A 113,202-nucleotide genomic window follows, 5' to 3' on the forward strand; every position below is an offset into this window, starting at 1 on the left:
TTGTCGTCATTGTCCTCGGAATCCTCGGTCTCCTGGTCGTCGCCGAGTTCCTCGGCCATTTCCATGGAGGCAAGCATCTCGCGCACGACGCGGGCGAAGGCCTGCTGGTCCTCGAGCTTTTCCGACAGGCCGTCGAGATCGGCCTTGGCCTTCTCCTCGACCCAGGGCCGCCAGAGTTCGACCAGCCGCTCGCCGCTCTTCGGCACCGGCCGGCCGGTCAGCTTTTCGCGCACCATCAGCGCCAGCGCCTCCTCGATGGGCGCATCAGCCTTGTCCTTGACGTCGACGAGGTTGGCCTTGGTGTATTTGTCCTCCAGCATCGACCCGATATTGTCGGCGACGCCCTGCATGGCGCGGCTGCCGATCGCCTCGACGCGGGCCTGTTCGACCGCGTCGTAGATGGCACGGGCGGCCTTGCCTTCCGGCGCCAGTCTGCTGTGGATGCGCACATCATGGCAGGCGCGCTTCAACGCCATGGAATCGCCGAGCCCGCGGGTAATCGCGATGTCGGACTTCGATGCCTTCTTGGGCAGTTCGGGCAGCCGCGCACGGCTGCCCGCCAGCGCCGGCCTGTCCTTGGCGAAGCCGACTTCCATTTCCTTGTCGCCGGCAATGGCGCGCATGCAGACGGTGACGGCGCGCTTGAAGCTGTCGGCTTCAGACCCCGTCTTGGACTTGTTGCGCGTATTGTCGCCCGGACCCGCCATCGAGGCTCTGCTTAGCCCAGCACCACATTGGCCGCGCTCTCGGGCAGATCCTGGCCGAAGGCGCGCTGGTAGAACTCGGCAACCACCGAACGCTCCAGCTCGTCGCACTTGTTGAGGAAGGTCAGCCGGAACGCCATGCCGACATCGCCGAAGATCTCGGCATTCTCGGCCCAGGTGATGACGGTACGCGGGCTCATCACCGTCGACAGGTCGCCGTTGATGAAGGCCGAGCGCGTCATGTCGGCGACGCGCACCATCTTGTTGACGATGTCCTTGCCCTTGGTGTCGCGATAATGCTTGGCCTTGGCCAGCACGATGTTCACTTCATTGTCGTGCGGCAGATAGTTCAACGTGGTAACGATCGACCAGCGGTCCATCTGCGCCTGGTTGATCTGCTGGGTGCCGTGATAAAGGCCGGTGGTGTCGCCCAGACCAACCGTATTTGCGGTCGAAAACAGCCGGAACGCCGGATGCGGGCGGATGACCCGGCTCTGGTCGAGCAGCGTCAGGCGGCCGGACGATTCCAGCACGCGCTGGATGACGAACATCACGTCCGGACGGCCGGCGTCATACTCGTCGAAGCAAAGCGCGACATTGTGCTGGTAGGCCCAGGGCAGGATGCCGTCGCGAAATTCGGTGATCTGTAGGCCGTCCTTGACCACGATCGCGTCCTTGCCGACGAGATCGATACGGCTGACATGGCTGTCGAGATTGACACGCACGCAAGGCCAGTTGAGGCGGGCGGCGACCTGTTCGATATGGGTCGACTTGCCGGTGCCGTGATAGCCCGACACCATGACGCGGCGGTTGTAGGCAAAGCCGGCGAGGATCGCCAAGGTCGTCGCCTTGTCGAACAGATAGTCGGGATCGACATCGGGCACATGCTCGCTGGTGACCGAGTACGCTGGCACCACCATCTTGGACTCGAAGCCGAATTTCTCCTTCACCGACACCGTCGCGTCGGGCAGGTTGGCGATGTCGCGATCGACCTTGTTCATATCTCTCAACGTCTCCACGGGCGAAACGTCGCGTTTCGCCGGCAATCCATTTTGTTCGGGGGCGGTCTTAGAGCCTTTTCCAACCTTATGAAAGTTGGAAAACGACACGAACCATAGGGTCGCTCAGCACAGGCCCGCCTGTTTGAGCACGCGATAGGCCTGAAGCACATCGCGGAACCGGTCTTCCGAACCTCTGTCGCCGCCATTCGCATCCGGATGGTGACGCTTCACCAGTTCCTTATAGCGCGCCTTGATGTCCTTGCCAGTCGCCTTTGTATCAAGGCCAAGCGTTTCCAGCGCCTTGGCCTCAAGCGGCTTGGCCTTGCGCTCGCGCGCCTCGCGCGGATCCTTCGGTCCCTTGAACAGGTCGAATGGGTCGCGCATGCGGTTGTAATAGCCTGCGCGGCCGGAGCGCATCTGCGCCATGTCGGGCGAGGAACGCGTCGAGGCGCCGTTGACGCCCATTTTCCAGGTCGGCCGGTGGCCGGTCATCGCTTCCTTCTGGAAGCGCGCCACCTCGGTGTCCGGCACGCCGGAGAAGTAGTTGAAGCCCTTGTTGTACTCACGCACATGGTCGAAGCAGAAGCGGAAATACTCGCCCTCCTTCATGCGCCCGACCGGCGCGCGATGCGTCCCAGCCTCCTTGCAGCCATCCCACTGGCAGATCGGCGCGTGCGCCTTCACCTCCGCGTCCTTGTCGGGGCGGACGCGAATCTTCTCGAAATATTTGGGATACGGCTTCATCTCACCCATTTATGGGGCGTTCGCAGATGCGAAACAAGAATTGACATTTTCGCGATGATCGCCCTAACCGCTGAATCGCGGCTTAAAGCAGGCGGATGACCGATTTTGTTGCGCGCCAACGGCCCGGCGAAACCTATTTCGGGTTTTCACGGCGGCGCGCCAACCATATGTGGTGAAGGGAGAAGACGATGTCCATACAGGCGACCATGGAAGACAAGCTCAACAAGGCATTTTCGCCCGAGCGGCTGGTCATCCTCAACGAAAGCCATCTCCACGCCGGCCATCATCATGTGGAATCCGGTCACCACGCTGAGTTCGATGGTACCGGCGAGACACATTTCCGTGTCCGCATCGTCTCGGCGAATTTCGTTGGCATGAGCCGCGTTGAGCGCCACCGCGCCGTCAACGAACTGCTGGCCGACGAGTTGAAGGCGGGCGTTCACGCGCTGGCTATCGAGCCCGCGGCGCCCGGCGAACAGACCCGCTGGTAAGCCAAATCCCGGAGCTGGTCCTGTAGCTCGTCTCGCGCTGCTCAGATTATCGCTTCGATCAGGAATGGCCCGGGCCGCGACAAGGCAGCATCGAGCAACGCGTCGAACCGCTCGCAGGTGTCGGCACGCGCCGCCTCCACGCCCATGCCTTTGGCCAGCGAAACCCAGTCCAGCGCCGGATGGTCGAGGTCGAGCATGCGCCTGGCATTTTCGCCGATCGCGTTCACCCCGACATTGCGCATCTCGCCATGCAGGATCGCATAGGTGCGGTTGGAAAAGACGATCGTCACCACGTCGAGATTTTCCCGCGCCTGCGTCCACAGGCCCTGCACCGTGTACATGCCGCTGCCGTCGGCCTCCAGATTGATCACCTTGCGGCCGGGACAGGCGATCGCCGCGCCTGTCGCCAGCGGAATGCCGCCGCCGATCGACCCGCCCGTGCCCATCATGTAGTCGTGCGGCGCGGCAAAGGCCGACAGCGCGAAGAAACGTCGCGCCGAGGTGACGGCCTCGTCGCAGACGATCGCGTCGCCCGGCAGCTTTTTGGCCACCGAGAGTGCAATGGCATCTTCCGTCAAGCTGCCGGTTGGCGTTGCTTCCTCGGGAAAGGCGCTTGCAACCAACGCCGGCTGCGATTGCCTGACGCCCAGTTCGTCGCCAAGCGCCTCCAGTGCCGCATGCAGATCCTGACCATGGGCGGCGAGCGTCAGCACCTGGCAATCGTCACGGACAAGCCTTCCCGGTTTTCCCGGATAGGCGAAGAAGGCGACCGGCTCCTTGCCGCCGACCAGCACAAGGACATCGATATCCCTGAGCACTGCCGTCGCCGCGTCGACCGGATAGGGAATGCGCGTCGGCGCGACACGCCCGCGCCCGCGCTGCATGCGCGCGATCAAAACCTCGCTGAACAGCCTGACCTCGCATGCCGCTGAAATCTGGCCGGCGATCTCGAGGGCATCGGCCCGCGCCGCCCGCCCCCGAACGATCATGCCGACGCGCCCGGGAGCGGCACGGATCGCGGTAGCCACCGCTCGCACGGCGTCGATGTCGATGGCAGGCGGCGGTGCGAGTTTCACCTTGCCGGGCGAAACCGGGCCGGCGTCGCCCCAGGCCGCGTCCGCCGGCAGGATCAGCGTGGTGACACCCGGCGGTGTCAGCGAGGCGCGAAAGGCCGCCTCCGTGGCCGGTTGGACATCGGCGGGCCCTCCGATGCGGCGCACCCACTTCGACATCGGCGCCGCCAGCCCCTCGATATCGCTGGTGAGCGGCGCGTCGAGCGGCAGATGGTAGGAGGCATGGTCCCCGACGATATTGATCATCGGGCTGAAGGCGCGCCTTGCATTGTGCATGTTGGCCAGCCCATTGGCGAGGCCCGGGCCGGTGTGCAGCAGCGTCGCGGCGGGACGATCGGTCATGCGCGCATAGCCGTCGGCCGCACCCGTCACCACCCCCTCGAACAGGCCGAGCACGCAGCGCATCGCCGGCTTGCGGTCGAGGGCCGCGACAAAATGCATTTCGGATGTGCCGGGATTGGCGAAGCAGACGTTCACGTCATTGGCCAACAGCACGTCGCACAGAACATCGGCGCCATTCATGCGAATTTTCTCCCATTCACGAAGAGCAATTGCACCCGCGGATATCGGCACGGCAATATCCCGCCGCCGTTTTTGGCATGATCCAGCCACGGAATGGGCGAGCGACGGTCGGCAGGATCAGGCGACCGTCGATTTCAGGAACCCTGGCGCGGCGGCGTTCAGCGCATTGCCATCTCCGCCGAAATCGCGGTTGATGGACGGCCATTCGGGCCGGAGCGACGGAACAAACAATGCCTTCCCGCAGTTGAATATGCGAGCCCCATCAGAATGGCTCCGAAGGCAACGATCATGCGTGAGAACCAATCCGACGTCTTCCATCTCTTTTCGGAGATTTATGGGAACGCCGCCCAGGAAGAGATAAGTCTTCAGCAATATCTGCTCGCCTGCCGCGAGGACAAATCGATGTATGCCTCGGCGCCGGAACGAATGGTCGAGGCGATCGGCGAGCCAAACCTGGTCGACACCAGCAAGGACGAGCGGCTAGGCCGTATCTTCTCGAACCGGACCGTCAAGATATATCCCTCCTTCTCCGACTTTTACGGGATGGAGGATACGATCGAGCGCATCGCCGGATATTTCCGCTATGCCTCCCAGGGCCTCGAGGAGCGCAAGCAGATCCTCTACCTCCTGGGTCCGGTCGGCGGCGGCAAATCCTCCTTGGCCGAACGGTTGAAGAAATTGATGGAGGAGCGCCCCATCTACACGCTGAAGGTCGGCAACCAGATCAGTCCGGTTTTCGAATCGCCGCTTGGCCTGTTCCACCCCGATCGCATGAGCGATCTCCTGGAGGACAAATACGGGATAGCCCGGCGCCGCCTGAACGGACTTATCTCGCCATGGGCGGCCAAGCGCCTCGACGAACTGTCCGGCGACATTTCCAAATTCAGCGTGGTCAAACTGATGCCGTCGCGGCTGCGCCAGATCGGCATCGCCAAGACCGAGCCTGGCGACGAGAACAACCAGGACGTCTCGGCCCTAGTTGGCAAGGTCGACATCAGGCAATTGGAAAATTTCAGCCAGTCCGACCCTGACGCCTATTCCTACAGCGGCGGGCTGAACCGAACGACGCAAGGCCTGCTCGAATTCGTCGAGATGTTCAAGGCGCCCATCAAGGTGCTGCATCCATTGCTGACGGCGACCCAGGAAGGCAGTTACAACGGCACCGAGAATTTTGGTGCCTTTCCCTACCAGGGCATCATCGTTGCCCATTCCAACGAATCCGAGTGGCAACAGTTCAAGAACAACAAGAACAATGAGGCGTTTCTCGATCGCATCCTCGTGGTCAAGGTGCCGTATTGCCTGCGCATCACCGAAGAGAGGCAAATCTACGAGAAGCTGCTGCGCGAGAGTGAATTGGCCGCCAGCCCTTGCGCGCCCGAGGTGTTGGACATCCTCAGCCGGTTCAGCGTCTCGACCCGCCTTGCCGAGCACGACAATTCGCCGCTGCACACCAAAATGCGCGCCTATGATGGTGAGAACCTCAAGGAAGTCGACCCGAGGGCGAAGTCAGTCCAGGAATATCGCGACGCCGCCGGCGTCGACGAAGGCATGACCGGCGTCAGCACGCGCTTCGCCTTCAAGATCCTGTCGCAGACGTTCAATTACGATACCAACGAGGTCGCGGCGGACCCCGTGCATCTTATGTATATCCTGGAAGAGGCGATCAAACGGGAGCAGTTTCCGAAGGAGACGGAAGCCGCCTATCTCGAATTCATCAAGTCGGAGCTGGCCGCCCGTTACGCCGAGTTCATCGGCCATGAGATCCAGAAGGCCTATCTGGAATCCTATAGCGAATATGGCCAGAACCTGTTCGACCGCTACATCGCCTATGCCGATGCCTGGATCGAGGACCAGGACTACAAGGACCCCGACACCGGCCAGATCCTCAACCGTGAGGTGTTGGACAACGAACTGTCGCAGGTCGAAAAGCCGGCAGGCATCGCCAATCCGAAGGACTTCCGCAACGAGGTGGTGAAGTTCACGCTGCGTGCCCGGGCGCGCAACCATGGCCGCAACCCGTCATGGACGAGCTACGAGAAGCTGCGCGAGGTCATCGAAAAGCGCATGTTCGGCCAGGTCGAGGACCTCCTGCCGGTGATCAGCTTCGGTTCCAAGCAGGATAGCGTCACCGAAAAGCGGCACAATGAATTCGTCCAGCGGATGGTGGAGCGCGGCTATACGGAACGGCAGGTGCGCCGGCTGGTCGATTGGTACATGCGGGTGAACAAGGCGGGCTGAGAGCAGTCCGAATGGTTGCATGCCGATCTTTATCGACCGCCGCCTGAATCCGAAGGACAAAAGCCTTGGCAACCGCCAGCGCTTTCTCAGGCGTGCCCGCGAGGAGCTCAAGCGCAGCATTCGCGACCAGATCCGCGCCGGGCGGATCGCCGACGTGGACGCGGAGCATGTCGTGCCGATGCCCGAAAGAGGCACTGGCGAGCCGACCTTCAACGACGCCAGGGACACCGGCCGGCGCCGGCACATCCTGCCGGGCAACAGGCAATTCTCCCAAGGCGACCTGATCCCCAAGCCCGGCCAGGGCGGAGGCATGGGCGGTTCGTCACCGGGAAAAACCGCGTCCGAGGACGACTTCCGTTTCGTGCTTTCGCGCGAGGAGGTGCTGGATCTCTTTTTCGAGGATCTCGAACTGCCCGACCTGGTCAAGCTCAACCTCAAGGAGGTCCTTGCCTTCAAGCCGCGCCGGGCGGGTTTCGCCGCCACCGGTTCGCCAACCAACATCAATGTCGGCCGCACGATGCGCAACAGCCACGGCCGCCGCATTGCGCTCAGGCGCCCCAAGCAAGCGGCGGTCGACGCGATCATGCAGGAACTCGCCTTGCTGGAGGCCGCTCCGCCTGATGCTCAAACGCGCGAGCGCGTCGTGGCGCTCAAAGAAGAGATCGAGCGGCTGGAGCGCCGGCGCCGGCGGATTGCCTTCGTCGACCCGGTCGACATCCGGTTCAACCGCTTCGACCAGCGCCCGGTGCCGAATGCGAAAGCGGTCATGTTCTGCCTGATGGATGTGTCGGGCTCGATGGGCGAGCGCGAGAAGGACCTGGCCAAGCGCTTCTTCGTGCTGCTGCACCTGTTCCTGAAGCGACGCTATGAACGCACCGAAATCGTCTTCATCCGCCACACGCACGAGGCGCAGGAGGTGGATGAGGAAACCTTCTTCTACTGCACGCAAAGCGGTGGCACCATCGTTTCCACCGCGCTCGAGGAGATGCATCGTGTCATCGAGCAGCGTTACCCCGCGAGCGAGTGGAACATCTACGCCGCCCAGGCCTCGGACGGCGACAATTTCGCCACCGACTCCGAGCGCTGCATCGCCCTGCTGAACGGCAAGCTCATGCGCCTGTGCCAGTATTTCGCCTATGTCGAGATCATTGACGAACGCGAGAGTCACATCTTCGGCGCGACTGAAAACGGGACGTCGCTCTGGCGAGCCTACAGCGCCATCGAATCGAACTGGCCGAACTTCCAGATGAGCCGCATAGCCACGGCCGCCGATATCTATCCTGTCTTTCGTCAGCTCTTCGCCAAACAGCCCGCGCTCAGGAAGAGCGCCTGAGGGGAAACCATGGCCAGGACAGCCAGCAAACCGGGTTTGCTCTTTTCCGGATCCGACTGGGACTTCCAGAAATTGTCGCACGCCTACGAGGCGATCGCGGCAATCGCCATCGAGGAACTCAAGCTGGACACCTATCCGGTGCAGATGGAAATCATTTCTTCGCAACAGATGCTCGACGCCTATTCATCGGTCGGCATGCCGCTGATGTACCGTCATTGGTCGTTCGGCAAGCATTTCCTGTACCAGGATTTTCTCTACCGCAAGGGTGGACGGGGCCTGGCTTACGAACTGGTCATCAACTCCAATCCCTGCATCGTCTACCTGATGGAGGAAAACACCATGGCCTTGCAGGCCCTGGTGACGGCGCATGCCGCGCTCGGACACAATCATTTCTTCAAGAACAATCATCTGTTCCGGCAGTGGACCGACGCCGGGGGGATTCTGAGCTATCTGGAGTTCGCCAAGGGCTACATTGCCCGATGCGAGGAGCGGCACGGACTGTCGGCCGTGGAAAGCATTCTCGACTGCGCCCACGCGCTGATGGAACAAGGCGTGTTCCGATATCACAGGCCGCCAAAGCTGTCGTCGGAGCGGCAGCGTGAAGGGCTGCGCGAGCGCCTGGAATATGAAGAACGTTCCTACAACGACTTGTGGCGCACGCTGCCTCCCTCGCAGGACAGCAGCAAGACCGGGAAGAAGGACGAAGGCTTGGCGGAGCGGAAGAAATCGCTCAACCTGCCCGAGGAAAACCTGCTCTATTTCCTCGAGAAGAACAGCCTTGTCCTCGAGCCCTGGCAGCGCGAGATCATCCGAATCGTGCGTATCGTCGCGCAGTATTTCTATCCGCAGCGGCAAACGCAGGTGATGAATGAAGGCTGCGCCACCTTCGTGCACTACACCCTCATGAACGCATTGTTCGACCGCGGCCAGATCAGCGAGGGCGCCATGCTCGAGGTCCTGCGCAACCATTCCAATGTGATCTTCCAGCCGGCCTTCGACGACCCCCGGTTCTCCGGTATCAACCCATACGCGCTCGGCCTCGACATGATGCAGGACATACAGCGCATTTCGAGCGCGCCGACGGCGGAGGACCGCGACTGGTTTCCCGACATCGCGGGCCGCGGTGACTGGCGCGATGTGCTCCTGGACGCCTGGGCCAACCACCGCGACGAATCCTTCATCCGCCAGCACCTCAGCCCAGCCCTGATACGGAAATGGCGGATGTTTGTCCTCGCCGATCAGGCCGACGACGCACATTACGAGGTGGCCTCGATCCACAATGAGCGCGGCTACCAAAAGATACGTGCCGCGCTGGCCCAGAGCTACGACATCGGCGCGAGCCGGCCGGATATCCAGGTGGTGGATGTCGACCTGCTCGGTAACCGGCATTTGCGGCTGCAGCACAAGGTGAAGGAGGGCGTACTGCTCGACAGTGGCAGCCGCGACGCGACCCTGCGCCATGTCCGAAGCCTCTGGGGCTATGAGGTCAGCCTCGCTTCGGTCGACGCCGAAACCGGTGCGACGCTCAGCGAACGGTCAAGCAACGACTTTTGAATTTCCGCCCGGCGGCATCGGCGGCTGCCAGGCACAACGAGTGGAACACGCCACGGACAGCCGGTGCGCTCAACCGACCGTCGATTTCAGGAACGCCAGCGCGGCAGCGGTCAGCGCGTCGCCGTCCTCGCCGAAATCGCGGTTGATCGACATGTGCGTATAGGCGGTGCCGTCGAACAGCGTCACCTCGGTGCCGCTGGCGCGCAGGCGCTCGGCAAAGGCCGTGGACTGCTTGCCGCGACCGTCGGCGCGGGAATAGGCGATGAAGGTCGGCGGATGCTTGCGGCCATCGACATAGCTCGCCGGTGACAGTGCCGCCCACTGCGAAGGATCGGAAAAGACACGCGAATAGGCCCGCACCATGCCGCCACTTCCGGCAAGGGCGGCGAGATCGTAAGCCCTTGTATCGTCGAGAAGCAGGCCAGCGACGCCGGGCAATCCGCCGCGCATGCCGGTCAGGGCGATCAGATGGCAGCCGGCCGAATGCCCCATGCCGACGATGCGGTTGGGATCGCCACCATGTTGGGCGATGTTGGTCCTGACATACGCATAGGCCTTTTCCACGTCGCCCGCCTGGGTGGCGACATCAGCCTGCGGCAGCATGCGGTAGTCGATGGAGACGAAGCAGAAGCCGTTGGCAAGCAGGAAGGCCGGCTTGGCGTTCACCTGGCTGCGTTTGCCGGTCCGCCAGGCGCCGCCATGGACGAAGAAGACCACTGGCAGGTCTTTCGCACCATCGGGCGCATAGATATCGAGCTTGGCCGGACCGTAGTCGACAGTTTCGGCGGATGGCATGTCTCGCGCCGCTCTCGTGCCGGTTGGCAACAAGGCAGCCACCGAGGCCAGGAGCAAGGTTCGCCGATCGATCGTCATCGGCGAAGAATGCATCCCGGCGGGCGGGAGTTCCAACGAAGGATTGGCAAGGCGACGGCTCGATGGCAATTCCAGGAAAAGTGCGCAGCGGTTTCCCGTCTGGAATTGCGTAAGAACAAAGAGTTAGAGCGGCTCGGAGAACCTACCAACACTGAAACGCTTTAACTGTCGCCGGCCGGCCGGATCCTGACCCTGGCAATCCGGTTCTTGTCGCGTTTCATGACGACGAAGCGCTTGCCGTGGAAGGTAAAAGCCTGCTTCTCCTCGGGGATCGATTGCGCCTCGTGGATGACGAGGCCGGCGATGGTCGTCGCCTCTTCGTCCGGCAGGTTCCAGTCGAGCGCCCGGTTGAGGTCGCGGATCGGCACCGTGCCTTCGACGACGACGGAGCCGTCCGCCTCCTGCTTGACGCCCTGGATGTCGACATCGTGCTCGTCGGCGATCTCGCCGACAATCTCCTCGATAATGTCCTCCAGCGTCACCAGCCCTTCGACCTCACCATATTCATCGACGACGACGGCAAAATGCGTCTTGCGGCGCAGGAAGGCGTTGAGCTGTTCCTGCAAAGTCGTGGTGTCGGGCACGAACCACGGTTTTGACGCGATCTTCATCACGTCGATCCGCGAGAAATCATTGCCGACTTCGTTCAGCGCGCGCAGCAGATCCTTGGCGTGCAGCACGCCGACGATGTTGTCGAGTGAACCTTTCCAAAGCGGCATGCGGGTGTGCGGGCTCTGCAGGATCTCGCGCACCACCGCTTCCGGCGCATTGTCGGCATTGACCGAGCGCATATTCGTGCGGTGGACCATGACGTCGGAAACTTCGAGCTCTTCGAGGTCGAACAGGCCGCCGACGCGGTCGCGATCCTCACGCACCACCTGGCCGTCGCGGCGAAAATCGTCGACCGCGCCGCGCAACTCGTCCTGGCTCGACCGCTGCGGCTCGATGCGCGACAGTTCATAGCCGAACATGGCAAGCAGGCGGGTGCGCACGGCAACGACCAGGATGACGAGGATGGCAAGAACGGCGAAGACGACCCAGCCAGTGTCCATCTCAGCCGGCTTTCCCGTTGCCTGGATGGTTTTCCCTGAGGAACGCCAGCACTTCCGAGGCCGGCACATCCTTGGCGATGAAGGCCTCGCCGATGCCGCGCGTCAGAATGAAGGTCAACGCGCCGCGCGACACTTTCTTGTCCTGCGTGATGAATGAAAGCAGCGCATCCGCATCGGGCAAGTCGCCCGGAATGTCGGCCATCCGCCACGGCAGCCCGACGGCACGCAGATGCGCCTCGACGCGGGCCGCGTCGTCGGGGCTGGCGAGATTGAGCCGAGAGGAGAACCGGTACGCCAGCGCCATGCCGATGGCGACCCCCTCGCCGTGGACGAGGCGCGTCCCGTCATACTGCGTGGCGGCTTCGAGCGCGTGCCCGAACGTATGGCCGAGGTTGAGCAGAGCGCGGTCGCCGGTCTCGAACTCGTCGCGGGCAACGACATCGGCCTTGGCACGGCAGGCTTCGGCAATGGCCTCGACCCGCTCCGGTCCGCCGGCGAACACCTTTTCCCAATTCGTTTCCAGCCAGGCGAAGAAATCCGGCCGGTCGATCAGCCCGTATTTGGCAAGCTCGGCATAGCCGGCGCGAAATTCGCGGATCGGCAGCGTGTCGAGCACTTCGGTATCGGCCAGCACCAGCTTGGGCTGGAGAAAGACGCCGACGAGGTTCTTGCCGCGCGGGCTGTTGATGCCGGTCTTGCCGCCGACCGAGGAATCGACCTGCGCCAGAAGCGATGTCGGAACCTGCACGAAATTCATGCCGCGCCGCACGATCCCGGCGGCAAAACCGGTGAGATCGCCGATGACGCCGCCGCCAAGCGCGATGACGACGTCGCCGCGCTCCAGCCTGGCGGCCAGGACGCCGTCGACAACCGCCTCGAGATGGGCAAAGCTCTTGGTTTTTTCGCCGGGCGGCATCGTGATGATCGCGGGCTGGATGCCACTCTTCTCGAGCCCGGCCCTCAGCGTATCGAGATGCGCGGCGGCGACGTTCTCGTCCGTCACCACAGCGGCGCGCGTGCCCGGCAGCCGGCGCGAAATCTCAGCGCCGGCGCGCGACAGCAGGCCGGAGCCGATCACTATGTCGTAGGCGCGGTCGCCCAGACCGACTTCGACTGTGACTGGCTGATCCGCGCTCATGATTCGACCTCGCCCGTCGCGGCTATCGCATCGATGCCGAAATGCCGGCACAGCGCCTCGATCACCTCGGCCGCGATGACCTCCTTGCGATCGTCGCGGGTCGGCACGGTGACGTCAGAGGTGGCATAGACCGGATAGCGTTCCGCCATCAGCCGCTCCAGCACGGCGCGGGGATCGGCGCTTTTCAAGAGCGGCCGGTTCTGCTTCTTGGAAACGCGGTCCATCAGAAGGTCGAGCTCGGCCTTCAGCCAAACCGAGACGCCATGGGCGGCGATGGCCTCGCGCGTCTGCGCGTTCATGAAGGCACCGCCGCCGGTCGACAGAACCTGCGGGCCGTTTTCCAGCACGCGCAGGATGACACGCTGTTCCAGGGCCCTGAACTCGGTTTCGCCATAGCGCTCGAACAGCTCCGGAACCGTCATCCGCGACACGCTTTCGATCTCCTGGTCGCTGTCGATGAAGGGCAGCGAAAGCATGGTCGCCACCTTGCGGCCGATAGCCGTCTTGCCGGCGCCCATCAGCCCGACAAAGACGATGGACCGGCTGCCCAGCCGGCCAAGCAGCGCGGCATGGGTCTCGCCTGGGGGATTTGCCTGTAGCGCGTTCATCGGCTGTTTCTTCGGCCCTCTTTGCCGGCGTATCGACATGAAAAGCCGGTTTGCGTCAAGCGTGCCAAGTGCCATGGGCCGATATGGACAGAGCGACGCTTGCATCGGAAGTTGCTAACAGGGGTCCGCTTCTTCCTTGAATTGGCCGGATAGGCGTCCCATAAGGGCACAGGGTTTGGAAACGCAGAACAAGAAGACGGGCGAGAACTGAATGCCGACACTGTTTCGCTTTGTCGTGACCCTCGCGATTCTGGCCGGCATTGCCTATGGTACGATGTTCGCGCTGGTGATGTTCGTCGAGCCGAAAAAAGCCGAGATGAGCGTGCGTATTCCGCCGGAAAAGCTCAATCCGAAGAAAAACTGAACCAAGAAGACCGACTCGGGACCGCCTCAAGGACATGAACAGCGCCGCTCGCATCGAGGCCTTCCTGGAAATGATGAGCGTCGAGCGGGGAGCGGCGGAGAACACACTTTCCTCCTATCGCCGCGATCTCGAGGATGCTTCCGGCGGGATCGATGGCGGACTTGCCCGCGCCGGCGCCGCCGACATCAGGGCCTATCTTGACGATATCGCCGCGCGCGGCTTCGCGCCGACCTCACAGGCACGCAAACTGTCGGCGATCCGCCAGTTCTTCAAGTTCCTCTACGCCGAGGGCCTGCGCGCGGATGACCCCACCGGCACGCTGGACAGCCCGAAAAAGGGCCGTCCGCTGCCCAAGACGATGAGCGAGGCCGAAACCGGCCGGCTGATCGATCGCGCCGCGCAGGAAGCCGGTGATGACGGACTCGGCCACGCCGACAGGCTGGCGGCTTTGCGCCTGCATGCGCTGGTCGAAGTGCTCTACGCCACCGGACTGCGCGTTTCCGAGCTGGTCGGCCTGCCGGTGACGGTGGCGCAGCGCGATGACCGTTTCTTCATGGTACGCGGCAAGGGCGACAAGGAACGCATGGTGCCTCTGTCGGCCAAGGCGCGCGCGGCGATGCGGAGTTGGCTTGACGCCCGGGCCAAGCTGCCCGCCTTCGCCAACAGCCCGTTCCTGTTTCCGGCGGCATCCGACAGCGGCTATCTCTCGCGCCAGGTCTTTGCCCGTGACCTGAAAGGATTGGCGGGGCGCGCCGGCATCGCCTCGGCCAAGATCTCGCCGCACGTGCTGCGCCATGCTTTCGCCAGCCATCTCCTGCAGAACGGCGCCGACCTGAGAGCCGTTCAGCAACTGCTTGGCCATGCCGACATATCGACGACACAGATTTACACCCACGTGCTGGAAGAGCGGCTGGTGCGGTTGGTCAACGATCATCATCCGCTTGCCGACTAGGCCTCATATCGCTATGTGAGGACGACATTTCACCGCCCGGAGCCTTGGTTTCAACGGTTCCGCGGTCATTGCCTTCCGACGTATCGGTCCGCCCAAGCATGTACAATTACCTCGATTTCGAAAAGCCGGTGCAGGATCTTGAGCTCAAGATCCTCGAGCTCAAGAAGCTTGCCGAGAACGGCGAGGCGGTCGATGTCGCCGATGAGATCACCAGGCTCGAGAAGCGCTCGCGCGACGCGCTGCGCGAACTCTACAAGGCGCTGACGCCGTGGCAGAAGGTGCAGGTGGCGCGCCACTCCGACCGGCCGCACTGCATCGACTACATCAAGGGCCTGTTCAGCGACTTCACGCCACTCGCCGGCGACCGCAATTTCGGCGAGGACCAGGCGATCGTCGGCGGCTTTGCCCGTTTCCGCGGCGAGCCCATCGCGATTCTCGGCCAGGAAAAGGGTTCGGACACGGCGAGCCGCCTGAAGCACAATTTCGGCTCGGTGCGCCCCGAAGGCTATCGCAAGGCGGTGCGGCTGATGGAACTGGCCGACCGTTTCAAGATCCCGCTTTTGACACTGGTCGACACGGCCGGCGCCTATCCCGGCGTTGGCGCCGAGGAGCGCGGCCAGGCCGAAGCGATTGCGCGATCGACCTCGGCCTGCCTTGGCCTGAAAGTACCGTCGATCTCGGTGGTTATCGGCGAAGGCGGTTCGGGCGGCGCCATCGCGATTGCCACCGCCAACCGCGTCTACATGCTCGAACACGCCATCTATTCGGTGATTTCGCCCGAGGGTGCCGCCTCCATCCTGTGGCGCGACACGACGCGCTCCAAGGACGCGGCGACCAACATGAAGATCACCGCGCAGGATCTTCTGGAACTGAAGGTCATCGACGCCATCATCCCCGAGCCGATGGGCGGCGCCCAGCGCGCGCCCGAAACGGTGATTGCCGCGACCGGCGATCTCATCGCCAAGACGATGAAGGAATTCGCCGGCGCCAACATCGATTTCCGCGAACAGCGCCGCGAGAAATACCTGGCGATGGGCCGCAGCCTCTGACGCCGCTTGGGCGGCGGAACAGGGCTGACGGAAGCTGTCTGTCCACCCCAAATTGTGGCGGCGATGAGCAGTTTCGCCACAAAAATGCCGCCCCATTCGGTTCAATGAAATCACCGCGGGAGATTGGCCGAGCCTTGCGGTAAGGAATTTTCAAGGTTAACGGGCTTACGGTCCGTCAGTGTTCAGCATGCGGGTGTGGCCGTTTCGAAGCCATTGGCCCGAAAGAAAAGACATAGCCTTATCCATGTTTGCCAAGCTTGCTCGTACTGGAGTTCTTGCCGCCTCGATTGCCGTCGCGGGCTGTAATGATTCGTCGATGAAGGACTTTGCCCCGGAAGCCAACAAGCCGCTGCCCGACAAGATCCTTGCCGATATGAGAGCCAAGGGCATGGTCCGCACCTCTTCGGTAATGGCGCGCATCTTCAAGGAAGAAGGCAAGCTCGAGATCTGGAAGGCCAAGACCAACGGTCGCTACGACATGGTGGCGAGCTACGACATCTGCAAATGGTCGGGCAAGCTCGGGCCGAAATACACCGAAGGCGACCGCCAGGCGCCGGAAGGTTTTTACACGGTTCGCCCGTCGCAGATGAATCCGCGCTCGAATTACCATCTGTCGTTCAACATCGGCTTTCCCAACGCCTATGATCGTGCCAATGGCCGCACCGGCCAGAACCTGATGGTCCATGGCGCCTGCTCTTCATCGGGCTGCTATTCGATGACCGACGCCCAGATCGAGCAGATCTACGCCTTCGGCCGCGACGCCTTCCAGGGTGGCCAGACCGAGTTCCAGATCCAGGCTTTTCCGTTCCGCATGACAGCCGCCAACATGGCGCGCTACCGCAACGACCCGAATTACGAATTCTGGAAGATGCTCAAGGTCGGCTACGACAATTTCGAGGTCACCAAGGTGCCACCGAAAGTCGACGTCTGCGAGAAGCGCTACGTCTTCAACCAGGTCGCTCCCGATGGGCAGACCTTCAATCCGACCGGCCCCTGCCCGGCGACCACGCAGCCAGATTCGCTTAAGAGCGCCTATAACGCCTATCAAAGCACCTATGACGCGGCCTTCAACAGCGCGCTCAAGGCCAGCGTGCCGCCACCCAAGCCGACGATTGCCGGCATCAAGGAAGCCAGCATCGTCTCCGACTGGTCCAAGCGCCGGGCGCGTGGCGAGCGCGTGCCGATCGATCCGCCGTCGCTCAACACCGACGGTTCGGTCACCGAGACGGCGCGCATGGGCCGCATCGATTCGCCCGCCGGTCGCAAGATGGCCGCGCTCGAGGCCGAAAAGGCCGCCAAGGAGAAGGCCGAGCGAGAGCGGGTGGCGGCCATAGAAGCGGCAAAAGCGGCGAAGGAGGCCGCCAAGGCGCAAGCGTTGGCCGAAAAGGAAGCTGCCAAGGCGCAAGCCGTGGCTTCGAAGGAAGCAGCCAAGGCTGCCAAGGAAGCTCCGGTTGCCACCGCGACCATCGCGGCCCCGGCGGAGGCCGCGCCGGCAGCCGAGACGCAGGCTGCGAGCGCCGATGAAAGCCGGGTTACGAAGCTGAAGAACAAGCTGCTCGGCATGTTCGGCGGCTGAGGTTTTCACCTTGGCCGAACTGATAGCTATCTACGACCTCAAGGGGCTGAACTGCCCTTTGCCGGTCCTCAAGGCGAAAAAGCGCCTGGCCGGGATGCAGCCCGGCAGCAGGCTCTGGCTCGAAACCACCGACCCTCTGGCTGTTATCGATATTCCTGCCTTTTGCGCCGACAGCGGACATCAATTGATCGAGACGGCGGCGATGTCCGGTGGCCATCGCTTTCTGGTCGAACGCGGCGAATACCAATCGTAGGAGGCTAACGTCCGGCGATCGCCAGCGGATTGTTTTCCAGCGCCGCGCGGTCGGGCGTGTCGACCGACGGCCGGTTGGTGAAGGCGGCGAACAGCCGGCGCACATAGTCTTCCGGCATGTCGAGCGTAATCAGCACCAGCCGCGTGCCGCGCTGGCTGTCCGGCCAGAACGGCAATCGCACCGGCGGATGCAGGATCTTCTGGACGCCATGCACGACCAAGGGCCGCGACGGATCCTCCTGCAATTCGATGACGCCCTTCATCCGCAGCAGGTGCTCGCCATGTGTGGAACGCAGGAGATCGAGGAACATCTCGATGGCTGAAAACGGCACCGGCCCGTCATGCACCAGCGAATGGGTTTTTACGCGCTGATCGTGGCGATGGGCATGGTCATGCCCTTCATGGTCATGGTCATGGTGGTGGTGATCATGCGCGGCTTCTTCGCCGAGCCAGCGCCGCACGTCGGCGGACTTGGTCGCAGGATTGTAGAGACCGCAGTCGAACAATGCGGCCACCCCGGTTTTCGTCTCCCCGGCATCGAGCAGTCGCGCCCCGGGATTGATCTGCCGCAAGCGCGCCCTTAGCATGGCGAGGTCTCCGTGATCGGTGGCCAGATCGGCCTTGGAGAGCACGATGCGGTCGGCCACGGCGACCTGCTTGACCGCCTCGACATGCGCATCGAGCGTAGCATTGCCATTGACCGCATCCACCAGGGTGATGACGCCGTCGAGCCGAAAGGCCTGGACCAGCGCCGGATGGGCCATGATCGACTGCAGCACCGGCGCCGGGTCGGCCAATCCCGTGGTCTCGACGATGACGCGGCCAAGCCGGGCGATACGGCCGGTCTGCAGCCGGTCGACCAGGTCGGCCAGCGTGTCGACAAGTTCGCCGCGCACCGTGCAGCACAGACAGCCGTCGGAAAGCTGGATGATGCCGTCGGAGGCCTGCTCGACCAGCAGGTGGTCGATCGCCACCTCACCGAACTCGTTGATGATGACCGCGGTGTCGACGAGCGCCGGATCCTTCAGGAGCCGGTTGAGCAATGTCGTCTTGCCGGCGCCGAGAAAGCCGGTTAGCACCGAGACTGGGATCGGGAAACCGCTCATCTGGTTCTGCCTTCTAATTTGGGCATGATCTCTCGCGAAAGCCGGATTTCACTTTTTGGATCGTGCTCTAATTCGCGACCTTGGCCGGCTGGTCGCCTTGGGCGGCGGCACCCACGACTTTCGGGCCCGTGCCGGCGGGGACCGGCCTGTCGGGCCGCCAGGTCGGGATTGGCACGTCGGCATATTCCTGCGCGCCCTCGTCAAGGATCGCCTTCGGCGCCGGACCCGTGGCGCCGCCAAGGCCGACGGCAACCAGTGTCGGCACATGGTCGAGCTTCTCCCGATAGGGCGATTTAGGCTGGTCCTTGGCGGCGGCCGGCGGTGGCGCCTCGGACTGCTCCGCCTTCCTCTTCTTCTTGCAGACTTCGTCATGCATGTCGTTGGGCGAGATCAGATCACCGTAAGGAGCGAGCGTGGTGACGGTGGTGGACCCAGCGGCAGGTGCGTCAAAGCCCTGATCGAGCAATTTGGCCGCGGCTTCGGCGCGGCTGACCGCCGACTTCTCGCCAAGCACGACCGCCACCAGCGTACGTCCGTTACGGGTCGCCGACCCGATCATGTTGAAGCCCGACGGGCAGACAAAGCCGGTCTTCATGCCGTCGGCGCCGGGATACCGGCCGATCAGGAGATTGTAGTTCGGAATGGCCCTATTGCCGACCGCGAGCCCCTCGATCGAGAACCACGGCGCATATTGCGGGAACTCGCGGCGGATCGCCATCACCAGGATCGAAAGGTCGCGTGCCGTCGTGTACTGGTCGGGCGAGTAAAGGCCGTTCGGGTTGACGAAATGGGTGCCGTTCATGCCGAGCCTGGCCGCCTCGGCATTCATCCTTTCAGCGAAGGCGGCCTGCGAGCCGCCGACATTCTCGCCGACCGCCATGGCGATGTCGTTGGCCGACTTGACCAGCATCATCTTCAGCGCATTGTCGAGCCGCATCACCGAGCCGGGCTTGAAACCCATCTTGCTTGGCGGTTCGCCGGCGGAATGTTTGGTCACTTTGATCGGCGAATCGAGCTGGACTTCTCCGGCCGCGATCGCCCGGAAGGCCACATAGGCGGTCATCAGCTTGCTGAGCGAGGCCGGATACCAGCGCTTGAAGGCATCCTGGTGCTGCAGGATCTGGCCGCTCTTCAGGTCGAAGACCACCACCGGATTGGCCAGCGCTGGCCCAGCCAGGACGGACAGCATGATTGCGCCAGCCGGGAATAGTTTGAGGAAATGCCTGTACCGCATGATCGAATCCGAAATCGCCTCTTGCCCTGATTGCCCCTGGCTCCGTAAGATTTCATTACGTGACCGCCAGCATAAGGATCCGACCCTCAAAAACCGGACCGCATTATTGCGGTGCTATTTACCCTATGTGACGCCAACATGGCAAAGCGCCTGACAATCACAATTGCAAGGCACCCCGCGCCCAATTGCAAACCACCAGGCTGAAGCCGGCTGCACCAACAACGAAATGGAACCATCATGCCGATCCTCAACCGCGCCGCCGAAATGCAGGACGAAGTCGCCGGCTGGCGACGGCATTTGCACCAGACGCCAGAACTGAACTTCGATGTCTTCAAGACGGCGGCCTTCGTCACCGAAAAGCTGAAAGAGTTCGGCTGCGACGATGTGGTGACCGGCCTCGGCAAGACGGGCGTCGTCGGCATCATTCGCGGCCGTCAGGGGGAAGGCCCCACAATCGGGTTGCGCGCCGACATGGATGCACTGCCGCTCAAGGAGATCACCGGCAAGCCCTACGCCTCGACCGTTCCGGGCAAGATGCATGCCTGCGGCCATGACGGCCACACCGCGATGCTGCTCGGCGCGGCGAAATATCTCGCCGAGACGCGCAACTTCACGGGCTCCGTGGCGGTGATTTTCCAGCCGGCGGAAGAAGGCGGCGGCGGCGGCAACGAGATGGTCAAGGACGGCATGATGGAGCGTTTCGACATCGCTAAAGTGTTCGGCATGCACAACATGCCCGGCCTGCCGGTCGGCCAGTTCGCCATCCGTCCGGGCCCGATCATGGCGGCGACGGCCGAATTCACCATCACCGTGAAAGGCCGGGGCGGCCATGCGGCGATGCCGCACGGCACGATTGATCCGATCGTCATCACCAGCCAGTTGGTCGGCGCCTTGCAGACGATCGCCTCGCGCAGCACCGATCCGGTCGAGGCGGTGGTGGTGTCGGTGACCAAGTTCCACGCCGGCGACGCCTACAACATCATCCCGGAATCGGCCGAGATCGCCGGCACCGTGCGCACGCTGAAGAAGGAAGTGGCCAGGAAGTCGGAAGAGCGGATCCGCGCCATCTGCGCGGGACTTGCCACCGCCTATGGCGCGACGATCGAGGTCGACTACGACGCGAACTACCCGGTGACGTTCAATCATGCGGATGAGACGGTCTTCGCCAGCGATGTGGCCGCCGACGTGGCGGGCGATGCCCAGGTGCACCGCGAGATCCAGCCGGTGATGGGCGGCGAGGATTTCTCCTACATGCTGGAAGCCCGGCCTGGAGCCTTCATCTTCATCGGCAATGGCGAGACCGCCGGTCTCCACAATCCGGCCTACGACTTCAACGACGAAGCCATCCCGCACGGCATGAGCTATTGGGTGAAACTGGCGGAGACGGCGCTAGCCGCCTGAGGCCGGTCTTATAAAGCGCCGGCCGAATTGCGTTCGGCCGGCCCTCTTGGCGAAACGATCCGAAGCGGCTATGTGTCGGGCCGCGTGGTCCCGTAGCTCAGTAGGATAGAGCGGCAGATTCCTAATCTGTAGGTCACAGGTTCGATTCCTGTCGGGATCACCATGCTTTCAATTTTACGATGGCTACGTGCAGTAAGCTGCCCGGTTGGCGACCCGCTTTCTACACGTCACTTGCCGACATAGGCGGCCAATTCATCGGGCGTCCCCATCGGGAATGCCTGCTTGAGGTAGTCGAGGAACGCGGACACCCGAGCGCTTAGCAGCCGCCTGGACGGGTAGAGCGCCCACAAGGTGATGTCGCCTCCCTCGACATCACCCCAATGGATCAGCGAGCCGTCGGCTATGTCGTGGCTGACAAGCGACACGGGGAGGCGGCCCGCACCGACCCCCGCTCGCACCGCACCCCGGACCATGATCAGCGATGACAGGGTCAGAACTGGCTGGATCGCGATAGTTGCCCGGCCAGTGGGCGTCTTCACGGCCCAGATCGGTCGATCGCCGGCCGTGCGCACGACCGCGGGAGCGGGGTGGTGTCCGAGCGGCCGCGCGAGGTCAGGGCTTGCCACGACCACCAGCCGATCGCGCAGGAAGACTCGTCCGACGAGGCTGTCATCCGGATCGGGATTGACCCTGATCACCAGATCAAATCCCTCCTCGATCATGTCGACGGAGCGGTCTTCCGTCGACACATCGAGCCTCACTTCCGGATACTTCAGGGCGAACCCGGCGGCGATCTTTCCCATCGCGGTCTGCGAAAAGACCAGTGGCGCGCTGATCCGCAACCTGCCTCGCGGCCTTTCACCTCCCGAGGAGATCGCTGCGGCTGTCTCGTCGAGCTCGGTAAGCAGCCGACCCGCACGTTCGTACAGCGCGCGCCCTTCCTCGGTCAGCTTGAGCATGCGTGCGCCGCGTTCGAACAGGCGCAGACCAAGGCTGGCCTCAAGCTCCGCGACCCGACGCGACAGCGTCGCCTTAGGGCGAGCGGCAGCGCGGGCGGCACGCCCGAAGCCGCCGTGGCGCGCCACGATGACGAAATCAGCGAGAGCAACCAGATCCATGTGTTCCACCAGTGATACGCTGCGTTCAAATATCACACCTATTGGCCCATGTGTGAACCACTCATATTGGGGTCGTCAAGCAACCCAACTCGGAGAAACAATCATGACTATCCTCGTTACCGGCGCCACCGGCCGTGTCGGCCGGCAAGTCGTCCAGCAGCTCGTCAAGCGCGGCGCCGATGTGCGCGTCCTCGTTCGCGACATCTCGAAGGCTGACTTTCCGGCCGTTGTAGAGGTCGTGCAAGGCGAGCTGCTCGATATCGACTCGCTGCGCAAAGCGTTTGCCGGCGTCAACACACTGTTCCTGCTCAACGCGGTGTCGGGGGACGAATTCACCCAGGCGCTCATCACCCTGAACATTGCCCGCGAGTCGGGCGTCGAGCGGGTTGTCTACCTGTCGGTGATCCACAGCGATCGTTTCGTCAACGTGCCGCATTTCGCCGTGAAGTCCGGCGCGGAGCGGATGATCGAACAGATGGGCTTCAGCGCCACTATCCTGCGCCCGGCCTACTTCATCGACAATGAACTCATGATCAAGGATGTCATCTTCAACCATGGGATCTATCCGATGCCGATCGGAGCCAAGGGCATCGCCATGGTCGACGCCCGCGACATTGCCGAGGTCGCAGCCGTCGAGCTGGTCCGTCGTGACCAGGCCCCGGGCAAGCTGCCGATCGAAATCATCAATCTGGTCGGCCCCGATACGCTGACTGGCTCGGATGTAGCGGCGATTTGGTCGGATGTCCTGGGCCGCCCGATTGCCTATGGCGGCGATGATCCTACCGGGTTCGAGCAGAATCTGGCGAACATCATGCCCAAGTGGATGGCCTATGAAATGCGCCTGATGGCCGAGCGCTATGTCGCCGACGGCATGCTTTCTGGGGCCGGCGACGTCGAGCGTTTGACAGGGATCCTGGGCCGCCCGCTGCACTCCTATCGCAACTTCGCGACTGAGCTTGCAGCATCGGTCTGAGGCCAACCGCATTCGCGCTCAGCCTCAAGCAGCTGGTAGTTCTATGGCTGGAATCAATCCTACTTGGGCTTGTCGCTCGGCGTCCATTTGAAGTGGTCGCCGTCTTTCTCGATCTGCCCAATACCGGGGAACGGAAAGTGCGGTGCGAAGATCATCTCGTGGTCCTTGGCCAGCGTGGCCAAGGTCTTGGCCCTGTTCTGCTCACCTTCCGGCTTGTCGCCGTCGAAGGCCACGGCCCAGTCCGGCTTGGCGAGCGAGATGATTGAGCTGTGCACCGTGTCGCCAATATCGAACAGCCGTTCTTTTCCGGACTTTATCTGATAGCCGACATGACCGGGTGTGTGTCCCTTGAGCGCTACCGAGGTGATGCCAGGCGCGACCTGGGCGCCGGCCTTGAACGGTTTCACATGGTCGGCGATGACCTTGACGATATCGGCCGCATCCTTGTTGGACTTGGCAAAATCCCACTCCACGTCAGACATCCTTATCGTGGCGTTGGGAAAAGCCAGTTTGTCGTCCTTGACCAGCCCTCCAATGTGGTCGGGATGAGAATGGGTGATCAATATCTCGCTGACGTCAGCGGGTTTGATGCCGGCCTTGGCTAGGCTGTCCTGCAGCGCGCCGCCGACACCCGTGTCGATCAACACGACACTGGTCTTCGATTTGACCAGTAGGGCGTCGACGCTCAGCGTGATGGTATCGGTCGGCGCTCCCGCCGCCTTGAGCAGCTCGCCGACTTCCGCGGGGCTGTGATCGAGGCCGAAGGTCTTGCCGTCGTTGGGCTTGACGAACTGGGCGTCGTGCAGGGCGACGATGTCGAGTGTGCCAAGTTTGAATGACTTGGCATCCGGCTGCTGCGCCGGCATCTGCGCCATTGCCAGCCCCTGATGGAGCAGCACCAAAGTCGTTGTGGCCAACAGCCTGGTGGAATTGAACCTTGTCATGCGGGTATCCTCTGGCCGCGGAGGCGCGATCGGTCGGAAGACAGCTGGTGCGGCGGACAATTCCGGGGTCGGGCCGAATTCCGGGGTCGGGCCGATCGCAAATGCGCTAGGGATATAGGTCTCGGGCACGGTCCGGCAATGGCGACCCGTGGCCGATAGCCGCTTGGGCATGGCGCATAGCCCATAGGGCCCTGTTCGTCCTCAAAAGCATCCCGAGCACCGAAGAATAGGCCGCGCCTCAGTGTCGGCTTACTTCGCCGGGACCATCGGCGACGCCCACGCGATGACGGTAGACCATTTCCCAGCCCTTCCAGCCCGTGAACAGAAGAATGAGAACCACGATCAGCGAGAGGACCAGGCCGGTGGGTACCACCGCCGTCTCGCCATGGGCATAGCGAGAGTACCAGTTGTAGAGTTCGATCAGGACGACGAGCACATTGCCGCCGGCGTGGAGCCACGCGTCACGCAAATTGCGGATTTGAACATCGCCGAGGACATCGGTCAGCCCGGCAAGAGCTGCCAAGGCGGCCATTATCAGGCCCGCCCCAAGCAGCCAGAGACTGGCGCTCACCCATCCCGGATTGCCTGTTCGCCAGAAGATCAGGTCGCAAACGAAGGTGGCGACGAAGAAAGCGATCGGGAAGGGGATCAGCATGGGATGGATCGGGTGGCCGCCAATGCTTGCCGTGCTTTGCGGGTTGCGGGCCATGGTAATGCCTCCAAAGGCAGTCGCGCGCGACTGCGGTGCATCTCTGAAAGACAGTGTGACGTAAAACGCCGGCTGCAGCTGAATGTTCCACAACCCAAAGCGGCAGAGCTCCGACGCGGAAAGGCGCGCGGGAACAAACCGGTCAGGTGGCGGAGCTGGTTGAGTGAAGTCGTGGGCGCATAGCTTGCCGTAATAGGCGCAAAGCAATCCGTACTTACCCGCCATGGCGAATCATGGCGGGCTTGCTTCGGCTGTGATCGGGCCGGCTCAGCCGACCCGCACGACAAAATGCTTGGTCACCGGCTCGATGATCTTCCAGGTGCCCTTGAAATCGGCTTCCACCACGAAGGCGTCGCCGGGGCCGACCTCGACCGGCGTGCCGCCGTCGGGCGTGATGATGATGCGGCCGGCGATCATGTGCACGAACTCATAATCGGTGTAGGTCGCATGATAGGTGCCTGGCGACGCACGCCAGGTTCCCGATATCACCTTGCCATCCGAAGTCGTGTGCTGGACGGCGGTCTGCATGGTCGGTTGGCCCTCGACCGCGATCCAGCCAGGCAGATCGCCAGCTTCCGCGTGCTCGACCGCGCCGAATTTCAGGATGGTCTTGTTCGTCATGCCGGGCTCCGTTTGCTTCATGTGTGCTGCGGGTCGGATAGCCGATGCACATGACGGGGGCAATGCCGTGCCATGCGAAACAGGCACGGCCGCACATTCGGGCTGACCGGCGCGAGCTGGAGTGGTTATGGCTTGTGCCGTGCCGAGACCAGCTCTGCCTTGCGTTGCGCCGTTTCCAGCCCAAGGCCGATGAAGGCACGCGCGTGCTTGGCGAGCGCCATGTTGTCGGTCCACAGATTGCGCCAGATCGCCGTCTTCTTCGACAGGTTCTCGTCGACAATCTCCGAGGAGAAGGATTCGAAGCTGAGATCGTCGGCATAGCCGATTGCGGTCAGCGCATCGAAAATCCCCGCGAAATCGATGTTGCCGGTGCCGAGGAAGCCGCGATGGCTCTCGCCGATATGGACATAGCCGATCTTGGCGGCGGCGTGGCGGATGGCGAGCCCGACATCGGCTTCCTCGATGTTCATGTGGAACGTGTCGAGATGCAGGAAGATGTTGTCCGACCCCGTGTCCTCGATGAAGGCCAACCCTTGCGCGGCGGTGTTGAGCAGGTTGCTTTCGAAGCGGTTGACGATTTCGAGGTTGAGCGTGACGCCGGCTGCCTTCGCCGTCTCGGCGACCTTTGCCAGCGTTGCCGCGCTGCGGTTCCATTGATCGCGTGTCGGTGCCTCGATCTGCAGGCCATGGCTGGTCGAAAGAATGCCGGCGACCTTGCTGCCGCCAAGGTCGCGCGTCAGCGCGACGGTGTCGCTGAGGATCTCGACGCCGCGCGCGGCGATCGCCTTGTCGGCGCTCGAAATATCGCCGTCACCAGGCAATCCGATGCTGATCGCGACGCCGAGACCAAGATCGGCGATGCGTTTGGCAAGCCCGTCAATATCGACATTGGCGGGGTCGAGATAAGAGAATTCGATCAGGTCGAAACCGGCCTCCCTGGTATTGGCCAGCGTGCGTTCGAGTTCGCCCTGCGCCGAGCTTGCCGACCAGACGAAGGAATGGATTCCGATGCGCGACATGATCGTCTCCGGTTAAAGCAATTCTCCGTCCGGAATTGCGTAAAACAAAGAGTTAAGCGGCGAGGAGAATGGTGCGGCCGGATCGCTCCGGCCGCACCGGCCTTGGGAGGCTTAGCGGGCCGCGGTCCAGCCCTTGTAGTCCTTCAGGTTCTCGGCCGTGATCAGCTTCGGGTCGAGCAGTACGGTGGCCTCAGCCGGCTTCTTGCCGGCGAGCAGGTCGGCCGCCATGGTGAGCGACTGGCCGGCCATCACATAGGGATCCTGCGAGGCCGAGGCCTTGATCATCGATTTGCCGGAAGAAAGTTCCTTCTCGATATCCGGCGCCCCGTCGACCGCGGTGAAGATGAACTCCGAACGGTTGAGCTGCTTGGCGGCGAGCTCCGCGCCGATCGCCGTCGGATCGTTGATTGCGAACACCGCGTCGATCTTGTCGAAACGGGTGAGCAGCGACTGGAACACTTTCAAGCCGCCATCGCGGGAGCCTTCGGCGTTCTGGTCGTCGGACAGGATCTTGATGTCGGGATGCTGGGCAAGCACGTTCTTGCAGCCTTTCACCCGTTCCAGGATCGACGACGACGCCGGCCCGTTGAGGATGACGTAGTCGCCCTTGCCGCCGGTGTGGTCGACCAGGTATTGGCAGGCTTCCTCGCCGGCCTTGACGTTGTTGGTCATCACCGTGACGTCGGCACCGGGCGCCGAAACGTCGAAGGCCGCGACGATGATGCCGGCGGCCTGCGCCTTCTTCACCGCCGGAGCGATCGCCTTGGCATCGACCGCGTTCAGCATGATCACGTCGACGCCGGCGGCGATGAAGGAATCGACCTGCGAGACCTGCTTGTTGAGGTCGTAGTCGGCCGATACCGACGTCACCTCGACCTTCGGATTGATCTTCCTGGCCGCGTCCTCGATGCCCTTGATGGTGGCGACAAAGAAGGGGTTGCCGAGCAGGCCGACCGAGATGCCGACCTTGTTGAGGTCCTTGGCCGATGCCGGCGCGATGGCGACGGCCGCAAGGGCGGCGCCGCAGAGCAGTTTGGCGATGGTCTTCATTACGCTTACTTCCTCCTGATGCCCCGCGCCTCTCACGGTGCGTTACACAAGCCGGTCGTTGATGCCGGCGACTAGGTCACTCACGTTCTTGCCCCTGCCTGGAGCCGGTAGCGGTCGAGGGCGACCGCCACGATGATGACCAATCCCTTGATGATGTACTGCCAGATGTCAGAGACACCGGCCAAGATGAGGCCGTTGGAGAGCACCGCGATGATCAGGCCGCCGATCAGCGTGCCCCAGATCGAGCCGACGCCGCCGACGAAACTGGTGCCGCCGAGAATGACGGCGGCGATGGCGTCGAGTTCGTAGCTTTGCCCGAGCTGCAGGCCGTTGGCGGCGTAGAGCCTTGCCGCCGACATGGCGCCGCCAAGGCCGGCCAGCAGGCCGGAAACGCCATAGACGAAGAGCAGCACCAGCGGCACCTTGATGCCGGTCAGTCGAGCTGCCTCGGCGTTGCCGCCGACGGCATAAATCCAGGTGCCGAGCACCGTCCGCTTCAGCACCAGCCAGGACAGCACCACCACCGACAGGGCAATGACGACGAGCCAGGGAATGCCGAGTACCGAGCCGTTGCCGATGAAGTCGAACGGCAGGTCGGAGTTGAACACCGTCGTGTCCTGCCCGAGCAGGCGGGCAATGCCGCGCACGGCTGTCAGCGAACCCAGCGTGACGATAAACGGCGGAAGCCTGATATAGGCGATGAGCAGCCCGTTGATGAGCCCGAAGCCGAGCCCCGCCAGAATGGCCGCCGGCACGCCGAGCAGGCCCCAGTCCGGCACCAGCGACACCAGCACCGCCACCATCGCGGCCGCTGCGAGGATAGAGCCGACCGACAGGTCGATGCCGCCGGTCAGGATGACGAATGTCATGCCGGCGGCAAGCACGATGTTGATCGACGATTGCTGCGTGACGATGAGCAGGTTGGTGCCGGTGAGGAAGCGCGGGTTGATGAACTGGAAGCCGGCCGCCAGCAGCACCAGCACGGGCAGCATGCCAAGGGCGGCAAGCGTGGTGCGCAGCCGCCGGCTCCTGACCGCCGCCTGATCCGCACTCTTCGTCGCGGTCGTCCTGTCTGTCATCGCTGAGACGCTCCCGTCGCAAGTTCCATGATCGCTTCCTGACGAAGCGGCTCGCCTTCGGATGCCGTCACCTCGCCTGATATGGCGCCGTCGCGCATCACCAGCACGCGGTCGGCGACGCCGATCACCTCGGGCAATTCGCTTGATATCATCAGGATGGCGATGCCCCGGTTGGCGAGATTGTCGATCAGCCGATAGATTTCCGACTTGGCCCCGACATCGACGCCGCGGGTCGGCTCGTCGAGGATGACGACCTTCGGCTCGGTCTCCAGAAGGCGCGCGAGCAGCACCTTCTGCTGGTTGCCGCCCGACAGCGAGCCGGCATTGGCCTGCGCCGAGTTGGTGCGGATCGACAGGTCGGCGATGGCCTTTGCCGCACGCCTGTCGGCGGCCGTGAAATCGCGAAGGCCGCCGGCTCGCGCGTCCCTGACAAGTACGCCCATGCTGATGTTGTCCGAAATGGACATATCGAGGAACAGGCCGAGTTCCTTGCGGTCCTCGGTGAGGTAAGCGATGCCGGCATCGAGCGCCTCGCGCGGCGAGCCGATGGTTATGGGCTTGCCATCGAGCTCCATCGTGCCGGCGCTGCGTTTGTCGGCGCCGAAGATCAGCCGGGCAAGCTCCGTGCGGCCCGAGCCGACGAGGCCGGCCAATGCCAGCACCTCGCCGTGATGAAGATCGAACGAACAGTTCTTCAGCAGATGCGCGTCGGACATGCCGCGCACCGAGAGCGCGATGGCGCGTTTTCCGTCTGGAGGGCGATGATCCTTCTTGTAAAAGGCGGAAAGATCGCGGCCGACCATCATCGACACTAGGCGCGAGGCATTGAGGTCGGCGCGCTCGAGCGTACCGACATAGCCGCTGTCGCGCAGCACGCTGACGCGGTCGGCAAGTTGGTAGACCTCTTCCATGCGATGGCTGATGTAGATGATGGCGATGCCTTGCGCCTTCAGCGTCGCGATCACCTCGAACAGGCGGTCGGTCTCGCGCGAGGTGAGCGATGTGGTCGGCTCGTCCATGACGATGATGCGCGCATTGGTCGACAGCGCCCGGGCGATCTCGACCAGCTGGCGCTCGCCGAGCGACAGGCCGAAGACCAAAGCGCGCGCCGAGAAAGAGACGCCGAGCCGGCCGACGATCTCGGTCGCGCGCCGGTTGCACTGGTCGCGGTCGACGATGCCGAAACGGCGCGGCTCGTTGCCGAGGAAGATGTTCTGCGCCACGGTCAGATTGGGCGCCAACGACAGTTCCTGATAGATCACCGCGATGCCGGCAGCACGCGCCTTGATCGGATCGCCCGTCGCGGCGGGCGCGCCATCGATCAGGATCTCGCCGCCGGGATCCGGCCGATAGGCGCCGGACAGCACCTTCATCAGCGTCGACTTGCCGGCGCCGTTCTCGCCCATCAGCGCATGCAGCTCGCCGGCGTGGACGCTGAGCGAGACGTCCTGCAGGGCACGGATCGCGCCGAAGGTCTTCGAGATGTGGCGCATCTCCAGCACCGGCTGGCGCGTAGCCTGCGTCCGCACCGCCGCGCTCATCGTGCACCACCCGCCGCCTTGGCGGCGGCACCATGCCCGGCAATGAGATCGCGCCAGGCATCGCGATAGCCGGCAAGCCCGCCGAATCGTGTCGCCTGCACCGGCTCCGGCGGCTCGGCGGCAAAGTCGCGCCCCACGCTCTCGAAGGCGAGCGCGGCGGCACCCGTGGCGCTGCCTTCGAGCGAAGCACCTTGCAGGAAACCCTGGCCGGGACGCAGCTGCGCCAGCAGCCCGGCGAGCAAGCCGCCAGTGTTCAGCCCGCCATCGACGATGACGGTATTGTCGGAATGGATGAGGTCGAGGCAGAGATCGATCATCAGCGCCACATAGAGCAGCGCCACGGCAGCGCGTTCACCGGCATCGGGCGTGCGCCCGGCCAACCGGCCGGGGCGATCCGGCATCGGCCCGCCCGCCGCGAAGCTCGGAAGCGCCATGAGGCCGGCATCGATCGCCTGTTGGATCGAGCGATGCGGGATCGCGCCTTGCCAGTCGCAGCTTATGACGGCGAATTCGCGCCCGCCCATGAAGCGGATGGTCGGCACTGGACCACCGTCGACATCGACATTGACCAGCATGTCGCGCTCACGGTCGAGCGCTTCGAGCGGACAGTCGGGGTTGAGCACGACGACCCAGGTGCCGGTCGACACGACAGTCAGCGGGCCGAGCTCCTGGCGTCGATAGGCATGCAGCGCCGCATTGGAGTCGTGAACGCCGTTGTGGATGGCGACCGGGCGCCCGGCACCACCGAAGCGCTGCTCGCCGATGACGGCGCCGGCACGTTCGAAAGCCGGCATCTGGCCACGCCAGCCCTCGGCGTCGACCAGCGAGGAGAAATCACGTTTGCGCGGGGCCCACAAATGCGAATGGCAGCCGAGATAGGAGACCTCGCAGACCGGCCGGCCGCCAAGGCGCCAGCTCCAGTATTGGGGATAGCCGAGGATCCATTTCGCCGCCGCGAACGCGTCGGGATCGACTTCCTGCAGCCATAGCATGTGACGGCCATAGTTGAAGCCGAGCGGCAGGCGGGGAGAGAACGTCTCGCCGAAATCCGGGATGCGGCGGTCGATCCGTGCGGCAATTTCGGCCGGTGGCTCCTGTTCGTAGTCGAGGATCGGATGGGTCAGCGCCTTGTCGTCGACAAGAGCGAAGGTACAGCCATGGCCCGACACCATCACCCCTTCGACACCATGGTTTTCGACCGCGTCGGCGACGGCACCGAACGCCCAGTTATGGAGGGCGGCCTCGTCGAGCACGCTGAAGCCGCCTTGGCGCGCCCATTTCGGTTGCGTCCGGCGCTCGTCGAGAATGCGTCCGTCCTGGCCGAAGACGAACAGCTTCGAATTGGTCTTGCCGAAGTCGAGAACTGCCACGTTCACGCGAGGGCTCCCGAGGTTGAAGCGATCCGCACCATGACGCCGGCATCCTCCAGCATGCGCGCATCGGCATCAGAGAGCCCGTCATCGGTCACCAGCGTGCCGATGCGCGACAGCGGCAGCGCGACGTTGCGCGCGTGGATCGACAGCTTGCGGCTGTCGGCCAGCACCACGATCTGGTCGGCGCACAGGCTGAGCTCGACGATGGACCGCACCAGCAGCGGATGCGATTCCAGCAGCCCTTCCTGGTTGAGCCCTTGCGTGCCGAGAAAGAATTTCGAGGCATAGAAGGACGTCGCCTGGGTCGGCGAATGTATGATGCCGGGTTCACGGTGCAGGTCGCCGCCGGCAACCGTCAGGCTGCAATGGCCATGGTCGCTGAGATAGGCCGCGAGCGGCATCGAATTGGTGTAGAGCCGGATGTTGCGGTCGGCGAGCTTGACGCCGAGATGGAAGCAGGTCGAGCCGCCATGGACGATGACCGCGTCGCCATCGCGCACCATGGTCGCGGCGACCGCCGCGATCTGCCGTTTGGCTTCGACGGCAAGGTCGCGGTTCTCGTCATAGGGCCGGGCATAGGCGACGCCCGCATGCGAGGCGCCATCGAGCGCCGAAATGCCGCCATAGACCTTGCGGGCCTCACCGGCCTCGTCGATCCGGTCGATATCGCGCCTGACCGTCGCCGCCGAAACGCCGAGCCTCTCCTGCAACTCGCGCACGGAGGCAAACGGACGATCCCGCAGCAATTCGACGATCTGACGCTGGCGGCCGAGGTCGCTCAACCTTTCCTCCCTGACGCCATTTCTATGGCAATTGGTGCAACTTACTCAACATTAGTTGGATTGCAAGCTGCTTTTGACGATAGTAGATCACTATTGACGCAGATCACTCACATCTGCGATACCAACGCCAACACCGGTCCCGACGACGGGATTTTGTGCAAGCGTTGGAGAAAAGGGCCATGGCAACCCAAGCTGATGCACAGGAACTGGCTGCCTTGCGGGCGCTTTCGGCCAGCATCGGGCTGAACCCGCATATGACGCAGGCGGCGGGCGGAAACACCTCGCTGAAGGCCGGCGACACGCTGTGGATCAAGGCTTCGGGCACCTGGCTGAAGGACGCGCTCAGCGACGACATCATGGTGCCGGTGGCGATGGCGCCGTTGCTGGAGGCCGTCGACCGGCGCGACCCGGCCGCCGACAAGCCACAGGCTTTCGCCATCGAAGACCTCAATCCGCGTGGCCTGCGTCCGTCGATCGAGACCACGGTGCATGCCTTGATGCCGCAACGCGTGGTTCTGCACGTCCACTGCGTCGACACGATTTCGCTGGCCGTGCAAGCCGATGGCGAGGCCGAGGTCGCCAAGCGGCTGGGCGGCATCGAATGGGCCTGGGTGCCCTATTTCCGGCCGGGCCTGCCGCTCGCCCGTGGCATTGCCGAGAGATTGCGACCCGGCGTCGACATACTGATCCTTGGCAATCACGGACTGGTGGTCGCCGCGGAAACCGTCCCCGACGCACAGGCCTTGCTGCACCGCGTCCGGTCGCTGCTGGCGCGGCCGGCGCGCGCGACCGCCGCACCCGACATCGCCGCCCTGACGACGCTAGCCGGCGACTACCGGTTACCGGCGGATATCGAAGCGCATGCTGTCGCGATCGATGCGGAAAGCCTGCACATGGCCGAGGCCGGCAGCCTCTATCCGGACCATGTCATATTCCTTGGCCAGGGCTCGGTCCTGGCGAGGCCGGGCGAGGACGTGGCCGGCGTCGTCGCGCGGCTCGGCGCGGCGCCACCGGCGATCCTGTTTCCCGGCGCCGGCGTGCTGATGCGCGGCGACGCCAGCGCCGGTGCCGACGCCATGCAGCGTTGCCTGGCCGACGTGACCGCGCGCGTCGATGGCAAGGCGCGGCTGAACTATCTCACGGCCGCCGAGAATGACGAACTGGTCAACTGGGACGCCGAGCAATATCGCCAGAAGCTCAACGCCGCCGGCACGGCCTGACAAGGAACGGACGACATGACGCCACTTGTCGTCGGCATCGACATCGGCACCTCCGGCGCCCGCGCGGTCGCCATGCGCCGGGATTTTTCCATTGCCGCCCAATCTGCCGTGCCTCTCGACAGGTTCGGCCCGAACCCCCGCGATCCCCGCACATGGTGGCAAGCGGTCCAGGCGGCGCTGGCCGGGCTGCTTTCAAGCATAGACCGTGCCACGGTCCGCGCCATCGCCGTCGACGGCACATCGGGCACGCTGCTGCCGGTCGACACTGATGGGCGGCCCCTGGCCGAGCCGCTGATGTACAACGACAAGGTCGATGACGGAGACATCCTGGCCATCGTCGCCCGCGAGGCGCCGGAAACGAGCGCCGCCCACGGGCCGACTTCAGGCCTCGCCAAGGCGCTCCGATTCCAGCGTCTGCCCGGCATGGCGGCCGTGCTCCACCAGGCCGACTGGATCGCCGGCAACCTGTCCGGACGCTTCGACGTCAGCGACGAGAACAATGCGCTCAAGACCGGCTATGACGTCGAGGCCCGCCGCTGGCCGGATTGGATCGCGGCCACCGGCATGCGCATGAATTTACTGCCTGATGTCGTCGAGCCGGGCGAGGTCAGCGGCACGCTTACCACGGCCGCCGCCGCGCTTTTCGGCCTGCCGCGCGATGTGGTTGTGGTTGCCGGCACCACGGACGGCTGCGCCTCATTCCTGGCGACGGGCGCTGCGGCAGCCGGCGACGGCGTCACCGCATTGGGTTCCTCGCTGACCATCAAGATCCTGTCCGACCGGCCGATCTCGGCGCCGCGCTTCGGCATCTACAGCCATCGTCTTGGCGACACCTGGCTGGCCGGCGGCGCATCGAATTCCGGTGGCAAGGTGCTGGCGCGGCATTTTCCGCTCGCGCGGATCATCGAGCTCAGTGCCATGATCGACCCCGCAACTGAGACCGGCCTCGACTATTATCCACTCGCCACATCGGGCGAACGCTTCCCGATCGCCGATCCGGCGCTCCCCCCGCGCCTCGTCCCGCGCCCGGCGGATGATGCCGACTATCTCAAGGCGATGTTCGAAGGCATGGCCGCGATCGAAGCGCTCGGCTATCGCCGGCTTGGCGAGCTCGGCGCGCCGGCGCTGACTTCGGTGCGCAGCGTCGGCGGCGGCGCGGCAAATCCGGCGTGGAGCGCGATCCGGCAGCGTAAGCTCGGCGTTGCGTTCTTGCCGGCTTTGTCGGACGAGGCCGCTGCCGGAGCGGCGCGCCTGGCGTTGAAGGGTGCGAACGAGGCGGGGCTGCTATGAGCGGGAAACTGGCTGAACGCCTCGACGGCATCGGACCGCTGGAGGAGCGCTACCAGGTCTTCCTGGTCGACCAGTTCGGCGTGCTGCATGACGGCTCGGCCCCCTATCCCGGTGCGGTGGTGGCCTTGGCGGCACTGAAGCGCGCCGGAAAGACCGTGGTGCTGGTCTCCAACTCCGGCAGGCGCGCCAAGCCCAACGAAGACCGTTTGCTGAGGCTCGGCTTCGAGCCCGGAAGCTGGGATCATTTCGTTTCCTCCGGCGAGGTGGCGTGGCGATCCTTCCACGAAATGGCGGCGACTGGAGCGTTGCGGCCCGGCACGAACTGCCTGTTGATCAGCCGCGATAATGACCGCACAGCGATCGAGGGCCTGCCTTTTGTATTGACCGGAACCGGCGATACCGCCAACCTGGTACTGATCGCGGCCAGCGAGGGCGACCGCTACGACCTCGAGCATTATCGCCGCTTGCTGGCCCCGGCGGCGGCGCGAAAAGTGCCATGCTTCTGCACCAATCCCGACAAGATCATGCTGACGGCGGTCGGGCCCCGCTTCGGCGCCGGCGAGATCGCCGATCTTTACGAGACCCTGGGCGGCAGCGTCACCCGCATCGGCAAGCCCGGCCCGGCGATCTTCGAAGCGGCGCTCGCGCTCGCCGGCGAACCAAAGCGCGGCAGCGTGGTCTGCGTCGGCGACAGCGTCGAACACGATATTGCAGGCGGCAATGGCGTCGGCATCGCGACGGCACTGGTGATGGGTGGGATATTGGCCGACACGCCTGACCTCGCCGCTGTCTTCGATGAGCATAAGGCCTGGCCGGACTATACGATGGGGTCCTTCAGCTTTCGCTGACCGCCGCCAGAATCCGCCTTGCACTCTCCTCGTCGGTGATCAGGATTGTGGGCGCAATCAGGTTCATTGCGCCGAGCAGGGCGTCGGTCTTCTCCGCGCCGCCGGAGGTCAGAATGCGGATTGGCGCCTTGCGCAGCCGGTCGACATCCACCGACATCACATGGTTGTTGACGGGATGATCGACCAGATCGCCATTGCGGTCGTAGAAGTGGAACAGGAGGTCCCCGACGGCGCCGCGCGCCAGCAGCGCCTCCCGGTCCGCTTCCCTGAGGAAGCCGCCGCGCGAGAAGGTGGTGGCCGAAGCGATCCCGCCGACACTCAGCAGAACGGCGTCGAGCGCGTCGGCCATTTCAAAAACCTCCTGCAGGCCGCAGCGTTCGATCAGCGCGATCTTGGTCTCGACGCTGTCGACGACGGCTGGCGTCGGCATCAGATAGCCGTCGCCCTGGAAGATCTGGGCGAAGCGCCAGGCGAACTCGGCCGGGTTGACCCGGCGCGCGACGCCGACGCCGCCAAGCAGCGAAATCACCTTGAAATCGGTCAGCGATTTGGCGCTGATGAACGGCAAGGTGTGGAACAGCGTATTGCCCCAGCCGACACCGACCTGCATGCCGGATTTCATAGCGTCGGACAGGAACATGCCGGTCTTGGCGGCTATTGCCGGGATCGGATCGGCACTGGCCGCTGTCAGCGGCGCCACCAGCGCCTGCTGGAGGCCGAAGGTCTTTTCCAGCGCGCGCTCCAGCCGCACGATCTCCAGAAGCTCGCTCTCGATGGTGATCTTGACCTCGTTGCGCGACCGCGCCTCCGCCAGCATGCGCACGATGGTGACGCGGCCGACGCCGAGCACATCGGCGATCTCGTTCTGCGTCATCTGCTCGACGAAATACATCCAGGCGGCGCGGATCCTGAGGCGGTCCGTGCGGCTCTCGCTGACGATCTGCTCGGTCGCTTCCGCTCCTGCCCGCCTTTCGTCGGTCCGCCTTTCCTCGGGCCGTCTTTCCACGATTTGTCGTCCCCTGGCCAATCATCCCTCCCCCGCGGCGGACGAGTGCGCCGTCGCCGATTCTGCATGCTGGTCTAGTATCGCCTATTGATCTACCAATCGATAGGAACAATGTAGAGTCGGTGGTGCCCGTCGCAGGTGGCGCCGCACGGCACATTCGAGGCTAACCGCGATGCTCCGACAAATCTCCGAAGATGTCCGCGTCAACCTCAAGGACCGGCTGCGGGAAGTCCGCGACATCATCCGCCAGAGCCGCCATGACGGCGCCAGCGAGGCCAGCCTGCTGCGCGAAGCAACCAGCCATCTGCCGCCATTTCCCGGCAAAGGCATCGAAGGCCTGCTCAGCCACGCCGCGAGTGCCGTCGACGAAGCGCTGTCGATCGCCGAATCCTTCGTCCCGCACGAGCGCCCGATAAGAGTGGACGGAACGACCGTAAAAGGCCTCGCCACCTATTTCCCGGCCGGTGACGAAGACCAGCAATTGAGCGCCGAGCGCCTGTTCCGGCGCGACATGTACTATCTGACCAAGGCAGTGCTTGCCGGGCTGAAGATCGACCACGCCCGTATCCATGAAGCCGGTTTCGCCGCCGTCCACGCGGCCATGCGCAAGCGCCATGGCGAATTGTTGGCTGCGCTGGCCGCGCCGGGTGCCGGACTGCAGGCCATCGCGGCCATCTGCGCGGCACTGCTGGTCGAGTTGCGCAACCAGCGTCCGGTCCGCTTTGGCGAAGCCGCGCCGGAAGCGAGCGCTGCCGGCGGCCAGGCGCTCGACATAAGCTGCCTGGCGCCGGTCGTCCTGGCCTGCGGCCTGGCGACCACCGGTCGTGACGGCGCGCCGGAGCCCGACATGCTGGAAATCGCGATTCTGGCGGCCGACATACGTCATGAGCGCATTGCCCAAGCCTGCGCCAAGGCGAGCCCGGTCGATGAATTGGCACCTGTGTTCGCCACCTTGCTTGCGCATCTGCCGTAAGCTCCGGCGGCGATTGCGGGAACTACTCCCCCGCTGCCATCGCCGTGATCGTCTTCTTGGCGCGCTGGATCGAGGCCGGGCTCATCGACAGCTCGGTCAGGCCCATCTCCAGGAAGGCCGGAATGAGATCCGGCCGGCCCGCCGCTTCGCCGCACATGCCGACCATGATGCCGGCGGCGACGCCGGCCTTGGCCGTCAGCCCGATCGCCGACATGACCGCCGGATTGGTGACGTCGTTGAGCTTCGCAACGGTCGGGTTGAGCCGATCGGCCGCCATGATGTACTGGGTCAGGTCGTTGGTGCCGATCGAGAAGAAAGCTACTTCCTTGGCCAGTGCCGGGGCGATCAGCACGGCGGCCGGGGTTTCGATCATCACGCCGAGATCGAACGTCGCATGCGGCACGCCTTCGGCCTTGAGTTCGGCGGCGCATTCGGCGACAAGAACGCGCGTCTGCCGCACCTCGCCAAGATCGGAGACCATCGGCAGCATCACCTTGATGTTGCCGTGCACGGCCGCCCTCAGCAGCGCCCTGAGCTGGCGCTTGAAGATATCGGGCCGGTCGAGGCACATGCGGATGCCGCGCCAACCGAGGAAGGGGTTCTCCTCGTCGGGGAACTCGATGCCGGCAATCGGCTTGTCGCCGCCGATGTCGAGCGTGCGCACGATGACCGGATAGGGTGCGAAGGCCTTGGCCAGCGCCGCATAGGTCTCGGCCTGCATGTCCTCCGACGGAAGGTGCATATGGCGCATGAACAGGAGCTCGGTGCGGAACAGGCCGACACCCATGGCGCCGGCCTCTTGCGCTGCCTCGATCTCTTCCAGCGAGCCGATATTGGCCGCGACCTCGATGACCCTGCCGTCCGCCAGCTTCGGCGTCACCGTCTTGAAAGCCGCAAGGCCGGCACGCTCCTTCGCCGCCGCTTGGACACGACCGGCGAAATCGGCGCGCGTCGCCGCATCGGGGTCGATGATCACCTGGCCGCTGTTGCCGTCGAGCGCCACCTCTTGTGCCGTGCGCAAGAGGTGGATCCGGTCGCCAAGGCCGAGCACCGCCGGAATGCCATGCGAGCGGGCGATGATGGCGATGTGCGAGGTGGCGCCGCCATGGCCGCACACCACGCCGCCGATGCGTTTCAGCGGCGCCCGCGCCAGATCCCAGGCGCCGATATCGTCGGCGATCAGGATCGCACCTTGCGGGATGTTTTCGAGACTGACGTCGTCCTGGCCAAGCAGCACCAGGCTGATCTGCCGTCCGACCGCATGGACATCGTCCGCCCGCGCATTGAGATAATGATCGTCGACGGCGCTGAAATCGGCGGCGATGGTGGAGGCGGCGGTGATCGTGGCCGAGACCGCGTCATTGCCGCCCCTGATTGCCTTCTCGGCCTCGCCGGTCAGGCTGTCGTCGGCGGCGATATCCCTCAGCGCCGCGACGATGCCCCGGTCACCGGCCGACAGACTGTCCTGCGCCAAGGCCCGGTCCATGCGGGCCTGGACGGCGGCGACGGCGGTGCGAAACCTGTCGATCTCGCCGGCGATCTCATCGGCCTGCAGCATGCGGCCCTGCCCGGCGATGTCGGGCGGGAAATGTGCAAAAGCCGGCCCGATGGCGACGCCCTCGCTTGCGGCGACACCGCGCAAACCACTGCTTGCTTCGCCTGATGCAGCCGGCGCGGACCGTGGCGCTGGCGCGAGTGCCGCTTCCTTGCCCTGGTCATTGGCTGGAGCGTGGGTGTCTTCGTCGTCGAGACCCGCCTTGGGGTTCTCGAGATAGCCGATCAGCGCCTCGATCGCCTCGATGGCGTCGGCGCCGTTCGCCCGCACAGTGACTTCCTGGTTTTCCTTGACCGCCAGCAGCATCAGCTTGACCGAACTCTTGGCACTGACCGCCTTGCCGTCCTTGACCAGTTCGACGTCGGATTCGAAAGCCTTGGCGAGCTTGACGAAGCGCGTGGCGGGACGGGCGTGCAAACCTTCATGCACTCTGACGATGGTCGAGCGTTCCATGGCAAATACTCTGCTTTTTTGGGCGCCAAAGCCAGACTGGCTGGGCGCGAATGCTTTCAGGCGGCGATGGTGATGATCGCGTCTGTCTTCAGCGCAGCCACGAGGGCTTGCGTATCGACCTGCGATGCGCAGATCTCGCCCGGCCTTTCGGCCTCGCTGGCGCCGTTGAACGAGATGACGACGTGGCCCATCTCGAGCACCTTGCTCCAGGCGCTGGAGCCGACGGCGGTTATGACAGCCGAAACCGGGCCAAGGGTGATCGACGCGCCCTTTTCAGGCGCGCCGTCGCTGGGTCCGATCTCGGCCTTGTGGAGCACCGAGACCTCGGCAAGCTCCGGTGGGGAGCCATCCGCGAACAGGATGACCACGCCGCCCTCGGCGAGGTCCGCCACTTCGGGTCCTATTGCCGTGACCCGCGTCTTGAGAAGAACCGACATATGGCGAACCTCGTTATTTCTGCTGTTTAGAACACGATCAGGGAGACGACCCAGGCGATCAGCACCGAGACCGGACCCATGATCTGGCGGCTGATGAGCACCGCCGGCACGCCGATTTCGATGGTTTTCGGCTTGGCTTCACCCAGTGCGAGGCCGACGGGAACGAAGTCGCAGCCCACCTGGGTGTTGTAGGCAAACAGAGCCGGCAGCGCCATCGCCGGAGAGATCGTGCCGTTGGCAATCTGCGGGCCGATGATGGCGACGCCGATAACCTGCGCGATGACAGCGCCTGGGCCCAGGATGGGCGACAGGAACGGCAGGCCGCAAATGGCCGAGATGATCAGCAGGCCGACGATATTGTTGGCCAGCGGACCCATCGGCTGCGCCAGCACGTCACCGACGCCGGTATACAGGATCAGGCCGATGAGCATGGTCACGAAGGCCATGAACGGCAGCACGTTGCGGATGACCTGATCGATGGTGCGGCGGCCGGCATTGAAGAAGATGCCGACGACACGACCCATGACGCGGCCGATCGTGCTGATGAAACCGATCAGGCCACCCTCGCTGGGCAGCGCCGTCGGCGTTGCTGTGTTGTTGGTCGAACTCATCGATGCTGCTCCCCCTGCAGTCGTGACCGCCTCGGACCCGTCCGCCATTGTGACGTCGGCCGGCTTGACGCCCGAAACGTAGATATCCTCGGTGATGAACTGGGCGAGCGGCCCGGACTGTCCGACCGGCGTCAGGTTGACGGTCGGGATACGCTTGCGCGGATAGACACCGCATCGTGCGGTGCCGCCGCAGTCGACGACGACAACCGCCATTTCGCTTTCTATCGGCGGCGCCTTGAAGCCGTCGACGGCTTCAGCGCCGGTCATATCGGCGATGAGCTGCGCCACCGGATGAATGCCGCCACCGGTGACGGAAACAACCTTGCTGCGCTGTTCGGTCGGCTCGATTACAAGCGGACCGCCCCACCCTGTTTTGCCGCGGGTGATCCGTACGGCTTTGTATGTCTTGGCCATGATGTCCTCCCCGCCCTTACAGCTCGACGCCCTGGCGGCGTGCCATGATGGCGGTGATGCGCTCGGTCAGCATGCCCTTGAGCAGGATGACGACGAGGCCGACGATGGCGTACCAGATGGCAACCTTGACATGGTAGCCGGCGGCGATGACGCCCCGCTTCTCGAGATCGAGCAAGGCCACGAGCATGCCTCCCCAGACGAAATATTCGCCAGGGTTGATGTGCGGAAAGAGGCCGAGCGGCGGATGCACGTAGGATACGGCCGCGTCATAGAAGGCCGGCTTGTGCTTTTCTTCCAGGAACGAGCCGAAGGTGTAAGCCATCGGGTTGGTGAGGAAGAACACCGCCAGCAGCGGCAGCACGGTGTAGCGGGTCAGCGCGATGCGGCCAGCGCCACGCGCCAGACCGTGGACCCGCTCTTCGCCGACCAGTTCAGTGACGGCGTAAAAGGCGGTCATCAGCACCACAAGCGTCGGGATGATGCCGGTGACAAAGCCAGCGAAAACCTCGCCGCCCTTCTGGAAAATGCCGATGAAGTACTTGCCTATCGCAGTGAGCCAGCCAAGCTGCTCTTCCTGCTGCACGTTTTTCAGCTGTTCCTTCAGCTGATCGGCGGTGACCGGCCCGCTGTCGGTCTGCGCCTGCGCCAGGACCACGAGATGATCGGAAGCATGCTCGACGGCGAGCCTGCCATGCAATGCAGCATCCGAGACCATGGCACCCGCGACATGCAAATTGTGCACGGCCATGTCGGCATGCTGCGCCAACAACGAAAATACAGACATTTCTCCTCCTTATGCCGGCCCGCCGGTTGATCCCAGTCGGCGCACGGCCTCCTCTATGCCCTTGCTACATTCAAGCCGGCCAAACCCGGCTTCTTCCCCGGCTCCGACCGTGCTTTGTCGATCTGTTCGATCGCCCGCTTCACGGCCTCGGCCACACCGGGTTCCCCCTCCCCCATGATCGCAGGGTTGGACCGGAGTCGATCGAGGGGAACGCCCTCGAATTCTTCATGTCGCTTGAATTTGGTGAACACGGAACGGCCGCTCATCACCATCATGCGGCGCACGATCAAGTCGGGCGTAACCACGACCAGCGCGATCGTTCCCTTGGCAAATCGGCCGCGAAAATTGCCGGCTCCGACGAAACCGTCCTTGTACTGGTCGGTGACGCCCCGGAAGACATCCGAATAGTGCCGCATCTGCAGCCAGACGCCGAGCGACTGCAACGCCCACACAATAACCAGCAGAAGCAGTCCCCACTGCCAAATCGCCATTCGGTTCTCCTCCCGAAGCCTCAGTCGAGGCGCACCTTGGACCGGCGCACGACAACAGCAAAGTGAGAACATTTGTTTCCGCGAATGTCAATATGTATGATATTGACCTCAACCACGGTCATCCACAGGGCCGCCGCGCGATTACGGCGGGGGCACGACTGTGCTAACCTGTGGGGAAACGGGATACAGGAAATGGAACTGCCCTTCAGGGATGAACTGGCCCTCATGCCCGACCTGCGCCACCGGCTGCGGCAGTTGCGCTGGTTCCGCGCCACCTTCCGCGGCAGCGCCAAGGTGGTCTCGGACACATTCGGCGTACGCTTCGAAATCGACGAGGCGAAGCTGACCCGGGCTTTTCTCGACTGGGTCGAGGTCATGGAAGCGCAGAAGCGCTTTGCCGCGATCGACCGCGCCGATTTCATCGTCTTTGCCGCCGGCCTCGTGCTGCGCGAACTGATAAAACAGGCGCCGGCAAGGGAAATCACCGGCCTCACCCAGCTCATCGAAACGGATCAGAATGCCGGCACGCTGGACATCATCCGTTTCTGGCCGGAAGGCTTTCTCTACACCAACTACTGTGTCTCGGTGGTTTCGGCGATCTACGAGCAGGAGTTTGGCTCGGCGCCCAGTATCGACAAATGCGCCGACGACCTGCGCACCTGGTGGTCCTATCGCGAGAACGTCACCGAAATACCGGCCTATGCCGTGGCTTTCCTCGACCGCTTCCTGGGGGCGGAACCGAATTGGATCACGCCCGATCGCGCACAGTCGCGGCAGGCCATGCAGCGGGCGCTGGGGTCCTCCCGCGCCAGCGACGTCTTGCGCCAGCTTTGAATCGGCCTCTATCACCTCTATCCACGAGGCCGAGCGTGCCTGCTATTGAACATTTGACTTTTTGTCGATAGCGATGTGCGAATTCTGACAGAGGCCGGGAGAAACGCGTGGCGCCGTCAAGACTGATCATTTTCGATTGCGACGGCGTTCTCGTCGACAGCGAGCCGCTGGCCGCCAAGGCCTATGAACGTGTCTACGATAAGCATGGCATGCCGGGCGTTCACGGCGGCATCATCGCCCAGTGCGTCGGCATGAAACAGGCCGACATCATCGTCAGGATCAAGGAGTTGACCGGCCATCAGTTTCCCGCGTCGGCCGACGGCGATATCTGGGCCGAGACCAAGGTGCTTTTCACCGAAGAGTTGAAGCCAACGCCTGGAATAGGCTCGTTTCTGGAAACGCTTGCCGGCGACCGCTGCGTTGCCTCCTCGTCCTCCATCGAGCGTATAAACCACAGCCTGGCGGTGACCGGACTGGCACGCTTCTTCGGCGATGCGATCTACAGTTCCTCGATGGTCAAGAACGGCAAGCCGGCGCCGGACATCTTCCTTTTCGCGGCTGCCAGGATGGGCGCCAAACCAGCCGACTGCATCGTCATCGAGGACTCGCCTTTCGGCATCCAGGGCGCGGTTGCCGCCGGCATGACGGCGATCGGCTATACCGGCGGCGGCCATACTTATGCCGAGCATGCCGCACGGCTGACGGCGGCCGGCGCCGATTTCGTCTGCGCCGACTGGCAAGAAGTCAGCCGGCAATTGGCTGGACTTGGTGTGCCAGCCTAAGTGGCAGAGGCTAAAGAGGATGGTTTGGCGGCCATTCGCTGCGTGGAATCTCGGAGCCGACACGGAAGCCGAACGACAGGACCCTGGTCGCATCGGCATCCACCTCGCATCGGAAGCTCAGTTGGTACCATGTGGTTGTCGTGCTGAAGGCCGCTTCGGGGCGGTCGAGAACATTGCCGGCTTTCAGCGGAATCGTCGGCAGCCATTTGGGAGAATAGTCGGCACCCTGCAGCTCCTGGTCCAGCACGTTGGCGCAAAGGGTCGCAACGCGCTGACTGCGAGGTACGCCGCTCATGGAACTCGTGGCCAACGCGTCGCCGGTAGCGCCCTGCGAGTAGAGTTTCCGAACCCCCGGAAGACCGGAATACATTGGTGATCCAGCACCTGCGTCGTTCGTGGAATTTGAGGCGGTGGCTTTTCCGGCCCGGGACTTCAGGGCTTTTTCAGACTTGAACTTCATCGTCTTGACGACTTTGGTCTTGGGCTTTTCGGTCGCGGCCCCGGTCTTGGCGTCGCTCTCGGCTGGCGACGGCTTTGGCTCTACGGCTGCTTGCTGATCGGAAGCTTTTGGCGCAGCCTGCTGTTTATCAGCGTCTTCCGTGACCTGCTTTTCCTCGCTCGGCGTGGGCTTGGTGACGGTCGGCTCGGTTGGCGGATTCTCATCGGCTTTGCTTGCATCAGGCCGCTGCTCCGCGTTTGCCGTCGCTGCAGGCTTGTTCTCGGCGGACTTGGGCACGACCGGAGGCTTCGAGGCGTCATCCTTTGCAGGCGACGGCGCATTGTCCTTGGCCGCCCCCCCATCCAGGGATTTCTTCGGTCCTGTATCTTTATCGCCATACTGAAAAACGCGCTTCAAAGCGGTGTCTTCAGGTTGTTTGCGCGGCTGTTCGGGTGGTTTTTCAACCTTCTGCTCGGGGGGTTTATCAGCCTTTGGTTCCGGCGGCTTCTCGGCTTTGAGCGGCTGCGGTTTTGGCTTGTCGGGCGGAGGCACGAGCGCGACGCTTATCGGTTGCTCCTGCTGCGGCTCTTGAGAGGCTTTTGACAGGCCATAGATGAAGAACGATGCGACAAGCGCATGCAGGACCAGCGATGTGGCCAAGGCCCACAGCAGATTCCGGCGCCATTCGCGTGTCTCATCCTTCATCTCTTCCGATGTGGAATGAAATAGCGGCGGCTTCAAGCATAAGCACCGGATTGACGCCATTTAGCCGCTGACAGCTTGGTGATCTGGAGGATGCCGCGCAGGAGATCGGCTAGCTTTGCCGCCAGCGTGGGATTCCGTCCAGAAATCCGTCGTCCAGCCGCGTTTCCCCAAACCAGTTCAGCCGGTTGATGCTGACGAAACCCGCATCGATCGCGGCGTTTTCATCCCCCGGTTCGCTTGCATGGGCTCGGCCACGCGGCACCGTAATGATCGTGCGATCCCCGTCGGTTTCCACCACCTCGGCCGTGCGGCCGATCTTGTCACGGCCGATGCGCGGCTGGCGAATTTCGGCCGGCAGCGCGGTCGGCAGGTTGACGCTCAGCCAATGGCCCTCTGTCGCCCACTCGGCGCGCGATTGCCAGAGCGAGGCGAGCAGCTTGCCAAGCCATTCGTCGTCGGCAACGCCGAAGTCAGGATTTTTCACGCGCGAAAAGCCGATCGCCGGTACGCCCCAGAAACTCGCTTCGCGGGCAATACCCAGCGTGCCGGAATAGGCGATATCCTCGGCGACGTTGCGGCCGTCATTGATGCCCGACAATACGAGGTCAGGCTTCGGTTCATCGGCGAATAGCCAAGTCATGGCGCTCACCACGCAATCGGCGGGCGTGCCCGAGCACGCATACCAGTTCGGCTTGACGCGCCGCATCGTCAGCGGCCCGGCGATGGTCAGCGACGAGCCGGCGGCGGTGCGCTTGCCGTCCGGCGCGACCACCCAGACATCGTCGTTCAACCCGAGGGCGGCATTGACGAGACGGGCAAGACCCGGCGCTTCGATGCCGTCATCGTTGCAGATCAGGATTCTCATGATGCGCTTCCTTGCCCCACCGTGATGCGTTGGCCGGTACGGCATTGCGTGAGCAACGACGGAATATGGCTCTTCAAGTCGCCAAGAAGATCGGGGGCGCAGGAATGGCCCAGCGCCCTGGGGCGTCCCGCCTTCTCCCAGATGCCGACATTGCCCGACAGTGTCGGGTGGGTGGGCATGCGTATCCAGTCCGCCCGGCCGGCCTTGTGCATGAGATCGGCCGGAGAGCCCAAAGGCAGATGCCCGGTGAGCAACACCGGAAATCCGGCATCGTCGGCGCGAGGCAAAAGGCGCGACGACGGGCCAGCCTCGCCCATGCCGTCATCGGCCAGCAATGGCAGTAATGGCAGCGGGTCGGCATCGCTCCAGTCGGCCGCGTTCCGCAGGCGGGCAAGCAAAAGCTCGGAAATGCCCGGCAACAGGGACGCGGTCGCGCCGATCTGCGCTTCCAGCGACGAACGCATGCCGGCATGGACGGCGAACGACCCCGGCAAGGCCGCGATCAGTTCCAGCGATCGGCCAGACAGCGGCGTCGGCAAGAGGCATCCCTGCGGATGCCGCGCCACCCATTCGGAAATTTCCTGCGCCCGGGCAGCCCCCGGCATGGGATCCGCGCCGTAGGAGGCATCGAGGACCAGGAGATCGCAATGCGGGATCGTGTCCATGACGAACACATTGCTGTCAGGCACCACATCGGCCGAATAGGCGATGCGGCTTGTCCCGTCGTCGACGGCGAACCAGACCCCGCCGACGACATGACCTGAACGTCCCGTGCTGACTACGAAATTGCCGCTAGTGAGTGTGTCGCCTGGTTCGAAGAGTTCGATGCGGTTTTCAGGCAAGGGAAATCGCCTGAAATCCTCCGGCTCGGCATAGGCGGCAAGCGTGGCCGGCGCCTCGGCACGGGTCTCCGCCGTCATGAAGATCGGGCCGCTATAGCCCCGCGACAACAGCCAGCTCAGCGCGCCGACATGATCCTCATGGGCATGTGAAACAAAAACAGCATCGATGTCGTCGCTCGACCCGTTGAGCGCTGGATAGTATTCCGCCCCGGAAGCGCCGACCTTGATGCCGACATCGAGCAGGATGCGATCGTCGCCGCTGTTGACGGCGAGGCTGGTGCGGCCCTTTTCTCCGAAGCCGCCGGCAAGGTCCAGCATCATCACGAGGCCGTCCCCGCCGCCGGGATCAGCCAGCCGGATTTTATGCGCAGACGCGCTTGCGCCCCGTTCTCCAGCGCAACCGGGTCGGGCTGCTCGAAATGCAAGGTGAGGTCGGGACCAGCGGTCGGCGCGAATTCAATCCGCGCCGCGCCGCCCTGGTAGATCGCCCGCTTGACGAGACCATCGAAGCCCGAGGCATCGGCCGAAAGCTCGATATCGGCGGAGCGGCAGCAGATCTTGGCGCCGGCGCGCGGCCGCTCGCCAGGCCGGCAACGGACCACCAGCTCGGTTCCGAGAACCCGGACCTTGCAATGGCCGTTGTCCTCGCTGGCCAACACGTCCGCCGGAAGCAGAATGCCTTGCGAAATGAAGGAGGCGACCATTTCATTTGCCGGCTTATGATAGAGTTCACGCGGGGTGGCGAGCTGCGCCAAGCGTCCATGGTCCATCACCGCGATGCGGTCGGCCAGCGCCATCGCCTCGGCCTGGTCATGGGTTATGTAGACGATGGTCGTGCCGGTGCGCTTGTGGAAGGCGGCGAACTCGTCCTCCATCGAGGCCCTGAGATGGACGTCGAGATTGGCGAGCGGCTCGTCGAACAGCACCAGCGAAGGTGTCGCCACCAGGCAACGCGCCAAGGCCACCCGCTGGCGCTGGCCGCCGGAAAGATTGGCGGGCCGGCGCTCGCCCAGACCCTGAAGATTGACAAGGGCGAGCGCGTCTTCCACTTTTTGGCGCGCAACCGCCTTGTCGAGCTTGGCCACCTTCAGCGCATAGCCGATATTCTCGGCGACGCTCATATGCGGCCACAGCGCATAATTCTGGAAGACGATGCCGACGCGCCGCTTTTCCGGCGCGACGCTGCCGCCGCTGTTCGACACGACATCGCTGCCGATGCGGATTTCGCCCGAGGTCACCTTTTCGAAACCGGCGACCAGCCGCAGCAATGTCGTCTTGCCACAGCCGGAGGGGCCGAGCACCGCCAGAAACTCGCCGTCGGCGACGTCGATCGAGACATCCTTCACGGCGTCGAAATCGGCGAAGCTCTTGGTCACATGGTCCAGGGTCAATCGCGCCATGGCAGAACTCCGCTCGGAAGATGAGGGGCAAGCAGGTTGGTCACCAGCATCAGCACGAAGGTGACCGCGACCGTGATGACCGACATCGCCGCCGCGTAGTTGGAATCGCCGCCCTGCTCGAAGGAAAACATGACAACGCCGATGGTCTCGGAACCCGACGACCACAGCAGCGCCGAGACGGTGAGTTCGCTGAGGGCCGTCATGAAGATCAGCAGGCCGCCGGCGATCGCCGCCGGCGCGACCAGCGGAAAGACGATGGTGCGCATGCGCGTGAACAGGCCGGCGCCCGCCACCTGTGCAGCTTCTTCGAGTGCCCGGTCGATCTGGTGATAGCCGCTGATGGTCGGCCGCAAGGCCAGTACCAGGAAGCGGGCGAGATAGGCATAGAGGATGATCCAGACGGTGTTGTAGAGCTGGACGCCGGTCAGCGGGATGGGGCGCAGGAACAAGAGCAGCGAGGCGATCGCCAGCACCACGCCGGGCAAAGCATACGGCAGTTCGACTGAAAGATTAAGCAGCCGCACCCAGCGCTGCTTGCCCCAAGCGATGAGATAGCCGATCGGCACGGCGACGAGGACCGCGAAGAAAGCGGCAGCGATCGACAGCCAGAAACTGTTGAAGAAGGCGCGGCTGGCGGCATCATGCTCGAACAGCACGAAACGGTAATTGTCGAGCGTCGCCGTCTTGGCGGTGAGCGCGATGCCGTAGCCCGGCACCAGCGAGGTCAGCACCAGCCCGAACAGCGGCAGGACCAGCACCAGCACGATGAACAGCCACATGCCGGCCTGGACGACCGGCCGCCAGCGGCCCAGTTCATAAGGTTCGGCCGGCAGCGATGTCGAGGAGATGCGGTAGTCGCGGCGGCGGCTCATCACCTCCTGGGCAAGAATGCCGGCCATGGCGATGATGCCGATCAGCACCGACAGGAACGCGGTCTCGCCGAGTACCGCCGGCCCCCCGCCGGCCAGCTTCTGATAGATGAGCGTCGGCAGCACCAGGTAGTTGGCGGGGATGCCGAGAAAGGCCGGAATGCCGAAATTGCCGACGCAGGAGACGAAGGCAAGCGCGGCCGCCGCCATGATCGACGGCGTCATCAAGGGCAGCACGATGGTGATCAGTACGGTGAACCAATTCGCACCGCCGGCGCGCGCCGCCTCGACTAGTTCGCGCGGCAGCTTGCGCAGGCCTGCACGCACCAGCAGGAAGACCAGCGGCCCGTATTGGACGCCAAGCAGCAGGATGATGCCCGAGGTCGAGTAGAGCGGGTTTTTCGTGCCGAGCGGCGGCGCCGCTCCGAAAAGCTTGAGGAATGGGCTGGCAGGGCCGAACAGTTGCAGCCAGGCCAGCGCCGTCACCTGCGGCGCGATCATCAGCGGCATGACGTAGCAGAGCACCAGGGCGCTTCGGCCGCGTATGTCGGTCAGCGAGACAAGCACGGCCACCAGCGTTCCCGACAGCACCGCCAGAAGAGTGCCGCCGATGCCGACGACCAGTGTATGCCATGTCGCGATCCAGGTTGCCGGGCTTCTCAGCCCGGCCTCCACGGCCACCGTCGACAAGACACCGCCGGGTGCCACGATCTCCTTGACGAGGCGCAGCATGGGCAGCAGCGAAAGCAGGACGATGACGACGGCCACCACCGCCGTCAGGACCATTTCCTGGCCCCGGCTCTCCCTGATACGTGTCGGCATGATTGCGTTTCCTGGGATCGGTCAGCGGGGCGGCCGGGCTCACCGGAACTGACGAGATGCCGTCGAGACGGCATCTCGCGGGGATCGACGGCTCAGCCGCCGAACAGGTCCTGGAACTTCGCCTTGTCGGCGTCGGTCTCGGCGACGATCGCCTTGGTGTCGAACGGCATCACCTTGACCTTGACGCCTTCCGGCAGCCAGTCGGGACGACCGACCGAGGCGCGTGCCGGCAGGTAACCCATCGACAGCGCCAGCTTCTGGCCTTCATCGGACAGAATGAAGTCGACGAATTTTTTCGCGCGGTCGACGTTCTTGGCGGTCTTCATGATGGCCACCGGCTCGGTCACCGCGGGCACGCCTTCACTGGGGAACACGAATTCGACGGGCGAACCCTTCTTCTTGGCGTTCATCGCCATGAAATCGACCAGAATGCCATAGGGCTTCTCGCCCGACGCCACCGACTTCAGCACCGCGCCATTGCCGCGCACGCTGACGGTGTTGTTGGTCTTCAGCTTCTGGAAGAAATCCCAGCCATAATTGCTGTCGCCGGCGAAGCCCGAAAGCAGGTAGGCGGCGGCACCGGAATAGAGCGGGCTCGGCATGACCAGGCCATCGGCATAGGCCGGCTTGGCGAGGTCCGCCCAATGCTGCGGCTTTTCGGCGGCAGCGGTGTTGTAGACGATGCCGGTAGTGATCAGCTTGCTGCCGAAATAAGTCTTGTCGGCGTCATAGGCATCCGCCTCGATGCCGTCGAGCTTGGCCTCAGGATAGGCCAGCAGCCGGTCGTCCTTCTTCAGCAGTTCCATCGACACCGCGTCGGCGATCAGCAGCACGTCGGGCTGCGGGCTGCCTGCGGCGAACTCGGCCGCCATCTTGGTCAGGATGTCGCTGGTTCCGGAGCGATAGATGGTGACGTCGATGCCGGGCTGTGCCTTCTTGAAGGCATCCACGGTCTTGGCTGCGTCTGCCTCGGGCTGGGATGTGTAGAGCGTCAGTGTTTCGGCATTTGCCACGCCGGCAAACAAAGTTGCCGCGAGCGCCAGCTGACTGGCCAGCAGCTGGATGAATAGCGTCTTCATGAGACCTCCTGTCTTGTCTGTGCATGACCGGTCTGGCCCCTGGCCAGCACCCCGTCTCTTCCTCCCTGCACGGCGCATATGACTGGTGCATGACACAGCGCGTGAAACCAACAAAATATGTTCATATGTATGATGTCAATTACAAATGATCACAGCTGTGCGATAATCGGCCTGCCGCGAACCCGGCATCCGATTGACATAAGAGTGGCCTTTCCCGGATGAGGACAACGCCGTCGGCCATGACGCATGAGGGACGACAATCCATGCCCACGCAAAAGCCCGCACCGGCTCGCCTGCCGATGGTCTCGTCGGACCTCAGCGTCAAGACGGCATGGCTCTATTATGTCGAGGGCTTCACGCAGGAGCAGATTGCCGAAAAGCTCGATGTCTCCAGGATGAAGGTCATGCGTACGCTGGCCGCCTGTACCGCCGAGGGCATCGTCGTTACCATGATCAACGCGCCGACAGCCGAACAGGTGGCGCTTGAGCGGGAACTGGAAAAACGCTGGGGCCTCAACGCCGCCGTCGTCATCCCGACACCTTCGGTTCACGACCATCTGGAGAAGGCCATCGGCCACGCCGTGGCGGCCTATCTCGGCGAGCAGATGCAGGATGGAATGACGCTGGCGATCGGCGGTGGCGCCACACTGCATGCCAGCCTGGGTTTCCTCGCCCGCCGGCACTTGAAGCGCGCCTCGGTGGTGGCGCTTGTCGGCAGCCTGCCGCATTCGCAATGGATCAACCCGTCGATCGTGGCCGCCAAGGTCGCCGATGTTTTCGAGGTGGACAGCTATCAGATCACGGCGCCGGTGATGGTGGACGACCCCTCGCTGCGCGATCTCCTGTGGGCGCAGCCGACGCTGCAGGATGTGCGCCGGCGCGCCGCGGCGGCCGACATCGCATTGCTCACCGTCGGCGACATATCGCCCGATGCCACCATCTTCCGGCATGACATCGTGCCGTCATCGCTGATTACACCCTTGAAGGCAAAAGGCGCGGTCGCCAACATGCTATGCTATTTCGTCGATGCCGCCGGCAGGCTCGTCGATCACGAAGTCAACCGGCGCGTCATGGCGATCGACCTAGATGTTGTCGCCCATGTGCCGAATGTCGTGCTGGCCGCCGGCGGAAAGCGCAAGGTGGCGGCAATCCTCGCCGCGCTCAAGGCTGTCAACACCAATGTGCTGATCATCGACAGCGACACCGCTATAGCGCTGCTGGCCAAGGCCGGCTGAGATGCCTGGGTTTAAATCAACCCGCGCTCGCGCAAAAAATCTTCGACGCCGACATGGGTCATGGATTCGAATTCGGCGATCGCTTCGGCCACGCGTCTGCGCTGCCCCGCCAGCAGGGTGAACACCTGCTTCATCTCGCCCGAAACGCCAAAACGGCTCCAGCGCTCGGCGATATGCGCGGGCAGGCCGATATCACTGCAGAACGCATCGAGGCTGTCATAGCCGAGGCTGACGACAAGCTGCCTTGTCTCTTCCGCCGACATGCGTGGCTCGAAAGCATGATCGTGCAGGCGCTGCGCCACCAGCTTGATGTCGGAAGGCGACGCGCCCATGACCCTGCCGAACAAGGTTTTGACGTCAGACGGGTCGAATGCAGGCATGTTGGCCTCCCTTGGTCGCGATCACCAGAGAACATGGGTCAAGGTTCGGTGCCTGACAAGTCGTTTCATCATAAGCCGGCGCATCATTGGCGCCGGCTTACTGCAGGAGACTAGACCAGCATGCCCATCGGATTCTCGATCAGCTTCTTGAAGGCGACCAGCAGTTCGGCCCCCAGCGCGCCATCAACCGCACGATGGTCGGTTGACAGCGTCACCGACATCACGGTGGCGATCTTGATCTCGCCATTCTTGACCACCGCCCGCTCCTCGCCCGCGCCGACCGCCAGGATCGTCGCATGCGGCGGGTTGATGACGGCGGCAAAGTCCTTGATGCCGAACATGCCGAGATTGGAAACGGCCGTCGTGCCGCCTTGATATTCTTCCGGCTTCAGCTTGCGGCTGCGGGCGCGGCTGGCCAGGTCCTTCATCTCGTTGGAGATGACCGACAGCGTCTTTTCATCGGCATGCCGGATGATCGGCGTGATCAGGCCACCGGGGATCGAAACGGCGACGCCGACATCTGCATGCCTGTGCTTGACCATGGCGCTCTCGGTCCATGAGGCATTGGCATCCGGCACCGCCTTCAGCGCCATCGCCATCGCCTTGATGACCATGTCGTTGACCGACAGCTTGTAGACGGGCGCCTCACCCTTGTCGGTCTTTTTCACCGGTGCCGCGGCATTGAGCTGAGTGCGTAAAGCCAGCAGCGCGTCGAGTTCACAGTCGAGCGTCAGATAGAAATGCGGGATGGTGGTTTTTGCGTCGACCAGGCGCCGCGCGATGGTCTTGCGCATATTGTCGTGAGGGACCAGTTCGTAAGAACCTTCCTCGAACAGTTTCAGCACGTCCCCTTCTCCCTTGAGGGGAGGGTGGCCGGCCGAAGGCCCGGCGGGTGGGGTCGCTTCGACGGGGCTCGGCGCAAAAGCGGTGCCTCCTGAGGCGACCCCCTCCGTCCGCTTCGCGGACACCTCCCCCTCGAGGGGGGAGGAGAGTACCGCATCGATATCCGCCTTCACGACGCGGCCATGTGGGCCTGTGCCTGATATGCCGGAGAGATTCAGTCCTGCTTCACGAGCCAATCGACGCGCCAAGGGTGTAGCGCGGGTTTTCCCCTCCCCCTCGAGGGGAGGGTGGCCGGCCAAAGGCCGGTCGGGTGGGGTCGGTTCGACCGGACTCAGCGCGAGGGCGGTACCTTCTGAGGCAACCCCCTCTGTCGACTTCGTCGACATCTCCCCCTCAAGGGGTGAGATTGGCGCCTTGTCCCCATAAGCCTCGCCGTCAGCATAGATCCAGGCAACCGCCGATCCGACCGCGATATCGACCCCTTCCTTGCCGGTCACGTCGCGCAACACACCGCTGGCCGGAGCGTCGATCTCCATCGCAGCCTTGTCGGTCTCGATCTCGAACAGCACGTCGCCCTTCTTGACCGTAGCGCCTTCCTCGGCGAACCAGCGCGAAATCTGTCCGGTCGCCATATCCATGTCGACCTTGGGAAGAATCACTTCGGTCGGCATGGATCAGCGAACCCCTTTGACGAGGTCGCGCGCGGCGGTGACGATGTCGGGAACCTGCGGCACCGTGGCTTTTTCCAGCTCCGGATTGTAGGGGATCGGCGTTTCCGCACCGCCCAGTCGCACGATCGGCGCATCGAGATAGTCGAACGCCTCGCTTTCGGCGATCATGGCGCTGACCTCGGCGCCGATGCCCAGCGTCTTGACCGCTTCATAGACGCACATCAGCCGCGAGGTCTTCTTGACGCTGTCGATGACCGTCTGCTTGTCCATCGGCCGGATGGTCCGGAGATCCACGACTTCGACGTCGATGCCTTCGGCCTCAAGTGCGGCGGCGGCGTCGAGCGCCTTCTGCACCATGATCGAGGTGGCGACGATGGTGAGGTCACGGCCCTCACGGCGGATATCTGCCTTGCCGATCGGCACGGTGTAATAGCCTTCGGGCACCGGGCCCTTCATCTTGTAGAGCAGCTTGTGCTCGAAGATCATCACCGGATCGGGATCGGCGACTGCAGCCAGAAGCATGCCCTTGGCATCATGGGGCGTCGACGGCTGGATAACCTTCAGGCCCGGCACGTGGCCAAGCCAGGCTTCCAGGCTCTGGCTGTGCTGCGCGGCCGCCCCCGTTCCGGAGCCGGCGGGAAAGCGCATCACCACAGGCACCGAAACCTCGCCGCCCAGCATGAAACGCATCTTGGCAGCCTGGTTGACGATCTGCTCCATCGCCAGCGTGGCGAAATCGGAGAACTGGAATTCGAAGATCGGCCGCATGCCGGTCAGCGCGGCGCCGACAGCGACCCCCGCGCCCCCCAGTTCCGAGATCGGCGTGTCCAGCACCCGGTCCGCGCCGTAACGATCGACGAGGTCGCCGGTCACCTGGAAGGCGCCGCCATAGACGCCGATGTCCTCGCCCATCAGGAAAACGCGCTCGTCCATGTCCATGGCTATCGCCATGGCCTCCTGGATCGCCTGGGCGTAGCTCAGTTCACGCACCATCGCGTCCATCACGCCTGCTCCGTATACACGTAATTCCCGGTCTCGCTGACATTAGGCGACGGGCTCGCCTTGGCGAACTCGATGCCGTCGGCGATCTCCCGCGCCACCACCTCGCGGATGGCTTCGATGCCCTTGTCGTCGATGAATCCGAATTCCCGCAATTCGTTCTCGAACAGCGTGATCGGATCGCGGTTCGACATCCAGTCCTCTATTTCTTCCTTGGTCCGGTAGCGATTGCGGTCGCTCTTGGAATGGCCGCGATGGCGATAGGTCTTGGACTCGATCAGCGTTGGCCCCTCGCCCGCCCGCGCCCGCTCGACCGCCTTGTACGAAGCCTCGGCGACCTCGGAGAAGATGTTGCCGTTGACGATGACGCCCGGCATCGAATAGGCGGCGGCGCGGTCGGCGATGTTCTTGACCGCGGTGGACCGGGCAGTCGATGTCGACATGCCGTAGCCATTGTTCTCGCACACGAAAATCACCGGCAGCTTCCAGACCGCGGCCATGTTGAGCGCCTCGTGGAAGGCGCCTTCATTGTTGGCACCGTCGCCGAAGAAGGAGACGACAACCTTGCCGGTCTTCATCATCTTGGCGGACAGCGCGGCGCCGACGGCAATCGGAATGCCGCCGCCGACAATGCCATTGGCGCCGAGATTGCCCTTGGCGACATCGGCAATGTGCATCGAACCGCCGCGGCCCTTGCAGTAGCCGGTGGTCTTGCCGAAGAATTCCGCGAACATGCGCTTCACCTCGGCGCCCTTGGCGATGCAGTGGCCGTGGCCGCGATGGGTCGAGGTGATCTGGTCGTCCTCGCCAAGCGGCATGCAGATGCCCATGGCGCTCGCCTCCTGGCCGATCGACAGATGCATGGTGCCGTGGATGAGGCCGCGCGTGTAGCTTTCTTCCGCGCCCTCCTCGAAGCGGCGGATCAGGTACATCTTGTAGAGCACCTGCTTCAGCTGCTCGGCGCTGTACTGGCGATAGACGAAGGGCAGGTTGGCGCGGCTGTCCGCGACGGCTTTGCTGGCTCCGGCCATGGTTACGCCTCCACGGTTCCGTAGACGAGCTTGTCCTGACGGGCGCGCAGTTCGGCGATCTTGGAGCCCGCCGCCGGGGCGGCATTGGCGTAGGTGATGAGCTCACCTTTCTTGATCGGCGCCGTCACCGACCCGCCCTGCAGCAGGCCGCAGGGAATGGCTCTCGCGGCATGCGCTTCTGGTGCAGTCATGATCCAGGCGCGGTAGCAATATTCGCCGATCGCATCGAGCTTCTCGCCGGGCTGCATGTCCTTCTTGGCCACGGCGGCCACTTCAGCTACCGGCTTGGCCAGCGGCACCATGTCGGCCTTGCCGTAGAGCACGACGCGGGCGCAGGTCAGCGGCACTTCGAGCGAGGTCAGGTGATAGGGACGATGGAAGGTGAAGTACGGGCCCTTGCCCATCTTCAAATCTTCCATGCGCTCCGAAATGCGCGGATGCGACATGTCGGCGACGACGAAGACACCGGGTGCGACACCCTTGCCGATCGAATAGTCGACGACACCGACCCTCGACAGCACGCCGCCATCCTTCTGCGGTACCAGCACCTTGTTCAATTCGCCGAGCGTCGCGGCCGGGCCATGCATGCCGGCTTTGTCGGGCACCAGCCCGGTGGCGTTGGCGATCGCCGCCATCTCGACCATGGTCTTGGAGCCGTCGACGAACTCGACCAGCATGCGCACATTCATGTGCCGGCGCATGGCCTCCTCCTCATAGGCGGGCGGCGTGGCATCGATGTTGAGCGGATTGTTCTTGCCCTTGCCGGCGGCGACGATCGGGTGGCCCATCGCCGAGACGAACTCGATCAGTTCCATGCAGGAGGACGGCTCGTCGCCGGCGCCGAGCGAATAGGTGACGCCGAGCCGGTCGGCCTCGCTCTTGAGATAGGCGCCGATGGTGACGTCGGCCTCGACATTCATCATCACCAGATGCTTGCCGTGCTCCATGGCGCGCAAGCCGATTTCGGCGCCGACGGCGGGAACGCCGGTGGCATCGATGACGACGTCGATAAGATCGTTGTTGATGACCAGGCTGGCGTCGTTTGTCACCGCCACCTTGCCGGCTTCCATGGCGGCCGTCATCGCCGAGGCGTTCGATACCTCGCGCGCATGGCCGGTTTCCTGGAAGGCGATATCCACCGCCTTGCTGGCGGCGGGCAGGTTCAGCTCGGAGATCGCGCCGATCTCTATGCCCGACATATGGGCGACGCGGGTGACGATGTCGGTTCCCATTTCGCCCGAGCCGATCAGCCCGATGCGGATCGGCTTGCCCGATTTGCCGCGTTCCTCGAGATCGCGGGCAAGGCCCGTCAACGAAACATTGGACGCCATACCGCTCATTCCTCCCATAATGCAGGCTTGTTCAATTGCCTGACGGGTATTGAACATCTGTATTTCTGTCAAGACTAATGTCCAAATCTGCGTGCTTTTGCAACACTTACACAACTGGACAAAAGGCCGTTGCGGAGCCGGCAAATCGCGACTTTCCGCGTTGCCGTGGCGAGACAAGCACGCCAGCGGCGGCTCGACGCGCGGCGCACAGGACACTTGTTAGGTGCTCTCACCCTGCGTAAAAGCGTTAGCAGTGAACATCCGTCGGTTAGGGGCTTTTCCGATGAACGTCCAACAACGGGTTAGACCTGTGCCACCGCCGGGCGATGGACCGGCCCATGCGATTGCCGGCATCTTCGCCGCGGAATTGAAGGTGCCGGCCGTCGGCTTCGACGACAATTTCTTCGATCTCGGCGGCGATTCGCTGATGGCGGAGACTCTGGTGCTTGCCGTGCAGAAGCGGTTCGGCGTGAGATTGCAGACTTCCGTCCTGCTCGAAGCGCAGACACCGCGGGAATTCGGCCGCTTGATCGCATCGCTGGTGCCGGAGCATCCGGCCCGTGAGCTGATCGTGCCGGTGTCCGGCAGCGTCGGCCAGGAGCCGATCGCGATGATCCACGGCATCACCGGCTCGGCCTTGTTCGCCAATCGCTTCAGCAGGCGTCTGAAAGAGAAATACGCGATCATGGCGGTGCGCGGCATGGGCACGGAACTCGGCGAGACGCCCTATTCCACCATGGCCGAAATTGGCACCAACTATTTTGAAGCCTTCACCTCGGTAACAGGCAGGCACCCCGAAGTCATCGGCGGCATATGCGTGGGTGGCCTGCTCGCGATCGAGGTCGGCCGGCTGAGCCATGAGGCGACGGGCAAGCGGCCGGCAATCGTGCTCATCGATCCGCCGTCGCCAGGTTCGGCCTGGCTGAAGCCGATGCCCGACGATCGCCTCACGGAGAGGAGGCGGCGCGATATCGTGCGCAAGGTGGTCTACTGGCGCCTGTTGCGAGACACGCTGAAGGCGGTCGGTCTCGGACAGACACGCCTGGGGCGCCATCTGCGCAAGAAGGCATACAAGAGCGCGCTGCTGCAGGCCGCAGCCGGTTTTGTGCCCTCGTCCTACCCCTGCGACATCCTCATCCTCGCCAGTTCCGAATGGGGAGCCACTACCGTGAAGGACTACAAGGGCTGGGCGTCTAACGAGGCCAGCGTGAAAACGGTCGTCATGCCGGGTACGCACAACAAATTCCGCAAGGCCAACATGGACGCGATCGACGCGGAGATCTTGACGTTCCTCTCCGCCCGAAGCGAGGCCCCACGCGAAAACCCGCATCGTCAATGAGTTTTGGTCGGCAGATACTGGAGGCCTTCGCTGCCCATGGCGACAAGGTCGCGATGGTCAGCGGCCGGTCTGATATCACCTATTCCCAGGCCCTGACGCAGAGCGGACATCTTGCAGCCAATTTCGGCGCATCGGGCATCCGACCGGGCGACCGCGTCGGCCTCGCCATGCTCGACAACATCGACGTGATCCTTTCGATCCTCGCCTGCTGGAAAATCGGCGCGACCCCTGTTGTCGTCGACTTTCGAACGCCCAGGAGTCAGCGAGCCAGGCAGGCCCGCGACTTCGATCTGAGAATGGTTTTTGAAAGCCGCGCCATGCCGGGCGATGAGGTCTATCCGAACGCCCTTTTCGAGGCTGGCTGGAAATCGGCTTCGGCGCCGGGATCCGACATCCGCCCCCCGGCGAGCGATGCCGTCCCGGCCTTTTTGATCTTTTCGTCCGGCACGACGGGCGATCCAAAGGCCTACACCCAGTCGCATGAGGCACTCGCCAGGCGCATCGCGGCGCGCCGCGGCGTGGTGGAGGGAACCGCCAAACGATTCCTGACGCCGATGGCCCTGTCATACTCGGCAATGCGTCACCAGGTCTTCGGCTATCTGCTTTACGGGGGAATCGTTCGGTTCTTTCCTCCCTTGTTCACCCCCTCGGAGCTCATCGAGGCGCTGCTCTCGTTCCAGGCAAGCGGCACGGCGCTGGCGCCATCAGTCATTGCGCGGATGGTCAAGGAGGTGGGCGAACGCGGAACCCACCTGCTTCCCCAACTTTCCGTTCTCTACAGCGTAGGCGGACCGGCCAGAGGCGAAGACAAGATCGCTGCCTACCGCTATCTCTCATCTGGATACCGGATAAGCTACTCATCGAGCCTTACCGGCATCATATCCTCGCTATGGGGTGAGGATATTCTGGCAAAGCCCGAAAGCGCCGGCCGTCCGGTCGCCGGCGCACAGGTCGAAATCCTCGGTGCCGATGGCCGCGTGTTGCCGCAAGGTGAGCGCGGGCTGATCAAGGCATGGACGCCGACCATGGCATCCGCGGTCCTGATGCCCGGCAACCGCCTGTTCGTCGATCCGCAGATCATGAGCTCCGACTGGGGCATCCCCGGTGATATCGGATTTCTGGACGCCGACGGATTTATCACGATCGTCGATCGGGAGGCCGATATGATCGTTCGCGGCGGCGTCAGTGTCGCGCCGCAGGAGCTTGAAAAACTGATCCGCACCCATGCCAAGGTGCAGGACGTCGCCGTGGCCGGCTTTCCAGATGAGACCATGGGGCAGGAAATCGCCGCCTTCATCGTCTCAGACCGCGGAACCGTCGAGGAATTCCAGGCTTTCATGCGCACCAACATCGCGCCCGACCGGCGGCCGCGCGAGATCAGGCTGGTCGCCTCGTTGCCTTACAGCGGCAACGGCAAGCTGCTACGCCGCCAACTGGTCGAAACGCTGGCGCCGCATAAGGGTTCTTAGAAAATCCCGCCGATGCCTGTGAGCCACGGAGTCGGCCAGGGCTGGGATGCCAGCATGTCGAAGACCGAATAGACGAAGGCCGTCGCGGCGGCAGCGATCACCAGGGATGACCGCCTCGACTTCGTCCCAAGCACCATGATGCTGCCGGCAACGAAGATGAAGGTCGCTGCCAGGTGACCGACCAACAGGATGAGAAAGGCGAGGGCCAGACAAAGGCCGATGATTGCGAGATTGCCTTTCATGGTGGGTTCCGAAACCGGAGACCATTCGCCTGGTATCGCGGCAGGCGCGGATAGGACAGGCATGGCCCGCCTGCGCCATCGCAGCGACGCCTGCACTGTGGTCACCAGCGAAAACACCAACAGGAATCCAGCCGTGATGACCGGGAAAATGGCGGCCTCGAAGGGAAAGCCGGTCACGGCCGTCACCAACGCCGCGAACGCCAGCAATGTCATGGTGGCGCCTGCGACAATGTCGGGCAGCGCGGGGGGCAGCGGCCCGCCGGAATTTCTGGCCCTGATCCACGACAGCGTCTGCCTGACGAGACCGACCACGGCCAGTCCAAGCAGGATGAGCACCAGCGGCTGGGCAAGCCACGACCAGCCGGAAATCTGATAGGCGAGAAAGAAATAGTTCTCGAGGCTCGGGCCGAGCACGAATCCCAATGAAAAGGCCGAGCGCGGCCAGTTGAGTTCCTTCATCGCCATGCCAACGGCGCCGACGCCGATGACCAGCGCGAAATCGAAGGCGCTCATATTGGTCTGGTATGCACCAACCACGATGAAGGTGACCACCAGCGGCACCAGTATGGCGGCCGGAACCTGCGCGACGCGCGCCAGAGACCGGGTCAGCACAAGGCAGGTCACCGCGCCTACAATATTTGCCACGGCGATGCTGAACACCATCGACATGGTGAGCGCGGCATTCTTGCCCAGCATGTCGGGGCCGGGAACGAGCCCATGGACGACAAAGGCGCCGAGCAGGATGCTCATCGAGGCCGAACCCGGCACGCCGAAGGCGATGGTCGGGATGAGCGAGCCACCTTCCTTGGCATTGTTGGCGCTCTCGGGCGCGATGACGCCCCTGACATTGCCTTCGCCGAATTTCGGTCCCGAGCCAGGCCGCCGTGACGCATGGCCATAGGCGATCCAGTCCAGCACCGCGATGCCGACACCGGGAACTGCGCCCAGCAGCGAACCGATGCTGCTGCATCGCAGCACCAGCGGCCACTCCCGCAGCGTGTCCCTGATGCCTTGCCACATGCCCGCATAGGTCGGTCGCTCCGCATTGCCCTGGATGGAACCTCGCAACAGGAGCGAAGCCAGCTCCGGTAGGCCGAACAGGCCGAGAAACACCAGGGCCACCGGCAGACCGTCCCAGAGATAGATTTCACCAAAGGTCCACCGATCGATGCCGGCGATCTTATCGATGCCGACAAACGAGGCGAGCATGCCGAACATGGCCGCGGCCAGCCCCTTCAGCGGCTGGCTCCCAGCCAGCATCGCGACGATGGAGAGCCCGAAGGCGCAGATGGCGAAGAAGTCCGGCGTCTTTAGATAGAGGACAAGCGGTCGCATGATGGGAATAGCCGCGGCAAGCACCAGAGCGCCAAACACGCCGCCAATCATCGACGCCGAATAGGAGGCGCCGAAGGCGCGCGCGGCTTCGCCTTTCTTGGCCATGGCATGGCCGTCGAGCACCGTCGCCGCCGCTCCGACCGAGCCCGGAACCCCAAACAGGATGGCCGGGATCGTATCGGAGGTGGTATTGACCGATCCCATACCGAGCAGGAGCGCGAAGGCGGCATAGGCGTCCATGTTGTAGGTCATCGGGATGAGCAGGGCCATCGCGAACAGCCCGCCAATGCCCGGGACAACGCCGACGACGAGGCCGACGAAAACGCCGGTCACCAGCATCAGCATGCGAAACGGCTGGGCCATCTCGACGACGGCGGTGAGGATCAGATCCACCGTTGAGCCTCGCCGGGAATCTACTTCACCAGATTTCTGGCGGTCTCGAACACATCCGGATCCACCTTCAACTGCTCCGAGACAAGCCGGCTTATGTCTTCGCCGCTGGTGGCGTTGACGGTCATTTCGCTAAGCTTGCCGATGTCGGCCAGGAACGCCTTATCCCTGACCATCTCCATATATCCCTTGCGCAGCGTTTCGACCGTCTCCTTGGGCGTGCCCGGCGGGACAACCAACGGATGATGGAACTGCAAAGCCGTCTCGATCAGCGCGGCCGCTTCCCGGACCTTCGGGTCGTCGATCCTAGCAGTGAACTTCTCCTGGCCTGCAACGATGCCCTGGCCGAAGGTACCAATGAGGTTGAGCGCGTCGCGGTTTTCGGAGATGTTGTAACTGGAGACTCCGCACATTCCGGCGATCTCGCCTCGCTGCATCGCCAGTTCGATATCGGCTGTGCCTTCAAAGCCGGTGACGACCTTGAACTTTGCCTTCAAGCCGTTCTTGACCAGCGCCGCGAAAATATAGGTCACGCTGCTCTTGCCGGTCGCCCCAATCAGGAAATCGGACTGCAGGAACTTGTCCATCGTGTCGATGCCGGAACTCTTGGCCGTCAGGCAATAGGCCGGCTCGTTGACGAGCGAGCCAATCCATTGCAGGGCAAGCGGATCGAAATTGGCGTTCTGGGGATCGAGCACCGGCGCATATGACATGGCTTCGCTGACGGAAGCGATGACGCTGCCGTCGGCCGGCTCGCTGCCCAACACCATCTTGGTGAGCTTCAGGCTGCCGCCCCCGGGCACATTCTGGACGACTATATCCGGATTGCCGGGAAGGAACCGGCCGAAGTGGCGAGCGATCAGCCGCGATGTCTGGTCATAGCCCCCGCCGGGGCCATAGCCGACCTTGATCGTGATTGTCTTGAATTCGACCGCTTGCGCCCGGGCGCCCGTGGCAAAGATAATGCTGGCGGCAACGAAGGGAATGGCGCGCAATGCGCGGAAGATCGCAACCAACATATCAACCCCGTGCAGAACCCGGATGGCGTTTTAGCGCTACGATGTCGCGATTGATAGCGCCCGCGACCAGATCAGGTTGAAATACAGCATGCGTGTACGACAAGCCGGTGGTCGCAAAAATTCTGGCGGCTCCAGGCCGGGGTTGTGGGAAGATGAGCTTCGCCTTATGGGAGCATGCATCCGATTTGGAGCAATGGCGAAGTTTGTAATGAGCTGGAAGCCGGCCAAGGGCCTTGTTGATCTGCTGAACCACAACTGGCCTGTCAGAAAGGCCAAGGCTTTTCGCAACGCCTTGATTGAGCGTGATTTTCGCGGGCGCGGCGTTCCCGAAGGCCTGAAATTCACCGAGGAGCTGCTGCAAACCGGTTCCCGGCGCTTCTGCTTTGTCATAGCCTTCAACACGCCCTGGGTCATCGATGCGCTCACCCGAGCCTGGCAATTGTACTCCTCGGGGATGACGCTGGTGGTCATCGACAATTCATCCGATCGATCGGCAAGGGTGCGTATCGCGGACATCTGCCGGGCGCGAAAAACCGCTTATTTCGGTTTGCCCCGGAACCGGGAGAGCCATCCCAACCGATCGCACGGGATATCCATGAACTGGATCTTCCACAACATCGTTCGGCCTTTGCGGCCGGAGCTTTTCGGATTTCTGGATCACGACTGCTTTCCGACCGTCCCCGTGGACATCGCCGCGACGATGGAGGGAAAAATCGTCCACGGCTCAAAGCGCCCAGCGCAAGCGGACCCCGAGGCCTGGTTCATGTGGGCTGGGTTCTGCTTCTTCCGCTTCAGCGCCGTGCAAGGACTGGACCTGGACTTCACACCGCGTTTTGTCAGCGGAATGGACACCGGCGGCGGAAACTGGAGCCTGCTGTATCGCGGACTTGGCGAGAACGATGTTTCCGATGCGCAAAAGACGGCAGCCGATCTCGATGTTGATGGGATGGAAGCGGACCATCGGATGCTGGGCGGCGCCTTTTTCCACGTCGGCGGCGCCTCGCACAGAAAATTGGTCATGACCCCACAGTATCGGCGGCTGATCTCCAATTATGTGTGGGAGACCCATCTTGGCGGCGGCGAAAGCCGCCTCGTCAAGGATCCTTGACCGGCTCGGGCCGGCCCGTCTCAAAATCGTGGAAATGGACGACCACTCCATCCGCATCGATGAAGATGACGGCATAGGCGGGCGGCTCGTGGCCCAGCCGCCAGCTGTCCGAAAAATCGAGGGCGCTCTGATGATTGGTGCTGCGCAGCGTGCTGACCGGTATGCCGCGCCAGCTGCCGGCGATCAGCCTGTGGACATGGCCGGCAAAGATGTGGCCGACATTGCCGTGGCGCCGGAGAATGTCATGGAAGGCATCGGCGTCGGCGAGCCTGACCTCGTCGAGCACCGGCATGTGAATGCGGAACGGCGGGTGGTGCATGAAGAGGAAGACCGGCCTGTCGCGCGCTTCGTGCAGCTTCTCGTCCAGCCAGTCGAGACGGGCCGCGCACAGCCTGCCCTCGACATGTCCGCTGTCCAGTGTGTCGAGCAGGATCAGGCGGCCATCGCCGCCATCGAAAACGCTCTGGACAAACCCGCGCTCGGCCGGCGCTTCCGGGAACATTTCGAGAAAAAGCGCCCTGTCGTCGTGGTTGCCGAGCATCAGCCGGCAAGGCGGCACGAACCGCGCCAGCGCCCCTCGCAACGCCGCATAGGCCGCGCGCTCGCCATCATTGCTCAGGTCGCCTGATATCACCACCAGGTCGGCATCGGCATGGTTCCTGCCGATATCCGCCAGGCAGGCTTCCAGCCGCGCGAGCGGATCGGAACCGTAGAGAAGGCCACCCGGCGCCATCAGATGCGGATCGGAGAGCTGGATTATTTTCATTGGCCGCGCACTGCCTTCCTGCCGGCGCCCTGGCGTTGGCCTGAAGGCGGCATGTTTCGACCAATTTACTGTGCCGTCCAGCCGCCATCCATCGGTAACGTCGTGCCGGTGATCTGCCTGGCCGCATCCGAGCACAGGAACAATGCCAGTGCCGCAAGCTCTTCGACAGTAACGAATTCCTTGGTCGGCTGCGCCGCCAGCAGCACGTCGTGCTTGACCTGTTCCTCGGTCATGCCGCGCGCCTTCATCGTGTCGGGGATCTGCTTTTCGACCAGCGGCGTCCAGACATAGCCAGGCGCGATCGCGTTCACGGTGATGCCGTCCTGCGGGACTTCCAGCGCCACCGTCTTGGTCAGGCCTGCTATGCCGTGCTTGGCCGAGACATAGGCCGACTTGAACGGCGAGGCGACCAGCGCGTGCGCGGAAGCCGTGTTGATGATGCGGCCCCATTTGCGTGCCTTCATGCCGGGCACCACCGCCTTGATGGCGTAGAAGGCGGCCAAAAGGTTGATGCGGATGATGGCTTCCCATTTGTCGTCGGGAAACTCCTCGATCGGCGCCACATGCTGGATGCCCGCATTGTTGACCAGTATGTCGAGGCTGCCGAGCGCCTCTTCCGCGTCATGGATCATGGCGGTGACCGCGGCGCCATCCATCATGTTGGCATCGGAATAGCGGCACTTGACGCCGAAATCCTTCTCGATGCCGGCGCGCTCCCGCTCGATGGCGGCAGCATCGCCAAGACCGTTGATGGTAACGTTGGCGCCCTCGGCGGCAAAGGCGCGGGCGATTGCCAGGCCGATACCGCTGGTCGAGCCGGTGACGAGGGCATTCTTCGAAGACAGGGAACCCATGGGAAATCTCGCGCGAGGTGGGAGGGAACATGACGATATAATTGTGCGTCGCAGCATGACAATGGCAGAGCCATGTGTCGATGCGATTACAGCCAGACGACAACGCCTGCTTGTCCTCGCCCGGTTCGGAAACCATGGTCGTTAGGCTGACACGGCACTGTCATGGTGCCGTGCAACATAACCGTTGCGCATTCGCGCGGTCCTTCCTGAATGAATTCGTCCGACAGAACCTTGGGGCACCAGCATGGAAATCGCCGATGTCGTGAAGCGCGCCTATGCGATGCCGCTCACCAATCCCTCATTCCCGCCGGGTCCCTATCGCTTCTTCGATCGCGAATACATCATCATCACCTATCGCACGACACGCGAGGCGCTCGAGGCCGTCGTGCCGGCGCCGCTGGAAATCGACGAGCCGCTGGTCAAGTACGAATTCATCCGCATGCCGGACTCCACCGGCTTCGGCGACTACACCGAGACCGGTCAGGTCATTCCCGTGCGCTACAAGGGCCAGCATGGCGGCTACGTCCATTCGATGTATCTCGACGATGACGCGCCGATTGCCGGCGGTCGCGAGCTGTGGGGGTTTCCAAAGAAGCTCGCCAATCCCAAGATCGTCCATGAAGGCGAGGTGATCGTCGGCACGCTGCACTATGGCAGCGTTCTGTGCGCCACCGGCACGATGGGCTACAAGCATCGTGAGGCTGATCATGACCAGGTACTCGCCTCGCTCGCCGCCCCCAATTTCCTCATCAAGATCATTCCCCATGTCGACGGCACGCCGCGCATCTGCGAGCTGGTCCGCTACTACCTCACCGATATCACGCTGAAGGAAGCCTGGACGGCGCCCGCGGCGCTCGATCTGCGGCCCCATGTCATGGCCGACGTGGCGAAGCTGCCCGTGCTCGACATCGTGTCGGCGGTTCACTTCAAGGCCGATCTGACGCTCGGCCTGGGCGAAGTCGTGCATGATTACCTCGCTGACCACAGCCGATCCGCTGCCAGCGCAACCCAGCTGGAGAAAGTCAGTGCTTGATCGTAACCGCAACAAGGCAGCCGCCGCCACCATCGAGGAAATCACGGCGCAGTATGACCGTATCGCGCTGGTCTTTCAGGGCGGCGGCGCGCTCGGCGCCTATCAGGCCGGGGTCTATCAGGCGCTGGCCGATGCCGGCTGCGAGCCGACCTGGCTATCCGGCGTCTCCATCGGCGCCATCAATGCCGCGATCATCGCAGGCAACGAGCCGAGCCGCCGGCTGCAGCGGCTGGAACAGTTCTGGCAGACGATTTCCGGCCGCAAGATCTGGTCCTATACGCCCGAAGGCGACATCTACCGCGATATTCGCAACCAGACCTCATCGTTGATGACGATGACGATGGGCCAGCCCGGCTTCTTCAAGCCGCGCAATCCCAATCCCTGGTTCCAGCTGTCGGGCGCCGAAGGCGCCACCAGCTTCTACGACACCGCCGAATTGAAGGACACACTGGAGAGCCTGATCGACTTCGACGTGCTGAACGACGGCAAGAAGCGGCTGAGCGTCGGCGCGGTCAATGTCAGGACCGGTAACTTCGTCTATTTCGACACCGAGAAGGTGCGTATCGAGCCGGAGCACATCATGGCCAGCGGCGCGCTGCCGCCGGCCTTTCCTTCGATCCGCATCGAGGGCGAGTACTATTGGGATGGTGGCATCGTCTCCAACACGCCGCTGCAATACCTGCTCGACCAGGAAGAGGACCGTTCCTCGCTGGTCTTCCAGGTCGATCTGTTCAGCGCCCGCGGCGTGCTGCCGCGCGGCATGGCCGACGTGCTGTCGCGCCACAAGGACATCATGTATTCGAGCCGCACGCGGCAGAACACCGACAATTTCGAACGCATCCATGCGCTGAAGATGAAGCTGCTCGATGCGCTGAAGCGCGTGCCGTCGGAGCAGCTCAGGGAAGGCGAGCAGGAGTTGATCGCCGACTATTCCAACGCCGGCGTCGTCAACATCGTCCACCTGATCTACCAGCACAAAGGCTATGAGGGCCACGCCAAGGACTATGAGTTTTCGGGCACCTCGATGCGCGAGCATTGGGAAATGGGCCTCGAGGACACCGAGCGCACGCTGCGTCACAAGAAGTGGCTGATGCTGCCGACCAATGCCGACGGCGTCACCATCCACGACCTGCATCGCGAAGATCCGACCTGAGCGACCCAAAGAGCGGTTTTCCGTTTCCTCGGAACGCAGAGCCGCTCTGCCGTCTATTTTGGCTCAGAACCTAAGATTGGCGCCGGCTCTCAGCAGGAGCCAGTAGAACAGGCCGGTCGCGCCCGCCGCGATCAACAGCGCCAGTTCGAATCCGCCCGGCGTTTGCGTAAGCGGCAGCCCTGCGGTGTTCATGCCGAACATGCCGACAATCAGCGAGCCCGGCAGAAGCAGCGCGCTCATCACTGCCAGCGCCTTCAGGCTGCGGTTGGATTCGTCCGCGAGCTCGGCGGCGACCTCCTCCTGCAACAGCCGTGCACGGTCGTTGACCATGACGACTTCGCGGTCGAGCCTTTCCAGCCGCGTGGTAAGCCGGCGCAGGATCTCGTGCGCCCCCGCCGACAGCTCCCAGTCCGAGCGGTCCTCGTCCTGGAAAAGTGCCGCCAGCGCCGAGATCGGGCGGTGCAGGGAGACCGCCAGACGGCGAACATCTTTCAGCCGCCGCCTTTCGTCGGCAAGCCGCTCGGTCACCAAATGATCTTCCACTTCGTCGAGCCGCTTGGTGGCGGCAGCGAGCCGCAGGCTGGTGCTGCTGCAGAACGCCAGCACGATCGCCTCGAAAAGTTCGAAGGCGGTGGCGGGCCGCAGCCCCGCGGCCAGCGCCTCGTGCACCTCCTCGACCGCTGCCAGCGAATGGCGGCGGCCGGTCACCAGCAGCCGCTCCGAGACCGCGAAGCGCAATCTGCCGATGGTGGTCGACTGACGCGCGATTTCGCTGTGCAGGTCGGCGGAAATGCCATGCACGACACCATCCTCATGCGCCAGCGCGGGGCTGTCCTCATGGCCTTCGAGGATCGCGTTGGCCGAGGCCGGCAAGTCGCAGGTACGGCTGACCCAGGAATGGGCGCGCTGGTCGACGAGATCGACATGCAGCCAGACCCAGCCTTCCGGCATCGCCAGTGCCGCGTCGATATCGCGCGGAGCAAGCGCCACCGGGGTTTTGCCTGGTAAGCGGTGATAAGCCCAGACCAGGCCAGGCGCCGGATGCTGGTCGTCGACGGCAAGCAGGGCCAGATGCGATGCGTCGTTCATGACTGCCGCCCGAAATGGTCGCGAACCTGTCGCCGGAAAACGAGACGGCGCCATTGTGGCGCCGTCGGTAGTGTTGTCGCTTCGCCCGCTCAGAACACCTGGCGGAAGATGATGAACAGCACGAAGGCCAGCGTGATCGAGCACGGCAGGGTCAGCACCCAGGCGAGCAGCAGGTTGCGCACCGTCGACCATTGCAGGCCCGAGCCGTTGGCCGCCATGGTTCCGGCGACGCCGGACGACAGCACATGGGTCGTCGACACCGGCAGACCCAGACGGTCGGCCATGCCGATGGTGACCATCGCCACGAGTTCGGCGGCAGCGCCCTGGCCATAGGTCAGGTGGCTCTTGCCGATCTTCTCGCCGACCGTGACGACGATGCGTTTCCAGCCGACCATGGTGCCCAGGCCAAGCGCCAGGGCCACCGCGACCTTCACCCAGATCGGGATGAACTTCGTCGCGTTGTCGACGGCCTTGTGATAGTCGGTCACCGCCTTGAGATCGGCGGCCTCCATCGGCAGCAGCTGCTTCTTGTCAATCAGTTTCAGCGCCTCGCCAATCAGATAGATGTCGTTGCGGGCGTTGCTGACCAGATCGGTCGGCACGGTGTCGACCGAAGCGTAAGGCTGCAGCTCGGCCGTCGTGTTGTGGATGTAGCTCTGCAGAGCGACGGTCGTCTTGTCGCTCCAGCTCCGGGTGCGCACGGCATCCTGCACGGCAGCCTTGGCATCCTTCGCATCGGCGACGGTGACACCGGGCTTCACATATTTGCCCAGCGCGGTCTCCACGCTGACCGAGGCCGACTTGTAGGCTTCGAGATAGTTGATGTCGGGCGTGCGGTTGAGCGCGTAGGCCGTCGGCACCACGCCGATCAGGATCAGCATGATCAGGCCCATGCCCTTCTGGCCGTCATTGGAGCCATGCGCAAAGCTGACGCCGGTGCAGGTGAAGATCAGCAGCGCGCGGATCCACCAGGGCGGCGGCGCATTGCCTTTCGGCGCCTCGTAGAGCGCCGGATTGCGGACGAGAAGCTTCATCGCGTAGAGCAGGATCGCCGCGGCGAAGAAGCCGATGATCGGCGACACCAGCAAGGTCACGCCGACATTGGTCGCCTGCGACCAGTCGACGCCGCTGGTAGCGCTGCCGGCAGGTGCCATGAACTGGTTGGCGAGGCCGACACCGATGATCGAACCGACCATGGTGTGCGAGCTCGACGCCGGCAGGCCGAGGAACCAGGTGCCGAGGTTCCACAGGATGGCGGCTACGAGCAGTGCGAACACCATGGCAAAGCCGGAGGAAGAACCGACCTGCAGGATCAGCTCGACCGGCAGCAGCGACAGGATGCCGAAGGCGACCGCGCCGCTGGAAGTGAGAACCCCGAGGAAATTGAAGGCGCCCGACCACATGACGGCGAACTCCGCCGGCAGCGAGCGTGTGTAGATGACGGTCGCCACCGCATTGGCGGTGTCATGGAACCCGTTGACGAATTCGAAGCCGAGCGCGATCAGCAAGGCGATGCCGAGCAGGATCCACGGCACCGTCTTGGCCACCGCCAGGTCCTGGCTAAGCGCGTAGCCGACATAGACCACGCCGACCAGCACCAGCACACCGAAGACCGGCAGGAACCACTTCGCGCCACCCGAACTATCCAGCGGATGATCCGGCCTTGGAATGCCCGCCTCACTAGAAACTATGTCCACCATGTCCCACTCCTATTGCATTGCAGCAAAGAACTGGAAAAGACGCTATGTCCGGACGATGAACCCTGTGTGACGCCGGGAGAGGCTTGGCCTTACGCGCGGTCGCCTTCAGGCGGGACCGGAGCGTGTCTTCAGGATCGCCGAGAACAGCGGATCGAAGGCGCGGCTGATCGGCGCCGCCGCGGCTCCCAGCGCGATCGACCAGGGATCGGTTGTGCCGAGCTGCAGGCGTGGCAAGGTCCGGCCTGGCCGGTCGGCGATCGACGAAAGCAGCGGATGCATGGCCTCGACAAGCCGGCGCGCCAGCGCTTCCGGCGCGCCGCTGGTCAGGATGACTGTCTGTGGGTCGAAGATGGTTTCGATGAGATGCACGCTCCAGCGCAGATCATGGGCCGCGCCCTCGATCCAGCGCATGATCTTCACATCACCCGCCGCGGCCAGCGCGCCGATCTTTCCGTAGAGGTCCTCGTCGGCGGGATCGAGGCCAAGATGCTGGTAGAGCGAGGCGAGCGACGCGCGATGTTCGAGCGGTGTCGAGCCGGGACCGGCTGGCGACAGCAAGGCCATGCCGATTTCGCCGGCATTGCCATGGCCGCCGCTGTACAGTTCGCCGTTGAGGATCAGTCCGGCGCCAATGCCATAGCCGACATAAAGACACACTGCGTGGTCGACGCCGTGCGCGGCGCCGACGATGCGCTCGGCCGTCGCGCAGGCGGCGGCATCGTTCTGCAGGCCGACATTCAGTCCCGTGCCCTTGGCCAGCATGTCCAGCAGCGGAAACTTCTGCCAGGCCGGCATCATCCATTTGTCATCCGAATTTTTCAGGCCAAACGGTCCGGGCATGGCGACACCCAGGCCGACGAGGCGTTTTTCCGACTGCAACGAGATACCGGCCAGTTCGCGCCGGACGCCATCGATCAGGCCGAGGATCACCTCGACGCCCCTGGACGGCTCATCGAAAGGCAGGTTCGCCTCGGCCCGCGCCAGCACGCGGCCCATCAGATCGACCGCGACCGCCCGCGTCAGGTGACGGTCGATCTGAAGGCCGATGGCGAAAGCGCCTTCAGGCACCAGCCTGTAGGGGGTCGACGGTTGCCCCCTGCCCTTGCGCACCGCATCGAGCGCAACGACCAGGCCATCGCGTTCCAGGTCCTCGATGATGTTGGAAACCGCCTGCTTGGTAAGCTGCGTCGCCCGCGCCAGATCGGCCCGCGACAGCGCGCCGTTGAGACGCAGCGCCTCGACCATGACACGGCGGTTATGCGCGCTCGTGCCTTCCTGGTTGGTGCCGCTCTTGGCACGAATCGGGCTGATGTCGTCCACCGGCGTTTCCCCTCTTGACACCATTAGAATATTGATCGACTAATTAAGTCAAGCGAGTTGACTTAATGTAACCGAGCACCGCAAAACAAGATGGCCAAGGCTTCCGCCTGCCGCCACTGGTCAGCCGGCACCATCAGGTCACGCGACATGGATCCGGGAAGACGATGCCAAACATCTGGCAGCGCCGGCCCGTCAACGCTGCAATGGGAGAAGAAAATGCTTAAGACGATCACCAAGACACTGGTCGGCGCGGTTTTTGCCGGAGGACTGTTCGTCCCCCACGCTTTCGCCGAGACGACGCTCAACGCGCTTTTCATGGCGCAGGCCGCCTACAGCGAGGCCGACGTGCGTGCGATGACCGATGCCTTCACCAAGGCCAATCCGGACGTCAAGGTCAATCTCGAATTCGTCCCCTATGAGGGCCTGCACGACAAGACCGTGCTCGCCCAAGGGTCGGGCGGAGGCTATGACGTCGTCCTCTTCGACGTCATCTGGCCGGCCGAATACGCCACCAACAAGGTGCTGGTCGATGTGTCTTCCAAGATCACCGACGACATGAAAAAGGGCGTGTTGCCCGGCGCCTGGACCACGGTGCAGTATGACGGCAAGTCCTATGGCATGCCGTGGATCCTCGACACCAAATACCTGTTTTACAACAAGGATATCCTGGAAAAGGCCGGCATCAAGGCCCCGCCGAAGACCTGGGAAGAGCTCGGCGCACAGGCCAAGATCATCCAGGACAAGGGCCTGCTGAAGACGCCGATCGCGTGGAGCTGGTCGCAGGCGGAAGCGGCCATCTGCGACTACACCACGCTGGTCAGCGCCTATGGCGGCGACTTCCTCAAGGACGGCAAGCCGGACTTCCAGAATGGCGGCGGCCTGCTGGCCCTGAAATACATGGTCGACAGCTACAAGTCGGGTCTCACCAATCCCAATTCCAAGGAATTCCTCGAAGAGGACGTGCGCAAGGTTTTCGAAAACGGCGATGCCGCCTTCGCGCTGAACTGGACCTACATGTATAACATGGCCAACGACCCGAAGGACTCGAAGGTGGCCGGCAAGGTCGGCGTCGTGCCGGCGCCAGGCGTTGCCGGCACCAGCGAAGTGTCGGCCGTCAACGGTTCGATGGGTCTCGGCGTCACCGCGGTCTCGAAGCATCCGGACGAAGCCTGGAAGTACATCACCTTCATGACTTCGCAGGCGACGCAGAACCAGTACGCCAAGCTCTCGCTGCCGATCTGGGCCTCGTCCTATGACGACCCTACGGTCACCAAGGGCCAGGAAGAACTGATCGCCGCTGCCAAGCTCGGTCTGGCCGCCATGTATCCGCGTCCGACCACGCCGAAATACCAGGAGCTGTCGACCGCGCTGCAGCAGGCAATCCAGGAATCGCTGCTCGGGACGTCTTCGCCGGAAGACGCCCTGAAGACCGCCGCGCAGAACAGCGGCCTCTGAGACAAGCCAGTCGTTCGATACGGGCGGCATCACAGCGTTGCATCCCTTATGACGCGCAAAAGACGCTGTAGCACTTTCTATCTTGTGCATGATCCTTTCCGGAAATCGGCCTCCGATTTCCGGGGTCATGCGCGAGTGCCGCCCGTGCTATGTCCAGATCACAGATGAGATAAGAGAGGCTGCTCTGATGTCGAGCACCTGGATGACGACCCGCGCATGGCTCTTGATGCTGCCTTTGCTCGTGGTCATGGTCGCCGTCATCGGCTGGCCGCTGGTCGATACGGTCGGGCTCTCCTTCACCGATGCCAAGCTGGTCGGCACGGCTGGCAATTTTGTCGGCTTCGACAATTATTCCAACATGCTGTCGAGCACCAACTTCTCGCGCACACTGATCACCACGACCCTGTTCGCGATTATTTCGGTTGCCGCCGAAATGGTGATCGGCGTCCTCGCCGCCCTGCTGCTCAACCAGGACTTTCGCGGCCGCGCAATCCTGCGCGCCCTGATGATCCTGCCCTGGGCATTGCCCACGGTGGTCAACGCCACGCTGTGGCGGCTGATCTACAATCCCGAATATGGCGCGCTGAATGCCGCCTTGACGCAGTTGCACCTCATCGACGCCTATCGGTCCTGGCTCGGCGAGCCGGGAACGGCGCTGGCTGCCCTCATCGTTGCGGACTGCTGGAAGAACTTTCCGCTGGTGGCGCTGATCGCGCTCGCCGCCCTCCAAGCGGTGCCGCGTGACATCACCGCCGCCTCGCTGGTTGATGGAGCAGGACCGTTCAACCGTTTCCGCTTCGTCATCCTGCCCTATCTTGCCGGCCCGCTGATGGTGGCGCTGGTGCTGCGCACCATCGAGGCCTTCAAGGTCTTCGATATCATTTGGGTGATGACACGCGGCGGTCCGGCAAACACCACGCGAACACTCTCGATCCTCGTCTACCAGGAAGCGTTCTCCTTCCAGCGCGCCGGTTCGGGCGCGTCGCTGGCGCTGATCGTCACCTTGCTCGTCACGCTGCTCGCCGTCGCCTACGCCGCCCTGGTGCGAAAGACCGCCGGGAGCGCCGCCTGATGGAGCGCAAGAGCCTCGCCTTCACCGTCTTCATTTACGTCTGCGCGCTGCTGCTTGCCGCCATCATCCTGGCGCCTATCGCCTGGCTGTTCATCATGAGCATTTCGCCGGCCGCCGATCTTGCGGCCAAGCCGCTGCGCTGGTGGCCGCAGGCAGCCGACTTCTCCCGCTACCGGCAATTGCTGTCGACGGCCGAAAACAGCGCCGGCGCCGCCTTCACCTCGTCGCTGCGCAACAGTCTTGAGATCGCCGCCATGGCGACGCTGGCGGCACTCGCCTTGGCCATCCCCGCCGGCTGGGCGGTTTCGCGCACACCGTCGATCGGCTGGTCGCTGTCGATGGTCATCGCCACCTACATGCTGCCGCCGGTGGCGCTCGCCGTACCGCTCTATATGGGCCTGTCGCATCTTGGCCTGCTCAACAATGTCTTCGGCCTGGCGCTTGTGTATCTCACCATACTGGCGCCCTTCACCACCTGGCTGATGAAATCCGGCTTCGATTCCATCCCGCGCGAGATCGAGGCCGCGGCGATGATCGACGGCGCCGGCCTGTTCCAGACATTGCGCATCATCACCTTGCCGCTGGCCGCGCCCGTGATGGCGACATCGGCACTGTTCGCCGTGCTGCTGGCCTGGGACGAATTCTTCTATGCGTTGCTGTTTACCTCCGACCAGCGCGCCAAGACGCTCACCGTCGCCATCGCCGATTTGGCCGGCGGCCGTGTTTCCGACTACGGATTGATTGCCACGGCTGGCGTGCTGGCCGCCTTGCCGCCGGTGCTGATCGGCCTCGTCATGCAGCGGGCGCTGATCTCGGGCCTGACCAGCGGCGGTGTGAAAGGATGAACATGACTGCAGATAAAGAACGGCCGGCCGGACTGACCGCCATCGACCGCGAAATGGCGCGCCAGCACGCCGATGCGCGTGCTTCGTTCGAGAACAACGCTGCCATGGCGGCAGACGTCGCCGCTTCGATCAGGAAGAGCGGCCGCCTGCTTCTGCTTGGCATGGGCGGCTCGCACGCGGTCGGCCGTGCCGTCGAGCCGCTCTATCGTGCACTCGGCATCGATGCGCTGGCGCTGCCACTGTCCGAGCAGCTCGGCCAACCATTGCCGCTGGCGGACCGGACGGTGCTTGTGACTTCGCAATCCGGCGAGAGCGCCGAAGTCGTCAGATGGTTTGCGCAGGCCGGCGGCAGCTCGGACGTTTTCGGCCTGACGCTCGAAGGCGGTTCTTTTCTTGCCCGCACCGCGCCTTGCCTTGTCGGCGCCGGCGGCACGGAGCTGGCCTTCGCCGCGACCCGCAGCCTGACCGTGACCCTGGCCCTGCACCTGGCCATCCTCGCGGCTCTGGGCGAGGATCCGGCTCCTGCCTTTGCCATGCTCGAAGCTCCGCAGCATTGCGATATCGCCCAAGCACTCGCCGCGCTTGGCAAGGTGGATACGATCGTCACCTCCGGCCGCCGCCTGCAGGGCGTGGCCGAAGCCCTGGCGCTTGGCTTGACCGAACTGTCGCGGCTGCCCTGCTTTTCGCTCGAGGGCGGCCAGTTGCGGCACGGGCCGATGGAGATGCTCGGCCCTCAGATCGGCGTCATCCTGTTTCGCGGTGCCGACCCGACTTCGGAGCTGGTAACCGCGATGGCACTTTCGGTGGTCGAAGCCGGCGCGCCGCTGGTCATCTTCGACGCGTCCGGGCAAGCGCCGGTCGCCGGGGCCGTCACGCTCACGTTCAAACCAGCCGCGGGGATGGCCGCTATCCTCGCAATGCTGCCGGTGGCACAGCGCCTGATGATCGCCTTCGCGGACGGTCGCGTCGACAATGCGGGCACGCCGGTGCGCACCACCAAGATCACCAGGAGCGAGTGATGCGCCCGCTGGCGGTGATCGGCAACGTCAATGTCGACCTGATCGTCGGCCCGGTCGCGCCATGGCCGAAGGCGGGAACCGAGACCGTCGTCGACCATGACGAATTGCGCGTCGGCGGCCAGGCCGGCAACACCGGGCTCGCCTGGCAAGCGCTGGGCGTAGACTTTGCGATTGCCGCCAACGTCGGTGACGACCAGTTCGGCCGCTGGCTTGGTGAGGCTTTTGGCGTCCGCGCCGAGAAATGGGCTATCCGTCCCGAAGGCACGACATTGTCGGTCGGGATGACCCACCCCGATGGCGAACGGACCTTCTTCACCACACGCGGGCACTTGCCACGCTTCGGCCTCGCCGATGTCTTGTCGGTTCTCGACGGCCCCGCACTCTCCGGTGGCTACGCCCTGCTCTGCGGCTCCTTCCTGACGGAAGACCTCACGCGCGACTACAATGCTTTTTTCGACTGGGCCGACAGCCACGGCATTGCCGTGGCGCTCGACACAGGCTGGCCGATCGATGGCTGGACCGCGGCCAATTGCGCCGCGACGAGGACATGGCTGTCGCGCTGCGCGCTGGCGCTGTTCAACGAGGTTGAGACGGTGACCCTGGCGGGGTTGCCAAGTCCGGCGGAAGCGGCGCGTGAAATCCGATCCAGCATGAGGCAAGGCGCGACCTTCGTCGTCAAGCGCGGGCCACGTGGCGCCATCGCCGTCGGCCCGGACGGCACTCTCGTCGAAGCCGCCGCGCCCGACGTCAGGGTGGTCGACACGATCGGTGCCGGCGACGTCTTCAATGCCGCCTTCCTGGCCGCATTGGCACAGGAACGGCCGCTGTCCGCTTGCCTCCGCGCCGCTACGCACGTCGCCTCGCGCGCCATTTCCACCTTGCCCCGCAACTATGGCGGGCCGATGCAGTTTGAGGGTCCCATGCATGAGCGCGCTTGAAATCCGCGGCATCCGCAAGAGCTACGGCAGCGTCGAGACGTTGAAAGGCATCGACATCGCGCTGCAGAGCGGTGAATTCCTGGTGCTGCTCGGCTCGTCGGGCTGCGGAAAATCGACGCTTCTCAACATCATCGCCGGCCTTGCCGAGGCGACCAGCGGCGACGTCCTGATCGGTGGCCGCTCGATCCTCGGCGTCCACCCCAAGAACCGAGATATCGCCATGGTCTTCCAGTCCTACGCGCTCTATCCGAACCTGACCGTGCGCCGCAACATCGGCTTTGGACTGGAGATGCGCGGCGTCGCGGCCGACGAGCGCGACAGGGCGGTGAACGAAGCGGCAAGGCTGCTGCAGATCGAGGCTCTGCTCGACCGCAAGCCGAGTCAGCTTTCCGGCGGCCAGCGCCAGCGCGTCGCCATCGGCCGGGCCCTGGTGCGCAAGCCACAGGTCTTCCTGTTCGACGAGCCGCTGTCCAATCTCGACGCCAAACTGCGCCTGGAAATGCGCACGGAATTGAAGCGCCTGCACCAAATGCTGCGGACGACCGTCGTCTACGTCACCCATGACCAGATCGAGGCGATGACGCTGGCCAGCCGCATCGCCGTCATGCGCGACGGCCGGATCGAGCAGCTCGGCACCCCCGAGGAGATCTACAACGACCCGGCGACACTCTACGTCGCCGGCTTTGTCGGCGCGCCGTCGATGAACATGCTGCAGGCCACCGTCACCGACGGCAAGCTGGCCATTGCCGGATCCGATGTATGGATCCCCGTGCCGGCACGCTATGCGAATGCGGCACGTGAGGGTGCACAAATGGTCGTCGGCATCAGGCCGGAAGCGCTGCGTGCGGCGACCGGAGCCGCCGCGGAGCTGTCACTGCCCGTCGAGATCGAGGTCGTCGAACTGACCGGCCCCGAGCTGGTCACCACGGCGCGGATCGGCACGCAACGGCTGACGGCCAGCTTGCCGCCGCGCGTCCAATTCGCCAAGGGCGAACAGCGCAACCTCGCCTTCGACGAGGCCGCGCTTCGCTTGTTCGATCCTTCGACGGGCAAGGCCCTGTAAGCGCCGTCGATTGAACGATCGCGGCAGCGTCGTCCTCCTCGCGCGCAGGCAAGCCTATTTGGCGATATCGAGAAGTGACGACACCAGCAGGTCCCGTTCGTCCTTTGACAGCACGTCGGAATCGAACAGGTTCATGCTGCGCAGCCCTTCGATGGCGAGATAGCAGACCAGAAGCGATTTGAGGTCCGGCGCCTCGCCCTTCAACCGCTCGAAAAGCTGCCGCTTGAATGTCTTGATCGGCATCATGAAATCGGGATCCTCGGCGATCGCCGAGAATATCCAGGATGCCGATGGCTGCTTCTCCTCGCAATCCTCGGCTGACAGCCTGATATAGACGGCGAGGGGATTTTTGCCCTTGTCGTTGCTGTTGGCGGATTCCAGCGCTTGCTCGAAATCGCGCAGATAGCCTTCGACCAAGCCTTGCATCAATTTCGCCTTGGTGGGGAAGTTGTAGAGCAGCCCGCCCTTCGACACGCCGGCGCGGTTGGCAACGGCATCGAGCGACAGGCTGCCGGGCCCGGATTCCCGGGCAACATCAGCCGCCGCGGCGAGAATCTTCTCGCGCGAGTTCGGTCGTTGGGCTCTCATGGCGCCTCCCATCGCAAGCTTAGGCCCAATTGACAAGACCGTCCAGACGGTACAGTAAGACCGCCACTATTTGAAATCGGGACCCGCAGTCGATATGTGTCCCGATGTCCGCGCTTCGCGCCGGATTTTCGACTGAGGGGACTTCCTTGTTCAAGCGCATACTCCGTGTCTTTATCGTTATTGTGGTCCTTGCCGTGCTCGTCATCGTGGTCGGCGGGATAGTCGGTTTCAACTTCCTGCGCGACAACGGCATCAAGCAGTATTTCGCCACCATGAAGCCGCCGGCGGCGACCGTGTCGACAACCATCGCCAAGCCGTCGAACTGGACACCGGGCGTCGAGGCGATCGGTACGGTGCGGGCCGTGCGCGGTGTCGACCTGACGGTCGAGACCGCCGGCATCGTCAAGGAAATCCCCTTCCATGCCAACCAGAAGGTGGCGGCCAACGCAGTGCTGCTGCAACTCGACGACGCCGTCGAGCGCGCTGATCTCGATGCGCAGAAGGCGCAGGCGGCACTCGATCAGACCACGCTGACCCGCGCCGTCGAACTGACAAGGCGTGGTGTTGGCTCCGACTCGACGCTGGACACGGCGCGTGCGGCGGCCTCCGCTTCGGCGTCCCAGGTGACCAGGCTGCAGGCCGTGCTCGACCAGAAGCAGCTTACCGCACCTTTCGCCGGCACGGTCGGCATTCCGAGGATCGACCTCGGCCAGTATCTGGCACCCGGCACCGCGGTGGTGACGCTGCAGGACCTCGACACGATGCGGGTCGACTTCTCGGTTCCCGAACAGCAGCTGCCGCTGCTCAAGATTGGCCAGACGGTCCGCCTGGGCCTTGGCGGCAGCGACGACATGCCCTTTGCCGGCGCCATTCGCGGCATCGACCCCAAGATCGACCCCTCCAGCCGGCTGGTGAACATCCGGGCGGAAGTTGCCAATCCCGAAGGCAAATTGACCCCAGGTCAGTTCGTGCAGGTGCGTGTCGAACTGCCCGAGGAGCAGAACGTGCTGTCACTGCCGCAGACGGCACTGACCACCAGCCTCTATGGCGACTACATATTCGTGGTGCAGCCGGCGAAGCCCGCCGGGACAGCCCCGGCGCAGCCAGCCAAGCCGGACGAAAAGCCGGCGGCGGCCACTGACAAGCCAGCGGATGCCAAGCCTGCGGATGCCAAGGCGGCAGACGCCAAGCCGGCAGACGCCATGAAACCCGCCGCCGATGCCATGAAGCCGGCCGCCGACGCAGCCAAGCCAGCGGACAAGGCCGCTGCCGATGCCGCCAAGCCAGCAGCGGCCGATCCGGCCAAGCCGGCGGCGGAAGGCGACAAACCGGCGCTTGTGCTGTCACAGGTCTTCGTCAAGCCCGGCCGCCGCAATCAAGGCATGGTCGAGATCGTCGAAGGGCTGAAGGCCGGCGACGAGGTCGTCACCGCGGGCCAGAACCGCCTCTTCAACGGCATGACCGTCAACGTCGACAACACGATCGACCCGACCAAATCGGCGAACAAGCAGGCCGACCAGCAATGAGCTTTTCCGATCTCTTCATCCGCCGGCCCGTCCTTTCGACGGTTCTTGCCTGCATGATCCTGCTGCTCGGTTTCCAGGGCATCTTCAACCTGTCGATCCGGCAGTATCCGAAGGTCGACGAGACCGCGATCACAATCACGACAGCCTATCCGGGCGCCAGCGCCGACCTGATCCAGGGCTTCATTTCCGCCCCGATCGCGCGCGCCGTCGCCTCGACCGAGAACATCGACTACGTAACCTCGTCCAGCCGTCCGTCCTCCAGCACCGTGACGGTGCAGATGAAGCTCGGTTCCAACCCAGACGTGGCGTTGACCGAAGTGCTGTCCAAGGTTCAGGGCGTACGCGGCACCTTGCCGGACGCCTCCAAGGACCCGGTCATCGTCAAGGGTACGGGTCAGCAGTTCGCGATGATGTACATCTCGATGCAGAATCCGAACATGACCAAGGAGCAGCTGACCGAGTATATCGAGCGCGTCATCAGGCCCCGCATGTCGACGGTCGAAGGTGTTGCCGACGTGCAGATCTTCGGCGCCCAGGAATACTCGATGCGCGTCTGGATCGACCCGGTCAGGCTTGCCGCGCGCGGCGTGACGGCGGCCGAAGTGCTGGCGGCGATCAACAATTCCAACTTCCTGTCGGCGCCCGGCAACACCCAGAACGAATATGTCGTCTCGTCGATCACCGTGCGCTCGACGCTGCAGACACCGGAAGCCTTCGCCGCGCTGCCATTGCGCTCGACCGACGGCAATGTCGTGCGCCTGCGCGACGTGGCCCGCGTCGAACTGGCGGCCGCGAACACCGACACCAGGGTTTCCTTCAACGGTAAGCCCGGCACCTTCCTCGCCATCTTCCCGACCCCGGCAGCCAATCCGCTGACCACGGCGGCGGCACTCACCAAGCTCGTCCCGCAGATTCAGGAGACGCTGCCGAAGGGCATGACGATCGAAGTCGTCTACGACGCGACCGGACAGATCAGCGCCTCGATCGACGAGGTGTTCAAGACCATCGGCGAGGCGGTCGCCATCGTCGTTGTCGTTATCCTCCTCTTCCTCGGTTCGTTCCGCTCGGTGCTGATGCCGATCATCACCATCCCGCTGTCGCTGATCGGCGTCTGCTTCCTTTTGTTCGCGGTAGGCTATTCGATCAACCTTCTGTCGCTGCTGGCCATGGTGCTGGCGATCGGCCTTGTCGTCGACGACGCCATCGTGGTGGTGGAAAATATCCACCGCCACATGGAAGAGGATCACATGCCGCCCATGCAGGCGGCCTTCAGCGGCATGCGCGAGATCGCGTCGGCCATCGTCGCCATGACCATGACGCTGGCCGCCGTGTTCGCGCCGCTGGCCTTCACCGGCGGCCTGACCGGCGCCCTGTTCCGCGAATTCGCGGTGACGCTCGCCGGATCGGTGGTGCTGTCCGGCATCATTGCCATCACCATCACGCCGATGATGTCGGCGCGCCTCCTGAAGCCCGGCAATGCCGGCCGTTTCCAGCGCATCGTCGACGGCACTTTCGCGCGCGTCGAGCATGTCTACGAGCGCGCCGTCACCGGATCTCTGAACTACCGCCCGCTGACGCTGGTCATCGTGCTGGCGCTTGTCGGTGTGACCGGCTTCATGTTCACCAAGACCTCGACGGAACTGGCGCCGGAAGAGGATCAGGGCTTCCTGCTCTCGCTGGTGACGGGGCCGCGCTATGCGACCTCCGATTACACCGAGACTTACGTCAATCAAATCCTGGGCCTGGTGAAGGACATTCCCGAGACCCGGGCGCAGTTCTCGGCCGTCGCCTTCGGCGGCACGACCAACAGCGCCTTCGTCGGTTTTGCCTTCAAGGATTGGGCGGAGCGGAAGCGCAATTCGAAGGAGCTGCAGGCCGACATTACGGCTCGTATCGCCAAGGTGGCGGGTGTCCAGGCCTTCGTCTTCGCGCCGCCGACTCTGCCGGGCTCCGGCGGCGGCTTGCCGATTTCCATGGTGGTCCGCTCGACCGGCGATTCCGCTCAGGTCTACGAGGAAGCCGAGAAAATCAAGAACAAGGCGCAGGCCTCGGGCCGCTTCATCGTCGTGCAGAATTCGATGGCCTATGACGCACCGCAGGTGACGGTGACCATCGATCGCGACCGCGCCGCCGCGCTCAACCTGCCGATCGCCGATATCGGCCGGACGCTGACGCTGCTGGTCGGCGGTGCCGAAGTGGCGCAATTCGACCGCGACTCCAACAGCTACGACATCATCCCGCAGGTGCCGCAGGAATTCCGCGACAACCCTGAAAAGCTCGGCGAATACTTCGTGCGCAGCGTGACGGGCGAGATGGTGCCGCTGTCGGCCGTGGTGACGATTTCGAACAATGCGTCGCCGGCGGCGATCGAGCAGTTCAACCAGCTGAATTCGTCGACGATCTCGGCGCTGCCGCTGCCCGGCGTCACCACGGGCGACGGTTTGAAAGTGCTCGAGGACATCGCCAGGGAGAGCCTGCCCGACACTTTCTTCATCGATTATTCCGGTCAGTCCCGGCAGGAGAAGGAACAGGGCAACACGATCCTGATCGCTTTCGGCGCGGCCGTCATCGTCATCTACCTGGTGCTGGCGGCGCAGTTCGAAAGCTTCCGCGATCCGCTGATCATCATGATGGCGGTGCCACTGTCGATCTTCGGCGCGATCGTGCCGCTCAATCTGGGCCTCGGCACACTCAACATCTATACCCAGGTCGGACTGATCACGCTGATCGGCCTGATCACCAAGCACGGCATCCTGCTGGTCGAATTCGCCAACCAGCAGCGAGAACTGCATGGCATGCGGCGGCGTGACGCCATCATCGCCTCGGCCAAGGTGCGCCTGCGGCCGATCCTGATGACGACGGCGGCGATGGCGCTGGGCGTGGTGCCGCTGATCGTTTCCAGCGGCGCCGGTGCCGCGGCCCGCTATTCGATGGGCCTGGTCATCTTCACCGGCATTCTGGTCGGCACCATGTTCACACTGTTCGTCGTGCCGATGTTCTATACTTTCATCGCCAGCAAGGACCTGCCGCATCTGGCGGAAAAGCCGGATCCCAAGCTGATGCCGGCGCTGCCGAGCTGAGGCACGGGGCGCAAGACACAAAAAGAGGCCGGGATTTCTCCGGCCTTTTTTGGCGATCGCTCCAGCAACTCCGGCACCTGGCCGAATGCGGCGACCTTCCTGCTACTTGACGATGACGATGCTGGTGTTGGCCGCTCCGAACGTCTCGACGAGCTGGTAGAAATCGGCGGCGTTGTCCGGGTGCAGCCGTACGCAGCCATGCGAGGCGGGCTGGCCGAGGCGCTTGATGGCATAGGTGGCGTGGACCGCGTAGCCGCCGCTGAAAAACACCGAATGCGGCATCGGCGCGTTGTCGTATTTCTTCGAATACCACATCTCATGCATGCGCGTCGGCTTGAACGAGCCGGTCGGCGTCACGTGCGCCCGGTCGCCGGTGGAAACCTTCCAGGCGAAAGTCGGCCGGCCGTCGACCGAGACTTCCATGACCTGCTGCGACAGCGAAACGCGAGCAACGACGCTGTTGGCGGCATGGGCGGCGTTGGCGCCGAACAGAAGTGCACCGCCCATGAGCGCGGCGGCGGTGATGTTGATGAGCTTTGCGGAAATGGTGGTGTGCATGATGTCCCCTCTCTCTGCCGGTCCGGCCGGCTCCAATTCGATGAGGGCGGCTTATCCCAGCGGCATGTTTCGGAAAGATTTCGCGAAATGCTCGTTTGTGTTTCGAATCCGTTTCCACTGGTTAACAGGACAATCACCCTGTTTGATGGCGCTCCATTCCGGACACGGGGCCAAGGATGAAGGACACAAGCATTCACCCTGAAACGAAAGTTCGAGTTGTCTCCTACATGAAAGAGTTTGTCTCAATCCGAAACCAATCTGCAACAAAGTGCGGTTTTGGGCGGCATGATCCGGATACCGACCGGATGCAAAAGTTGACGCAACGAAAGCAGACGGCAACGACCAAGGGAACGAAAACGAACATACGCTCCTGGCTCTTCAGGATCAGCATCACGGCGGCGGCTATCGGCGGCGGCACCATTGCCGGCGGCCCTGTGCGCGGCTGGCGGCGATGAGTTCGAGCGAGATTTCGACCCTGCACGTCGCCCTGTCTGCGCCACGGTCTGGATCGTTTCCAGCCTGCGCATCGCCCGGTTGAAGACCCTCTGGCGGGTTGGCCTTCGGCTGCTGGCATTGCGCGGCCCCTCCGGCAACTTGCTGCCGAGAGGACCGAAGGCCCGCGCCGCGACGGGGGGCTCCGTGGGCGGCGCGGGCACTTCGGGAGTTCCTGAAGCGACCCGCGACACAGTCATCTTTTTGGGGAATTCAGATCATGAAGACAAAATTCGCGGCTTCCGTACTTTCCGCACTGCTTTATGCGCAGGGCCTGCTCGGCTTTGCCGCACTCGCCAGCGTGCTGCTCAAGGAACGCGCTCACGCAAGCCAGTTCGCCGTCGGCGGCGAAATGGCCTCGGGCCCGTCATTGCTGGTAGTGCGCTGAACCTCGCGGGCATCGGCGCGGGAAAATGGAAAGTCCGATGCTCATCCGACGAACCAGCAGAAAAACACAGCCGTCAGTCGGCGAATTGCCGTGGCGGATCGAACCTGTAGCCGGCGCCGCGTATGGTGGTGATGGTCTCGGTGTCGAGCTTGCGGCGCAGCCGCACGATGCGCGAGTCGATCGAGCGATCGAAGGCGTCGGCATTCTCGGCCGGCGCGGCTGCGATAATGTCGTCCCGCGTCAGTACCTTGCGCGGGCTCGCCAGGAACAGCCTGAGGAGCGCCACCTGGCCGGGCGAGAGCTGCTCCTGCGTACCGGAGCGATGCATGACCATCGCCGATCTCAGGTCGACGGTTGCGTTCTCCAGCACGATCAGCTCCTGGGTACCCCTGCCGCGCCGCGAAAGCAGGCCACCGACACGCGCGGCGAGTTCCCTGACATTGAGCGGACTTTCGACGACGTCGGCGGCGCCGAGTTCGAGCGCCAACACCTTGTCGAGGAGATCGGCCGGCCGGCATATCAGGATGAAATCCGGTCCATGCTCCCCACCCCCAGCTTGGCCGCCAAAACGCCTGAGCAGATCCCGCCCTTCCGCCTGGCTGAGGCTGTCCCCGACAACGACAACGTCGATGCCGCCGCCCGACAGCAGCGATTCCGCCTCCCAGGGCTGCCGCGCCCGGCGCACGTCGTGGCCCCGCCGCTCGAGATGGTCGGCAAGCTCGCTCGCGACGACCTCGGCGACGGAAACAAGCGCAATGACGGCTCGTGCGGCCATGTTTTCCAACCGTTCCCTGGCAACCGGATATGAGTGCTGGACATCATGTTTATACCCAATCTACTTTCCACTGAAAGTGGGAGCGAGAGCATCGTGCGGGCAAGAATTGTCATCGTCGAGGATGAGCCCGACCTCAGGGACGCGGTCGCCGAATATCTCGGCGCCGCCGGCTATGATGTTTCGACCGCTGAAACCGCGGCCGCCGCGCGCGGCCTGATCGAGACGCAGTCCTTCCATCTGGCTATCCTCGACATCGCCATGCCGGGCGAGGATGGCTTGTCGCTCGGCCGCTGGCTGCGCTCGAAAATGCCGATCGGCATCATCTATGCGACCGCTGCCGGCACCGCGCTCGACCGCATCGTCGGACTGGAACTCGGCGCCGACGACTATATCGTCAAGCCGTATGAACTGCGCGAGGTGCTGGCCAGGGTGCGCAGCGTGCTGCGCCGTGTTCCCCAGCCGACGGAGCCGCGGGACAGGAAAGCCAGCACGGATCGCCGCTCCGTCGCTTTCGGCCCCTTCCAGGCCGATCTCGACGGGAGGGTGGTCACCGGCGCCAACGGCACGGTGATCGACATGGCCAAGAGCGAATTCGACGTGCTGGAGGTTTTCCTGACCCGCGCCAACCGGCTGCTGACCAGGGCCGCGATCTCCGAGGCGATCGGCTTCACCGAGGATCCGGAATCGTCGCGCGCCGTCGATATCCGCATCATGCGCCTGCGCAAGAAGATCGAGACGGACCCGGCCAACCCGAAATTCCTGCGCACGGTGCGTGGCGAAGGCTATATTTTCTCGCTGCCGGCCGGCGACGGCAGCTGAGCGTCAGACCGAGGAAGTCCGCTCCGCAGCCGTTGCCAGCCGATCGATTGGCGTGACTCTGGACTAATGGCTGACAATGATGGGCGACACGGCAAGCACGGACATGCAGGGTTTCAGGCAGGGCGCGGCGATGGCCGCCGTGCGTGTCGTGCGCCGGCTGCGCGAGGCCGGCGACTGGCAGCGCGAAATGGACGGCATACTGGAGACGCTGTGCCACGCCATGGAGTGCCAGCGCGGCATCCTGTTCCGCCTGCGCGAATTGCCCGGCCAGGGTTTCGCCCAGTCGGTCGCTGCCTACTGGATCGATCCCGACTTCGGCGGCGAACTGGCCTCACCGACCGTCATCATGCAGTCGATCGTCAATTCGGATCCGCTGCTTGAGCGGCTGGCCGAGGATGAGCGGCAGGGCAAGATTTTCGCCGGCCATACGCGCGACCTCGAAGGATTCCTGAGGGCCGATTTCGAGAAGCAGAACATCAAGTCGTTCCTGTCGGTGTCGGTCTTCGCGCACGGCCATCTGTGGGGCACGCTGGCCGTCAATGACTGCGTCGAAGAGCGGGAATGGACCGACGAGGAGGAGGCGACGCTGCACATCATCGCCCTCGCCATAGGCGACGCCATCGAACACTCCCCCTCGGACGCCCATGCCAGCGAAGTGATCCGCCGCACCATGCTGCAGGCCTCGCTCGACGCCATTATCGTCATCGACGAGGCCGGGTCGATCATCGAATTCAATCCGGCCGCCGAGAAGATGTTCGGCTTCCTGCGCAGCGATATCCTCGGCAAGGACCTGCTCGACACGGTCGTTCCTGAATACTACCGCAAGGGCTATGCCTCGGGCGCCGACTACATGTCCGGCCGTGGCGCCCCGATGGTCGGCCAGCGGCTCGAGACCGTGACGCAGAATGCCGCCGGCGAGGTGTTTCCGATCGAACTGACGGCGACCGAGATGCGGGTCGCCGACCGCCGCCTGATCTTTGGCTCGATCCGCGACCTGCGCGACAGGCTGCGCGCAGAGGAAGAGATCAACCGGCAGCGCGAGAAGCTGCACCAGAACGAGAAGATGGCGGCGATGGGCTCGCTGCTTGCCGGCGTCTCGCACGAACTCAACAATCCGCTGGCCGTCGTCGTGGCCCAGTCGACGCTGCTGCATGAATTCGCCTCGGATCCGCAGACCAAGGTCCGGGCCGAAAAGGTTCGTGCCGCCGCCGAGCGCTGCGGGCGCATCGTCAAAAGCTTCCTGTCGATGGTCCGCCTCCATCCGGCGGCACAGGCCGAGACCGATCTCAACCAGGTGATCCGCGCCGCTCTCGAAGTGACCGCCTACGGCGCGCGCTCGAGCGGCATCGTCATCGATACCGATTTCGCGCCAGGTCCGCTGCTCGCCATGGCCGATGCCGACCACGTGACACAGGTGGCGGCCAATTTCCTCATCAACAGCCAGCATGCCCTGGCCGGCGTCGCCGGCGACCGCCTGATTAAGGTGCGGAGCTTCCGCAGCGATCGAGGCAATCCCGGCTTCTCGGTCGAGGACAACGGGCCCGGCATTCCCGAAGCCATCCGTTCGCGCATTTTCGAATCCTATTTCACCACCAAGCCGGTCGGCGTCGGCACCGGCATTGGCCTGTCGATCTCGAAATCGATCATCGAACGGCACAACGGCAATGTCTGGTTCGAGGAGGTGTTGCCGAGAGGCGCGCGTTTCGTCGTCCAGTTGCCGGCGATCTCGGCGGGCATCGCCGCCGCCGGCGAAAGCCAGCCGCGATCGAGCGGCCTGCGCCATGCGCTGATCATCGATGACGAGCCTGACGTCGCCGGTTCCCTGTCCGATATTCTCGAACTGATGGGCATCAAGTCGCGGATCGCGCCGCTCTGGGAATCGGGCGCCGCCACCTTGGGTGGCCACATGCCCCCCGATATCGTCTTTTCGGATCTGCGCATGCCCGGCATCTCAGGCATTTCGATCTACCGCGAACTGCTCGCCGAACGGCCCGACCTGGCGCGGCGTTTCGTGCTCGTCACCGGCGACCTGATCGGCGCGAAGGCGGAAGTCGAAGCCTTGCCGGCGCAGCAGCGGCCACAGATCCTCGAAAAACCGTTCAGCACGCTGGATGTACGCAGCGTGCTTTCGACCATTGCCGAGCAGGCCGCGTTGAAAGCATAAAAAAGGCTCCCGGCCGACATCGCGGCGGGAGCCGAAGCGAGCGCCGAGAAGCGCTCGGGGAGGTAGGGCATGATCCCCAAACGGGAACCGGTTTCGGGATCATGCCCCGGCAGAAACGCAGAGGCAGAAATCAGAAGATGTTGGGCGTGCTGGTCAGCGGCGCGGCGTTGGCGATCATGCGGATCGCGCGGATCTTGTGCGTTCCGGACTGCTCGGCAATGGCGCGCAGGCAATCCACGCTCTCGGCGCCCCAGGCCTGCCCCCTGCAGGCGAAATCGATTGCCGGCATAGGCAGGCGGGCGGTCGTGGTCGTGGTCGGCGCGCCTTCGATGACGTTGGCGGGCGGGTTCAACGAAGCGAAGGCTGGGCCGACCGTCGGCGTGAACGCCATGCCGGCGAAGGCGCAAGCAGCCAGCGCCATGAACATTCCCATCGGGTGGTCGCTGGCGCGCTGGCGAAGGGCCAGCTTCGGGCGGCGGTCAGCGCGCTCTGGAGCTTGAAAGCGGTTGCCGCTGGTGATCTGGACTTTCGCATGCATCATCATCCCCTTCGTTGATTTTCTTTTTGCGATTAAACGAATTTAATCGCGCCTTGTAACGGTGCAAAGGTGACGAGAGCTTGGCAATGTAACCGGATTGAAACATCGATACGGGCAAAACCGGGCAGGGTCGGTCATTGGCTGTTTTGGCCCGGGGGGTGGCGGTTGCAAGGCGTGCACGACCGGTAGCCGCGTGAACGATTGGCGGCGCGAGCCAGCGATCGGGGGCAGTTACGGAACTCTGGCTAAGATCCGGATTTTCCGGGGTTTTCGAAGCCCGCAACGGCGCGGGATTCCCATGGAACCAGCGCCGACATTTTCGCTGCGGAACAGTCACATTTCCACAAGCCATTGCATTTCAATGCAAAATATGATTATATTGAATGCATATTCAATAAAAGAAGAGACGTTTTATGAACCCGCACCTCCGTGACGTGGCAATCCCGAACGATTGGGACCGGCGGGGACTGCCGGGCTGGAGCTACCATTCCGACGCCCTTCTCGAACTGGAGAAGGAGCATGTGTTCCGCAATCATTGGCAGATCGTCGGGCATGTCTGCGACATACCGGACGCCGGCGATTACCTCACCATGGATGTCATTGGCGAACGCGCCCTGATCGTGCGCGGCAAGGACGGCGTGGTACGCGGTTTCAACAACATGTGCCGCCATCGCGGCAGCCGCGTCGTCGCCGACAGCCAGGGCAATTGCAAGAACGCGCTGGTCTGTCCGTTTCACGGCTGGGTCTACAATCTCGACGGCACGCTGCGCGGCGCCGCCCGCCCGCGCTCTTTCCCCGACCTCGACAAGACCGAGTTTGGCCTGATGCCGCTCGATCTCGAAATCTGGATGGGCTTCATCTTCATCCGCTTCCGCAATGGCGGGCCACAGCCCTCCGTTGCCGAGCTGCTGAGGCCGATCGAACCCGAATTCGCGCATTACAAGGCCGCCGACATGGTGCCTTCCTGGGGTATTTGGACCCAGAAGACGCCGGTCAACTGGAAGTCGGTGCGCGATGTCGATAATGAAGGCTATCATGTCGCCATGGCGCATCCGGCCTTGCAGGATCTCTATGGCGCCACCTATTTCGACGAGCCCTTCGTCAATGGCGTCTCGCGCTCCTTCGCCACCTACAACCCGCATGCCGGCCGCCGCTGGAGCGTGAAGAACTACGTCAAGATCGCGCCGGAGCCGACGCATCTGCCTGACCATCTCAGGAAGGCCTGGGTCTATTACGGTATCTTTCCCAACGCCGTTCTGTCGGTGATGCCGGAATCAGTGCAGTTTTATCAGGAGTTCCCACTGTCGACGGGTGAGACGCTGCTGCGCGGCGCCATCTATCGTTACCGCGACGAGAGCCGAGAGCAGGCCGCCGCCCGCTACCTCTCCTTCCGCATCGATCGCGACACCATGTCGGAAGATGTGCAGCTCTCGGTCTGGTCGAACGAATCCATGCTGTCCGAGGCTTTCGAGGGCTTTTATCTCTCCGACCTCGAATATGGCGTCCGCACCCACCACGACCACCTGCGCAAGCAGGTTCCGGTGCTCGGCCTGGAAACGGCGCCGGAGGAGAAGGACATGTGGGATTTGAACGACGCGCTGAGGTCGCGGGCATGACAACCCTGCTGATTGGTGAAGTCCCCGTCAGCGCTGCCCATCATCCGCCCTTCGGGCACCTTCTCCCCGTGAAAACGGGGAGAAGGAGAAACTCACCCCTGCCACACACCCTCTTTCCTGAGATCTTCCATCGTGCGTGAAATACCCTCGCGCAGGATGCCGACCATGTCGTCGATCTGCTCGCGCGTAATGACGAGCGGCGGCGACATCACGCACATGTTGATCAGCGGCCGCACCAGCAGGCCAAGCTCGTGGCAGTGGGCGTCGATGCGTTTGCCGACATCCTTGTCGAGCTGCAGCGGATCCTTGCTTTCACGATCCGCGACGCATTCGACACAGCCCATCAGCCCGACGCCGCGCACTTCGCCGACCAGCGGCAGCTCTTCCAGCGTCTTCAATTGCGCCTGGAAATAGGGCGCGACCGCCTGCGTGTGAGCAAGCACGCTTTCTTCCAGCAGGTCGAGATTCTTCAAGGCCACGGCACAGCCGACCGGATGGCTGGTGTAGGTCAGGCCGTGGCCGAACATCGCGTCGGGATGATTGGAACGGCGTAATTCCTCCAGCAGCCGCTCCGAGATGATGACGCCGCCAAGCGGGAAATAACCCGAGGTGACGCCCTTTGCGAAAGTGATCATGTCGGGGTCGATGCCGAACACGTCGCCCGAGGCAAAGACATGACCCAGACGTCCGAAGCCCGTCACCACCTCGTCGGAGATATAAAGAATATCCTTGTCGCGGCAGATCTCGCGGATGCGCCTGAGGTAGCCGTCCGGCGGAATGATGACGCCACCGGACGCCTGTATGGGTTCGCCGACGAACGCGCCTATTCTGTCGGCACCGACACGCGCGACCGTATCGCGGAACTGGTCGACAAGGAAATCGGTGAAAGCGGCGATGCTCATGCCTTTCGGCCGGCGGAACGGGTCGGGGGAGGCGAGCTTGACCACCAGATCGTCGGCGCCATCCATCCAGTCGCGGTCGCGCGGGCGGCCATTGAGCGAGGCCGAGAGATAGGTTGAGCCATGATAGGCGTCGCCACGGCTCAGGATCAGCTTCTTTTCCGGCCGGCCGCGCACATTGTTGTAAAACTGCATGAAGCGCAGCGCCGTCTCGACCGCCGAGGAACCGCCCGTGGTGTAGAAGACGTGGCTGAGGTCGCCTGGGGCATGGCCGGCGATGCGCTTGGCAAGCTCCGCCGACGGCGCGTTCATCGTGTACCAGGGCGTGTTGTAGGACAGCGCCATCGCCTGGTCGTACATCACCTTGGCGAGTTCCTCGCGACGATGCCCGACATTGACGCACCACATGCCGGCCGGGCCGTCGATCAGCCGCTTGCCGGTGCTGTCGGTAATGTAGATGCCATCGCCCTCGCCGATCAGCGCGCGCGCCTCCGAACCGACGGAGCCGGCGTAGGGCCAGGGCTGGATGAGATGACGCCTGGCCAGCTCGACCGCATCGTCGCCGCCAGAACCAGCCGTTTCGCGTGCCTTCAGATCCCTCACAGCCGCCATTATCGCCTCCACATCATCCCCGAATTTTCCGGGCATCAATCCGGTTCGCCACGGCCGAAATCGCCGCCCCGCTCGCACGATTTTGAATGTTCGTTCAATCAATATTGCAGAATTAGCGCTTGATTTCAATCCGCGGATGCGCGCATGATGAAAGAAAGCCGGCAAGGGGAACAATAGCCGGCGCCAGCCCAATGGGATGCCGTATGGCGGGACAGTGCAGGCCAGCAATCGAGATCGCACCCGGAGCCCGTCCCCCCGGAGTCTGGCAATGACGGTGGCTGCGGAAGGGTCGCCCCCGTTGGGCCTGACGCGGGCCAGACGAAATGCCCTTCTGCAATCCGAGCCTGTACAAGGCTTTGCCCTGATCAGCCCGACCTTTCTCTACGCTCTCATCCTTCTGGTCCTGCCGATCCTGGTGGTCATCGCCCATTCCTTCTGGACGCAGCACTACCTGACCATCGACCGCACCTTCACGCTGGAAAACTATCGCGTCGCACTGACCGAGCCGATCTACCGCGATCTGTTGTGGCGCTCGCTCTACATCTCGCTGACGGTCAGCCTGTTCACCGTCGTCCTCGCCTACCCGATCGCCTATTTCATTTCCTTCCATGGCGGCCGTCACAAGAGCCTGTGGCTGTTCCTCATAACCATCCCGTTCTGGACCAGCTATCTCTTGCGCGTGATGTCGTGGAAGGTCATCCTGGGCTATAACGGCGTCTTGAATTCCGGCCTGATGGGTCTGGGCATCATCGACGAACCGTCGACCGCCCTGCTCTACAATTCGAGCGCCGTCATCATCACGCTCACCCATGCCTGGGCGGCCTTCGCCATCCTGCCGATTTTCGTGTCCCTGGAGAAGGTCGACCGCACGCTGGTCGAAGCGGCCACCGACCTTGGCGATGGGCCCTTCCGGTCGTTCCTGCGCGTGACCTTGCCGCTGTCTGCGCCAGGCATCATTTCCGCGGCGCTGATCGTCATGATCCCGACGGTCGGCGACTATGTCACGCCAAAACTCGTCGGCGGTAAGGACGGGGTCATGATCGCCAATGCCATCCAAGCGCAGTTCGGCAAGGCCGCCAACTGGCCGCTCGGTGCCGCACTTTCGGTCACCACCATGCTGATCGTCTCCCTGATGGCCGGCGCCACGGTGCTGATCATCCGCGGCTTGCAAAGGATGGCGCGATGAAGGCGCGGCGCTTCCTGCCGGGCGGCTGGCTGTCGGCCTATGCGTTCCTCTATATCGTCTTCCTCTATCTGCCGGTCATCTTCCTGCCGATCTTCTCGGTCAACACGGCGGCGACGCCGAAATTCCCGCTGACCGGCTTCACCCTGCAATGGTACGAAGACCTGCCGCGCACGCCGACGCTGCTCGATGCCGCCTGGAACAGCCTGGTCGTCGGCGTCTCGGCGGCCATCCTCTCCACCGTACTCGGCATCCTCGCCGCCCGCTCGATCACCCGCTACTGCTATCCCGGCCGCCGCGCCATCAACGGTCTGATCATGGCGCCGCTTGTGCTGCCCGAAGTGATCGTGGCCATCTCGATGCTGCTGGTGATGCTGCAGTTGGGCCTCGGTCTTTCGCTGTTCACCGTCGTGCTCGGCCACGTCCTGGTCTGCATTCCCTATTCGATGACGGTGCTGACTTCCGGCTTCGAGGGTTTCGACCGCAGCCTAGAGGAAGCCTCCGCCGATCTCGGCGAAAGCGCCTTCGGCACTTTCCGGCGCGTGACGCTGCCGATGGTGGCGCCGGCGATCATTTCCAGCCTTCTGGTCTGCTTCACCATCTCACTGGACGAATTCATCATCGCCTTCTTCCTCACCGGCACCGAGGCGACGCTGCCGATCTACATCTGGGGCCAGTTGCGTTTCGCCTCGAAACTGCCCGGCGTGCTGGCGCTGGGCACGCTGCTTTTGGTTGCCTCTTTCCTGTTGATGACAATTGCTGAAATCCTGCGTCGCCGCGCGGCCAGACGCACCCAGAACGAGGGAGGCCTCTATGCTTGAGCAGCCGCGGATCGAGCGCCCTCACGCGGACAGGATCCAATCCGAAAGATCGATGATCGATATCCGCAATGTCACCCGCAGCTATGGGGCGTTCAAGGCGCTGGACGACGCATCCCTCACTATCAGGGAAGGCGAGTTCTTCTCGCTGCTCGGCCCGTCGGGCTGCGGCAAGACCACGCTTTTGCGCATGATCGCCGGCTTCGACAATCCGACCAGCGGTTCGATCGCGGTTGGCGGCCAGCCCATGGAAGGCATACCGGCCAACCGCCGGCCGACCAACATGGTGTTCCAGAGCTACGCGATCTTCCCGCACCTCAATGTCGAGCAGAACGTCGCCTACGGGCTGAAGCGGTTGAAGCTGCAGGGTGGCGAAGAGAAGCGCCGGGTCGAGGAGGCGCTGGCGCAGGTCTCGCTCACCGGCCTCGGCAAGCGGCTTGCCACGGAGCTTTCCGGCGGCCAGCGGCAGCGCGTCGCGCTCGCCCGCGCCCTGGTGATGCGACCTAAGGTGCTTTTGCTCGACGAGCCGCTGTCGGCGCTCGACAAGAAGCTGCGCGAGCAGATGCAGGTCGAACTGCGCCGCCTGCAGCAGGCCGTCGGCATCACCTTCGTCCTGGTCACCCACGATCAGTATGAAGCGCTCGCAATGTCCGATCGCATCGCCGTGATGTTCGGCGGCAAGATCGCGCAGGTCGCCTCCCCGAAGGAAATCTACCAGCGCCCGGTAAACCGCCAGGTCGCCGACTTCCTTGGCGGCATGAATTTCGTCCAGGCCGAGATCGTCGAGGAGAACAGCGCCTCGCTGATCGTCGACACGCTGGGTTTCGGCCGCATCAAGACCGACAAGCCGAAGGCTTTCGTGCGCAATGGCGGCGGCGCGACGCTCGGCATCCGACCGGAGCGCCTGCGCGTGCTATGGGACAACGCGACAGCCAAGTTCGAGGTCGCCGGCAAGGTGGTGGAACGCCACTATTTCGGCGAGATCACCCATCTGATCGTCGAAATCCCTGGCCTGGAGAAGCCGCTCTCGGTGACCGAGACCAACGATTTCGGCGCCGATGACATTCCAGTCGGCACCTCGATCCGCCTTGCCTATGATCCGGAAGCGCTGGTCGCGATGGCCGACTGAACTCCGGCGATGATCGTGCGCGCCGCGATACGCCCGGCCACGATCGCGCCCTCGACATAGCCCGGGAATGACGGCGACAATTCCGACGACGCGAAATGCACCGGCGGTGCGCCGGCAAGAATGGTGGCCTCGGCACCCCTCGCCGACACATCGACGATCAGGTCACTATAGGCACCGCCGCTCCAGCGATCATGCGTCCAGTCACGGCGGCTGAAATCGAGAACATCCGCCGCCTCCGCACCGAGCGCCTCCACAAGCTTCGTCGTCACCTGTGTCCGCAGATCCGACTCGCCGAGTTCGTGCCAGCGCAGCGCCAGTGGTCCGCCAACGAAGACGACAAGCGCCGCATGATCGGGATCCCTGCTGGCGTCGCAGGCAAACAGCCCCGGCAGATCGCGCCACATCACCATCCCGCTCAAATCCCGCTCGCGCCAGAACGGCTTGGGATAGCGCACCAGGACCTTGATCACCGCGCCGCTTTCCCAGGCGCCGAGCGCCGTTTCCAGGGCTGCCGGCAAGGCGGGTGTAAAATCGAGCTTCGCGGCTGTCGCCGGCGGCACGGCGACCAGAACTTCTCGCGCTTCGATCACGCTATTGCTCGAGACGACACGAACCCCTGGCGGACCGTATTCGATGCGGGTGACAGGTTCACCGAGCCTCACCCGGTCGCCGAGGTCCTCCGCCAGATCATCGGCCAACGACTGCATGGTCTCGCGCAGCGAATATTGCAGCTCCGGCACCTCATTGGTGATACGCCGGTCATTGTCGATCAGATACCAGAGCGGTACCTTCTCCAATGCCAGGCACCACAGGCCCTCGATCATCGACCGGAAGGCCGCCTTGGCCTCGCCCACGTCATCCTGCCGCTCCAGCCACTCGGCAACGGTCAATCCCGCAATGGCGGGATCGTTGGGCTCGATGCTGTTCATGCGTTCGCGGATCGCCATCGAGGCGTGATAGGTCCGCTCGGCCCGGCCGACCGACATTGACGGGCAAGTGATGAAATCGCCCTCGACATAAGTCTCGACGAAGGTCTTGCCGCGAGCCTGGGCCAGTTCCATCAGCTGCGGCATGTCCTCGCACAGGAACTGGCCGCCGTTGTCGATGCGCTCGCCAAGCCCGTTCCACACGGCCTCGACCCGCCCGCCGACGCGGTCGCGTGCCTCGAGCAGCAGGAAGCCGACGCCGGCCCTCTTCAACTCGAGCGCCGCCGACAGCCCGGTGAAGCCGGCGCCGACGATAACGACGTCGGTTCTTTCTGTCTTGTCGTTCAATAGCCAGCCTTGATCTTCTCGAACTCGGCGATCATCTTGAGCTTGAGATCTGACGGGAGCGGCTGCTGGAACAGCGTCTTGTCGACGAATTTCTGCACGTCGTCATAGCCCTTTTCCTTCAGGATGGCCTGATCGACGCCGGCCATGCCCTTGGCGTTGGCCTGGCCGTAGCCCCAGTCCTTGACCAGCACCTTGGCGGTCTCCGGATCGTTGACCGCGTTGAGATAGTCATAAGCCTTGTCGGTATTGCCGGGCGCATCCTTGAACAGCACGTAGCCGCACACCCAGGTCGAGATGCCTTCCGCCGTGTCCTTCTTAGACTTGATCGGCACGCCGGCAGCGACCGACTGTACGGTCGCATCGTTCCAGGCCCAGGCGAGATCGACTTCGCCACCGCTCAGAAGCTGGACGACGTCGGTGGTATCAGTCCAGTAGGAGCGCACGTTCTTGTGCACCTGGCGCAGGAAGTCGGAGGCCTGCTTGAACTGGTCGTCGGTCATCTTGGTCCAGTCCTTCAGGCCGATGGCGAGGCTCGCCAGCGCATAGGCATCGTCGACATTGTCGCCGATCGAAACGCGGCCCTTGAACTTCGGATCGGCGAACGCCTTCAGCGACTGCACGTCCTTTTCGTCGATCTTGGAGGAGTTGTAGGTAAGCTGCGTGTTGCCCCAGTCCCAGGGCATGAACCAGGCTTTCCCGTCCTCCGTCGTGGCGAGATTTTTCATCGCCATGATGCCGGGGTTGAGATCCTTCCAGCCCGTGATCTTCGAGGTATCGAGCGGTTGCAGCAGGCCCGCCTCGCGCCATTTCGTCACGCTCTGCGAGCAGGGATGGCCAAGGTCGGCCTTGAAGCCGGAACGGACCTTTTCGAACGCCTCGTCCTCATCGCCGAAGAAGGCAAAGGTCGGCGAATCGCCGTTCTTCTCGACATATTTCGGGTGGAAGCTCGGATCCTCATAGCCTGACCAGTCGAACACGATCAGATCCTTGTCGGCCGCGATCGCCAGCGCCGCGGCCGAAGCCGCCAGTGTTCCCGCCAGCGCGAGCGTCAGCGTCAGGCGCCTTGTCAGTGTCTTCATTGCTGTTCCATCCTCTGCGGTTTCTTATGGTTTCGTCTCTTCTTATGATCTCGTTGGGCTGGCGGCCTTCAGCGGGTAGTGTTTCGGAAAAGCCGCCGACAGGAATTCATTGGCCGCCTGCAAGGAGGTCTCCCGCGTGGTGTCCTCGGTTCCCATCATCAACCGCAGCCACAAGCCTTCCAGCATGGCGCTGAGCGCCAGCGCCATGACCTGCGGCTCATAGGCGTAGTCGCCGCTCTGTTTCAGAGCCGCGCACAGGTCGATGAATATATTCTGGTAAACGGCATCCCGCGCGCTGCTCAGCGCCTGGTAGGTCGGCCGCGACTTGGCCTCTCCCCAGAAGGCGCACCATGCGGCAAGCTTGCGCTTGTTGCAGATGGAGCGGTCGAAATCGGCCGCGACGAGGACCTGGAGTTGCCGCGCGGGGTCGTCTCCTGCCTTTTGCAAGGCATTGCGCCAGTGCGCGGAATACTCGTCGTACATATATTGCAGCGTCGCGACGAGCAGCTTTTCCTTGCTCTCGAAATGGAAATTGACGATGCCGCGCGACAGGCCGGCGCCGTCGGCGACATCGGCCATCGTCGTTTCCGAATAGCCGCGCTTGGCGAGCGAATCGATCGTCGCCTCGATGAGCTGAAGCTGCCTGACCTCCTTCGAGGCCTTGCGCCCGCGCTTCTCGGATTCGGCTTTCCGCGCCGGTTCAAGAAGCGCGTCCCTGGCGTCTGCCGTTTTCATGCGTGTGATGGTCTCCAGCATCGCCGGCTATCCCTTTGCATCCGGCTTCCACCCGCGAAGATGAGTGGGACGGTGCTCGCACTGTCAAGCACCTTCTGCATGGCCTCCCAGCTCATGATGGCGGCCTCGTCATACTCCGGGGTGGCGTCTGCCGTTTCAATCATCAGCCTCGGTTCCCAATGGACGGATTACTGGGTTCGAACGCCGGCAAAGCGTAACTCATGTCCGGAAAAACGCAACATCATTTGTTGAACATTCATTCAGAATGGCTGGACACAATGGCTGGTGCCGTGCCAAATTCCACGCATTAGGGGACAGATCACGCAGAAATGAAGAGCGGGACGCAGATGAGCACTGGGCCACAATGAAAGCTTGGGATGCGATCATCATCGGCGGCGGACACAATGGCCTGGTCAACGCCTGTTACCTGCAGCGCGCGGGTCTCGACGTGCTGGTTGCGGAGAAGAACGACTGGGTCGGAGGCGCCGCCACAAGCAGGGAACTGACGCCGGGCTTCCTCTACTCCAACTGCTCCTACGTCTGCTCGCTGTTCCGACCCGAGATCATGCGCGATCTGGAGCTCCCCCGCTTCGGCCTGCAAGTCATCTCCTATGAGGGCGGCGCGGTGTTCACCCGGGATGGCGATTACCTCGCCAACTATCGCGACCACGACGCGCACCGGCGGGAATTCGCTCGTTTCTCCAAAAGGGACGCCGAGGCCTATGACCGCTACGCCCGCGACGTGACGCGGCAGTGCCGCTTCATCCAGCCGCTGTTGATGCGCACCGCGCCGGATCCGACCAGTCTGCGCCCGTGCGACCTCGGCGAACTGCTCTATCTCGGCAAGAAATTCGCGGGTCTCTCCGCCGAGGAAATGGCGCTGACGCTGCGCTTCTGGACCATGTCGATCTCGGAGTTCCTCGACGAATATTTCGAGACCGACGTCATCAAGGCGAACTTCGCCCTGTCCGGCATCATCGGCACGGCACTCGGGCCGATGTCGCCTGGCACCGCTTACGTGCTGCTGCACCACTATATGGGCGAGGTCGACGGATCGGTCGGCGCCTGGGGCTATGCGCGCGGCGGCATGGGCGCCGTGACCAAGGCGCTGGCCGCCTCGTTCAAGGCCTCGGGTGGAACCATACGCACCGGCGCCGAGGTCGACCATGTGCTGGTGAGCCGTGGCAAAGCCAGGGGCGTCGTGCTGGCCGGCGGCGAGGAGGTTTACGGCAAGCTGGTCGTCTCCAATGCCGACGTGAAGCGCACTTTCCTGAAGCTGGTCAAGGAGAAGGAATTGCCCGACATCTTCCTGCGCCGGGTGAAGAACTTCAAGATTCGCGGATCCTCCGGAAAGGTCAACATAGCACTCGATTCGCTGCCGGAATTCCCGGCGCTGCCGAAGGACTCGCCGGTCTATCGCGGCGACATGCATTTCACCGATTCGATGGAGCGCATGGAGCGCGCATATGACGACTGGAAGGCCGGCCGCTGGTCCGCCGATCCGTTCCTCGACATGGTCATCCCGACGACGCTCGACCCGACCATGGCGCCGCCAGGGAAACATTTCATGAGTTGCTTCGTGCAGTACGCTCCGCCCAAGATCGCTGGTCGCGAGTGGACGGACGCCGATCGTGACGGTTTTGCTGAAAGCGTGATTGCGCAGATATCGGATTATTCACCCGGGTTCCGCGACCGCATCGTCCATATGGAGGTGCGCACGCCACGCGAGATCGAGGCCGAGGTCGGCCTCACCGAAGGCAACATCTTTCAGGGCGAGCTGACCTTCGACCAGTTGCTGTTCAACCGTCCGGTGCCCGGTTATGCACAATATCGGTCGCCGGTCGGCGGCCTCTATATGTGCGGCTCCTCGACCCATCCCGGCGGCGGCGTCATGGGTGCGCCCGGCCGCAACGCAGCCGCCGAAATCCTGCGCGATCTCGCAAAATCCACCTCGCATATGAGCCCGGCCCATGACGTCATCTGATGCCATCGTCATCGGCGGCGGCCACAACGGGCTTGTCGCTGCCGCCACGCTGGCGAAGGCCGGCCGCAAGGTGCTGGTGCTGGAAGCAGGAGCCGAACCCGGCGGCGCCGCGCGGACCGAGGAATTTGCGCCCGGTTTTCGCGCTTCGTCCATCGCGCATGTGTTGAACCGGCTGCATCCCGATGTGGTGAAAACGCTGGAGCTGGAAAAGCACGGGCTGCAGATCGCTCGCGCCGACTTCCTGCCGTCGGTCGCATTGTCGAAAGATGGACCGCCGCTTGTCCTGCATGGCGCTTATGGCGAGGTGCTGACCGGCGCCAGTTCGTCGGAACAGTCCGCCTGGAAGGAATTGCGCGCACAACTGCTGCGCTATGCCGGCATCCTGAAACCCTTCCTGTCGCGCCGGCCGCCCGATCTCGGCGGCATGTCGCTGCTGGAGGCCGCTTCGCTCGGCCACACCGCGGTGGCGCTGAAGAAACTTGGCAAGGAAGACATGCGCGACTTCCTGCGCGTGCTTTTGATGAACGTTGCCGACTTGCTTGACGAACAACTCGCCGACGACAGGCTGAAGGGGCTGCTCGCCTTCGACGCCACGCTCGGCAGCCATCTCGGCCCGCGCTCGCCGACCTCGCTGCTCGGCCTCTATTATCGTCTGAGCGGAGAGAGCGGCGGTGCGGCCGGAGCGCAATTGCTGCCAAAGGGCGGCATGGGCGCGGTGGTCGCCGCCATCCGCACGGCTGCCGAAAAGGCTGGCGTCATGATCCGCGCATCGATGCCCGTCGCCAGGATCATTGTCGAGAAAGGCCGCGCCGTCGGCGTTGCCCTCGACAATGGCGAGGAGCTTCGCGCCCGAACGATCGTCTCGGCCATCAATCCGACGACCACCTTCCTCGATCTCGTCGGACCGCGCGAGATCGACACCGGCTTCGTGCGCAAAGTGAAAAACATCCGCATGAGGGGCGATGCCGCCAAGCTCCATCTGGCGCTCGACCGGCCGCCGCGGTTTGCCGGTGTCGACGCCGCCGGCCATAAGGGCCGACTGGTGATCGCGCCCTCCCCCGATCATGTCGAGCGTGCCTTCAATCCATCCAAATATGGCGAGTTCTCGCCCGAGCCGGTGATGGAAATCACGCTGCCCAGTCTCGCCGATCCGTCACTAGCGCCCGACGGCGCCTGCGTGCTGTCCGCCGTGGTGCAATACGCACCCTATCGGATGAAAGAGGGCTGGGATGCCGGCAAGCCGAAATTCCTCGAGGCAATCATGGCCCAGTTGGAAGCCTATGCGCCTGGCATTGGTAAGACGGTGATTCATGCCGAACTGCTCACCCCTGCGGACATCGAGAAGCGCTACCGCATGCCGGGTGGCCATTGGCACCACGGTGAATTGCAGGCCGATCAGATGCTGATCTCGCGTCCCGTCTCCGGCTGGTCGGGCTACGACACGCCGCTCGACGGGCTGTTCCTGGCCGGCGCGGGTTCGCATCCTGGTGGTGGAGTTTCCGGTGCGCCAGGATTGAATGCCGCGCGGCGCGTCATTGCGATGAAGGGGTGACTTGATGTCTCAACTGGCCGACGCTGCACTCCATGGCGCCATCATGACCCATCAAGCCTCCATTCCGTTGACAGCCCGCATCGCAGCCCAATCCCACTTCCGCACGCTGCGCCTCGGCACGCCGTTCCAGCCGCGCCTCGACGCGCTGGCCAAGACCCAGGACTGGTACAATTGGGCCGGCTACCGCGCGCCGCATTCGCTTTGGGACGAGGAGCTCGAATATTTCGCCATCCGCAGTCAGGCAGCACTCTTCGACATCTCGCCGATGACCAAATACCGGATCGAAGGACCGGATGCCCAGACCTTCCTCGATCGCGTCACCTTGCGCGATGTCACCAAGCTCAGGACCGGCCGCGTTCATTACACCGCTTGGTGTGACGACGAGGGTTTTGTGCTGGACGACGGGACGCTGTTCCGACTTTCGCCGACCCGCTTCCGGCTGTGTTCGCAGGAGCGGCATCTGCCGTGGCTGCTGGACAGCGCCCTTGGTTTCGACGTCATCGTCGAGGAAGAGACCGAGGCCGTCGCCGGGCTCGCCTTGCAGGGGCCCACATCCTTCGCTGTGCTGCGCGACGCCGGTTTTGCCGGTGTCGAGAGGCTGAAAATATTCGACCTTGCCGAATTTCCGCACGACGGCGGCACGGCCATCATTTCACGCACCGGCTTTACCGGTGATCTCGGTTACGAACTGTTCGTTCCGGCCGAAAAGGCGCTGAGCCTGTGGGACCGGCTGATGACAGCTGGGGAACTGCACGGCATCAGGGCGATCGGCTACACCGCCCTTAACCGTGCCCGTCTCGAGGCTGGGCTGATCGTCGCCAATGCCGATTTCACCACCGCCGAGCACGCCATCCGCGCCGACCGCTCGCGCACGCCCGACGAGATCGGGCTCGGCTTCATGATCGATCTGGAGAAGGGCCATTTCAATGGCCGCCGCGCCATCCTCGAGGCCCGCGCCAAACGCAAGCTTCGGCATGTCCTCGTCGGACTGGAGATCGAAGGCAACATCCCGGCCGAACACGCGATCGTCTATCACAGAGAGAGCCAGGAGGTCGGCCTGGTCAGCGCCGCCATGTGGTCGCCGATGGCCAAGCGCAACATCGCCATCGCCTCGCTGGCGCGGCCCTATGGTGATACTGTCGTGGAAGATCTCTGGGTCGAGATCTACGCCATGCGCGAGCTGCAGTACCAGAAGCTGATGAAACGGGCCAAGGTGGTGGCGCGACCCTTCATCAAGCTCGACCGCCGTACCGCCAATCCGCCGGCGGATTTCTGACCATGACCGAGGAAGCGGGCAAGCAGCAGGAAGAAGGTGAAGCCGCCGAACAGTGGGAGCTGGTCAACACGCCGCTGGGCGAGAAATGGTCTGGCCGCACGCGCTATGCCGCCGCCATGTTCTTCTATAAGCGTGGCGAGATGAGCGCCGAGACGCTGGAGGTCTATCGCATTTGCGCTCGGATCGATGCGGAAAACCCGCTGCCGATCATTCGCGATCGCGGCGTCGGCAAGGACTGGCTGAAGCGCATGGGCTTCGAATAAGGCGCCCTAACCTATCGTTCTTTCCAGCATGCTTAGCCAGTTGCGGTAGGCAATCTTTTCGATCAGCGCGCGGCCAAAACCGCGCGCCGCCAGCGCATCGATGAGTTTCGGCAGGCCGGCAACGTCGCCGATGACCGCCGGGATCATGGCGCCGTCGAAATCCGAACCGAGACCGACGCCATCCTCACCCAAAGCCTGCAGCAGGGAATCGATATGACGCACCATGATGTCGAGGCTGGTGTCGGCATTCATGCGGCCGTCCTCGCGCAGGAAGCCGGTGGCGAAGTTCAACCCGACCATGCCGCCGGAGTCGCGGATCGCGCCGAGCTGCCAGTCGGTGAGGTTGCGCGAATGGCCGCAGATCGCATGCACGTTGGAATGGGTGGCGACCAGCGGCGCATCGCTAAGCGCCGCGACGTCGCGAAAACCCTTCTCGTTGAGATGCGAGAGATCGATCATGATCCTCAGTTCATTGCAGGCCTTGACCAGCGCCTTGCCGGCATCGGTCAAGCCCGGACCGGTATCCGGCGAGGACGGAAAGCGGAACGGCACGCCGTGACCGAACGCATTGGGCCGGCTCCAGACGATGCCGAGCGAGCGCAGGCCCGCGGCATGCAGCACGTCGAGCATGGTGAGTTCGGGATCGATCGCCTCGACGCCTTCGATGTGGAACACCGCGGCGATCGTGCCTTGCGCCATGGCATTGCGCACATCGCCGGCGCTGCGGCAGATCGCCAATGCACCGGCGCGCTCCAGCCGGAAGAGGATGGACGCCATCGCGATCGTCGAGTTGAGCGCATCGGCGCGCGGCACCTCGGGCGGCAGCGGTTCGCTGTCGCTCGGCGCCGAAGGCACGGCGCTGCGCCGCGCTTTCTCGACCGGCGGCGGGAAGATGGCGAACATGCCGCCGGCAAATCCGCCGGCCCTGGCGCGCGGCAAGTCGATATGGCCGCCCGATTTCCCTTCGATGAACAGCTTCTCGACGTCCGCGTCTTTCGCCTGGTGCAAACGCAGCAGCGTGTCGTTGTGGCCGTCAAAGACGGGGACGAGGTCTGTTTCGGTCATATGGGGGATCATTCGGTCTGTTTGTCGGCAGGGCGATATATCATATCTAGGCAAGATGTGCCGCCGGGGCAAATTACAAAGCCAACAGGACGGCAATGGCCGCCCGTTTAGCTCTGTTCCTACACATCCGCTTTGTGCTTGCGGACCCTACTGCTTCAGCACATCCGCCCATTCCGGGTGACGGCGGAACTGGGCGTTGGCGAACGGGCAGAGCGGGATGATCTTCTTGCCTGCTGCCCGCGCGTCCTCGACGGCGCGGGTGACGAGCCGAAGCCCGGCGCCCTGGCCGCGAAAGGCGTCCGGCACTTCGGTGTGATCGATGATCAGCTGGTGCTCGCCGATCTTGGTGAAGGTCATCTCCGCCTCGGCACCGCCTGCACCGCGCAGGACGTAGCGACCCTTGGAGCCGCGATCTTCAAGTTCGATCTCTGGCAATTGATCGGGCATCTCTACACTCCTTGGGCGATGGTGGCGAAAAGCCGCCGCGCCGCTTCGATTTCGTTTGGCCGCACCTCGTGCCCGCCTTCGTGCCACTCCACTGTGACATCGGCTCCGTCGGCGCGCAAATAGGCTTCGAGCCGCGCCGTCAGGTTCGGCGGGCAGATCGGATCGCGCCTGCCGGCAGTCACCAGGATGTGACGACCGGCAAGGCTGCCCTTCACCTGCGGCTCGAACGGGATCAGCGGATGCATCAGCACTGTGGCGTCGAACAGGTCAGGGGTTTCGAACACCAGCGAAGCCAGGACGTTGGCGCCATTGGAATAGCCGAGGCCGAGCACGGCCGATGGCTTCGCCGCCTCGACATGGGCCTGGACAAAGCCCGCCATCTTGGCCGTGGCCCGCGCCAGGTCGTCCATGTCATAGACGCCCTCGCCGGTGCGGCGGAAGAAGCGCGCGGCACCTTGCTCCGACACATCGCCGCGCGGCGAGACGATGGTGGCCTGGTGCGCGAGATCGCGCCCCAGCGAGACAAGCTGGCTCTCGTCGCCGCCTGTGCCATGGAAAACGAAAAGCAGCGGACCACCCGGCGAACCAGGCAGCACCTTGTGGGCGTAAGCGTCCTTGCTCATCGTCTCAGCCCTCCAGCTTCTGCAGATGCTGTTCGAGATATTGCCGCAGATGCTGATGCTGCGTCGGCAGCTTCAGCGCCTCGCCGAGATGGGCGGTGTCCTCGTCCTTGTCGAAACCCGGCTCATTGGTGGCGACTTCGAACAGCACGCCGCCCGGCGTGCGGAAATAGATCGCCCAGAAATAATCGCGGTCGATCACCGGCGTCACGCCATAACCCGTGTCCATCAGCGCCTTGCGCACTTCGAGCTGCTTGGCGCGATTCTCGACGGCGAAGGCGACATGATGAACGGAGCCGGCGCCGAGATCGGCGAAGGGTGCGGTCGGCAGCGTTTCGATATCGACAAAATCGGCGCCATTGCCGTTCTTGACGGCGAGCCGCCTGACATTGCCTGACTTGTCGACCTCCTCGTAACCCATGAACTTCAACAGCTCCTCGGTGGCGCCGCCATCCTTCAGTCTCAGCGAAACCGAGTGAAAGCCGCGGATCGCCTCGTCCGCGGCAATACCGCCCTTCACCCAGGGCGCTCTGCCGTCGGTCTTGGCCTCGACCAGTGCAAAGCCATCGCCGTCCGGGCCGGCAAATGCAAGCCGCTTCTCGCCAAAGCTTTCCTCGCGGGCGACATTGGTTACGCCTTCGTCGGTGAAGCGTTTTTCCCAAGAGGCGAGCGTTCCTTCCGGCACGGAATAGACCGTGGTGCCGACTTCGCCGACGCCAGGACGGCCCTTGCCGATGTTGTGAAACGGGAAATAGGTCATCACCGAACCGGGTGTGCCGGCCTCGTCGCCATAATAGAGATGGTAGACGTCGGGCGCGTCGAAATTGACGGTCTTCTTGACCCGGCGCAGGCCGAGCTTGTGGGTGAAGAAATCATTGTTCTGCCGTGCATCCCTGGCCATCGAGGTGACGTGATGCAGGCCCTTGATCTGGTCGAGCATGGTCTCTGCTCCTTCCCTTGGTGTTTGTGCGGCCCTCGCCGCTCTCCTGGCCAATATGAGGATACGAGCGAGTATGGCAAAGGCTGCAAACACAGGATGGACTGTGCCTTAAAAGTGAACAATCCCAAGATCCTTGTTCACCGTTTAGCAAACAGCCCTGGTCTTGCGCGGTGGATGGAATCGGTTCCATGTGCGCATTCGACGTGCTGGAGAGGGGTAAGCGCAAGTGACTGGAAAAGGCAGGCGGCCAAATGTCCTTCTCATCACTTGCGACCAGTGGCGCGGCGATTGCCTGTCGGCTGTCGGCCATCCCCAGGTGAAGACGCCGAATGCCGATGCGCTGGCCGCCGACGGCGTGCTGTTCAAGCGCCATTACGGCGGCGCGGCGCCTTGCTCACCGGCCCGTGCCTGCCTCTACACCGGCCTCTATCAGATGAACAATCGTGTCTGCCGCAACGGCACGCCGCTCGACGCCCGCCATGGCAATATTGCGCTCGCCGCGCGCAGCGTCGGTTACGATCCGACCTTGTTCGGCTATACCGATGTGTCGCTCGATCCGCGCCAGCTTGCACCGGCCGATCCGCGGTTGCACAGCTATGAGGGTGTTCTGCCCGGCTTCACGGCGCGCCAATTGCTGCCCGAACATCAGAAGCAGTGGCTGTCCTGGCTGAAGCAGCAAGGCATCGATGCCGGCGCTGGAAGTCCTGACATTCATCGTCCGGTGGGCGAGGTCGACGGTGCGGTGACCGAAGCGCCACCCGTCTACTCCAGGGACCAGACGCCGACGGCCTTCCTTGCCGGCGAGTTCATCCGCTGGCTGGGCGAGCAGGACGAGGCCACGCCGTGGTTTGCGCATCTTTCCTTTATCAGCCCGCATCCGCCCTTCATCGTACCGGAACCGTACAACACTCAATACGATCCCGCGGACGGCCCCGCTTTTCACCGCGCGGAAAGTTGGCGCGCCGAATCTCAGGGCCACCCCTACGTCGCCTATGATCTCGATCGCCAAAAACGAGCGAAGTTCCGCCCCGGCGCCACGGGCAAGGTGCACGACTGGAGCGAGGATGATTTCCGCCGCATCCGAGCGATCTATTACGGCATGATCTCGGAGGTGGACGCGCAGCTCGGCCGCCTGTGGCAAGCGCTGAAGACCGAAGCCGCGTGGGACAACACCATCATCGTGCTCACCTCCGACCATGCCGAAATGATGGGCGACCACTTCATGCTGGGCAAGGGCGGCTATTTCGACGGCAGCTACCATATCCCGCTGATCATCCGCGATCCACGCCACCGCAAGGCCGCCGGCGGCGCTGTCGATCGCTTCACCGGAGCGGTAGACATTTTGCCTACGCTCATCGACCTGCTCGGCGTGGCTCCCGAACCGCACCTTGACGGATGCTCGCTGAAACCCTTCCTGAGCGGTGGAACGCCCGCCATTTGGCGCGACGCCGCGCACTGGGAGTTCGACTTTCGCTCGATCGCCGGCGGTGAAGCCGAACGGCATTTCGGCATCACCTCGCGCCAGTGCAACCTCGCTGTCATCCGCACGAAGAAATTCAAATACGTGCATTTTGGCGGCGGCCTGCCGCCGCTGCTTTTCGACATGGAGGACGACCCTGGCGAATTGAAGAACCTCGCCGGCAGCCCGGCACATCGTTCGACCCGGCTGGAATTCGCCGAAAGGCTGCTCGCCTGGCGGGCCGAACATCTCGACCAGTCGCTTGCCCTCTTGGAACTGACGGAAAACGGAGTGGCTGGATATTCCACGTCGCAAGCAGGGCGGTAGGGGATTACCCTACCGCCCTGTATCCTTCCCTATCGAAGTATCCTTGTCTGTCGAAGTATTCTACCGGACGATCAGACGCTGCTCGTCGCGCTTCTGGGCGTAGGAGCCCTTGTCGTAAGCCGCTTGCTTCTCGAGCTGCTCCTTGGTGAAGGTCGTATAAAGATACTTCTTGCCGTTCTTGTCGGTCATGAACTTCAAATTATCCATGCCGACCGCGACCTCCTTCTCGCCAATACCGAGGAAGCCGCCGACATCGACGATCACGGCGTCGGGTTTCTTGTCGGGCGTCAGCACCACATCGCCGATCTCACCCACCTTGGCGTCGTTGGCGCCATAGACCGTCGTGCCCTTCAGGTCGTCGCCCCTGATCTCTCCAACCGGCATCTCGGTAAGCTTGGACTTGTCGATGGCCGCGGTCTGTGTCTGGTCAGGAGCCGTGGCGTCAGCCGGCGCCGCCGCGGTCTTGTCCGCCGGAGCGGCGGCGGGAGCTGTCGCGGCGGACGGCGCCGCTGCGGGCGCGGTTGGCGCCGGTTCATTGGATGCCGTCGTTGCCGGCGCCGGATCATAGGCCTTGCGGTTGAAATCCGGCTGCGCCTGCAGCTCTTCCTTGGTGGTCTGCGCCACCAGCCAGCGGTCGCCGTTCTTCTGTGCCCACTGCGCCTTGGCGAAATCATAAGCCACGTTCTTTTCGCCCATGCCCAGGAACCCGCCGACGCCGATAATCAGCGACTGCGCCTTGCCTTCCTTGGTCAGCACGATGTCGTTCACATCGCCGATCTTCTGGGCGTCATCGCCGGTGCCGTTGTAGACATTTTCACCGATGATGTTTGTGGCGAGGTTGCCATCAGCCGGTTTGACCGGCTCGGCGTTCGTGGACTGCTGCGCGGTGCCGGTCGATGTGGCCGGCGCTTGTGCGTTCGTCGCTGCGGCCGGGGCCGGCGCGTAAGCCTTGCTGTCGAACTCCGGATGCGCCTTCAGTTCGTCCTTGGTGGTCTGCGCCACCAGCCAGCGATCGCCGTTCTTCTCGGCCCATTGCAGCTTGTCGTAGTCGAAGGCGACATTCTTGGTTCCCACCCCAAGGAAACCGCCGACGCCGATGACGACGGATTTCGCCATGCCATCCTTGTCGAAGACCACGTCAGTGACCTTGCCGATATTCTCGGCATTGTCGCCAGTGCCATTGTAGACGGTTTCGCCGATGATGTTGGTGACGATGCTGCCTTCAGCGCGCGGCACCGGCGCCGTCGCGGCCGGCTCCTGGGCGGCGGGCGGATTCGCGGGGGCTGGGGTTGCAGCGCTCTGCGCGAAGGCGCCGGTTGCAACCATTGTCGCAAGGGCGGTCGTCGCTAAAAGGGTGCGGATCATGATGGTCTCTCCTCGTGCCTGATTTCGTACATGCCGCACCCGGTTGAACCCCTCGCTGGGGATCGGACGCGACATCTCTGCAGGTTCACAACGTCGTGACCATGCCGTTGTTCCGACAAAAACCGCGATGGCCGAAGCCAAAACCCAAGAAGCGGATCTGACTGCCCATTGCTGAAAACCAGGATCTGCCAGAGATTCCAGCCCTGCCGGAACTATTCCTGGTTTGCCGCGTTTCAGCCGTCGGCTGGGGTACCCCGGCCGGTTGAAGTGAGCAGCGGAGCGGGGCATGAAATTCGCGGCGGTGCTGAACCGGGACGGCGGCACCTTGCGCACCACCGATCTCGCCGCCTTTTCGGACCGGATGCGTCAGACGCTGGAATCGGCGGGCCACTCTCTCAGCATCGACATCGTTGCCGGCAAGGACGTCGTTGACACCCTCGACAGCGCTGCGTCGCGCCGCACCGTCGACGTCGTGCTCGCCGGAGGCGGTGACGGCACCATCTCGGCCGCGGCCGCCAGGCTGATGGGCAGAAAAAAGGCGCTCGCCATATTGCCGGCCGGCACCATGAACCTGTTCGCGCGCGGCCTTGGTATTCCGCAGTCGCTCGATGCGGCGCTGAAATCCTTTGCCGACGGCGAAATCATCGCAGTCGACATGGCAACGGCCAATGGTCAGCCTTTCGTTCATCAGTTCTCGATCGGCATGCATGCCAAGATGGTGCAACTGCGCCAGGGCATGGAATTCGGCTCACGCCTGGGCAAGATCGGGGCTTCCGCCAAGGCAGCCTGGGCAACGATCAAGAACCCGCCGGCAATGAAGGTCACGCTCGGCATCGGTGAAGCGGAGATGACTGCCCGCATATCCGGCCTCGGCGTGACCAACAATCTCTTCGGCGAAGGTCACCTGCCCTATGCCGACAATCCGGCCGGTGGCGTGCTCGGCATTTACGTCACGGTAGCGCAGCAGCGCGCCGAACTGGTCAAGTTTTTGTTCAACGTGGCGCGCGGCAAGTGGCGTGACAACGAACATGTCGAAATCCACCAGGCCGACAGGGTGACCCTCAAAATCCATTCCGGCGGCAGGAAATTCCGCGCCGTCATGGACGGCGAACTGGTCAGGCTCGATCGTGAGACGACGATCGAAATCAAACCTGGAGCGCTCAATGTGCTGGTGCCGGCCAGCGTCGCCCAGGTGAAGGCCGCCTGATGCTGTGTGAAGTCATCAAGGGACTGACTTCAGCCGGAGGGCGCCGGACTGGTGCTCGGCGGCGTGGGGACATGTTGCTCGTCGCTGTTCGGCGCCTTGATCAACACGCCGTAGATCTCGGCGACGCCCCAGGCGACGAGCACCAGGAGCAGTCCGGCGATCAGGATTCGGAACCCATGCCAGCCCCACCGCCCCTGACGCGCTTTGTTTTCGGGAATGTTCCTGGCCATGGCGGGTCCTCGTCTGGTTTCGCGTCGGCTGACGCGATCGGCAAATCACGCTCAGGTAACGGTCCCTCGCAAGGATGGTTCCGGCTGCAGGGCTGTCCCGGGCCGGCGACGGCAAGGACATCAAGACAAGTCACGGGAACTTGGTTTGAATAGCAGGGTGGAAACAGCAGCCGGTCTGCCGGCCGAGGTTGCGCGCGCCGTGCAGGACGAGCACCGGCTGGCCGTGTTGCACTGGCTTGAGATGCTTGATACGGCGCCCGACCCGGATTTCGACCGCATCGGCGGCTTTGCCGCCGCCGTGATGCGCGCGCCGATCGCGCTGGTCACACTTGTCGACCTCGATCGGCAATGGTTCAAATCCTGTTCTGGCATGGAAGAAACACAGATTACGACAGCCATCTCCTTCTGTGCGCACGCCATCGCCGCTGGCGATGAGCCGATGGTGGTGACGGATGCAGCAGCCGACCAGCGTTTCCATGCCAATCCGCTGGTGACCGGCAAGCATCATGTGCGCTTCTATGCCGGCGTCCCGATCATTGTCGCGGGAGCGCGGATCGGAACCCTGTGCGTCATGCACCGCAAGCCGGGTGCCCACCCGTCCCGCTCCAGGCTCGACCAGTTGAAAACGCTCGCCGGCCTCGCCGGCAGCCTGTTCACCCTGAAGCACGCGACCCGCACCGGCGCTGTCGCCGAAGCCGCGCTCGCGCGCGAGGAAAAGCGGCGCGCCGTCGCCCTCGATGCTGCTTCGCTGGCAAGTTGGGCCTGGGACGTCCGCACCGACGTCATCGACTGCGACGTCCGATTGCCGGAATTGTTCAACCTGCCGCGCTCGACAAGGTTGCGGGCCCGCGATGTTCTGACAGCCATCGATCCACGCCACGTCCACCAGACCGAAACCAGCTTTCGTGATGCCTTGACCGGCAGTGACGACTATTTTGGCGAATACCGGGTGAATGGCTTCCATCCACCGCGATGGGTGGCCACGCGCGGCCGTGTCATCGAGCGCGATGGCGAAGGCAAGCCGACGCTGATTTTCGGCGTCAACTACGACATTTCGGAACGCAAGCTCGGTGACGAACGGCAACGGCTCCTGCTGCGTGAACTCAACCACCGGGTCAAGAACACGCTGGCGACGGTCCAGGCGCTGGCGACGCAGACCGTGCGCCATGCCCGCCAGCCGAGCGAATTCCTCAAAGCCTTCAGCGCCCGGCTTCAAGCCCTGGGTATCGCCCATGGCCTGCTGTCCGACCGCGAGTGGCGCGGTATCGGCATCCGCGAACTCGTCCAGATCGAGATCAGGCC

The 113,202-nt window shown here is 63.5% G+C and carries 104 protein-coding genes and 1 tRNA gene (2 of these 105 cut by a window edge); 47 read left to right on the top strand and 58 right to left on the bottom strand.

What is annotated here, in order from left to right; translation table 11 throughout:
- From cobT to LB524_RS11620, 3 genes are all read right to left on the bottom strand, one after another.
- A protein-coding gene (gene cobT / locus LB524_RS11610) for a cobaltochelatase subunit CobT (RefSeq protein ID WP_224526394.1) crosses the window boundary here: on the bottom strand, positions 1-707 show its 5' portion. The gene continues 1,192 nt to the left of window position 1, outside the view; only the first 707 of its 1,899 coding nucleotides appear in the window; its start codon is at positions 705-707; its stop codon lies beyond the left edge, outside the window.
- 11 nt (positions 708-718) lie between these two features.
- Positions 719-1,705 carry a cobaltochelatase subunit CobS gene (gene cobS / locus LB524_RS11615; protein ID WP_140616804.1) on the bottom strand — a complete coding sequence of 329 codons (987 nt, stop codon included), beginning with the start codon at positions 1,703-1,705 and terminating at the stop codon, positions 719-721.
- Positions 1,706-1,828: 123 nt separating this feature from the next.
- Positions 1,829-2,458 (bottom strand): J domain-containing protein, encoded by a 630-nt coding sequence (locus LB524_RS11620; protein ID WP_032922426.1) that lies wholly within the window; start codon positions 2,456-2,458, stop codon positions 1,829-1,831.
- Positions 2,459-2,637: 179 nt separating this feature from the next.
- Here LB524_RS11620 and LB524_RS11625 point away from each other — a divergent pair, with 179 nt between their 5' ends.
- Complete coding sequence (locus LB524_RS11625) at positions 2,638-2,940, top strand: BolA family protein (RefSeq protein WP_015315504.1); 303 nt, start codon at positions 2,638-2,640, stop codon at positions 2,938-2,940.
- Between the two features lie 41 nt (positions 2,941-2,981).
- Here LB524_RS11625 and LB524_RS11630 read toward each other — a convergent pair whose 3' ends face one another.
- Positions 2,982-4,535 (bottom strand): acetolactate synthase large subunit, encoded by a 1,554-nt coding sequence (locus tag LB524_RS11630; RefSeq protein ID WP_224526398.1) that lies wholly within the window; start codon positions 4,533-4,535, stop codon positions 2,982-2,984.
- Positions 4,536-4,823: 288 nt separating this feature from the next.
- Here LB524_RS11630 and LB524_RS11635 point away from each other — a divergent pair, with 288 nt between their 5' ends.
- Genes LB524_RS11635 through LB524_RS11645 form a run of 3 tightly spaced genes read left to right on the top strand, consistent with a single transcriptional unit; the run spans position 4,824 to position 9,660 of the window.
- Complete coding sequence (locus LB524_RS11635) at positions 4,824-6,773, top strand: PrkA family serine protein kinase (RefSeq protein ID WP_224526401.1); 1,950 nt, start codon at positions 4,824-4,826, stop codon at positions 6,771-6,773.
- 19 nt (positions 6,774-6,792) lie between these two features.
- Positions 6,793-8,106 (top strand): YeaH/YhbH family protein, encoded by a 1,314-nt coding sequence (locus LB524_RS11640; protein WP_224526403.1) that lies wholly within the window; start codon positions 6,793-6,795, stop codon positions 8,104-8,106.
- Between the two features lie 9 nt (positions 8,107-8,115).
- On the top strand, positions 8,116-9,660 hold the full coding sequence (locus LB524_RS11645) for a SpoVR family protein (RefSeq protein ID WP_224526406.1): 1,545 nt from the start codon (positions 8,116-8,118) through the stop codon (positions 9,658-9,660).
- 69 nt (positions 9,661-9,729) lie between these two features.
- Here LB524_RS11645 and LB524_RS11650 read toward each other — a convergent pair whose 3' ends face one another.
- From LB524_RS11650 to LB524_RS11665, 4 genes are all read right to left on the bottom strand, one after another.
- On the bottom strand, positions 9,730-10,533 hold the full coding sequence (locus tag LB524_RS11650) for an alpha/beta hydrolase (protein WP_411909908.1): 804 nt from the start codon (positions 10,531-10,533) through the stop codon (positions 9,730-9,732).
- Between the two features lie 161 nt (positions 10,534-10,694).
- Positions 10,695-11,585: an HlyC/CorC family transporter gene (locus LB524_RS11655; RefSeq protein ID WP_141906886.1), complete on the bottom strand. Its 891-nt coding sequence runs from the start codon at positions 11,583-11,585 to the stop codon at positions 10,695-10,697.
- Between the two features lies 1 nt (position 11,586).
- A complete protein-coding gene (gene aroB / locus LB524_RS11660; RefSeq protein WP_224526412.1) occupies positions 11,587-12,723 on the bottom strand; it encodes a 3-dehydroquinate synthase in 1,137 nt (378 codons plus the stop codon).
- On the bottom strand, positions 12,720-13,331 hold the full coding sequence (locus LB524_RS11665) for a shikimate kinase (RefSeq protein WP_140823989.1): 612 nt from the start codon (positions 13,329-13,331) through the stop codon (positions 12,720-12,722). The genes aroB and LB524_RS11665 overlap by 4 nt, the downstream gene beginning before the upstream one ends.
- Before the next feature lie 211 nt (positions 13,332-13,542).
- Between LB524_RS11665 and LB524_RS11670 the strand changes: the two genes are divergently transcribed.
- The 5 genes from LB524_RS11670 (at position 13,543) to LB524_RS11690 (ending at position 17,525) form a co-directional block, all read left to right on the top strand.
- On the top strand, positions 13,543-13,695 hold the full coding sequence (locus LB524_RS11670; RefSeq protein WP_015315495.1) for a hypothetical protein: 153 nt from the start codon (positions 13,543-13,545) through the stop codon (positions 13,693-13,695).
- Between the two features lie 34 nt (positions 13,696-13,729).
- Positions 13,730-14,647, top strand: coding sequence for a site-specific tyrosine recombinase XerD (locus LB524_RS11675; RefSeq protein ID WP_140823990.1), 918 nt, complete (start codon positions 13,730-13,732; stop codon positions 14,645-14,647).
- Between the two features lie 98 nt (positions 14,648-14,745).
- Positions 14,746-15,696, top strand: coding sequence for an acetyl-CoA carboxylase carboxyltransferase subunit alpha (locus LB524_RS11680; RefSeq protein WP_140616795.1), 951 nt, complete (start codon positions 14,746-14,748; stop codon positions 15,694-15,696).
- A gap of 244 nt (positions 15,697-15,940) precedes the next feature.
- The gene (locus LB524_RS11685) at positions 15,941-17,272 is read left to right on the top strand and encodes a murein L,D-transpeptidase family protein (protein ID WP_224526414.1); all 1,332 of its coding nucleotides are present in this window, start codon (positions 15,941-15,943) and stop codon (positions 17,270-17,272) included.
- A 10-nt stretch (positions 17,273-17,282) separates the two neighbouring features.
- Positions 17,283-17,525: a sulfurtransferase TusA family protein gene (locus LB524_RS11690; protein ID WP_015315491.1), complete on the top strand. Its 243-nt coding sequence runs from the start codon at positions 17,283-17,285 to the stop codon at positions 17,523-17,525.
- A gap of 4 nt (positions 17,526-17,529) precedes the next feature.
- Here the strand turns inward: LB524_RS11690 and LB524_RS11695 are convergent, their stop codons facing one another.
- Together LB524_RS11695 and LB524_RS11700 are read right to left on the bottom strand one after the other, a co-directional pair.
- Positions 17,530-18,630, bottom strand: a complete 1,101-nt coding sequence (locus tag LB524_RS11695; protein WP_224526417.1) for a CobW family GTP-binding protein — start codon at positions 18,628-18,630, stop codon at positions 17,530-17,532.
- Positions 18,631-18,697: 67 nt separating this feature from the next.
- Positions 18,698-19,864 (bottom strand): D-alanyl-D-alanine carboxypeptidase family protein, encoded by a 1,167-nt coding sequence (locus LB524_RS11700; protein ID WP_224526419.1) that lies wholly within the window; start codon positions 19,862-19,864, stop codon positions 18,698-18,700.
- Between the two features lie 237 nt (positions 19,865-20,101).
- Between LB524_RS11700 and LB524_RS11705 the strand changes: the two genes are divergently transcribed.
- Positions 20,102-21,265, top strand: coding sequence for a M20 aminoacylase family protein (locus tag LB524_RS11705; protein ID WP_015315488.1), 1,164 nt, complete (start codon positions 20,102-20,104; stop codon positions 21,263-21,265).
- 86 nt (positions 21,266-21,351) lie between these two features.
- Positions 21,352-21,428 (top strand) — tRNA-Arg (locus LB524_RS11710).
- Between the two features lie 64 nt (positions 21,429-21,492).
- Here the strand turns inward: LB524_RS11710 and LB524_RS11715 are convergent.
- Positions 21,493-22,383: a LysR family transcriptional regulator gene (locus LB524_RS11715; RefSeq protein WP_224526422.1), complete on the bottom strand. Its 891-nt coding sequence runs from the start codon at positions 22,381-22,383 to the stop codon at positions 21,493-21,495.
- A gap of 103 nt (positions 22,384-22,486) precedes the next feature.
- On the opposite strand from LB524_RS11715, the gene LB524_RS11720 reads away from it, so the two are divergent.
- On the top strand, positions 22,487-23,356 hold the full coding sequence (locus tag LB524_RS11720) for an SDR family oxidoreductase (protein WP_224526749.1): 870 nt from the start codon (positions 22,487-22,489) through the stop codon (positions 23,354-23,356).
- 59 nt (positions 23,357-23,415) lie between these two features.
- Here the strand turns inward: LB524_RS11720 and LB524_RS11725 are convergent, their stop codons facing one another.
- The 9 genes from LB524_RS11725 to LB524_RS11765 form a co-directional block, all read right to left on the bottom strand.
- Complete coding sequence (locus LB524_RS11725) at positions 23,416-24,300, bottom strand: MBL fold metallo-hydrolase (protein ID WP_224526425.1); 885 nt, start codon at positions 24,298-24,300, stop codon at positions 23,416-23,418.
- A gap of 238 nt (positions 24,301-24,538) precedes the next feature.
- Positions 24,539-25,009 carry a DUF2231 domain-containing protein gene (locus tag LB524_RS11730; protein ID WP_015315484.1) on the bottom strand — a complete coding sequence of 157 codons (471 nt, stop codon included), beginning with the start codon at positions 25,007-25,009 and terminating at the stop codon, positions 24,539-24,541.
- Positions 25,010-25,276: 267 nt separating this feature from the next.
- Positions 25,277-25,630 carry a cupin domain-containing protein gene (locus LB524_RS11735; RefSeq protein WP_015315483.1) on the bottom strand — a complete coding sequence of 118 codons (354 nt, stop codon included), beginning with the start codon at positions 25,628-25,630 and terminating at the stop codon, positions 25,277-25,279.
- Positions 25,631-25,755: 125 nt separating this feature from the next.
- Positions 25,756-26,649 carry a sugar phosphate isomerase/epimerase family protein gene (locus LB524_RS11740; protein ID WP_140712809.1) on the bottom strand — a complete coding sequence of 298 codons (894 nt, stop codon included), beginning with the start codon at positions 26,647-26,649 and terminating at the stop codon, positions 25,756-25,758.
- A 111-nt stretch (positions 26,650-26,760) separates the two neighbouring features.
- The gene (locus LB524_RS11745; RefSeq protein WP_015315481.1) at positions 26,761-27,699 is read right to left on the bottom strand and encodes an ABC transporter substrate-binding protein; all 939 of its coding nucleotides are present in this window, start codon (positions 27,697-27,699) and stop codon (positions 26,761-26,763) included.
- Positions 27,700-27,779: 80 nt separating this feature from the next.
- The gene (locus LB524_RS11750) at positions 27,780-28,778 is read right to left on the bottom strand and encodes an ABC transporter permease subunit (protein ID WP_140712807.1); all 999 of its coding nucleotides are present in this window, start codon (positions 28,776-28,778) and stop codon (positions 27,780-27,782) included.
- Positions 28,775-30,319 carry a sugar ABC transporter ATP-binding protein gene (locus LB524_RS11755; protein WP_224526427.1) on the bottom strand — a complete coding sequence of 515 codons (1,545 nt, stop codon included), beginning with the start codon at positions 30,317-30,319 and terminating at the stop codon, positions 28,775-28,777. The genes LB524_RS11750 and LB524_RS11755 overlap by 4 nt, the downstream gene beginning before the upstream one ends.
- Positions 30,316-31,695, bottom strand: a complete 1,380-nt coding sequence (locus LB524_RS11760) for an FGGY-family carbohydrate kinase (RefSeq protein WP_224526430.1) — start codon at positions 31,693-31,695, stop codon at positions 30,316-30,318. The genes LB524_RS11755 and LB524_RS11760 overlap by 4 nt, the downstream gene beginning before the upstream one ends.
- Positions 31,692-32,474 (bottom strand): DeoR/GlpR family DNA-binding transcription regulator, encoded by a 783-nt coding sequence (locus LB524_RS11765; RefSeq protein WP_015315477.1) that lies wholly within the window; start codon positions 32,472-32,474, stop codon positions 31,692-31,694. The genes LB524_RS11760 and LB524_RS11765 overlap by 4 nt, the downstream gene beginning before the upstream one ends.
- 179 nt (positions 32,475-32,653) lie before the next feature.
- On the opposite strand from LB524_RS11765, the gene LB524_RS11770 reads away from it, so the two are divergent.
- From LB524_RS11770 to LB524_RS11780, 3 genes are read left to right on the top strand one after another with little or no spacing between them, the layout of a single operon-like run.
- Positions 32,654-33,694, top strand: coding sequence for a class II aldolase/adducin family protein (locus tag LB524_RS11770; RefSeq protein WP_224526433.1), 1,041 nt, complete (start codon positions 32,654-32,656; stop codon positions 33,692-33,694).
- Positions 33,695-33,709: 15 nt separating this feature from the next.
- Positions 33,710-34,984 (top strand): FGGY-family carbohydrate kinase, encoded by a 1,275-nt coding sequence (locus LB524_RS11775; RefSeq protein WP_224526437.1) that lies wholly within the window; start codon positions 33,710-33,712, stop codon positions 34,982-34,984.
- Positions 34,981-35,832: a TIGR01459 family HAD-type hydrolase gene (locus LB524_RS11780; RefSeq protein WP_224526440.1), complete on the top strand. Its 852-nt coding sequence runs from the start codon at positions 34,981-34,983 to the stop codon at positions 35,830-35,832. Before LB524_RS11775 ends, LB524_RS11780 begins: the two co-directional genes overlap by 4 nt.
- Here LB524_RS11780 and LB524_RS11785 read toward each other — a convergent pair.
- Positions 35,819-36,838 carry a sugar-binding transcriptional regulator gene (locus LB524_RS11785; protein WP_051041246.1) on the bottom strand — a complete coding sequence of 340 codons (1,020 nt, stop codon included), beginning with the start codon at positions 36,836-36,838 and terminating at the stop codon, positions 35,819-35,821. The two genes, LB524_RS11780 and LB524_RS11785, sit on opposite strands and share 14 nt — an antisense overlap.
- Positions 36,839-37,010: 172 nt before the next feature.
- On the opposite strand from LB524_RS11785, the gene LB524_RS11790 reads away from it, so the two are divergent.
- A complete protein-coding gene (locus tag LB524_RS11790) occupies positions 37,011-37,811 on the top strand; it encodes a hypothetical protein (protein WP_140824000.1) in 801 nt (266 codons plus the stop codon).
- Positions 37,812-37,833: 22 nt separating this feature from the next.
- On the opposite strand, the gene ptsP is transcribed toward LB524_RS11790, so the two are convergent.
- Genes ptsP through LB524_RS11815 form a run of 5 tightly spaced genes read right to left on the bottom strand, consistent with a single transcriptional unit; the run spans position 37,834 to position 42,556 of the window.
- Positions 37,834-39,819 (bottom strand): phosphoenolpyruvate--protein phosphotransferase, encoded by a 1,986-nt coding sequence (gene ptsP, locus LB524_RS11795; protein WP_224526443.1) that lies wholly within the window; start codon positions 39,817-39,819, stop codon positions 37,834-37,836.
- A 56-nt stretch (positions 39,820-39,875) separates the two neighbouring features.
- Positions 39,876-40,256 carry a PTS glucitol/sorbitol transporter subunit IIA gene (locus LB524_RS11800; RefSeq protein ID WP_224526445.1) on the bottom strand — a complete coding sequence of 127 codons (381 nt, stop codon included), beginning with the start codon at positions 40,254-40,256 and terminating at the stop codon, positions 39,876-39,878.
- Positions 40,257-40,282: 26 nt separating this feature from the next.
- Complete coding sequence (locus tag LB524_RS11805) at positions 40,283-41,281, bottom strand: PTS glucitol/sorbitol transporter subunit IIB (protein ID WP_224526448.1); 999 nt, start codon at positions 41,279-41,281, stop codon at positions 40,283-40,285.
- 16 nt (positions 41,282-41,297) lie between these two features.
- Positions 41,298-42,065 carry a PTS glucitol/sorbitol transporter subunit IIC gene (locus LB524_RS11810; RefSeq protein ID WP_015315468.1) on the bottom strand — a complete coding sequence of 256 codons (768 nt, stop codon included), beginning with the start codon at positions 42,063-42,065 and terminating at the stop codon, positions 41,298-41,300.
- Positions 42,066-42,118: 53 nt separating this feature from the next.
- Positions 42,119-42,556 (bottom strand): transcriptional regulator GutM, encoded by a 438-nt coding sequence (locus LB524_RS11815; protein ID WP_015315467.1) that lies wholly within the window; start codon positions 42,554-42,556, stop codon positions 42,119-42,121.
- 192 nt (positions 42,557-42,748) lie between these two features.
- Between LB524_RS11815 and LB524_RS11820 the strand changes: the two genes are divergently transcribed.
- A complete protein-coding gene (locus LB524_RS11820) occupies positions 42,749-43,390 on the top strand; it encodes a hypothetical protein (RefSeq protein ID WP_224526451.1) in 642 nt (213 codons plus the stop codon).
- 107 nt (positions 43,391-43,497) lie between these two features.
- The gene (locus LB524_RS11825) at positions 43,498-44,172 is read left to right on the top strand and encodes an HAD family hydrolase (protein ID WP_140712791.1); all 675 of its coding nucleotides are present in this window, start codon (positions 43,498-43,500) and stop codon (positions 44,170-44,172) included.
- A gap of 10 nt (positions 44,173-44,182) precedes the next feature.
- On the opposite strand, the gene LB524_RS11830 is transcribed toward LB524_RS11825, so the two are convergent.
- The 6 genes from LB524_RS11830 to LB524_RS11855 form a co-directional block, all read right to left on the bottom strand.
- Complete coding sequence (locus tag LB524_RS11830; RefSeq protein WP_140720172.1) at positions 44,183-45,316, bottom strand: DUF930 domain-containing protein; 1,134 nt, start codon at positions 45,314-45,316, stop codon at positions 44,183-44,185.
- A gap of 109 nt (positions 45,317-45,425) precedes the next feature.
- A complete protein-coding gene (locus LB524_RS11835; RefSeq protein WP_224526454.1) occupies positions 45,426-46,181 on the bottom strand; it encodes a 5'/3'-nucleotidase SurE in 756 nt (251 codons plus the stop codon).
- Complete coding sequence (locus tag LB524_RS11840; RefSeq protein ID WP_224526752.1) at positions 46,178-47,344, bottom strand: MBL fold metallo-hydrolase; 1,167 nt, start codon at positions 47,342-47,344, stop codon at positions 46,178-46,180. The genes LB524_RS11835 and LB524_RS11840 overlap by 4 nt, the downstream gene beginning before the upstream one ends.
- Positions 47,344-48,423 carry an ABC transporter ATP-binding protein gene (locus LB524_RS11845; protein WP_015315461.1) on the bottom strand — a complete coding sequence of 360 codons (1,080 nt, stop codon included), beginning with the start codon at positions 48,421-48,423 and terminating at the stop codon, positions 47,344-47,346. Before LB524_RS11845 ends, LB524_RS11840 begins: the two co-directional genes overlap by 1 nt.
- Positions 48,411-50,114: an ABC transporter permease gene (locus tag LB524_RS11850; protein ID WP_224526457.1), complete on the bottom strand. Its 1,704-nt coding sequence runs from the start codon at positions 50,112-50,114 to the stop codon at positions 48,411-48,413. Before LB524_RS11850 ends, LB524_RS11845 begins: the two co-directional genes overlap by 13 nt.
- Positions 50,115-50,206: 92 nt before the next feature.
- Complete coding sequence (locus tag LB524_RS11855; RefSeq protein WP_224526460.1) at positions 50,207-51,193, bottom strand: ABC transporter substrate-binding protein; 987 nt, start codon at positions 51,191-51,193, stop codon at positions 50,207-50,209.
- 263 nt (positions 51,194-51,456) lie between these two features.
- On the opposite strand from LB524_RS11855, the gene LB524_RS11860 reads away from it, so the two are divergent.
- Positions 51,457-52,428, top strand: coding sequence for a sugar-binding transcriptional regulator (locus tag LB524_RS11860; RefSeq protein WP_224526464.1), 972 nt, complete (start codon positions 51,457-51,459; stop codon positions 52,426-52,428).
- An 11-nt stretch (positions 52,429-52,439) separates the two neighbouring features.
- Here LB524_RS11860 and LB524_RS11865 read toward each other — a convergent pair whose 3' ends face one another.
- The 5 genes from LB524_RS11865 to LB524_RS11885 form a co-directional block, all read right to left on the bottom strand.
- Positions 52,440-52,808 carry a hypothetical protein gene (locus tag LB524_RS11865; protein ID WP_015315457.1) on the bottom strand — a complete coding sequence of 123 codons (369 nt, stop codon included), beginning with the start codon at positions 52,806-52,808 and terminating at the stop codon, positions 52,440-52,442.
- A gap of 110 nt (positions 52,809-52,918) precedes the next feature.
- Positions 52,919-54,322 (bottom strand): pyruvate dehydrogenase complex dihydrolipoamide acetyltransferase, encoded by a 1,404-nt coding sequence (locus LB524_RS11870; RefSeq protein ID WP_224526467.1) that lies wholly within the window; start codon positions 54,320-54,322, stop codon positions 52,919-52,921.
- A 3-nt stretch (positions 54,323-54,325) separates the two neighbouring features.
- Entirely contained in the window at positions 54,326-55,324 is a 999-nt protein-coding gene (locus LB524_RS11875) for an alpha-ketoacid dehydrogenase subunit beta (protein WP_224526470.1), read from the bottom strand.
- The gene (locus LB524_RS11880; RefSeq protein ID WP_224526473.1) at positions 55,324-56,352 is read right to left on the bottom strand and encodes a thiamine pyrophosphate-dependent dehydrogenase E1 component subunit alpha; all 1,029 of its coding nucleotides are present in this window, start codon (positions 56,350-56,352) and stop codon (positions 55,324-55,326) included. Before LB524_RS11880 ends, LB524_RS11875 begins: the two co-directional genes overlap by 1 nt.
- A gap of 2 nt (positions 56,353-56,354) precedes the next feature.
- The gene (locus tag LB524_RS11885) at positions 56,355-57,683 is read right to left on the bottom strand and encodes an NAD(P)H-dependent oxidoreductase (protein ID WP_140662917.1); all 1,329 of its coding nucleotides are present in this window, start codon (positions 57,681-57,683) and stop codon (positions 56,355-56,357) included.
- A 283-nt stretch (positions 57,684-57,966) separates the two neighbouring features.
- On the opposite strand from LB524_RS11885, the gene LB524_RS11890 reads away from it, so the two are divergent.
- Together LB524_RS11890 and LB524_RS11895 are read left to right on the top strand one after the other, a co-directional pair.
- Positions 57,967-59,022, top strand: coding sequence for a phosphopantetheine-binding protein (locus tag LB524_RS11890; protein ID WP_140616771.1), 1,056 nt, complete (start codon positions 57,967-57,969; stop codon positions 59,020-59,022).
- Complete coding sequence (locus LB524_RS11895) at positions 59,019-60,491, top strand: class I adenylate-forming enzyme family protein (protein WP_140874902.1); 1,473 nt, start codon at positions 59,019-59,021, stop codon at positions 60,489-60,491. Before LB524_RS11890 ends, LB524_RS11895 begins: the two co-directional genes overlap by 4 nt.
- On the opposite strand, the gene LB524_RS11900 is transcribed toward LB524_RS11895, so the two are convergent.
- Both LB524_RS11900 and LB524_RS11905 read right to left on the bottom strand, forming a co-directional pair.
- Complete coding sequence (locus tag LB524_RS11900) at positions 60,488-62,461, bottom strand: tripartite tricarboxylate transporter permease (protein WP_224526475.1); 1,974 nt, start codon at positions 62,459-62,461, stop codon at positions 60,488-60,490. The two genes, LB524_RS11895 and LB524_RS11900, sit on opposite strands and share 4 nt — an antisense overlap.
- A 20-nt stretch (positions 62,462-62,481) precedes the next feature.
- On the bottom strand, positions 62,482-63,477 hold the full coding sequence (locus tag LB524_RS11905; RefSeq protein WP_224526478.1) for a Bug family tripartite tricarboxylate transporter substrate binding protein: 996 nt from the start codon (positions 63,475-63,477) through the stop codon (positions 62,482-62,484).
- 208 nt (positions 63,478-63,685) lie between these two features.
- Here LB524_RS11905 and LB524_RS11910 point away from each other — a divergent pair, with 208 nt between their 5' ends.
- Positions 63,686-64,585 carry a hypothetical protein gene (locus LB524_RS11910; RefSeq protein ID WP_224526481.1) on the top strand — a complete coding sequence of 300 codons (900 nt, stop codon included), beginning with the start codon at positions 63,686-63,688 and terminating at the stop codon, positions 64,583-64,585.
- Here LB524_RS11910 and LB524_RS11915 read toward each other — a convergent pair.
- Both LB524_RS11915 and LB524_RS11920 read right to left on the bottom strand, forming a co-directional pair.
- Positions 64,572-65,351, bottom strand: a complete 780-nt coding sequence (locus LB524_RS11915) for a phosphodiesterase (RefSeq protein ID WP_140712769.1) — start codon at positions 65,349-65,351, stop codon at positions 64,572-64,574. The genes LB524_RS11910 and LB524_RS11915 overlap by 14 nt on opposite strands.
- 65 nt (positions 65,352-65,416) lie before the next feature.
- Positions 65,417-66,205: a 3-hydroxybutyrate dehydrogenase gene (locus LB524_RS11920; RefSeq protein WP_224526483.1), complete on the bottom strand. Its 789-nt coding sequence runs from the start codon at positions 66,203-66,205 to the stop codon at positions 65,417-65,419.
- A gap of 244 nt (positions 66,206-66,449) precedes the next feature.
- On the opposite strand from LB524_RS11920, the gene LB524_RS11925 reads away from it, so the two are divergent.
- Both LB524_RS11925 and LB524_RS11930 read left to right on the top strand, forming a co-directional pair.
- Positions 66,450-67,238 (top strand): acetoacetate decarboxylase, encoded by a 789-nt coding sequence (locus LB524_RS11925; protein WP_140616765.1) that lies wholly within the window; start codon positions 66,450-66,452, stop codon positions 67,236-67,238.
- Positions 67,231-68,391: a patatin-like phospholipase family protein gene (locus LB524_RS11930; RefSeq protein ID WP_140616764.1), complete on the top strand. Its 1,161-nt coding sequence runs from the start codon at positions 67,231-67,233 to the stop codon at positions 68,389-68,391. Before LB524_RS11925 ends, LB524_RS11930 begins: the two co-directional genes overlap by 8 nt.
- A gap of 63 nt (positions 68,392-68,454) precedes the next feature.
- Here the strand turns inward: LB524_RS11930 and LB524_RS11935 are convergent, their stop codons facing one another.
- From LB524_RS11935 to LB524_RS11945, 3 genes are all read right to left on the bottom strand, one after another.
- Positions 68,455-69,480 carry a transporter gene (locus LB524_RS11935; RefSeq protein WP_224526486.1) on the bottom strand — a complete coding sequence of 342 codons (1,026 nt, stop codon included), beginning with the start codon at positions 69,478-69,480 and terminating at the stop codon, positions 68,455-68,457.
- Positions 69,481-69,569: 89 nt separating this feature from the next.
- Positions 69,570-71,180: an inorganic phosphate transporter gene (locus tag LB524_RS11940; protein WP_015315442.1), complete on the bottom strand. Its 1,611-nt coding sequence runs from the start codon at positions 71,178-71,180 to the stop codon at positions 69,570-69,572.
- A gap of 105 nt (positions 71,181-71,285) precedes the next feature.
- Positions 71,286-72,500 carry an ROK family transcriptional regulator gene (locus LB524_RS11945; protein WP_224526505.1) on the bottom strand — a complete coding sequence of 405 codons (1,215 nt, stop codon included), beginning with the start codon at positions 72,498-72,500 and terminating at the stop codon, positions 71,286-71,288.
- A 216-nt stretch (positions 72,501-72,716) separates the two neighbouring features.
- On the opposite strand from LB524_RS11945, the gene LB524_RS11950 reads away from it, so the two are divergent.
- The 6 genes from LB524_RS11950 to LB524_RS11975 all read left to right on the top strand — a co-directional run bounded on the left by LB524_RS11950 (position 72,717) and on the right by LB524_RS11975 (position 78,892).
- Positions 72,717-73,955 (top strand): extracellular solute-binding protein, encoded by a 1,239-nt coding sequence (locus tag LB524_RS11950; protein ID WP_015315440.1) that lies wholly within the window; start codon positions 72,717-72,719, stop codon positions 73,953-73,955.
- A gap of 187 nt (positions 73,956-74,142) precedes the next feature.
- The gene (locus LB524_RS11955) at positions 74,143-75,027 is read left to right on the top strand and encodes a carbohydrate ABC transporter permease (RefSeq protein ID WP_140720142.1); all 885 of its coding nucleotides are present in this window, start codon (positions 74,143-74,145) and stop codon (positions 75,025-75,027) included.
- The gene (locus tag LB524_RS11960) at positions 75,027-75,872 is read left to right on the top strand and encodes a carbohydrate ABC transporter permease (RefSeq protein ID WP_224526508.1); all 846 of its coding nucleotides are present in this window, start codon (positions 75,027-75,029) and stop codon (positions 75,870-75,872) included. The genes LB524_RS11955 and LB524_RS11960 overlap by 1 nt, the downstream gene beginning before the upstream one ends.
- Positions 75,869-76,891 (top strand): SIS domain-containing protein, encoded by a 1,023-nt coding sequence (locus tag LB524_RS11965; protein ID WP_224526511.1) that lies wholly within the window; start codon positions 75,869-75,871, stop codon positions 76,889-76,891. The genes LB524_RS11960 and LB524_RS11965 overlap by 4 nt, the downstream gene beginning before the upstream one ends.
- A complete protein-coding gene (locus LB524_RS11970) occupies positions 76,891-77,829 on the top strand; it encodes a PfkB family carbohydrate kinase (RefSeq protein WP_224526531.1) in 939 nt (312 codons plus the stop codon). The genes LB524_RS11965 and LB524_RS11970 overlap by 1 nt, the downstream gene beginning before the upstream one ends.
- Positions 77,816-78,892, top strand: coding sequence for an ABC transporter ATP-binding protein (locus LB524_RS11975; RefSeq protein WP_224526533.1), 1,077 nt, complete (start codon positions 77,816-77,818; stop codon positions 78,890-78,892). The genes LB524_RS11970 and LB524_RS11975 overlap by 14 nt, the downstream gene beginning before the upstream one ends.
- A gap of 54 nt (positions 78,893-78,946) precedes the next feature.
- Here LB524_RS11975 and LB524_RS11980 read toward each other — a convergent pair whose 3' ends face one another.
- Positions 78,947-79,480 carry a TetR/AcrR family transcriptional regulator gene (locus tag LB524_RS11980; protein WP_015315434.1) on the bottom strand — a complete coding sequence of 178 codons (534 nt, stop codon included), beginning with the start codon at positions 79,478-79,480 and terminating at the stop codon, positions 78,947-78,949.
- Between the two features lie 146 nt (positions 79,481-79,626).
- Here LB524_RS11980 and LB524_RS11985 point away from each other — a divergent pair, with 146 nt between their 5' ends.
- Complete coding sequence (locus LB524_RS11985; protein ID WP_224526535.1) at positions 79,627-81,006, top strand: efflux RND transporter periplasmic adaptor subunit; 1,380 nt, start codon at positions 79,627-79,629, stop codon at positions 81,004-81,006.
- Entirely contained in the window at positions 81,003-84,086 is a 3,084-nt protein-coding gene (locus tag LB524_RS11990) for an efflux RND transporter permease subunit (RefSeq protein ID WP_224526538.1), read from the top strand. The genes LB524_RS11985 and LB524_RS11990 overlap by 4 nt, the downstream gene beginning before the upstream one ends.
- A gap of 102 nt (positions 84,087-84,188) precedes the next feature.
- Here LB524_RS11990 and LB524_RS11995 read toward each other — a convergent pair whose 3' ends face one another.
- Entirely contained in the window at positions 84,189-84,644 is a 456-nt protein-coding gene (locus LB524_RS11995; RefSeq protein ID WP_224526541.1) for a L,D-transpeptidase, read from the bottom strand.
- Between the two features lie 176 nt (positions 84,645-84,820).
- On the opposite strand from LB524_RS11995, the gene LB524_RS12000 reads away from it, so the two are divergent.
- Positions 84,821-85,099, top strand: coding sequence for a hypothetical protein (locus LB524_RS12000; RefSeq protein WP_224526544.1), 279 nt, complete (start codon positions 84,821-84,823; stop codon positions 85,097-85,099).
- Positions 85,100-85,356: 257 nt separating this feature from the next.
- On the top strand, positions 85,357-85,524 hold the full coding sequence (locus LB524_RS12005) for a hypothetical protein (protein ID WP_224526547.1): 168 nt from the start codon (positions 85,357-85,359) through the stop codon (positions 85,522-85,524).
- Between the two features lie 73 nt (positions 85,525-85,597).
- On the opposite strand, the gene LB524_RS12010 is transcribed toward LB524_RS12005, so the two are convergent.
- Positions 85,598-86,299, bottom strand: coding sequence for a response regulator transcription factor (locus tag LB524_RS12010; protein WP_015315428.1), 702 nt, complete (start codon positions 86,297-86,299; stop codon positions 85,598-85,600).
- A 45-nt stretch (positions 86,300-86,344) separates the two neighbouring features.
- Here LB524_RS12010 and LB524_RS12015 point away from each other — a divergent pair, with 45 nt between their 5' ends.
- Together LB524_RS12015 and LB524_RS12020 are read left to right on the top strand one after the other, a co-directional pair.
- Positions 86,345-87,118, top strand: coding sequence for a response regulator (locus LB524_RS12015; protein WP_224526549.1), 774 nt, complete (start codon positions 86,345-86,347; stop codon positions 87,116-87,118).
- A gap of 76 nt (positions 87,119-87,194) precedes the next feature.
- Positions 87,195-89,282, top strand: coding sequence for a PAS domain S-box protein (locus LB524_RS12020; RefSeq protein ID WP_015315426.1), 2,088 nt, complete (start codon positions 87,195-87,197; stop codon positions 89,280-89,282).
- Positions 89,283-89,412: 130 nt separating this feature from the next.
- Here LB524_RS12020 and LB524_RS12025 read toward each other — a convergent pair whose 3' ends face one another.
- Positions 89,413-89,820: a hypothetical protein gene (locus tag LB524_RS12025; protein ID WP_041163657.1), complete on the bottom strand. Its 408-nt coding sequence runs from the start codon at positions 89,818-89,820 to the stop codon at positions 89,413-89,415.
- Between the two features lie 413 nt (positions 89,821-90,233).
- Here LB524_RS12025 and LB524_RS12030 point away from each other — a divergent pair, with 413 nt between their 5' ends.
- Positions 90,234-91,436: an aromatic ring-hydroxylating oxygenase subunit alpha gene (locus tag LB524_RS12030; RefSeq protein WP_140662947.1), complete on the top strand. Its 1,203-nt coding sequence runs from the start codon at positions 90,234-90,236 to the stop codon at positions 91,434-91,436.
- A 92-nt stretch (positions 91,437-91,528) separates the two neighbouring features.
- Here the strand turns inward: LB524_RS12030 and LB524_RS12035 are convergent, their stop codons facing one another.
- Positions 91,529-92,947 (bottom strand): aminotransferase, encoded by a 1,419-nt coding sequence (locus LB524_RS12035; protein ID WP_224526551.1) that lies wholly within the window; start codon positions 92,945-92,947, stop codon positions 91,529-91,531.
- A 268-nt stretch (positions 92,948-93,215) separates the two neighbouring features.
- On the opposite strand from LB524_RS12035, the gene LB524_RS12040 reads away from it, so the two are divergent.
- Genes LB524_RS12040 through LB524_RS12050 form a run of 3 tightly spaced genes read left to right on the top strand, consistent with a single transcriptional unit; the run spans position 93,216 to position 96,077 of the window.
- Positions 93,216-94,133, top strand: coding sequence for an ABC transporter permease (locus LB524_RS12040; protein ID WP_015315422.1), 918 nt, complete (start codon positions 93,216-93,218; stop codon positions 94,131-94,133).
- Positions 94,130-94,951 (top strand): ABC transporter permease, encoded by an 822-nt coding sequence (locus tag LB524_RS12045; RefSeq protein ID WP_224526554.1) that lies wholly within the window; start codon positions 94,130-94,132, stop codon positions 94,949-94,951. Before LB524_RS12040 ends, LB524_RS12045 begins: the two co-directional genes overlap by 4 nt.
- Before the next feature lie 52 nt (positions 94,952-95,003).
- Positions 95,004-96,077, top strand: a complete 1,074-nt coding sequence (locus LB524_RS12050; protein ID WP_224526557.1) for an ABC transporter ATP-binding protein — start codon at positions 95,004-95,006, stop codon at positions 96,075-96,077.
- Here LB524_RS12050 and LB524_RS12055 read toward each other — a convergent pair.
- Genes LB524_RS12055 through betI form a run of 3 tightly spaced genes read right to left on the bottom strand, consistent with a single transcriptional unit; the run spans position 96,041 to position 99,186 of the window.
- Entirely contained in the window at positions 96,041-97,351 is a 1,311-nt protein-coding gene (locus LB524_RS12055; protein ID WP_224526560.1) for a flavin monoamine oxidase family protein, read from the bottom strand. The genes LB524_RS12050 and LB524_RS12055 overlap by 37 nt on opposite strands.
- Positions 97,348-98,430, bottom strand: coding sequence for an ABC transporter substrate-binding protein (locus LB524_RS12060; RefSeq protein ID WP_140616746.1), 1,083 nt, complete (start codon positions 98,428-98,430; stop codon positions 97,348-97,350). Before LB524_RS12060 ends, LB524_RS12055 begins: the two co-directional genes overlap by 4 nt.
- Positions 98,431-98,472: 42 nt before the next feature.
- Entirely contained in the window at positions 98,473-99,186 is a 714-nt protein-coding gene (gene betI / locus LB524_RS12065; protein ID WP_411909909.1) for a transcriptional regulator BetI, read from the bottom strand.
- Between the two features lie 343 nt (positions 99,187-99,529).
- On the opposite strand from betI, the gene LB524_RS12070 reads away from it, so the two are divergent.
- From LB524_RS12070 to LB524_RS12085, 4 genes are read left to right on the top strand one after another with little or no spacing between them, the layout of a single operon-like run.
- On the top strand, positions 99,530-101,149 hold the full coding sequence (locus LB524_RS12070; RefSeq protein WP_224526565.1) for a phytoene desaturase family protein: 1,620 nt from the start codon (positions 99,530-99,532) through the stop codon (positions 101,147-101,149).
- Complete coding sequence (locus LB524_RS12075; protein ID WP_224526582.1) at positions 101,136-102,701, top strand: phytoene desaturase family protein; 1,566 nt, start codon at positions 101,136-101,138, stop codon at positions 102,699-102,701. Before LB524_RS12070 ends, LB524_RS12075 begins: the two co-directional genes overlap by 14 nt.
- A gap of 43 nt (positions 102,702-102,744) precedes the next feature.
- Positions 102,745-103,977: an aminomethyltransferase family protein gene (locus LB524_RS12080; RefSeq protein WP_224526755.1), complete on the top strand. Its 1,233-nt coding sequence runs from the start codon at positions 102,745-102,747 to the stop codon at positions 103,975-103,977.
- Positions 103,978-103,979: 2 nt separating this feature from the next.
- Complete coding sequence (locus LB524_RS12085; protein WP_140712727.1) at positions 103,980-104,240, top strand: hypothetical protein; 261 nt, start codon at positions 103,980-103,982, stop codon at positions 104,238-104,240.
- Positions 104,241-104,246: 6 nt separating this feature from the next.
- Here LB524_RS12085 and LB524_RS12090 read toward each other — a convergent pair whose 3' ends face one another.
- From LB524_RS12090 to LB524_RS12105, 4 genes are all read right to left on the bottom strand, one after another.
- Positions 104,247-105,305 carry a dipeptidase gene (locus tag LB524_RS12090; RefSeq protein ID WP_140616741.1) on the bottom strand — a complete coding sequence of 353 codons (1,059 nt, stop codon included), beginning with the start codon at positions 105,303-105,305 and terminating at the stop codon, positions 104,247-104,249.
- A 147-nt stretch (positions 105,306-105,452) separates the two neighbouring features.
- Positions 105,453-105,752 (bottom strand): GNAT family N-acetyltransferase, encoded by a 300-nt coding sequence (locus LB524_RS12095; RefSeq protein WP_015315410.1) that lies wholly within the window; start codon positions 105,750-105,752, stop codon positions 105,453-105,455.
- A gap of 2 nt (positions 105,753-105,754) precedes the next feature.
- Positions 105,755-106,375 carry an alpha/beta hydrolase gene (locus LB524_RS12100; protein ID WP_015315409.1) on the bottom strand — a complete coding sequence of 207 codons (621 nt, stop codon included), beginning with the start codon at positions 106,373-106,375 and terminating at the stop codon, positions 105,755-105,757.
- A 4-nt stretch (positions 106,376-106,379) separates the two neighbouring features.
- Positions 106,380-107,312 carry a VOC family protein gene (locus tag LB524_RS12105; RefSeq protein ID WP_224526585.1) on the bottom strand — a complete coding sequence of 311 codons (933 nt, stop codon included), beginning with the start codon at positions 107,310-107,312 and terminating at the stop codon, positions 106,380-106,382.
- Between the two features lie 226 nt (positions 107,313-107,538).
- Between LB524_RS12105 and LB524_RS12110 the strand changes: the two genes are divergently transcribed.
- A complete protein-coding gene (locus tag LB524_RS12110) occupies positions 107,539-109,098 on the top strand; it encodes an alkaline phosphatase family protein (protein WP_224526588.1) in 1,560 nt (519 codons plus the stop codon).
- A 60-nt stretch (positions 109,099-109,158) separates the two neighbouring features.
- Here LB524_RS12110 and LB524_RS12115 read toward each other — a convergent pair whose 3' ends face one another.
- On the bottom strand, positions 109,159-110,463 hold the full coding sequence (locus tag LB524_RS12115) for a PRC-barrel domain-containing protein (protein ID WP_224526590.1): 1,305 nt from the start codon (positions 110,461-110,463) through the stop codon (positions 109,159-109,161).
- Between the two features lie 286 nt (positions 110,464-110,749).
- Here LB524_RS12115 and LB524_RS12120 point away from each other — a divergent pair, with 286 nt between their 5' ends.
- On the top strand, positions 110,750-111,670 hold the full coding sequence (locus tag LB524_RS12120; RefSeq protein WP_140616737.1) for a diacylglycerol/lipid kinase family protein: 921 nt from the start codon (positions 110,750-110,752) through the stop codon (positions 111,668-111,670).
- 29 nt (positions 111,671-111,699) lie between these two features.
- Here LB524_RS12120 and LB524_RS12125 read toward each other — a convergent pair whose 3' ends face one another.
- A complete protein-coding gene (locus tag LB524_RS12125; protein WP_023774118.1) occupies positions 111,700-111,900 on the bottom strand; it encodes a hypothetical protein in 201 nt (66 codons plus the stop codon).
- A gap of 145 nt (positions 111,901-112,045) precedes the next feature.
- Between LB524_RS12125 and LB524_RS12130 the strand changes: the two genes are divergently transcribed.
- Positions 112,046-113,202, top strand: the 5' portion of a protein-coding gene (locus LB524_RS12130) for a sensor histidine kinase (protein ID WP_224526593.1). Its footprint extends 376 nt past the window's final position; the window shows 1,157 of its 1,533 coding nt (coding positions 1-1,157); its start codon is at positions 112,046-112,048; the stop codon falls past the right edge of the window.

The organism is Mesorhizobium sp. ESP6-5, from assembly GCF_020164695.1.
In the GTDB taxonomy this organism is placed as follows: Bacteria; Pseudomonadota; Alphaproteobacteria; order Rhizobiales; family Rhizobiaceae; genus Mesorhizobium; species Mesorhizobium australicum.

What these genes read in the sequence shown, in the direction of transcription:
- cobS (WP_140616804.1), bottom strand. Translation starts at nt 1,705, where the DNA reads ATGAACAAGGTCGATCGCGACATCGCCAACCTGCCCGACGCGACGGTG.
- LB524_RS11790 (WP_140824000.1), top strand. Translation starts at nt 37,011, where the DNA reads ATGCTCCGACAAATCTCCGAAGATGTCCGCGTCAACCTCAAGGACCGG.
- LB524_RS11970 (WP_224526531.1), top strand. Translation starts at nt 76,891, where the DNA reads ATGCGCCCGCTGGCGGTGATCGGCAACGTCAATGTCGACCTGATCGTC.
- aroB (WP_224526412.1), bottom strand. Translation starts at nt 12,723, where the DNA reads ATGAGCGCGGATCAGCCAGTCACAGTCGAAGTCGGTCTGGGCGACCGC.
- LB524_RS11995 (WP_224526541.1), bottom strand. Translation starts at nt 84,644, where the DNA reads ATGCACACCACCATTTCCGCAAAGCTCATCAACATCACCGCCGCCGCG.
- LB524_RS12015 (WP_224526549.1), top strand. Translation starts at nt 86,345, where the DNA reads ATGTTTATACCCAATCTACTTTCCACTGAAAGTGGGAGCGAGAGCATC.
- LB524_RS12050 (WP_224526557.1), top strand. Translation starts at nt 95,004, where the DNA reads ATGATCGATATCCGCAATGTCACCCGCAGCTATGGGGCGTTCAAGGCG.
- LB524_RS11755 (WP_224526427.1), bottom strand. Translation starts at nt 30,319, where the DNA reads ATGAGCGCGGCGGTGCGGACGCAGGCTACGCGCCAGCCGGTGCTGGAG.
- LB524_RS11860 (WP_224526464.1), top strand. Translation starts at nt 51,457, where the DNA reads ATGCCCACGCAAAAGCCCGCACCGGCTCGCCTGCCGATGGTCTCGTCG.
- LB524_RS12075 (WP_224526582.1), top strand. Translation starts at nt 101,136, where the DNA reads ATGACGTCATCTGATGCCATCGTCATCGGCGGCGGCCACAACGGGCTT.
- LB524_RS12090 (WP_140616741.1), bottom strand. Translation starts at nt 105,305, where the DNA reads ATGACCGAAACAGACCTCGTCCCCGTCTTTGACGGCCACAACGACACG.
- LB524_RS11820 (WP_224526451.1), top strand. Translation starts at nt 42,749, where the DNA reads ATGGAACTGCCCTTCAGGGATGAACTGGCCCTCATGCCCGACCTGCGC.
- LB524_RS11705 (WP_015315488.1), top strand. Translation starts at nt 20,102, where the DNA reads ATGCCGATCCTCAACCGCGCCGCCGAAATGCAGGACGAAGTCGCCGGC.
- LB524_RS11885 (WP_140662917.1), bottom strand. Translation starts at nt 57,683, where the DNA reads ATGGCGTCCAATGTTTCGTTGACGGGCCTTGCCCGCGATCTCGAGGAA.
- LB524_RS12000 (WP_224526544.1), top strand. Translation starts at nt 84,821, where the DNA reads ATGAAGGACACAAGCATTCACCCTGAAACGAAAGTTCGAGTTGTCTCC.
- LB524_RS12080 (WP_224526755.1), top strand. Translation starts at nt 102,745, where the DNA reads ATGACCCATCAAGCCTCCATTCCGTTGACAGCCCGCATCGCAGCCCAA.
- LB524_RS12100 (WP_015315409.1), bottom strand. Translation starts at nt 106,375, where the DNA reads ATGAGCAAGGACGCTTACGCCCACAAGGTGCTGCCTGGTTCGCCGGGT.
- LB524_RS12025 (WP_041163657.1), bottom strand. Translation starts at nt 89,820, where the DNA reads ATGCATGCGAAAGTCCAGATCACCAGCGGCAACCGCTTTCAAGCTCCA.
- LB524_RS12045 (WP_224526554.1), top strand. Translation starts at nt 94,130, where the DNA reads ATGAAGGCGCGGCGCTTCCTGCCGGGCGGCTGGCTGTCGGCCTATGCG.
- LB524_RS11735 (WP_015315483.1), bottom strand. Translation starts at nt 25,630, where the DNA reads ATGACGAACAAGACCATCCTGAAATTCGGCGCGGTCGAGCACGCGGAA.
- LB524_RS11730 (WP_015315484.1), bottom strand. Translation starts at nt 25,009, where the DNA reads ATGGCCCGCAACCCGCAAAGCACGGCAAGCATTGGCGGCCACCCGATC.
- LB524_RS11635 (WP_224526401.1), top strand. Translation starts at nt 4,824, where the DNA reads ATGCGTGAGAACCAATCCGACGTCTTCCATCTCTTTTCGGAGATTTAT.
- LB524_RS11625 (WP_015315504.1), top strand. Translation starts at nt 2,638, where the DNA reads ATGTCCATACAGGCGACCATGGAAGACAAGCTCAACAAGGCATTTTCG.
- LB524_RS11980 (WP_015315434.1), bottom strand. Translation starts at nt 79,480, where the DNA reads ATGAGAGCCCAACGACCGAACTCGCGCGAGAAGATTCTCGCCGCGGCG.
- LB524_RS11655 (WP_141906886.1), bottom strand. Translation starts at nt 11,585, where the DNA reads ATGGACACTGGCTGGGTCGTCTTCGCCGTTCTTGCCATCCTCGTCATC.
- LB524_RS12040 (WP_015315422.1), top strand. Translation starts at nt 93,216, where the DNA reads ATGACGGTGGCTGCGGAAGGGTCGCCCCCGTTGGGCCTGACGCGGGCC.
- LB524_RS11805 (WP_224526448.1), bottom strand. Translation starts at nt 41,281, where the DNA reads ATGGCCAAGACATACAAAGCCGTACGGATCACCCGCGGCAAAACAGGG.
- LB524_RS11855 (WP_224526460.1), bottom strand. Translation starts at nt 51,193, where the DNA reads ATGAAGACGCTATTCATCCAGCTGCTGGCCAGTCAGCTGGCGCTCGCG.
- LB524_RS12035 (WP_224526551.1), bottom strand. Translation starts at nt 92,947, where the DNA reads ATGGCGGCTGTGAGGGATCTGAAGGCACGCGAAACGGCTGGTTCTGGC.
- LB524_RS11915 (WP_140712769.1), bottom strand. Translation starts at nt 65,351, where the DNA reads ATGAAAATAATCCAGCTCTCCGATCCGCATCTGATGGCGCCGGGTGGC.
- LB524_RS11715 (WP_224526422.1), bottom strand. Translation starts at nt 22,383, where the DNA reads ATGGATCTGGTTGCTCTCGCTGATTTCGTCATCGTGGCGCGCCACGGC.
- LB524_RS11665 (WP_140823989.1), bottom strand. Translation starts at nt 13,331, where the DNA reads ATGAACGCGCTACAGGCAAATCCCCCAGGCGAGACCCATGCCGCGCTG.
- LB524_RS12120 (WP_140616737.1), top strand. Translation starts at nt 110,750, where the DNA reads ATGAAATTCGCGGCGGTGCTGAACCGGGACGGCGGCACCTTGCGCACC.
- LB524_RS11920 (WP_224526483.1), bottom strand. Translation starts at nt 66,205, where the DNA reads ATGGGTTCCCTGTCTTCGAAGAATGCCCTCGTCACCGGCTCGACCAGC.
- LB524_RS11725 (WP_224526425.1), bottom strand. Translation starts at nt 24,300, where the DNA reads ATGACAAGGTTCAATTCCACCAGGCTGTTGGCCACAACGACTTTGGTG.
- LB524_RS11620 (WP_032922426.1), bottom strand. Translation starts at nt 2,458, where the DNA reads ATGGGTGAGATGAAGCCGTATCCCAAATATTTCGAGAAGATTCGCGTC.
- betI (WP_411909909.1), bottom strand. Translation starts at nt 99,186, where the DNA reads ATGCTGGAGACCATCACACGCATGAAAACGGCAGACGCCAGGGACGCG.
- LB524_RS11925 (WP_140616765.1), top strand. Translation starts at nt 66,450, where the DNA reads ATGGAAATCGCCGATGTCGTGAAGCGCGCCTATGCGATGCCGCTCACC.
- LB524_RS11775 (WP_224526437.1), top strand. Translation starts at nt 33,710, where the DNA reads ATGACGCCACTTGTCGTCGGCATCGACATCGGCACCTCCGGCGCCCGC.
- LB524_RS11650 (WP_411909908.1), bottom strand. Translation starts at nt 10,533, where the DNA reads ATGACGATCGATCGGCGAACCTTGCTCCTGGCCTCGGTGGCTGCCTTG.
- LB524_RS11880 (WP_224526473.1), bottom strand. Translation starts at nt 56,352, where the DNA reads ATGGCCGGAGCCAGCAAAGCCGTCGCGGACAGCCGCGCCAACCTGCCC.
- LB524_RS12115 (WP_224526590.1), bottom strand. Translation starts at nt 110,463, where the DNA reads ATGATCCGCACCCTTTTAGCGACGACCGCCCTTGCGACAATGGTTGCA.
- LB524_RS11845 (WP_015315461.1), bottom strand. Translation starts at nt 48,423, where the DNA reads ATGGCGCGATTGACCCTGGACCATGTGACCAAGAGCTTCGCCGATTTC.
- LB524_RS11875 (WP_224526470.1), bottom strand. Translation starts at nt 55,324, where the DNA reads ATGGACGCGATGGTGCGTGAACTGAGCTACGCCCAGGCGATCCAGGAG.
- LB524_RS11630 (WP_224526398.1), bottom strand. Translation starts at nt 4,535, where the DNA reads ATGAATGGCGCCGATGTTCTGTGCGACGTGCTGTTGGCCAATGACGTG.
- LB524_RS11910 (WP_224526481.1), top strand. Translation starts at nt 63,686, where the DNA reads ATGAGCTGGAAGCCGGCCAAGGGCCTTGTTGATCTGCTGAACCACAAC.
- LB524_RS11685 (WP_224526414.1), top strand. Translation starts at nt 15,941, where the DNA reads ATGTTTGCCAAGCTTGCTCGTACTGGAGTTCTTGCCGCCTCGATTGCC.
- LB524_RS11700 (WP_224526419.1), bottom strand. Translation starts at nt 19,864, where the DNA reads ATGCGGTACAGGCATTTCCTCAAACTATTCCCGGCTGGCGCAATCATG.
- LB524_RS11800 (WP_224526445.1), bottom strand. Translation starts at nt 40,256, where the DNA reads ATGTCGGTTCTTCTCAAGACGCGGGTCACGGCAATAGGACCCGAAGTG.
- LB524_RS11950 (WP_015315440.1), top strand. Translation starts at nt 72,717, where the DNA reads ATGCTTAAGACGATCACCAAGACACTGGTCGGCGCGGTTTTTGCCGGA.
- LB524_RS11850 (WP_224526457.1), bottom strand. Translation starts at nt 50,114, where the DNA reads ATGCCGACACGTATCAGGGAGAGCCGGGGCCAGGAAATGGTCCTGACG.
- LB524_RS11670 (WP_015315495.1), top strand. Translation starts at nt 13,543, where the DNA reads ATGCCGACACTGTTTCGCTTTGTCGTGACCCTCGCGATTCTGGCCGGC.
- LB524_RS11935 (WP_224526486.1), bottom strand. Translation starts at nt 69,480, where the DNA reads ATGAACGACGCATCGCATCTGGCCCTGCTTGCCGTCGACGACCAGCAT.
- LB524_RS11695 (WP_224526417.1), bottom strand. Translation starts at nt 18,630, where the DNA reads ATGAGCGGTTTCCCGATCCCAGTCTCGGTGCTAACCGGCTTTCTCGGC.
- LB524_RS11975 (WP_224526533.1), top strand. Translation starts at nt 77,816, where the DNA reads ATGAGCGCGCTTGAAATCCGCGGCATCCGCAAGAGCTACGGCAGCGTC.
- LB524_RS11905 (WP_224526478.1), bottom strand. Translation starts at nt 63,477, where the DNA reads ATGTTGGTTGCGATCTTCCGCGCATTGCGCGCCATTCCCTTCGTTGCC.
- LB524_RS11770 (WP_224526433.1), top strand. Translation starts at nt 32,654, where the DNA reads ATGGCAACCCAAGCTGATGCACAGGAACTGGCTGCCTTGCGGGCGCTT.
- LB524_RS11955 (WP_140720142.1), top strand. Translation starts at nt 74,143, where the DNA reads ATGTCGAGCACCTGGATGACGACCCGCGCATGGCTCTTGATGCTGCCT.
- LB524_RS11675 (WP_140823990.1), top strand. Translation starts at nt 13,730, where the DNA reads ATGAACAGCGCCGCTCGCATCGAGGCCTTCCTGGAAATGATGAGCGTC.
- LB524_RS11960 (WP_224526508.1), top strand. Translation starts at nt 75,027, where the DNA reads ATGGAGCGCAAGAGCCTCGCCTTCACCGTCTTCATTTACGTCTGCGCG.
- LB524_RS11870 (WP_224526467.1), bottom strand. Translation starts at nt 54,322, where the DNA reads ATGCCGACCGAAGTGATTCTTCCCAAGGTCGACATGGATATGGCGACC.
- ptsP (WP_224526443.1), bottom strand. Translation starts at nt 39,819, where the DNA reads ATGGAACGCTCGACCATCGTCAGAGTGCATGAAGGTTTGCACGCCCGT.
- LB524_RS11890 (WP_140616771.1), top strand. Translation starts at nt 57,967, where the DNA reads ATGAACGTCCAACAACGGGTTAGACCTGTGCCACCGCCGGGCGATGGA.
- LB524_RS11815 (WP_015315467.1), bottom strand. Translation starts at nt 42,556, where the DNA reads ATGGCGATTTGGCAGTGGGGACTGCTTCTGCTGGTTATTGTGTGGGCG.
- LB524_RS12095 (WP_015315410.1), bottom strand. Translation starts at nt 105,752, where the DNA reads ATGCCCGATCAATTGCCAGAGATCGAACTTGAAGATCGCGGCTCCAAG.
- LB524_RS11680 (WP_140616795.1), top strand. Translation starts at nt 14,746, where the DNA reads ATGTACAATTACCTCGATTTCGAAAAGCCGGTGCAGGATCTTGAGCTC.
- LB524_RS12085 (WP_140712727.1), top strand. Translation starts at nt 103,980, where the DNA reads ATGACCGAGGAAGCGGGCAAGCAGCAGGAAGAAGGTGAAGCCGCCGAA.
- LB524_RS11895 (WP_140874902.1), top strand. Translation starts at nt 59,019, where the DNA reads ATGAGTTTTGGTCGGCAGATACTGGAGGCCTTCGCTGCCCATGGCGAC.
- LB524_RS12105 (WP_224526585.1), bottom strand. Translation starts at nt 107,312, where the DNA reads ATGCTCGACCAGATCAAGGGCCTGCATCACGTCACCTCGATGGCCAGG.
- LB524_RS11645 (WP_224526406.1), top strand. Translation starts at nt 8,116, where the DNA reads ATGGCCAGGACAGCCAGCAAACCGGGTTTGCTCTTTTCCGGATCCGAC.
- LB524_RS11865 (WP_015315457.1), bottom strand. Translation starts at nt 52,808, where the DNA reads ATGCCTGCATTCGACCCGTCTGACGTCAAAACCTTGTTCGGCAGGGTC.
- LB524_RS12020 (WP_015315426.1), top strand. Translation starts at nt 87,195, where the DNA reads ATGATGGGCGACACGGCAAGCACGGACATGCAGGGTTTCAGGCAGGGC.
- LB524_RS11990 (WP_224526538.1), top strand. Translation starts at nt 81,003, where the DNA reads ATGAGCTTTTCCGATCTCTTCATCCGCCGGCCCGTCCTTTCGACGGTT.
- LB524_RS11750 (WP_140712807.1), bottom strand. Translation starts at nt 28,778, where the DNA reads ATGACAGACAGGACGACCGCGACGAAGAGTGCGGATCAGGCGGCGGTC.
- LB524_RS12030 (WP_140662947.1), top strand. Translation starts at nt 90,234, where the DNA reads ATGAACCCGCACCTCCGTGACGTGGCAATCCCGAACGATTGGGACCGG.
- LB524_RS11835 (WP_224526454.1), bottom strand. Translation starts at nt 46,181, where the DNA reads ATGAGAATCCTGATCTGCAACGATGACGGCATCGAAGCGCCGGGTCTT.
- LB524_RS12070 (WP_224526565.1), top strand. Translation starts at nt 99,530, where the DNA reads ATGAAAGCTTGGGATGCGATCATCATCGGCGGCGGACACAATGGCCTG.
- LB524_RS12060 (WP_140616746.1), bottom strand. Translation starts at nt 98,430, where the DNA reads ATGAAGACACTGACAAGGCGCCTGACGCTGACGCTCGCGCTGGCGGGA.
- LB524_RS11830 (WP_140720172.1), bottom strand. Translation starts at nt 45,316, where the DNA reads ATGAAGGATGAGACACGCGAATGGCGCCGGAATCTGCTGTGGGCCTTG.
- LB524_RS11810 (WP_015315468.1), bottom strand. Translation starts at nt 42,065, where the DNA reads ATGTCTGTATTTTCGTTGTTGGCGCAGCATGCCGACATGGCCGTGCAC.
- LB524_RS11840 (WP_224526752.1), bottom strand. Translation starts at nt 47,344, where the DNA reads ATGATGCTGGACCTTGCCGGCGGCTTCGGAGAAAAGGGCCGCACCAGC.
- LB524_RS11940 (WP_015315442.1), bottom strand. Translation starts at nt 71,180, where the DNA reads ATGGTGGACATAGTTTCTAGTGAGGCGGGCATTCCAAGGCCGGATCAT.
- LB524_RS11640 (WP_224526403.1), top strand. Translation starts at nt 6,793, where the DNA reads ATGCCGATCTTTATCGACCGCCGCCTGAATCCGAAGGACAAAAGCCTT.
- LB524_RS11965 (WP_224526511.1), top strand. Translation starts at nt 75,869, where the DNA reads ATGAACATGACTGCAGATAAAGAACGGCCGGCCGGACTGACCGCCATC.
- LB524_RS11780 (WP_224526440.1), top strand. Translation starts at nt 34,981, where the DNA reads ATGAGCGGGAAACTGGCTGAACGCCTCGACGGCATCGGACCGCTGGAG.
- LB524_RS11720 (WP_224526749.1), top strand. Translation starts at nt 22,487, where the DNA reads ATGACTATCCTCGTTACCGGCGCCACCGGCCGTGTCGGCCGGCAAGTC.
- LB524_RS11740 (WP_140712809.1), bottom strand. Translation starts at nt 26,649, where the DNA reads ATGTCGCGCATCGGAATCCATTCCTTCGTCTGGTCGGCAAGCTCGGCG.
- LB524_RS12010 (WP_015315428.1), bottom strand. Translation starts at nt 86,299, where the DNA reads ATGGCCGCACGAGCCGTCATTGCGCTTGTTTCCGTCGCCGAGGTCGTC.
- LB524_RS11745 (WP_015315481.1), bottom strand. Translation starts at nt 27,699, where the DNA reads ATGAAGACCATCGCCAAACTGCTCTGCGGCGCCGCCCTTGCGGCCGTC.
- LB524_RS12125 (WP_023774118.1), bottom strand. Translation starts at nt 111,900, where the DNA reads ATGGCCAGGAACATTCCCGAAAACAAAGCGCGTCAGGGGCGGTGGGGC.
- LB524_RS12005 (WP_224526547.1), top strand. Translation starts at nt 85,357, where the DNA reads ATGAAGACAAAATTCGCGGCTTCCGTACTTTCCGCACTGCTTTATGCG.